Genomic DNA, 86,848 nt, shown 5'->3' on the forward strand with positions numbered 1-86,848 from the left:
GGGACGACTGACCTTGCCGCCCCTGGACGGCGAACAGGTCTATCGTGACGGCGTCGACCTGCTGCTGGGCCGCAACGCCCCTCCGGATGCACGCGCGGCGGCGGCGCAGTTCGCCCTGGCCGCCGAACATCGCCATCCCGACGCGGCCGCCGCGCTCGCGGCCCTGACGGCGGCCTCGATCCTGGAACCGCCGGACTGGGCCCGCGCCCTGGACCTGCTGAGGCAGGCGGCGGACTACGGCTCCGACCGCGCCCAGCGCCAGCTCCGGCTGCTGGCGGGACCGGACGGACGGATCGACCTGTCGTCCTGGTTCACCCCGCCGACGCGCGACATCCTGTACGAGACGCCACGCGTGCGTTTCGCCAAGGATTTCGCCCCGAGCTGGGTCTGCGACTGGCTGATCGAGCACGCCCGCGATCGACTCGCTCCCGGCATGATGTACAGCGGCGCCACCCGCGCGGACGGGGTCGAGGCCACCCGGCGTTGCAGCGACTACCAGTTCGAGATCCTGAACACCGACCTGGTGCTGCTGCTGGTGCGCGAGCGGATTTCCGCCCTGACCCGGCTGCCGGTCGCCGCCATGGAGCCGCCGCGCGTTTTCCACTACGCGCTCGGCGAGGAGATCAAGCCGCACTACGACCGGCTGAACGACGGCCCGGGCCGCTTCGGCGAGTTGAAGTCCTACCAGGGCGACCGCATCGCCACCTTCCTGCTCTACCTGAACGACGATTTCGAGGGCGGGGAGCTGGACTTCCCCAAGGTCGGCTTCCGCCACAAGGGCGCCAAGGGCGATGCGCTGTACTTCACCCACGTGGACGTGGCCGGCAAGCCGGACAAGCTCAGCCTGCACGCCGGCCTGCCGATCACGCGGGGCGAGAAGTGGGTGCTGTCGCAGTGGATCCACGACCGGCCCTTCACCGCCTGAGCCATCGACACCGGCGCGGCCAAGGGCCGCACGACGGAACTCCCCCGCCCGCCCGGCGCGTTGAACGCCGAACGATCGGGAGTTCGGAATCATGATCAAGCGTAAGCTCGGCCGGCAGGGCCTGGAAGTCACCGCCGAGGGCCTCGGCTGCATGGGCATGTCGGAGTTCTACGGCGCCGGGGACGAAGCGGAATCCATCGCCACCATCCACCGCGCGCTCGAGCTCGGGATCGACTTCCTCGACACCGCCGACATGTACGGCGCGGGCGACAACGAGGAACTGCTGGGCAAGGCCATCGCCGGCAAGCGCGACCAGGTCGTCCTGGCCACCAAGTTCGGCAACATGCGCGGCGCCGACCGCAGCTTCAAAGGCGTCAACGGCCGACCCGAATACGTCCACCAGGCCTGCGACGACAGCCTGCGCCGGCTCAAGGTCGATCACATCGACCTGTACTACCAGCATCGGGTCGACCCCAATACGCCGATCGAGGACACCGTGGGGGCCATGTCCGAGCTGGTGATGGCCGGGAAGGTCCGCTTCCTGGGCCTGTCGGAAGCTGCGCCCGCCACCATCCGCAAGGCCCACGCGGTCCATCCGATCAGCGCGCTGCAGACCGAATACTCGCTGTGGAGCCGCGAGCCGGAGGCCGAAATCCTGCCGACCGTGCGTGAACTATGCATCGGTTTCGTGCCCTACAGCCCGCTTGGGCGCGGCTTCCTGACCGGGGTGTACAAGAGCGTCGACGATCTGGCCGCCGACGATTTCCGCCGCAACGCCCCCCGCTTCCAAGGCGACAACTTCCGGAAGAACCTGGAGCTGGTGGACGAGATCAAGACCATCGCCGCCGACAAGGGTTGCACCCCGTCCCAGCTGGCCCTGGCCTGGGTGATGGCCCAGGGCGAGGACATCGTCCCCATCCCCGGCACCAAGCGCCGCAAGTATCTGGAGGAGAACGCCGCCGCCGTGGACGTGAAGCTGACGCCCCAGGACCTGGAGCGGATCGACCGCGTCCTGCCCTCGGGCGCTGCGACCGGCGAACGCTATCCGGCCGCCAGCATGGCGGCGGTGAACAGGTAGCGCCTTCTCCTCCCCTGCGCAGCGGGGGAGGAAAGTGACCTCGTTTTCGGCTGCGGCGCGATCTTCTTCTGTTCTCGTCCGATCGGCAGTAGCGGACCGGCGCTCGCGCACTACATCATGGGATGCGCCGCCGGGTGGCGGGCGCGCATCCCGAGCGAGTCATGGCCGAACCGGACAACGCCTTCATTCGCGTGCGCGGCGCGCGTGAGCACAATCTCAAGGGCGTGGATGTCGACATCCCGCGCGGACAGCTCGTGGTGCTCACGGGGCTGTCTGGGTCCGGCAAGAGCTCGCTCGCTTTCGACACCATCTACGCCGAGGGCCAGCGTCGTTACGTCGAGAGCCTGTCGGCCTACGCCCGCCAGTTCCTAGAGCTGATGGGCAAGCCGGACGTGGACCTGATCGAGGGCCTGTCGCCGGCCATCTCGATCGAGCAGAAGACCACCTCCAAGAACCCCCGCTCCACCGTCGGCACGGTGACGGAGATCCACGACTACATGCGCCTGCTGTGGGCGCGGGTGGGCGTGCCCTATTCGCCCGCCACCGGCCTGCCGATCGAGAGCCAGACCGTCAGCCAGATGGTCGACAAGATCACCGCCCTGCCCGAGGGTACGCGCCTGTACCTGCTGGCCCCCGTCGTGCGTGGCCGCAAGGGCGAGTACAAGAAGGAGATGGCCGACTGGCAGCGCCAGGGCTTCCAGCGAGTGAAGGTCGACGGCGAGTTCTACGCCATCGAGGACGCCCCCACCCTCGACAAGAAGTTCAAGCACGACATCGACGTGGTCGTGGACCGGATCGTCGTCAAGGCGGGCCTGGAGACGCGCCTGTCCGACAGCCTGGAACAGGCCCTGCGCCTGGCCGACGGCATCGCCTTCGCCGAGTGGGCCAATATCGAGGACGGCGAGACCGAGCCTAAGCGGCTGCTGTTCTCGGAACGGTTCGCCTGTCCGGTCTCCGGCTTCACCATCAGCGAGATCGAGCCGCGGCTGTTCTCGTTCAATAACCCCTTCGGCGCCTGCCCGGCCTGCGACGGCCTGGGCTTCAAGCAGGCGTTCGCGGCCGACCTGGTGATCCCCGACCCGGACAAGGCCCTGCACAAGGGCGCCGTAGCGCCTTGGGCGCGCGGCCCCTCGCCGCTCTACACCCAGACCCTACAGGCCCTGTCGCGCCACTTCGGCTTCTCGATGGACAAGGCCTGGAGCGACCTGCCGGACGAGGCCAAAAAGGTGATCCTGTACGGCACCGGCTCGGAGAAGGTGAAGTTCACCTACGACGACCAGGCCCGTAAGTACGAGGTCGTCAAGCCGTTCGAGGGGGTGATCCCCAACCTAGAACGCCGCTGGCGCGAAACCGACAGCGCCTGGGTGCGCGAGGAGCTGGGCCGCTACCAGACCGACACGCCGTGCGAAGTCTGCAAGGGCGCACGCCTGAAGCCCGAGGCCCTGGCGGTGAAGATCGGCGCACAGTCCATCGCCTATGTCTCCGACCTGTCGATCCGCGACGCCCGCGAATGGTTTACCGCCGTCGAACCGCAGCTGACGGCCAAGCAGCTGGAGATCGCGCGGCGCATCCTGAAGGAGATCAACGACCGCCTGCGCTTCCTGGTCGAGGTCGGGCTGGACTATCTGGCCCTGTCGCGCGCCTCGGGCACCCTGTCCGGCGGCGAGAGCCAGCGCATCCGCCTCGCCTCCCAGATCGGCTCGGGCCTGACCGGGGTGCTGTACGTGCTCGACGAGCCGTCCATCGGCCTGCACCAGCGCGACAACACCCGCCTGCTGAAGAGCCTGAAGGGCCTGCGCGACCTCGGCAACTCGGTGCTGGTGGTGGAGCACGACGAGGAGGCCATCCTCAGCGCCGACTACGTCATCGACATGGGTCCGGCGGCCGGCATCCACGGCGGCCACATCATCGCCGAAGGTACGCCGGAGCAGATCAAGGCGTCCGAGGCGAGCATCACCGGCCAGTACCTGACCGGCGCGCGCGAGATCGCCGTACCCGAGCAGCGCCGCAAGCCCGGCAAGAAGACGCTGAAGATCATCGGCGCGCGGGGCAACAACCTGAAATCGGTCACCGGCGCGATCCCGGTGGGGGTGTTCACCTGCATCACCGGAGTGTCGGGGGGCGGCAAGTCCACCTTCACCATCGAGACGCTGTACAAGGCCGCCGCCCGCCGGCTGAACAACGCCTCCGACGCCCCCGCGCCCTACGACAAGATCGAGGGGCTGGAGAACTTCGACAAGGTCATCGACATCGACCAGAGCCCGATCGGGCGCACCCCGCGCTCGAACCCGGCGACCTATACCGGCGCCTTCGGCCCGATCCGCGACTGGTTCGCCGCCCTGCCGGAGTCGAAGATGCGCGGCTACGGGCCGGGACGGTTCTCGTTCAACGTCAAGGGCGGTCGTTGCGAAGCCTGTCAGGGCGACGGGGTGATCAAGATCGAGATGCACTTCCTGCCCGACGTCTACGTCACCTGCGACGTCTGCAAGGGCAAGCGCTACAACCGCGAGACGCTGGAGGTCCTGTATCGCGGCAAGTCGATCTCCGACGTGCTCGACATGACGGTCGAGGAGGCGGCGGACTTCTTCAAGGTGGTCTCCTCGATCCGAGACAAGATGGAGACGCTGAAGCGAGTCGGGCTCGGCTACATCAAGGTCGGCCAGCAGGCGACCACGCTCTCGGGCGGCGAGGCCCAGCGGGTCAAGCTGTCCAAGGAACTCAGCCGCCGCGCCACCGGCCGCACCCTCTACATCCTCGACGAACCCACCACCGGCCTGCACTTCGAAGACACCAAGAAGCTGCTCGAGGTGCTGCACGAGCTGGTCGACCAGGGCAACACCGTGGTGGTGATCGAGCATAACCTCGACGTGGTGAAGACCGCCGACTGGCTGCTCGATTTCGGGCCGGAAGGTGGCGACGGCGGTGGCAGAATCGTGGCGGAAGGCTCTCCGGAGCAGGTCGCCAAGGATAAGGGGAGCTGGACCGGCAAATATCTCGCTGAAGTCCTCGACCGCCATGAGCAGAGGCGGCGCGATCGTGTCCAAGCCTTGGGCAAATCGGTGCGCAAGAAGCAGCGCGCGACGGCGTGAGCCCGCAGCCATCTTGCAACATTAATCGGTTTGAGTGAAAATTACCGCCTATCGGGAGGAGTAATCTAACCTATGTCGGTCATGTTCATCATCGCCGCTGCGGCCGCCGCCGCCACGGCCGCAACGTCTCCGCCGGCCGTTCCCGCCGCTGGCGTGCCCGCCGCGACGGCCAAGACCGTGGCGATCGCCAATCCCGACGAGAAGGTCTGCAAGCGGATCGTCACCACCGGCACGCGCTTCTCCAGCTCCGACTGCCGCACGCGCGCGGAGTGGGCGCAGCTGTCCGCCGACTCGCGTCAGGCCACGACCGATATGACCACGCGGTCGACCGGCTTCAGCGGCAAGTAGTCCGACACCTCCCGGCGGCCCACAGCCGCCGGGGACGCCACACGCCCTACGTCAGCCCGGGTTCAGGGGCGACAGCGGCGTGAAGGGCGAGAACCCGTAGTGCTTCAGCCAGCGCACGTCGCTGGCGAACATGTCCCGCAGGTCCGGGGCGCCGTACTTCAGCATCCCCAGCCGGTCCACGCCGAAGCCGAAGGCGAAGCCCTGCCATTCCTCGGGGTCCAGGCCGCAATTGCGTAGCACGTTGGGGTGGACCATGCCGCAGCCCACCACCTCCAGCCAATCCTCGCCCTGACCGATCTTGATCTCGCCGCCCGAGCGGTCGCAGCGCACGTCCATCTCCGCCGACGGCTCGGTGAACGGGAAGTGGTGGGGCCGGAAGCGGGTAGTCACGCCTTCGGTCTCGAAGAAGCGCGACATGAAGGTGTCCAGCGTCCACTTCAGGTGGCCCATGTTCACCGTCCGGTCGATCACCAGGCCTTCCATCTGGTGGAACATCGGGGTGTGGGTCTGGTCGCTGTCGCAGCGGTAGGTGCGGCCGGGCGCGATGATGCGGATCGGCGGCGCCTGGCTCATCATCGTGCGCACCTGCACCGGCGAGGTGTGGGTCCGCAGCACCTTGCGCTCGCCGTTCTCGTCGGGGGCGAAGAAGAAGGTGTCGTGCATCTCGCGCGCCGGGTGCTTGGGCGGGAAGTTCAGGGCGGTGAAATTGTGGAAGTCGTCCTCGATGTCGGGGCCTTCGGCCACCGCGAAGCCCATCTCGGCGAAGATGGCGATCATCTCGTCCATCACCCGCAGGGTGGGATGCAGGCCGCCGCGCCGACGGGTCGGGGCCGGCAGGCTGAGGTCCAGCCGCTCGTTGGCGAGCTGAGCATCCAGCGCCTCGGCTTCCAGCACCGCGCGGCGTTCGGCGATGGCCGCCTGCACCTGGTCGCGCAGCCCGTTGATCTGCGGCCCGCGTTCGCGTCGTTCGTCCGGGCTCATGGCCCCCAGCGACTTGAGCAGGGCCGAGATCGACCCGGACTTGCCAAGCGCCGCGATCCGGATCGCTTCCAGCGCGTTCAGGTCGGCCGCCGCGGCGACGGCGGCGGAGAGCTCCGCGCCAAGCTGAGGCAGCGCGTTCGGATCGAGATTGTCGGGGCTGACGTCGGACATGGCGTCTTAAAACACGAAAGCCCCCGCCCTCCACAAGGCGGGAAGCACGAATTCCCCTGGATTAGTGCGTCAGCTTGGCCCCGACCAGCATCAGCATGGCCGCCAGGAACGGCCGCAGCATCAGTTCCGGGATGCGCGTGGTGAGATAGCTGCCGACGATGATGCCCGGGATCGACCCCACCAGCAGCTCGCCCAACACCCTCAGGTCCACCGTTCCCAGCCACAGGTGGCCCAGCCCCGCGATCAGGGTCAGCGGCACGGCGTGGGCGATGTCGGAGCCGACGACCTTGGCGATGGGCATGCGCGGATACAGGAACACCAGCACCGTCACCCCGATCGCCCCGGCGCCCACCGAAGACAGGGTGATCAGCACGCCGAGACCCGCGCCCAGCAAGGTGGTCAGCCAGGCGGTCTTGCGCGGGTTCGGCTGGGGCCAGCGGGCCGCGGCGTAGGCCAGCAGCCGGCTGCGGAACAACAGGCAGACCGCCGTCAGGATCAGCGCGAAACCGAGGGTGACGGAGATCAGCTTGGAAGCGCCGTCGCTGTGGACGCCCAGGCCGTAGAGCACGCCCAGCGTCGCCAGGGCGGCCGGGATGCTGCCGAGCGCCAGGCGGCCGGTGATCTTCCAGTCCACCGTCTTGTTCAGGCCGTGGACCGCGGTGCCCACCGTCTTGGTGCCGGAGGCGAACAGCAGGTCGGTGCCGACCGCCGCCCCGGGATGGAAGCCGAACAGCAGCACCAGCATCGGCGTCATCAGCGATCCGCCGGCCACGCCGGTCAGGCCGACCAGGACGCCGACGACGAAACCCGACAGCGAATAGAGCGGGTTGATGTGCAGCGAGGGGGCCAGCATCCACGCGCCGCCCCGATCCAGCGCCGCCACCACCCCGGTCAAGGCCAGGAAGCCGGTGACAGCGAACAGCAGCACCCAGATCCGGGGTTTCAACGACGGGAGGTGAGAGTGCGCAGTGTCGATGGTCATTCGCCGCTCGCCTTCACCTTCCGCAACGCGCGCGGCCGAGGCTGGATCATTCGCCTTCGATCACGTTCCGTCGATCCCAAGTTTCTGTGATCGGCCATTAGAAGCGCTGGGGGCGCTTGTGCGGGAACCCGGCTTCGGGAACAGTGGCTTGAGCCACGCTGGGCCGAGGAAAGCTGGGGCCGCACGTGCGATCCGTGGTCTTTATTGTCGCCGTGGCGCTGGGATTGATCCTGGCCGCCATGGCCATCCGCCCGCCGACGGCGCGCCCGGCCTCCGCGCCGGTGGAGGTCTTCTCCGCCCAGCGCGCCATGACCGACGTGCGTGTCATCGCCCAGCGCGCCCATCCCACCGGCTCAGCCGACCTCGCCCGCGTGCAGGCCCATGTGGCCGATCGTTTCCGGGCCCTGGGCCTGGATGTGTCGATCCATGCCGGCGATGGGGTGGACGACCGGATCAAATGGGCGCCCGACCTGGTCGTCGCCGCGCATGTCCGCAACATCGTCGCCGTCCTGCACGGGCGCTCGCCAACCGCGCCGGCGGTGATGGTCATGTGCCACGCCGACAGCGTCGCCAACTCGCCAGGCGCCGCCGACGACACCGCCTCGGTCGCCGCCGCCCTGGAGATCGCCCGCAGCCTGAAGGCGACCGGGCCCTACGCCCGCGACGTGGTGTTCCTGATCACCGACGGGGAGGAAGCCGGACTGCTGGGCGCGCAGGCCTTCTTTGCAACCGACCCGCTTCGCAGCCACATCGGCGAAGTGCTGAACATGGAGGCGCGTGGCGACGCCGGCCGGGCCGCCATGTTCGAGACCGGACCGGACAACGGCGCCCTGATCGACATCTACCGGCGCACGATCCCCCATCCCGACACCAATTCGCTGGCGACGGCGATCTATCGCCTACTGCCCAACGGCACCGACTTCACCCCCGCCCTGGCGAGCGGCCACACCGGGATGAACTTCGCCTTCATCGGCGACCAGCTCGCCTATCACACGCCCCTGGCCACGCCCGAGCACCTCAGCACCGGCAGCCTTCAGCATATTGGCGAGCAGGTGCTGGCCGCGACGCGCGCCCTGGCCAGCGTCCAGAGACCGCCCCCGCCACGCCCGGACCCGGTGTTCTTCGACCTGATGGGGCGGACGATGGTGGTCTATCCGGTCTGGCTGCAATGGGCGCCGATCGCGCTCGCCGGCGTGCTTATCGCCATGGCCATCCGCCGGGCGCGCAAACGGGGTCGTCCCAGCGGCCCCCTGGCGACCTGGCCCACCATCGCGCGGGGCGCGGCGGGCATGGGCCTGGCGGTGGCGGGCTCCGCGCTGGCGCTGAGGCTGGCGGGACAGGCGTTGGGCGCGGGGAACGCGCGCATCTACGCCCTGGTCGGCCATTACGACCTCCTGCTGACGGGCGCGGCCCTGCTGACATTGGGGGTCTGCCTGAGCGCGATCGGGGCCATGCGCATCGGTCGCCACCGTGTTCCTGTCGCCATCCTTGCGCTGATCGTCGGCGCGGCGTGCAGCCTGTTCGGCGGCTTCGATCCGCTGGGGGCCGGGCTCGGCGTCGCCGCCGCGCTGGCGGCGGTCTTCGCCTTGGACAAGCCCGTCGACGCCTGGAACGGCTGGTTGGGCGCGCTTCTGGCCACGCTGCTCGTCGCCGTCGTCGTCCAGGTTCTGCTGCCGGCGGGCGGCTTCATGCTGGTCTGGCCATTGCTCGTCGCGTCGGCCGCAGCGCTGGTCACGCTGTACAGCGGCGAGATCCGCATCGGGGCCCCGCGCGCGGTATGGATTCCAGGCGTCGCCGCGGTGATCGTCGTCGCCCAGACCGCCGTCTGGAGCGAAGCCTTGTTCACCGCCGTCGGCCCATCCTTCCCGGCGATCCTGGCCGCAGCCGTGCTGATGGTCTTCGCGACCCTGGCCCCGCTAGCCAACGGCGTGGTGTGCACCGAGCCCGGGCGGTTGGTAGGCGTGCTTGTAGCCTCGCTCGGCGCCCTGATGCTCGTCCTGGTCGGCGCGCGAGGCCCCAGCGCCAGCCGCCCAGGGCTGACCCAGGCGATCTATGTGGCCGACCAGACCACGCCCGGCGCATCGCGCGCCTTCCGCATCGACGCGCTGCCCCATCTCGATCCCTGGGCCAGGAGGGTGCTGACGTCCAACGGCGACAAGCCGACGCGAACACGGCTGGACGCCTTCCCTGTCGGTCCCGTCTGGCGCGCGGCCGCGCCTTTGGTCTCCACGCCGCCGCCCAGCGTCTCCATCGACCCCGTCGACGGGGTGGCGATCCTCAAGATCGCGCCGTCCGGCGAAGGGGCGGAAGGCCTGGACATCCTGGTCAAGCCCGACTTCGCCTTCGACGACGCCCGCTTCGACGGCGATCCGGTCCGCTTGAAGGGCCGCCCGGGCCAATGGTCGGAGGTGAGTTTCCAGGCGCCGTCGGCGGACGGGTTCAGCCTGGTCCTGCCGGCGCCGATCCATGGCGCGGTGGATGTGCGGGTGCGCGAAGTGCGCGACGGCTGGCCGGCCGGGCTCGCGCCGCCGCCCAAGCCCCGCAACCGGATGGGCTTTGGCCTCTCCGACAAGACCGAGACCATCGCACGCGCCCAGGCGAAGTGGTGAAGCGGGCAAGGATTGGACTTTGCCTCGCGCCCTGGACTATGCAGCCCGCACCGGCCCCCGCGCCGTTCGGAGTTTGATGGTTTGAGCGCGCTCATCGATGGTGTCGGCTGCTGGGCCTGGACAGGGCCCGTGCGCTTCGACGGCCGCGCCGCCCTGTTCCTCGACCGCGACGGTGTGATCGTCGAGGAGACCGACTATCTCGGCCGGCCGCAGGACGTGGCCCTGATCCCCACCGCCGGCGAGACCATCGCCGCCTTCAATGGAGCCGGCGTGCCGGTGATCGTGGTCACCAACCAATCCGGCGTGGGTCGGGGCTATTTCAGCTGGGACGATTTCGAGGCGGTGCAGGCGGAGATCGCCGCCCGGCTGGCCACCTTTGGCGCGCATGTGGACGCGGTGTTCGCCTGCGCCTTCCACAAGAAGGGGCTAGGCGACATGGCCGTGGCCGACCACCCCTGGCGCAAGCCGGGCGCCGGCATGCTGTACGAGGCCCACGCCCGGCTGGGCGTGGCGCTGGAGCGATCCTTCATCGTCGGGGACAAGGACAGCGATCTGGGGGCCGGACGGGCGGCGGGGCTGATGGGCGGACTGCACGTCTCCACCGGCCATGGCGACGCGACGCACCGCGCCGAGGCCCTGGCGCTGCAAACCTCCGCATTCGAGGTTAGGCTGGGCGACGATATCGGGGCGGCCAAGGTTTTGCTGACCCGGCTCGCGGGAGCTTGAGGCCATGCTGATCGACAAGATCCAGGGCCGGCGGGTGCTGGTGGTCGGCGACGTGATGCTGGACCATTACGTCTCCGGCGTGGTCGAGCGGGTTTCGCCCGAAGCGCCCGCCCTGGTGGTCAACGTCACGGAAGAACGCTCGATGCTGGGCGGGGCGGCCAACGTCGCGGCCAATATCGCGGCGCTCGGCGGCCAAGCGGTCCTGGTCGGCGTGATCGGCCAGGACGCCGGCGGTCTACAGGTCGCCGACCTGATCGCCCGCCAGGGCGGAGCGGTGATCGACGCCATGGTCCGCATCCCCGGCGCACCCACGACCCAGAAGACCCGCTATCTCGGCGGCGACCGCCACCTGCTGCGCGCCGACCGCGAGCGGATCGGGCTGGACGCCGAGGCGAAGGCCCTGGTCAGCGCGGCGGTCCACGCCCATCTGGCCGACTGCGAGGCGGTGGTGATCTCCGACTACGCCAAGGGCGTCGCCTGCCCCGAGGTTGTGCGCACGCTGATCGTGGCGGCGCGCAGGGCCGGCATCCCCATCGTGGTCGACCCCAAGCAGGCCGACCTGTCGATCTTCGAGGGCGCCAGCCTGCTGACCCCCAACCGCAAGGAGATGCGGCTGGCCACCGGCGAGCCCTGCGAGGACGACGCCTCCTGCGACGCGGGCGGTGCGAGGATCGTGGCGCTGACCCATTCCGCGGTGCTGCTGACCCGCTCGGAAAAGGGGATGCGGCTCTATCGCAACGGCCACCCGCCCTGGAACGAGGCGGCGCTGGCCAAGGTGATCCGCGACGTCTCGGGCGCCGGCGACACCGTGATCGCCGCCTGCGCCCTGGCGCTCGCCGCCGGGGCCGGGCTGCCGGACGCCGCCCATCTGGCCAACGCGGCGGCGGCGGTGGCGGTGGGCAAGAGCGGCACCTCCTGCGTCACGCCCCAGGAGCTGAACCATGCCCTGCTGCACGGCCCCGACCACGACCTGGCGGCCGGCAAGCTGGCCCCGCTGGCCACCGCCCAGGATATCGTCGCCCATTGGCGTCACGCGCGCGCGCGCATCGGCTTCACCAACGGCTGCTTCGACCTGCTGCACCCCGGCCACGTCAAGCTGCTGGCCGCCGCGCGCGAGCTGTGCGACCGGCTGGTGGTGGGGCTGAACACCGACGCCTCGGTCAGCCGGCTCAAGGGGCCGGAACGCCCGATCCAGAGCGAACTGGCGCGGGCCGAGGTCATCGGCGCCCTGCGTTCGGTCGACCTGGTGGTGCTGTTCGACGAGGACACGCCGCGGAACCTGATCGCGGCGTTGCGGCCCGAAGTGCTGGTGAAGGGCGCGGACTATACGGTGGAGACGGTGGTGGGATCGGACCTGGTGCTGGGTTGGGGCGGCGAGGTGAAGCTGGTGGAGCTGGCGCCGGACCAGTCCTCGTCGCGCCTGATCGCGCGCTCCCGCCTGACCACGACCAACGGCGGCGCGGCGTGAGCGGCCTGACCCTGGTCACCGGCGCGGCCGGCTTCATCGGCTCCAACATCGCCCGGATGTTGGCGGAAGAAGGCGCGGACGTGGTCGCCTGCGACTGGTTCGGCCAAGGCCCGCAGTGGACCTACCTCGCCGACGTGCGCCTGCACGACATCGTGCGCCCCGAACGCCTGTCCGACTGGCTGGCCGGCGAGGGCCGCGAGGTGGAGACGGTGATCCACATGGGCGCCATCTCGGCCACCACCGAGACCGACGTCGACCGGATCGTCGAGCTGAACGTGCGCGCCACCCTGGACCTGTGGCGGTTCGCGACCGAGCGCGGCGTGACCTTCATCTACGCCTCGTCGGCCGCCACCTATGGCGACGGTTCGGAGGGTTTCAACGACAATGATCACCCCGATCAGCTGGCTAAGCTGCGCCCTCTGAACGCTTACGGCTGGAGCAAGCATCTGGCCGACCGCCGTTTCGTCCACGACGCCGCGAGCGGCCGTCCGACGCCGCCGAAGTGGGCGGGGCTGAAGTTCTTCAACGTCTACGGCCCTAACGAGGCGCACAAGGCCGGCATGCGCTCGGTGGTGCACCAGATCTATCCGCTGGCGGCGCGGGGCGAGGCGGTGAGCCTGTTCCGCTCCGACAACCCGGCCTACGCCGACGGCGGGCAGCTGCGCGACTTCATCTACGTCAAAGATATCTGCGCCATCGTGCGCAACATGCTGGGCGCCGAACAGCTGTCTGGAATCTACAACGCCGGCACGGGCCAGGCCCGCAGCTTCGCCGACCTGGCGCGCGCGGTGTTCTCGGCGCTCGGCCAGCCCGCCTCGATCACCTATCGCGAGATGCCCGAGGCGCTGAAGGGCAAGTATCAGTACTTCACCGAAGCCAACGTCGCCAAACTTCGCTTGCATGGCCTGGCCCCGAACTTCCACGGCCTGGAGGACGGGGTGGCCGACTATGTCCGCCATCTCGCCATGGAGTTCGGCGATTAGGGTTGGAGGCGCTCGCCTCAGGCCGCGATTCCGGCCTAAGACATGATCCACATCCTGGAGCTGCACCAATGGACGAGCTGAAGCCGCTGGCCGCCGACCTCAAGCGTTGGTTGTTCGAGGACGCCCTGCCGCTGTGGGCGAGCACGGGGGTGGATGCAGCCACCGGCGCCTTCCAGGAGCTGATCGACCTGGATGGCCATGTCGTTCCCGCCGTCCGGCGCGCGCGAGTCCAGGCCCGGCAGGTCTACACCTACGCCACCGCCGGGGCGCTGGGCTGGGACGGCCCCTGGCGCGAGACCATGGAGCGGGGACTAGCCTACTTCGTCGCCCACTGGCGTCGGCCCGACGGCCTGTTCCGCACCAAGGTGAACGCCGACGGCACGCCCGCCGACGACACCGCCTGGGTGTACGACCAGGCCTTCGCCCTGTTCGCCTTCGCCGCCGTCGCCAAGGCCGTACCCGAGCGCCGCGACGAGCTGGCCCGCGAGGCGAGCGCCCTGCTCGACGCCATCGAGGCGAACCTGACCCTGCCCATCGGCGGTTTCCGCGAGGCGGACCCGGCGCGGCCCTACCAGTCCAACCCGCACATGCACCTGTTCGAGGCCTCGCTGGCCTGGGAAGCGGTCACGGGGGACGCGCGCTGGAGCCGCATGGCCGACAGCATCGCCGCCCTGTGCCGCAAGCATTTCCTGGATTCGCGCAGCGGCGCGCTACGCGAGTTCTTCGACGCCGAATGGAAGCCGGCGCCGGGCACCGACGGCTGCATCGTCGAGCCGGGCCACCAGCTGGAATGGGCGTGGCTGATGCAGCGCTGGTCTCTGCTGCGCGGCGACGAGGCGGGTAGCGCCGCCGCCGAGCGGCTGTTCGAGATCGGCTCCGTGCAGGGCGTCGACACCGTGCGCAACGTCGCCTTCAACACCCTGGACGACCGGCTTACGCCCCAGGACCTGTCCGCCCGCCTGTGGCCGCAGACCGAGCGGATCAAGGCGGCCATCATCATGGCCCGCACCGGCAGCACCGCCTGGATTCGTTCGCAGGGTCAGGCGCAGGCGGGCGCTGGCATCGCCGGGCTGAAGCAGTACCTGGATGTGAAGACGCCGGGCCTATGGCGCGACAAGCTGCAGACCAACGGCCAGTTCATCGAAGAACCGGCGCCGGCCAGCTCGTTCTACCACATCATCTGCGCCTGCGCGGACGTGATCGCGGCCGCCGCCTAATTCCCCCCACATTGGAGGTGTTTCTCCGCGCCGGCCTCGATTCAGACAAGGCGTGAACTTGACCGACTCCCAGACCCCAGGCCCCGCGCCGAACCCGCTTGCGGCCTCGCTCGTGATCCTGAACCGGGAGACGGTGTGCAAGCACCTCACGATGGAGCGCTGCATCCCCCTGATGCGCCAGGCCGCCATTGACCTGTCGAAGGGGGTGATGCGGTTGCCGCTGCGCTCGGTGGTCCCGCTGGCCGGGGCAGGCAAGTTCGGGATCATGCCCGGCGCCCTGGCCGAGGACGGGCCGTTCGGCGCGAAGCTGGTGGCCGTCTACCCGCAGAACTTCGAGTACGGCCTGCCCTCCCACCAGGGCGTCGTCGCCCTGTTCGACCCCGAAAGCGGCGCGCCGATCTGCATCGCCCATGCCGGCGAGATCACACGCGTGCGCACCGCCGCCGCCAGCGCCGTGGCCACCGACGCCCTGGCCCGCAAGGACGCCACACACCTGGCGCTGCTGGGCTATGGCGAGCAGGCCGCCGCCCACCTGGACGCCGTCGCCTGCGTGCGCAAGCTGGAGGTCGTTACGGTGTGGGGGCGTTCGCCCGAGCGCGCCAAGGCCTTCGCGCAGGACGCCGCCGCGCGGAAGGGCCTGCGCGTCGAGGCCTGTGCGACCGCCGCCGAGGCCGTGGCCGAAGCGGACATCGTCTGCACGGTAACCAACGCCCGCGATCCGATCCTGAAGGCCGCGTGGGCGCCCAGGGGCGTGCATGTGAACGCGGTAGGCGCCAGTACGCCGGACGCGGCCGAAATCGACAATGCGCTGGTCGCCCGCGGTCGCCTGATCGTCGATCACCGCGAATCGGCGCTACGCCAGGGCGGTGAAATCCAACGCGCGATGGCGGCGGGTCTCGTGGACGACGGCTGCGTGGTCGGGGAGCTGGGCGAGGTGCTGTCTGGCGCGATCGTGGGCCGGACGAACCGGGACGAGATCACGGTCTACAAGTCGCTCGGAAACGTCTCGCAGGATCTCACCAGCGTCGCCTGGCTCTACGCGGCCGCCATCGCGCAGGGCTTCGGGAGCCGGGTCGGGTTCTGAAGCCGGCTCTTCGCCGGCCAACGCGTCATACGTTTTAGGCGATCAGCCCCCGCAACGGCCTAGCGTCAGCGCTGCGGGGAAACACCACCGTCTCCAGCGCGCGGCCGTCCACGCCCATGTGCTCGACCAGCACGCCCTTGAACACCTGGCGCACGTCCAGGGTCGGGGCGAGGTCGCGGTTCTCGAACAGCTTGGCCTGATCGAGCGTCGGCCAGTCCCCCACGATCCCGCCCCGCGCCAGCGCGCCGCCAGCCAGGATGACGGTGGAGGCGGTGCCGTGGTCGGTGCCGGCGGTGCCGTTGACCCGGGCGGTGCGGCCGAACTCGGTGGCGACCACCACCACCGTCTTGCTCCATTGATCGCCCATGCCGTCGCGCAGGCCGGTCAGCACCTTGTCGAGCACGCCCAGCCGGTTGGCGAGCTGGCCCTGGGCCGCGCCCTGGTTGGCGTGGGTGTCGAAGCCGTCGAGCGACAGCACCGCGATCGACGGGCCGTCGGGCGCGCGCAGGAATTTGGCGGCGGTGACGGCGAAGGCCTGGACGTCGCCGCCGCCTGGCGCATGGCCGCCGTTCAGCGCGCTGGCCTGTCCCTCGGTCTTCAGCCCGGCCGCGAGCGCCGGTCCCAGCAGAGCGTCGTCCTTGTAGAGGTCGCCCAGGATGCCGGCGATGCGCGCGGTGGGATCGAGCCGGCCGCCCGGCGACCAGCTATCGGCCTGCATGGGGCCGTGCAGGATCAGCGGCTCCTGGGCGCCGATGGACAAGGCGCGGATCGGCCGGCGCGGTTGCACCGCCTGCAGCGTGCGGTTCAGCCAGCCGGTGGCCGCGCCATAGAGCTGGCCGGAGCCGTTCTCCAGCATGTCCTGCGCCTCGAAGTGCGAGCGGATGCGCTGGGGGATGGCCACGGCGGGGGCGATGCGCGCCTGGCCCGACTGGATCATGGCGTAGAGGCCGGCGAGCTTGGGGTGCAGGCCGAAGGTGCCATCCAGCTTCAGCGCCTGGTCGGGCGGGATGGCGATGGCGCCGCGCAGCACCGCATAGTTGGGGTCGCCCACGGGGGGCGAGACCGACAGGCCGTCCATTGCGCCTCGACAGATGATCACCACCAGCTTGCGGTTCTCGAACGTGCCGGCCTGCGCCCCGCCCGCGCCGATGAAGGCGGCGGACAGGCCGGTGGAGGCCGCAAGCGCCAGGGCGGAGCGGCGGGTGAAGTGCTGGGTCATCGGCGTTGGAACTCCGGGGACATGAGCAGGATGGCGAACGCCTCCGGCCGGCTTTCGGCGCGCTGGACGGCAGTGAGGGTGGCGGGGGCCAGCCGCGCGCCGAGGCTCTCCTGGGCGACCTGGGCGGGCGCAGGCCCACCGGCCTTGGGGGCGTGGGCGTTGGCGAAGCCCTGGGCGAAGGTCACCCGCTTGATGATGGCGTCCGGCGCCGCCCAGTCCGCCGCCGCATCCGACCAGCCGTTCGGCTGGGGGGCTGCGAACGGCCGGTGGCCGAAACCGCCCAGCGGGCCCAACACGTCCTTGTGCGCATCGGTCGGCCCGGTCCCCGCCGCGCGGTGGCTGGAGATCAGGAACTCGTAGGGCGTCTTCAGCTTATGGGCCGCCGGCTCCCAGGCCTCGGGCGCGGAGATCAGCGCATTGGCCACCTGGGCCAGGTCGCCGTCGCTCGAGCGATAGGCCGCCTCCAGCCGCGCGATTAGGGCCGGGGGTGGATCGTCGGCGACGAAGTGGACGGCGAGCTTGTGGGCGATGTGACGGGCGGTGTGGGGACTGGCGGCGAAGTCGTCGAGCGCCGCCTGGGCCTGGCGCTCCTGGCCGGACGCATAGACCTTGCCGAACACCCGCCGCTCGCCCGGCTCGTGATAGGGTTGCTGGTAGAGGAACGTGCCCTGCTGCTCCACCGCCGCGCCGGGGCCGCCCATGGACCAGCCGGTCAGGGCGCGGGCGAACTCGGTGACGTCGCCTTGGCTGTAGCCGGCGTCGACGCCCAGGCTGTGCAGCTCCATGATCTCGCGGCCGAGGTTCTCGTTCAGCCCGCTATTCTTGCGCTTCAGTCCAGCCGGGCTGCTCGGCCCGATCGAGTTCTGCTGGTCCAGATACATCAGCATGGCCGGGTGGCGGCTGGACGCGGACAGCAGGTCGGCGAAGCGGCCGAACACGTGGGGCCGGATCGCCTCGCGCTCGAAGGCGGCGGCGGTCGCGCCCACATCCTCGCCCTTCATCAGGCTGACGGTGAAGTGGTTGCCCCAGAACAGCGCCCAGCGCTCGCGGAACGGACTGGGGGTGACGGCGGCGAGCCAGGCGCGGGCCAGCACCTCCTGGGCCAGGGCGTCATCCAGCGGTTGGCGGGCGGCCTTGCGCGCCATCGGGTCCTGCCCCGCCGCATTGATCGCTGCACGATAGGCGAGGAAGGCCTGGTAGCTCTCGGGCGTACCGGCGAGCACGCCGCCGCCGCCGGCCTGGGGCTGATCGGCGCCGTTCGGGCTGATCTGGGCCTGCAACCAGCCGTGAGGATCGTGCCGGGCGAGCGCGATCTCGCCAGGGCGGGCGCCCAGCCCGAAACGGGTCGCGGCGACGGCGGCTTTCAGATCGGCAGTGGAGCTGAACGTCATGCCGGCCTCGCGATTGGGTGCGGACCCCTCTACATGCCACCTACACCCACCAACCTGACTGGAGCATGAATGCCGTCGCCCCGATCCGAGTTCGAACGGCCGCGCCGCTTCTACACCTCGGTCAGCGTGGAGCCGACCGAGGCCGGATACGCCGTGCGGCTGGACGCCCGCACCGCCAAGACCCCCGACGGCGCCCCGCTCGCAACCCCCACCGAGGCCCTCGCACAGCTGATGGCCCAGGAGTGGGAGGCGCAGACCGCCCATATCGAACTGAACGCCATGCCGACTACACGCATGGCCTTCACCGCCATCGACCGCACCCGCGAGGCGCGCCAGGTCGTGGCCGAGGAGGTGGTGCGCTTCGCCGGCTCCGACGTGCTCTGCTACTTCGCCGAAGGGCCCGTCTCGGTGCTGGAGGCGGAGGTGCGCCACTGGGTCCCAGTGCTGGACTGGGCTCACACGGCGCTCGACCTGGAGATGGTGCGGACCAGCGGGATCGTCCATCGGCCGCAAAGCCCTGCGACCCTGGCCCGGGTCGAGACGCTGGCCCTGGAGCTGGAGCCCTTCGCCTTGACCGGCCTGGCCTTCTGCGCCGCCCTGTTCGGCTCGGCGATCCTGGCCTTCGCCGTCCAGCGAGGGGAATTGACCGGGGATACGGCCTACGAGCTGTCGCGCCTGGACGAGGCCTTGCAGATCGAACGCTGGGGCGAGGACGCGGAAGCCGCCGCCCGCATCGCCTACCAGCGCGCCGAAGCCGAGATGGCCGAACGATGGTTCACAGCCCTGCGCACGTAACCCTTGGCGCGGCGGAAGCGGGACGGTTAGAGAATGGTGCGAACAGGTTTCAGCGCGGCGCCCCGATGACAGTCACGCCTTCGTCGAACAAGGGCCGCTGGCGGCTCTGGATCACGCTCAGCGAACTGGTGGGCGTGCTGGCGCTGCTGGTCGCCGGGTTGAGCTTCTGGGACGCCCATCGAGACCGGGTCGGCGCCGAAAAGCGCCAGGCGGCGGCCGAACAGGCGGCGGCGCGGCAAGCGGTGGCGCGCACCAGCTTCGTGCTCACCGCCCATCCCGAAGGCGATGGCGCGCGCCTGGTGTTCCAACCCATGGCCCCCGAACAGGCGATCCAGAGCCAACGCTTCCTGCTGCCCGCCGCCCTGGCGGATCACCCGATCGACTCCGTCCAGCCCCGCATCGAGCGCGACTGGCTGGCGAAGGGACTGAAGCAGGCCGTGGAGGCCTCGCGACGGGCCAAGACTGCGGGTGCGGCCGGCGACGGCGAAACCCCCGTGGGCGTGGTGTCCACCTATATCGAGGACGGCGACGTCAAGACCGACCAATCGATCTATCGCATCAGCTACGCTTGGCGCACGCCGCTGCTGGGCGGGCCACGCTTCACGTTGAACGGGGCGGCGCTGGCGCGCCGCGCAGTGAAGGGCGATGTGCAGCGGATGGTCGACGCGCAGTGGCTTGCCGGCCATCCGGAGACGGAGCGGTAGGGCTAGACCACAGCCTGCAGCAGCTTCGCCTCGCCGCGGTGCAGCGGGTCGGGCAGGTCCTCGTCCTCGGCCACGAATTCCAGCGACACCGAGTTGATGCAGTAGCGCAGGCCCGTGGGCGCCGGCCCGTCGGGGAAGACGTGGCCCTGGTGGGAGTCGCAGCGGGCGCAGCGGGTCTCGGTGCGCATCATGCCGTAGCTGTTGTCCACAATACCCAGGACATGCGCCTCGTCGTAGGGCGTGGTGAAGGACGGCCAGCCAGTGCCGCTCTCGAACTTGGCTTTGGCCCGGAACAGGGGCAGACCACAAAGCCGGCAGCAATAGGCGCCGGCCTTCTTGTTGTTCAGCAGGCCGCCGCAGAACGGCGCCTCGGTGCCGTGATGCAGCAGGACCCGGCGCTCATCCTCGGTCAGGCCGGCTTCCAGGCGCGCACGTTCGTCCGCCGTCGGCGGCGTCAGGTCGAAGCCGGCGGCCGAGCGATGCACGGGCGCGCCCACGGGGGTTGGAGCGTTCATCTGGTTCCTTTCCACGGACGCGCCGGATATGGGGTCGCGCTCGCGGTTACGCACCTGGGCGAGCTTCGAGACGCCCGCTCCAGCCTAGCTCTGCAACGCGGGATATTGGGCGACGAACTGGTCGAGCTTCTTGCCGATCAGCTCACGATCCCAGTCGCGCAACTCGCCATTGTAGCGCGACATGCGGAACTTCAGCTCGCTGCGGATGGCCTTGAGCTGCGACGCCGCGCGACGCGCCTGCCCCGCCGGCAGGGCGGAGATCGCCTGCTGCAGGTGATCGATGCGCGCATTGACGTCGTAGAAGGCGTGCGGGGCCACCCCGGCGTAGGGACCGGGCGCGCCCGGATCGGCGTCGGAGGGTGCGGCGGCCGGAGACATCACCGGCGCCGAAGAAGGTTGGGCGACCGCCGTGTACACGACGCCCGTGAAGGCGAGACCGGCGATGGCGAGGGTTGAAAGCGTGCGCATAGCTTGTGACCCGGTGCGTTCCATGACGTCCTGGAAACGCTGAAGTCAGGGTTCGGATGCACGTAATCCCCCAAGACGTTTGGACATCGTAGGCGAGCTGTTAGGATTGTCGCCTAGGGTCGGGCGTCTGTGAACGGCTCGGCCCGGGTCGAAGAGGATGAGCGCCCCATGCCGATGTCGGTGGACGACCTGGAAGCGAGCCTGAAGAGCGCCTTTCCCGATGCGGACCTGCACATCGAAGACCTCGCGGGTGATGGCGACCACTATCGCGCCCGCATCGTCTCCACCGCGTTCAACGGCCTGACCCGCATCCGCCAGCACCAGCTGGTCTACGCCGCCTTGAAGGGACGCATGGGCGGCGAGCTCCACGCCCTGGCCCTGGAGACGGCGCCGCGAGACGCCTAGGCCGTGCGTTATCGTCCCTTCAACCACTCGGGCTTGTCCACATCCGCGTTGACCCTGGCGATCCCGGCCGGAAGCCTGCGCGAGCGCGAAGCCTTCAAGCTGATCTGCGGCGCGCTCGAACACGGGATCAATAGTTTCGAGGTGGCCGACGGGGACGAAGCCGCCGCCGGCGCCCTGCGCCAAGCCATCGCCTCGGTGGGCCGACGGGTGCTGGTGCTGATGCTGCGGGCCTGCGGGGTCGACGCCGGGAACGATCTCGCCGCCACCGTGCGCGCGGCGCTGCATGCGTCGGACGCCCAGTATTTCGATGTGCTGATGTTGGACGAGGCCTGTGCGTTGGGGCCGGCCCAGCTGGCCCAGGTGGAGGACCTCAAGACCGCCCGCCTGATCCGCATGGCGGGTCTGGCCGGAGACGGCGAGAGCGCGGACAGGGGCGTCGGCCTGGCCCAGCTCGACGTCCTCAGCATTCCCTACAGCTTCCGCTCGGGCTGGCCGGAGCGCAACCGCATCAAGGCCGCCACCACGCGCGGTATGACCATCGTCGGGCGCGATTTCCACGTGGACCTCGTGCGCGCGGCCAGGGGCCAGGGTCCCAGGGGTCTGGGCCGCCTGTTCCACAAGCCGAACGCGCAGGAGCAGCAGGCCTACAGCTTCCTGCAGACCACACGGAACTGGACCGCCGACCAGATCGGCCTGGCCTTCGCCCTCACCGAGCCCGCCCTGGCGACCGTGCAGGTGGAGACGACGTCCGCCGTCCTGGTCGAACAGCTCGCCCAGACCGTGGAGCGCGAGCTGCCCGCAGGCGTTGCAGCGCAGATCGAACTTGCACGCTTCGCCGCCCTCAGTGTCCCAGACGCTTGATCTGGAGCGTCCGCGCGCCTAGGTGCGGGATCACCGTTGTTTCTTCCGAGGTCTCCATGACCGACACCCTCGCCGCCGCCGATCCCGTCCACGCCTTCATCACCAAGACGGTGCAGGAACATCCTATCGTCCTGTTCATGAAGGGCGTGCCGGACCAGCCCAAGTGCGGCTTCTCCTCGCTGGTGGTCCAGGTGCTCGACCACCTCGGCGCCGAGTTCGTGGGCGTGGACGTGCTGCAGGACGAGAGCCTGCGCCAGGGCGTAAAGAGTTACAGCGACTGGCCGACCATCCCGCAGCTCTATGTGAAGGGCGAATTCGTCGGCGGCTCGGACATCGTGCGCGAGATGTTCCAGTCCGGCGAACTGAAGCCCTTGCTGGTGGAAAAGGGCGTTCTCCCCGCCTGAGACTGATCGGGGCGACTTGCTGAAGTCGCCCCGCCCTACACCGCTTTACCTTGCGTCGTGACGCAGGATGAATTCACGCACCCGCGGATAGATTTCGTCGCGGAAGCGGCGGCCGTTGAACACGCCGTAGTGGCCGACGTGCGGCTGGACATACAGCTCCTTGTGCTTGTCCGGCAGGCCCGAGCAGAGACCATGCGCCGCCTGGGTCTGGCCGACGCCCGAGATATCGTCGTTCTCGCCCTCCACCGTCATCAGGCCGATGTCGGTGATGGCGTCCAGCTTCACCTTGCGGCCGTCATGATGGACCAGCTCGCCGCGTGGCAGCAGGTGGCTCTGGAACACCACGTCGATGGTCTGGAGGTAGAACTCCTCCGTCAGATCCATCACCGACAGGTATTCGTCGTAGAATTCCAGGTGCGTGTCGGCCGCGTCGCCGTCGCCGCTGACCAGGTCCTCGAAATACTGCTGGTGCGCCTGCTTGTGGCGCTCGGCGTTCATGCTCATGAAGCCCATCAGCTGGACCATGCCGGGATAGACCCGCCGCATCGCGCCTGGATAGGGCGGCGGCACGGTGTAGATCAGGTTGGACTTGAACCAGGCGAAGGGCCGCTCCTCGGCCAGCTTGGTGGGCACGGTGGGCGCCAGACGCGCATCGATCGGCGAACCCATGAAGGTCATGGAGGCCGGACGTGACTCCTCCTTGTCCTCGGCCATCAGGGCGGCGGCGGCGAGCACGCACGGTCCCGGCTGGCAGACCGCGACCAGATGGGTGCTCGGGCCGAGCGCGCGCACCATCTCGCGGATATGGTCGATATAGTCGTAGAAATCGAAACGGCCTTCCGCGACCGGCACCTCGCGCGCGTTCACCCAGTCGGTGACGTAGACGTCGTGGTCCTGCAGGAAGGTCTCGATCGTACCGCGCAGCAGGGTGGCGTAGTGGCCCGACATCGGGGCCACGATCAGCACCGCCGGCTCCATCGTATGGCGCCCCGCGCGGCGCAGGTCGGTGCGGTAGCGGGCGAAATGCACCAGCTTGCACCAGGGCGAGGACCAGTCCACCGCCTGGCGCACCCGAACGGGCGTGCCGTCGATCTCGACGCTGTCGATGCGCCAGTCCGGCTTGCCGTAGCGCCGGGTCAGGTTGTTGAACAGGTCCGCCGCCGCATAGATGTTGCGCCCGAACGGAGTGTCGGCGGCGGGGTTGAGCGGATTGTGCCAGAAGTCCCGCGTCATCCGCGCGGCCCACCGCGCCGGGGTGACGGCGTTGTAGGCCATTTCGCTCCAAGCATAGAGCATGGGTGATGATCCTCCGGCTGTCTCGGAAGACTAAGCGTCGCCGCTTAAGATTCCGGAACGAAGCTCTTGCGTGGTCTCAAACGCCACTGCTGCAGTGCAGTATCACAACGCCGACGCCCCCGGTTAGGGTTTCAGCGCCCCGTCAGCCGTGCATGGCTGCGGCGATCTGTTGCGTCAGTTGGGTTGGCGGCGCGGCCTCGTCCAGCGGACGCGAGAACCGGCCCTTCGGGTCCATCAGATAGACCCCCGCGCTATGCTGCATCCCATAATCGGCCCCGGTCCCGGCCTTGGCGTAGAAGACGTGGTAGCCGTTGGCGATCGCGGCCACCTGGGCCGGCGAACCGGTCAGGCCGATCAGGCCGCCCGGCGGATAGCCCTGGTTGGCGACGTAGAGCTTCATCTGCGCGGGCGTGTCGCGGGCGGGGTCGATGCTGACGAACACCACCTGGAAGTCCTTGCGCGCCGGGCCCAGCTTGGCGGCCGCGACGTTGAGCGCCAGCAGGGTGGCCGGGCAGGTGTCGGGGCAGTTGGTGTAGCCGAAGAAGACCGCGCTCCACTTGCCGGCCAGCACCCGCTGGTCGACGGCGCGACCGCCCTGGTCGACCAGGGCGAAGGGTCCGCCGATGGACGCGCTCGCATCCCCGGATGGCGCGGCGGAAGAGCCCGGATGGGGCGCGCGCAGCACCGCCACGCCGAGGCCGGCGACGATCACCGCCCCCAAGGCCAACACCGCCAGACGCATCGGGTTGGGCGTTCGGGAACGCCTGGGCGACGAAACGCCTTTCGTTCCCGGCTTGCCTGACGCACCCTGTCCACGGGTGTCACGCCCGGAAGTCTCTTTCAAATCTCGAACCATCGTCCGTGCATGGCCTCATCCCCCCAGACAGCGCCGCCAACTCCCCGGTTCGATAAGCCCCGCACCCGGGGCTGGCAAGCCGGCTGGAACCAGCCCGAGGTCGCCGACGCCGGCGAGGGCCGGCTGTGGGATTGGGCCCAGGCGCGCCGGGGCCTGAGGCTGCGGACCCTGGTGCTGCTGCGCTGGGTGGCCATTTCCGGCCAGACCTGCGCGGTGGTCTGGGTGGTGCTCATGCACCTGACCGCGCCGGTGGGCCTGTGCCTGCTGGTGATCGCGGCGGCGGGGTGGCTGAACCTCTCGGCTACCCTGACCTGGCCCGGCGTGCGGCTGGCCGGGAACCGCGAGGCGGTGCTGCAGCTGGCCTTCGACCTGATCGAGCTGGCCGTCCTGCTTGGACTGACCGGCGGGCTGAAGAACCCCTTCGCTCTGTTGCTGATCGCGCCGGTGACAGTGGGCGCGGCCACCCTGCCAACCCGCCACGCGGCCATGCTGGGCGTCCTGGCCCTGGCCGCCACGGCCGTGCTCGGCTTCTGGTCGGCGCCCCTGCCCTGGCCGTCCGGCATCCCCTTCTCGCCCCCGCCGCTGTACGTGGCCGGCGTGGGGATCGCGCTGGCGGTCGGCATCGTCTTCACCGCGGCCTACGCGTGGCAGGCGTCGGCGGAGGCTTCGCGCATGGAGCTGGCCCTGGCCGCCACCCAGGCGGTGCTGGCGCGCGAGCAGCGGCTGTCGGCGCTGGGCGGCCTGGCGGCGGCGGCGGCCCACGAGCTGGGCACGCCCCTGGCGACCATCCAGGTGGTGACCAAGGAGATGATCCGCAGCCTGGAGCCCGGCCCCCTGTTCGACGACGTCCAACTGCTGATCGAGCAGGCGGAGCGATGCCGCGCCATCCTGCGCAAGCTGTCCCAGGAGCCCGACACCGCCGACGCCCATCACGCCCGCATGAGCCTGTCGCAGCTGCTGGACGAAGTGGCCGACCCGCATCGCGACGGTGTCGTGGTCATCGACTGCGAGGTCTCTTGCGCGCCCGGCGCGGCGATCCTGGAGGTCCAACGCATGCCGGAAGTGCTGCACGGCCTGTCGGCCTTCGTGGAGAACGCGGTGGACTTCGCCGAATCGGCGGTGGACCTCACGGCCTATTACGACGACGCCCAGCTGATCATCGAAGTGCGCGACGACGGTCCCGGCTTCTCGGCCGACGTCATCGGCAAGCTTGGCCAGCCCTACATAACCACCCGCAGCCAGGGGGAGAATTCGCGCTCGTCGCACCTGGGGATGGGTCTCGGTTTCTTCATCGCCAAGACGCTTCTGGAGCGCACCGGCGCCCTGGTCGAGTTCCGCAACGCCAAGCGCGGCGGCGCCTGCATAACGGCCCGTTGGACACGCGAACGCATCGCCGTGCAGGAACCTGTTTAAAACTCTTGTGTTGAGGGCGTCGGGACTGCGACATTATGGCGAGACGCGTGTTACGGCCGCACGCTGAGCTTTGGAGCCCAGAATGACCGACATCTCCGCTGCTATTGCAGCCCTAGCCGAGAAATCGGTTCTGGTGCTGGACGACGACGCGCCGCTGCGTACACGGCTGGGACGCGCCCTGGAACAGCGGGGCTTCGAGGTGGTGCTGGTGGGCAGCGTCGCCGAGGCGGTCCAGGCCGTGAAGGAAAAGCCCCCCGCCTTCGCTGTGCTCGACATGCGGCTGGAGGACGGCAACGGCCTACAGGTGGTCGAGACCATCCAGGCGGTGCGCCCTGACGCGCGAGTGGTCATGCTCACCGGCTACGGCAACATCGCCACCGCGGTCGCCGCGGTTAAGGCGGGGGCGGTCGACTACCTGCCCAAGCCCGCAGACGCCGACGATGTGGCCCGCGCCCTGCTGGCGGCCCGCGAAGGCGGATCGCCCGCCCCGCCCGAGAACCCGATGTCCGCCGACCGGGTGCGCTGGGAGCATATCCAGCGCGTCTACGAGCTGTGCGGCCACAACATCTCCGAGACCGCACGGCGGCTGAACATGCACCGCCGGACCCTGCAACGGATTCTGGCCAAGCGGGCGCCGCGCTAGGAAATTCTTCTCCCCTGCGAAGCGGGGGAGGAGGACTTCAGCCGGTGAATACGCCCAAGGCGGCGGCCTGCGCCGCTTCCCGCGCTTCCACCTCATAGGCCCGAGCTACGCCGACACCCCAGACCGGGCCGGGCCAGGCGACGTCGTCCCGGCGGCGACCCACGATATGGATGTGGAGCTGGGCCGTCACATTGCCCAGCGCCCCGACGTTCAGCTTGTCGATCGGGCGGCCGAGCGCCTCGCCCATCGCCCGCACCGCCGCGCCCGCCAGGACGATCTCGTCCATCAGCAGGCTGCGTTCGTCCCGGCCGAGTTGCTCGATCTCCGTATGACCCGCACGCCGGGGGATCAGCACGATCCACGGCCAGCGCCCGTCGTCCTGCAGCCGCGCGTCGCACAGCCCGAGCGAGGCAAGCGGCCTGGAGCCGGTCAGGAACGCGGGATCGACGGCGAACTCCGCCGCCTCGGCTTCCACCTCAGGCGGCGTTGGAGACGTCATTGGCCGCAGTCTGCAGGTCGAACGCGCGGCCGATCTCTTCCAGCAGGCGGGCGGCGGTGATCGGCTTGCCGACATGGCGGTCGGCCCCGGCGGCGAGCGAAGCGGCCACATGTTCGGCCAGCACGTTGGCGGTGAGCGCGATCATCGGCGTGCGCGGCAGGTGGCTGGCGCTCTCGAACTCGCGGATCGCCCGCATGGCGGTCAGACCGTCCATCACCGGCATCTGCAGGTCCATCAGCACCAGGTCGTAGCGGCCATGCTGGAAGGCCTGCAGCGCCTCGGCCCCGTTCTCCACCGATGTCAGCGCCGATTCCGTGGCGCCGAGGATCAACTCGACCACCTGGCGGTTGGTAGGATGGTCGTCGGCCAGCAAGACCCGCAGCGGATGGTCCGCCTCGTCCGCATCTGCGGTGGCGTAAAGGGGCTCGGCCCACTCGCTCGTTTCGCCGGTGGCGTCGATCCCGTCGGGCGCTTGGGACAGGGTGACGTTGAAGGCGAAGGTCGAGCCTCGGCCCGGATGCGAGCTGGCGGTCAGTTCGCCGCCCAGACGCTCGACGATCCGGCGCGACAGGGCCAGGCCCAGTCCAGCTCCGCCGAACTTGCGGGTCATCGAGCCGTCGGCCTGCTCGAAGCCGTCGAACAGGCGATCCGCCCGCGCCGCGTCGAAGCCCACGCCCGTGTCGACGACCTCGAAGCGCAGGCGGCGGGTCTGATCGGTCTCCTCGGCCTCGAACAGGACCAGCACCCCGCCGGTCTCGGTGAACTTGACCGCGTTGCTGAGCAGGTTGGTCAGCACTTGCCGCATACGCGCGGCGTCGCCCATGGCGCGAAGGTTGGGGCGGCTGCGGATATCGACTTCCAGCGCAATGCCCTTGGCGTGCGCGCCCGGAGTGAACGCCAAGGCCGCCTCGCGCACCACTTTCGCGGGGTCGAACGCCTCGTGGACCAGCGTCACCTCGCCCGACTGCATTTCCGAGAAGTCCAGGATCGAGGAGATCTGTTCGGTCAGGTTCTGGGCGGAGGCGAGCATCGCGTCCACCATCAGGCGCTGCTGGTCGTTCAGCTCGGTGCGGGCCAGCACGTCGCCCAGACCCACGACCCCGTTCAGCGGCGTGCGCAGTTCGTGGCTGAGATTGGACAGGAACTCCGTCTTGACCCGATCCGCTGCTTCGGCGCGGGCGAGAGCCGCCTTCAGATCGGTCACGTCGGTGGCGACCGAGATCAGGCCGCCGTCGACCGTCCGCTTCTCCTGGATTCGTAGCCACTTGCCGGCGCGATTCTGCTCCATCGTCCGGTTCTCGAAGCCGCCGGCGCGTTCGGCCATATGCTCTTCGATCCACTCGGCCTCGCGTCCGAGCGCCTCGGGATAGAGGCCAGCGGCGACGCTCGCCTCGAGCGATGTGCGGTAGGGCAGGCCTTCGGCGAGCTGCACGCCGTTGAGACCGGTTCCCTCTTCGTAGCGCCGGTTCCAGATCACGGCCGCGTCGGCGGCGTCATGATAGGCGAGCGACGCCGGCATGGCCTCGATCAGCTCGCGCAGACGCGACAGTGCGCCGGCGCTGGTGCGGGCGTTGATCATGATCGCCAGTACGGTCATGCTGATCGCCAGCAGCAGAGTCGCCGCCACGCTGATCGCCAAATACAGCGGCGGCATCAGGCCGGCGCCGAGGGTCACACGCGGGTCGGGCGTGATCGTCAGCGCGGTCACGCCGACGAAATGCACCGAACAGATGGACAGGGTGAGGACGCCGCCGCTGAGCATGCGGTCGCCCCAGGTATGCAGCCGCCTTACGAACACCGACCCCAGGCCGGCGATCAGCGAGGCGGCGACGACGGAGGCCGTGACGTAGCCGTAGTCGATGTGGAACACGCCGGTGGTGCGGTACGCCCCCATGGCGACGTAGTGCATCGCCACGCCGGCCAGCCCGAGGCCGCATCCGGTCGCGAACCGGCCCCGCCAGGTCTTGGATCGGCTGAGCATGAAGAAGGCCAGACCGGTGCCGACGACAGCCACGATCCAGCCGGCCAGCACCGTGACCGGGTCATAGGCGGCCGGCATGCCGGGCCTGAAGCTGAGCATGGCGATGAAATGGGTCGCCCAGAACCCCGAGCCCGCAGCGATCGCGGAGGCGCCGAGCCAGAGCAAACCGGCTTCCCGCTCCCCCCGAACCGCCTTGTCCAACAAGCTACAGGCCAGGACGCTGACCCCGAAGCATATCAAGCCCGCGAGCACGACCAGTCGCAGGTCATGTGCGGTCGCAATACAGCCGACCACTTTGAACATCACATGCTCCAACCGCAATGTGGACAACATGAGCCCAAAAAAGATTAACCAACGATGTAATGGCCCTGCCGGAAGCCTCGTTAACCTTTCATTGTCCATGGATGTTCGGCTTCCACGCGATAGGGCCACCCCGAAGTTGACTTTCGAGTCCAGGCGGTCGAAACGTCGCCGCCTTCCGTCCTCGGATTCCATCCGGGGACCTTTCGCTTTTTGGGAGACGCCGAATGGCTTCCCCGTCGCCACACGCCGCAACGGCCACGGTTCCCGCCGACCACCTGATGGGCGTCTACAGCCGCGCCCAGCTGGCGTTCGACCGAGGCGAGGGCGTGCGACTGTATACGGCGCAAGGGGAAGCCTATCTCGACTGCATGGCCGGGATCGCGGTGAACGCACTCGGCCACGCCCACCCCAAGCTGGTCGAGGCGGTGAAATCCCAGGCCGAAAAGCTCTGGCACACCTCCAACATCTTCCGCATCCCGGGCCAGGAGGCCCTGGCCAAGGCGCTGACCGACGTCAGCTTCGCCGACGTGGTGTTCTTTACCAATTCGGGTACCGAAGCGATCGAGTGCGCGCTGAAGACTGCGCGTAAATATCACACCGCCAACGGCCATCCCGAGCGGATCGACATCATCGGCTTCGACGGCTCCTTCCACGGCCGGTCCTATGCGGCGATCAACGCGGCGGGCAATCCGTCCTATGTGGAGGGCTTTGGCCCCACCCTGCCCGGCTACGTCCAGCTCAAGTTCGGCGACCACGACGCCTTGAAGGCCGCCATCGCCAGCCCGACCACGGCGGCGGTGATCATCGAGCCGGTCCAGGGCGAAGGCGGCGCGCGCGCAGTCCCCGACGCCGACCTGCGCGACATGCGGGCCCTGTGCGACGAGCACGGCGTCCTGCTGATCTACGACGAGGTGCAGTGTGGGCTGGGACGCACCGGCAAGCTGTTCGCCTACGAATGGTCGGGGGCCGCCCCCGACATCATGACCCTGGCCAAGGCGCTGGGCGGCGGCTTCCCCGTCGGCGCCTGCCTGGCCACCGCCGAGGCGGCCAAGGGCATGACCGCGGGCGTGCACGGCTCCACCTACGGCGGCAACCCCTTGGCCATGGCGGTGGCGTCCGTGGCCCTGGAGGAACTGAGCAAGCCGGAACTGCTGGAGCACGTGAACGACGTGGCCGGCTATTTCGTCCAGCAGTTGGAGGGGCTGAAATCGCGCTTCCCCGACGTGGTGCTCGACGTGCGCGGACGCGGCCTGCTGATCGGGGTCAAGCTCGCCACCAACAACCGTGCCTTCATGCAGCTCGCCCGCGACCAGAAGCTGCTGGTCGCCGGCGGCGGCGACAACTGCGTGCGCCTGCTGCCACCCCTGGTGATCACCCAGGAGGAGGCGCGCGAGGCGCTCGTGATGTTCGAAGCCGCCTGTGAAGTCGCCCGCGCCTCGATCAAGGCCGAGGACGCGTCCGCCTAAAGGCGGCGCGTCGCCTCGCATGACCGCCAAGTTGCGCCATTTCATCGACCTGTGGCGTCTGGACGCCGCCACCATCCGCGCTCTGCTGGACGAGGCCGCGCGCCGCAAGGCCGCGCGCGCGGGCTGGTCCCAGGGCCGCTCCGATCCGGACGCGCCCGCCGCCGGCCGCACCCTGGCGATGATCTTCGAGAAGAACTCGACCCGCACCCGCTTCTCGTTCGATGCGGCCATGCGCCAGCTCGGCGGCCAGTCCATCATCGCCTCTGCGGGCGACATGCAACTCGGACGCGGCGAGCCCGTGGAGGACACCGCGCGGGTGCTGTCGCGCATGGTCGACGCGGTGATGATCCGCGCCAAGCGCCATGACGACGTAGAGCTGTTCGCCCAGGCGGCCAGCGTGCCGGTGATCAACGGCCTGACCGACCGCAGCCATCCCTGCCAGATCCTGGCCGACATCATGACCATCGAGGCGCATCGCCGTGCGCCCATCGCCGGCGCCACGCTGGCCTGGGTCGGGGATGGCAACAATGTCTGCGCCAGCCTGGTCCATGTGGCGGCCAAGCTCGACTTCACGCTGAAGATCGCCTGCCCGGTCGACTACCACCCGGACCTGATGGACCTGTCGCGGGCCGGCGAAGGCGCGCGAGTGGAGATCACCCACGACGCGCGCGCAGCGGTGGAGGGCGCGGACTGCGTGCTCACCGATACCTGGGTGTCCATGGGCGACGTCGACCACGACGAACGCATCCAGGCCTTCGAACCGTTCCAGGTGAACGAGGCGCTGATGCGGCTGGCTCACCGCGACGCCATCTTCCTGCACTGCCTGCCCGCCCATCGTGGGGAGGAAGTCACCGACGGCGTGCTCGACGGACCGCAGTCGCGTGTGCTGGACGAGGCGGAAAACCGCATCCACGCCCAGAAGGCCGTCCTGGCGTGGTGTTTCGGGGGCGTCATCTAGACGTCGTCTTGGCGTTGCAATGCAAACCACGCCGTCGACCTGGATCGGGGCAGGATTCTCGGCCCGAAACGGGCCAGAATGCCACATCTATTGCGGTTCATCGCCACGTTTACCTATCCATCATCGATATGGAAGAGAGTGTCCGACAGGGTCCGGCACGAGTCGTACATTCAACCCGTCAGGACCAAGCCACTCCAGGGGCGTCACCGATGACCGTCACTCCCGAACAGATCGAAGCCGAACACCACGAAGCCCTGGCCTCGCTGAGCGATAGCCAGCGCCGCGCCATCGTGCGCCTGCAACAGGCCAAGCAGCGCACCGCCTTCAACGGCCGGCTGACCAACGAGAACCTCCAGGTGATCTTCCAGGCCGAGGCCGAGTCGCTGACGCGCCAGCTGGCGGCGTAGGCGACTACCGCCCCCCGATCTCGGCCCCCAGCACCGCCGCCGCCTCGGCGGGGGTGCGCTTGTCCCGGTCGCGGTCCACCGACAGGTTGGCCGCGCGCATCCGATCCACCGGGATGGCGCCGATCAACGGCCTGAGCGCCGCCTTCAGCCTCTCATCCCCTACGCGTCGCGGCGAGATCAGGATCACCGCGTCGTAGGCAGGCGCAGCGCCCTTGGGATCGGTCAGGGTGATCAGGTGGTCGGCGACGATGCGGCCGTCCGACGAGAAGGCCGAGATCACGTCGGCCTCCCCATCCTTCAGCGCGCCGTACATGAAGGTCGGCTGGAACCGGCGCTCGGCCTTGAAGTCCAGGCCATAGGCCCGCTGGATCGCCCGCCATTCCGGCCGCGACAGGAACTCCAGGTCCGACCCCAAGGTGAGCGACCCCGCCCTGCCCGTCAGATCGGCCAGGGTGCGAACACCAAGGCTCGCCGCCCGATCGCGCTGCATCGCCAGGGCGTAGGCGTTCTCGAACCCGAGCGAGCCCAGCACCTCCACCCCGTACCGCGCTTTCAGCTCACGCCCGACCCGGGCCAGCAGTTCGGCGCGCGGCGGCGTGTCGGAATGACCCAGCACGTTGGTCCACAGCGTGCCGGAATAGTCCACGTAGACGTCGAGATCGTTGGCCGCCAGAGCCCGGAACGCGATCGCCGAGCCCAGGTCCGACCGCAGACTGGTCCGCGCCCCCGCATCGTGCAGGCGAGCTTCGATCAGGTCGGCCAGGATGTACTGTTCGGAGAAGTTCTTGGCGCCGATCACATAGGCCGGGCCGCCTACAGCCGGTGCGAAACGCGGGGCCAGCGCCAGGATCGCCCCCGCGACCAGTCCCGCCGCCCCGCCGATCAGCCGCCAGCGCGACCGCCGCGCCAGCCCGGTCTCGATCAGGGCCAACAGCTGGTCCACGATCAGCGCCAGGGCGGCGGAGGCGGCGCACCCAAACAGCACCAACACCCAGTTCTCGGTCTGCAGGCCGGAGAAGATGTAGTCGCCCAGGCTGCTCCATCCGACGGCGGTCGATAGGGTGGCCCCGCCGATCACCCAGACCGCCGCCGTCCGCACCCCGGCCATCATCACCGGCGCGGCCAGCGGAATCTCCACCTGGAACAGGCGTTGGGTGCGCGTCATGCCCACCCCGTCGGCCGCCTCGACCACCGCCGGGTCGAGCCCGGTCAGCCCCGTCACCCCGTTGCGCAGGATCGGCAGCAGGGCGTAGAGCGCCAACGCCAGCAGCGACGGCAGGAACCCCAGGGCGGGAAAGCCATGCCCGGTCAGCTTCAGCGCCAAGGCCGACAACGCCAGCAGCACCGGATAGAACAGAGCCAGCAGGGCCAGGCTGGGGATCGTCTGCACCAGGCTGGCCAAGGCCAGGACCGGCCACCGCACCCGAGGCGATCGCGCCGCCAGCAGGGCCAGTGGCAGGCCCACGGCCAGCCCCAGCACCAGGGCTGAGGCGCTCAGGATCACATGGCCGGCGAGATAGCCCGGCAGCAGCCCCCAGGCCTGGGCGATCTGACCGTTCATACGCCCCGGACCAGGTCGAGGCCGGCCGGATCGCGGGCGCCCGGATCACGAGAGCTCAGGCGTTCGGCCACCCGCTCCGCCAGCCGGCGCGGGGCGTCCATCAGCTCGCGGACGTAGGGATCGACGTCCCCTGCGGCCAACTCGCCCGGCGTTCCGTTCGCCAGCAACCGTCCGTCCTTCATCACCGCGATCCGATCCGCCAGCAGCACCGCCTCGGACACGTCGTGGGTGATCATCACCGTGGTCAGGCCGAGTTGTTCGTGCAGGCGGCGGTAGTCCTGTCCCAGGTCGGCGCGGATGATCGGGTCGAGCGCGCCGAACGCCTCGTCCAGCAGCACGATGGTCGCCTCGGCCGCAAGCGCCCGCGCGATCCCGACCCGCTGGCGCTGCCCTCCGGAGAGCGCGTCCGGTCGACGGCTCGCATAGGCGCGCGGCAGGCGCACCAGGTCCAGCAGTTCGTCCACCCGCCCGGCGATCCGCGCCGGCTCCCAACCCAGCAAGCGCGGGGTGACGCCGATATTCTCCGCCACGCTCAGGTGCGGAAACAGGCCCACCCCCTGGAACACGTAGCCGATACGGCGGCGCAGGATATGGGCCGGATCGGCGTCGGCGGGGCGGCCGTCGATCTGGACCGTCCCCGTATCGGGCTCCACTAGCCGATTGATGGTCTTGACCACCGTGCTCTTGCCCGAGCCGGACTCCCCGACGATAGCGAGGAAACCGCCCCTGGGCACATCCAGGCTGACATCGTCGACCGCCCGCGTGCGCCCGCCGTCGAAGGACTTGCAGACGTTGCGCAGGGCGATCATGGGCGCCTCATATGGCTTGGCCGTAGCCTTTGAACTGGACGAACACCTCGCCCATCTGGTCGGCGTCCAGCAGCTTGGGGCCGCCGATGGCCAGCGTACCCCAATAGACGGCGGCCTGTTCCTCCACCTCCTCGGCGATGACCAGGGCCCGGTCGAGATTTGCGGCGGCGACGATCTGGCCGTGGTTGGCCATCAGGCAGGCGTAGCCGCCCTCGAGCGCCTCGGCCACGTTTCGAGCCAGGGCGTCTGTGCCGAAGGTCGAATAGGGCGCCAGCGGCACGAAGCTCTTGCCCCCCACCGCGACCATGTAGTGCATCGCCGGGATCGGCTTGCCGGCGCAGGCAAGGATGGTGGCGTGGCGGGAATGGCAGTGGACCACCGCGTTCACGTCCGGTCGGCGGGCGTAGAGCCCCATGTGCATGCGCCACTCGCTGGACGGGCGGGACGCGTCGGCGCTGACCGCTCCGTCCATATCCACGAAGACGACGCCGTCCACGGTCAGCTTGTCCGGCGCCACCCCGCTCGGCGTCACCAGCATGCCGGTCGCGAACCGGACGGAGACATTGCCCGACGTCCCCCGATTCAGGCCGCGCTCGGCCATGGCCCGCGTCACCCGCACGATCTCCGCGCGCAGCTCGGCTTCGGTGGGCTCGCTCATGACTCGTAGGCTCCGATCCGACGAAAGGCGGTGGGCGACCCGCCGCCCGCGGCCTCGATCCGCGAGACGGCTTCGGCCAAGGGCTCCACGGCGACCGCCATGTGGTGGGCGTTGGCGTGGATGAGACGCTGCGCGTCGAGCATCATGGCGACGTGGCCGCGCCAGAACACCAGGTCGTTGCGCACCAGATCGCCCTGCCCGGCCGGATGACCCATTGCCGCCTGCATGTCGGTGTCGCGTGGCGCGACACGGCCGCAGGCGTAGAAGGCCTGCTGCACCAGACCCGAACAGTCCAGCCCCAACCCGTCGCGCCCACCCCACAGGTAGGGGACTTCCAGGAAACGCTCGGCGACACCGGCGGGGTCGGCGGCCCAGGTCCCCAGCGGGCTGAGGTGCTCGCGCACGATCCAGCCCGAACCGGCGATGCGCGCGAAACGCCCCTCTTCCGCCTCCACCGCGACCAGGGCGTTGATCGACAGGCGATGGCGCGGCGCGGTCTTGATCGACGGTTCGCTGAAGGCGTGGGCGCCGAGCGCGCAGACCCAGTGGGTCGGCGCGCCGAGGGTCTCACTCAAACCGGACTGCGGCGCCCAGCCGACATAGCCGTCCCGCTGGGCCCGGCCGAAACTCCAGCCGTCGCGGGTCTCCAGCACGTCGAAACGCTCGCCGAACACCAGCTGGTCCATCTGCTCGGCCTCGGGCGACGGCGTGCGGCGCAGGCCCAGCACCGACGCCGCGACCTGCCATTCCCGGGGCGCGACGTAGCGAGGCGCCGCGACGAGGCCCTCCAGGGCGATATCCGCCACGCCGTGGTTGGCCAGGGTCAGGCGGGGGTCGAGGCCGCTCACGCCGCGCCGCCGTAGCGGGTCTGCAGCAGCTGGAACAGGGCGCGGATCGCCTGCGCCTCGCCGCCGACCGCGAAGCCCGGCCGCTTGCGCGGGTTCCAGCCGAAGATGTCCAGGTGCAGCCAGACGCCGGTCGCGGGAGCGAAGCGCTTCAGGAACAGGGCGGCGGTGATCGAGCCCGCCTGGGCCCAGGCGTCGGGATCGTTCTTCAGGTCGGCCACATCGCTGTCCAGCGACGCCTCGTAACCCGCCCACAGCGGCAAGCGCCAGAGCGGGTCGCCGACAGCGCGCGCGGCGTCCGCCAGATCGGCCGCCAGCGCCTCGTCGTCGGTGTAGAAGGGCGGCACGTCGGGCCCGAGCGCGACGCGCGCGGCGCCGGTCAGGGTAGCGAGATCGATGGTCAGCGCGGGCTCCAGCTCGCCGGCGCGGGTCAGGGCGTCGGCCAGGATCAGCCGGCCCTCCGCATCGGTGTTGCCGACCTCCACCGACAGGCCGGCGCGGGTCTCCAGCACGTCGCCCGGCCGCATGGCGTCGCCGGAGATGGCGTTCTCCACCACCGGCAGCAGCACCGTCAGCCGTATCGGCAGGCCGGCGTCCATCACCATGCGGCCCAACGCCAGGGCGTGGGCGGCGCCGCCCATGTCCTTCTTCATCAGCCGCATACCGGAGGAGGGCTTGATGTCCAGGCCGCCGGTGTCGAACACCACGCCCTTGCCGACCAGGGCGATGCGAGGCGCGGTCTCATCCGCCCCAGGTCCGCTCCAGTCCAGCTCGATCAAACGCGGCGCGCGGGCCGCGACCGCCGCACGGCCCACGGCGTGGATCGCCGGATACCCGGCCTCCAGCAAGTCGTCGCCCGTGGTGACGCTGATCCGGGCGCCGTAGGCCTCGGCCACCTCGCGGGCGATGGTCTCGATCTGCAGCGGCCCTAGATCGTTGGCCGGAGTGTTGATCATGTCGCGCGCCAACGCCGTCGAATGGACGATGCGGCGCAAAGTTGGAATATCGGCGGATTGCGAGATCACCAGGCGCGGGCGCGGCTTGCCCCTTGCGGCCTGGTAACGGTCGAAGACATAGCTGCCGAGACCCCAGGCCAGGGCCGCCGCCGACGCCTCCGACGCTCCGGCCCCCTCCAGCACGTAGTCGCCGGCCGGCAGCTTCGCCGGCAAGGCGCGCAGGACGTTCGGCGCGTCGCCCCTGCCGATCCCGGCGAGCACCCGCACCAGTCCGCCCTGGGCGTCGCTCAGCAGCAGGACGGACCCGCCCTCGCCCTTGAAGCCTTCACGCGTCGCCAGGGCCTTGGCGGCCGATCCCGCCGCCCCCAGCGCGACGTCCAGATCAATGGACGCGACCAGCTGGATCGGGATCGGCGCTGTCGCGACTTCGGCGGCGATCAGGACTTCGGATGCATCGTGGGACACGTACGCGGACCTCCCGCCGGCGGTCCGGCGATCATGCTTAACGCTTGGTTGACGCCGACGAGCGAGACTGCGGCTCGTCGGACACCGACCAGGATCACCCAGATGTGTCGCAAGCCTTTGCGAACCGCAACCGCTCTCACCGCCCTGCTGGGCTCGATCGCCCTCGCGGCTCCCGCCTCGGCGTGGCCGTTCGCCGCCAAACCGGCGGCTTCCACGCCCCCCGCCGCCGCGCCCGCGAGCAAGGCGACGACGCCGGCGGACGACGGTCCCAAGAAGGCCTCACCCCAGGAGCGCGCCGCCGCCGAACGGATGGACCCCTTGGCGCGATCGGTGTTCTGGGCCCACGAGGCCAACCAGGACCTCACCGACGCCCAGGCCTGGGTCTCGCTCGCCGCCAGCCTGCGCGCGCTCGGCCGTTATCAGGAGGCGGGGGAGTCGGTCGACAAGGTGTTGGTGCTCTACCCCGCCAACCTCGACGCCCTGCTGGAAAAGGCCCGCGACCATATCGGCGCGGGCAAGGGCTTCTACGCCCTGGACCCGCTGCGCAAGGCCGAGGCCGCCGCGCCCAGGGACTGGCGGGTCTATTCGCTGATGGCGGTCGCGCGCGAGCAGAACCGGCAGCCGGACGAGGCCCACGCCGCCTACGAGCAGGCGTTGGTCCTGTCGCCGGATAATCCTGGGGTGCTTTCGAACCTCGGGCTCTGGTACGCCAGCCACGGTCAGCGCGCCGAGGCGGAGACCTATCTGCGTCGCGCCGCCGCCCAACCCACCGCCACCGCCCAGGAGCGCCAGAACCTGGCGCTGGTGCTGGGCATGGAAGGCCGGCTTGCCGAGGCCGAGCGGCTGATGCGCGAGGACCTGCCCCCCGACGTCGCCGACGCCAACCTGGCCTATCTGCGCGAGGCGTCAAAGACCGGCGGCCATGGCCTGCTCCCGCCGGGTCCGATGGCCCAGGCGCGCTAGGCTACATCACACCCTAGGCGGTCATTTTCCGGGCGTGGCCGAAGCGGCCGCATGGTTGTGTTTCTGGGTGTCCTGCACCTTGATGATCGCCGGCCCCAGGATGACGATGAACAGCACCGGCAGGAAGAACAAGATCATCGGCACGGTCAGCTTGGCCGGCAGCTGCGCCGCCTTCTTCTCCGCCGCCGCAATCCGCATCTCGCGATTCTCCTTGGCCATGACCCGTAACGCGCTGCCGAGCGGCGTGCCGTAGCGTTCGGCCTGGATCATAGCGGTCACCACGGCTTTCACCCCCGGATGGCCGGTGCGTCGGGCGAGCCCTTCGTAGGCCATACGACGCTCGGGCAGGTAGCTGAGTTCGGCGGTGAGCAGGGCCAGTTCTTCCGCCAGTTCGATCGAGCTTGCGCCGATTTCGGCGCCCACCTTCTGGATGGCGGCCTCGATCGACATGCCCGATTCCACGCAGATCAGCAGCAGGTCCAGCGCATCCGGGAACACGGCCATGATCGAGGCCTGCCGCTTGCCGATGCGATTCTGGAGATAGAGGTTGGGCGCGTAGTAGCCGCCCACGAATAGGGCGGCGACGGCGACGAAGCGCACCTGCGTCGTCCAATGGGTGGCGTGCAGCACGAATAGATACAGCGCCGCCAGCACCGCCAGGATGAACGGCATCAACAGGCGGAAGAAGTAGAAGGTGGAGATCGGCCGGGGACCGCGCAGGCCCGCCCGGGCCAGCTTGTCCACGACCTTGGGGTCTTCCAGCAGCTTGTTGAGCTGGAATCGATCCACGACCTTCTTGGCTAGGCTCTCGTCCACATGGCGCAGGCTGCCGTCGCGGATCTGCTGGCGGGAACGCCGGCGAAGCTCCTCGCGCCGGTTGGCGACCGACTTCAACCGGCCTTCCAGCTTGTCGCCGCGGAGCAGGGGCGCAGCCAGGGTGGCGACGGTGCCGAAACAGACCATGGCGGTGGCTGCCGCCATGATGTTGAGCGGGTTGTCCAGAAGGCTGACGGGATCGAACATCTCGCGCCCTCAGAACTTGAAGTTGATCATCTTGCGCATGACGAACACGCCACACGCCATCCAGAACGCACCGATCATCAGCATAATGTGACCGCGAGGGTCCGCGATCATCGGCGCCATGTAGTTCGGCGTCGTCAGCGACACGAGCATCATGATCCCCGGCGGGAGCGAGGCGATGATGGCGGCGGAGGCCACGGCCTCGCCCGACATCGCCTTGATCTTCTCGACCATCAGTTTGCGCGCGCGCAGGACCACCGACAGGTTGCCGAGCGCCTCGGCCAGGTTGCCGCCGGTCTTCTGCTGAATGGACAGGACGATGGAGAAGAAGCGCACTTCCGAGGTCGGCATGCGGCCATGCAGCTTGTCGAGCGCCTCTTCGACCGACTGCCCCATGGACAGGCCTTCCACCAGCTTCTTGAACTCGCCGGCCAGGGGTTCGGGGCTTTCGCGGGCGATCACCTTCAGGCAGTCGTTGACCGGCAGGCCCGACTTGATGCCCCGGACGATGATGTCGGTGGCGTTGGGGAAATCGGCGGTGAATTTCTTCAACCGCCGCTTGCCCAGGAAACCCAGCACCCATCTCGGCAGTCCCAGGCCGCCGGCGAAACCCACGCCAAGCCCGATCAGCGGATTGTGGCTGACCGCGAACGCGCCCAAGCTCAGAATGATCGCCAGGACGCCGCTGATGATCCAGAAGGTGCGGACATTGGGGTTCAGGCCGGCCTGGTTCAGTCGGCCCTCCAGGGTCACCGTCTTCTTGCGCTGCTGCTGTTCGACGGCCTTGAGGTTCTGAAGGATCTGCTTGCGCCGGTTGGCCGCGGCGTCCTGGGGCGTGCGGCTGCGCTCCGACTTGGCGGCCGGACTCGTCGCCGCCTGCATCCGCTTCAGGCCCTTGGTCTGGGAACTCTCGCCGCCGACCAGGGCGTAGCCGGCGCCGCCGATGGCGATGAAGGCGAGAACGCCGACCAGGATCAGCAGCATCATCGGCGCTACTCCGCGTCGTCCAGGGCGTCGGCCAGTTCGCGCTCCAGGCCGTAATAGCGCGCCCGATCCCAGAAGCGCGGGCGGGCGATGCCCGTGGAACGGTGACGCCCGGCGACGCCGCCATTGGCGTCTTCGCCGGTGATCTCGTAGACGAACAGGTCCTGGGTGATGATCACGTCGCCTTCCAGGCCCACCACCTCGGTGATGTGGGTGATTCGGCGCGAGCCGTCGCGCAGGCGCGCGGCCTGGATGATCACGTCGATGGAGCCGACCACCATCTCGCGGATGGTGCGCGACGGCAGGCCGTAGCCGCCCATGGTGATCATCGATTCGATCCGGCTGATCGCCTCGCGCGGGCTATTGGCGTGCAAGGTGCCCATGGAGCCGTCGTGGCCGGTGTTCATGGCCTGCAGCAGGTCGAACGCCTCGGGTCCGCGGACTTCGCCGACGATGATCCGCTCGGGACGCATCCGCAGGCAGTTCTTGACCAGGTCGCGCATGGTGATCTGGCCCTGCCCTTCCAAGTTGGGCGGACGGGTTTCCAGGCGCACCACGTGGGGCTGCTGCAGCTGCAGTTCGGCCGCGTCCTCGCAGGTGATGACTCGCTCGGTCGGGTCGATGAAGGCGGTCATGGTGTTGAGCAGGGTGGTCTTACCCGAACCCGTACCGCCGCTGATCAGCACGTTGCATCGCGAGGCGCCGATCACGCCCAGCACCCGCGCCCCCTCCGGACTGATGGAGCCGAAGCCCACCAGATTGCTCATGGTGAGCTTGTCCTTCTTGAACTTCCGGATGGTCAGGGTGGGACCGTCCAGCGCCAGCGGCGGACCGATGACGTTGACGCGCGAGCCGTCCGGCAGGCGGGCGTCGCAGATCGGGCTGGATTCGTCGACGCGACGGCCGATCTGGCTGACGATCCGCTGGCAGATGTTCATCAGCTGCTGGTTGTCGCGGAAGCGGACATTGGTCAGCTGAACCTTGCCGCCCACTTCGATGAACACCCGGCCGGCGCCGTTGACCATGATGTCGGCGATGTCGTCGCGGGCCAGCAGGGGCTCCAGCGGACCATAGCCCAGCACATCGTTGATGATGTCCTGGACCAGGTGCTCCTGCTCCGCGCCGGACATGGAGACGTTCTTGATCGCCACCAGTTCGGCGACGATGTCGCGGATTTCCTCAGCCGCCGCGCGTACATCGAGCTGGGCCAGCTGGGCCAGGTCGATGGTGTTGAGCAGGGCCGTGTAGATGGTCGTCTTGGTGGCGTGGTAGTAGTCGCTCTGCTCACGGACGATCTCGGTGACCGCCCCGTCCTTGCCGCCACCGCCCTGCGCGGCCTTGAGCTGTTCCAGCGCCGCCGTGGCCCGTGGCCCGCTGGAGGCCGCCGTGGGCTTGGGCGCGGGAACCATGGCCGCCTCGAGCGGGCGGGGCGCTTCCTTGCGTTGGGGACGCGTGGCGATCTCCGCGCCGCCTGGGGGCGGCGGCGGGGGGGCGGCCGACTTGGTCGGACCGTCGAGGCTACGCTTGCCGAACATGAACTGACGCTCCTCAGCCGCGCTTGCGCAGCCGCTCGATGAGCGACTTGGCGGTCTTGGGCGCCGCCGTCGCCGCTTCCCGGCGGGAAAGCTGCTGGGCGAACTGCGCCAACCCCTCGGACACCTTGGACTTGGCGTTGACGTCCTGGATCATCTGACCGTTGTTGGCGGCCTGGCCGAACAGCTTGGCGTCGAAGGGCAGCACCAGCGAGGGCTCCAGGCCGAGCGCCTTGGCGAAGTCCTTCACGGGAATCTCGGGGCGGCCCGGCACCCCGACCTGGTTCAGGATCAGCTGCGGGGGGTGGTCGTTGGGACGTCCCTTGCGCACCAGGTCCAGCAGGTTCTTGGCGTTGCGCAGCGAGGCCAGATCGGGCGAGGCCACCACCACCACGTCGTCGGCCGCCAACAGGGTGCGCCGCATCCAACCCGTCCAGATGTGGGGCAGGTCGAGCACCACATAGGGCGCGGTCGCGCGGATCTTGCCCAGCACCTCTTCGTAGGTGTCGGCGCTGTAGTCGTGATCGTCGTCCAGCGACGCCGGGGCCGCGAACAGGCTCAACCGCTCGCCGCAGCGCGCGGTCATCCGATCGAGCAGCACCGGGTCCAGTCGATCCGGCTTTGACAGGGCGTCGGCGAAACCCTGCAGCGGGTCCTGGTTGAAATCGAGTCCGGCGGTGCCGAACGGCAGGTCGTAGTCCACGATCACGGTCGACGCCTGGGTCTGCTCGGACATGGCGTAGGCGATGTTGTGGGCTAGGGTCGACGAGCCCACCCCCCCCTTGGCGCCCACGAAGGCCAGGGTGCGGCCGATGAAGGGCGTGGCCGGATCGGAATACAGGGTGGTGACGGCGCGGATGAGCTGCAGGGTCTGCATCGGCGGCACGAGGTACTCGCTCACGCCACGCCGCATCAGCTCGCGATAGAGCGGGATGTCGTTGTGGGTCCCGATCACCACCACCTTGGTGCCGGGGTCGCAGACCTCCGCCAGCCGGTCGAGCCCGGCCAGAAGGGACGCCGCGTCGGCGGTGCTTTCGACCAGGATCAACGAAGGCGTGGGCTGGTTCTGGTAGAGGGCCAACGCGTCATCCAGGCTGCCGCCACGGATCACCGTGCTGGCGCGCGCCAGACGGCGGTCGCCCTTCATCTGCTCGGCCAGCGCCTCGGTCTCGCTGCGCTGGAAGAAGACGTGGATACTGATGCGCGGCACCGCCGCCTCGCCCAATGCGGCTTCTCCGCCGATGAGCAGCGCGCCCATGGGGTTGACGGCCATGGTCGAGGTTTCGACGGCCGGAAGCTCCACGTCGGGAGCGGCCAGGGTTAGGTCCGGTTCTTCCCACGCGGAGACGTCGATCGGAGTGTTGGAAGCGGCGGCCGGCATGGCGAAGTCGTCGTCCACGTCGAAGCCCGAGAAGTCCTCGTCGAAACCGATCTGTCCGAAATCGGCCTTGGCGGTGCGCGTCATGAGGCTCTCCCGCTACGCAAGCTCTTAAAATAGATCATTGCGATGTAGCCGCCGAAACCTTGCCGGACGCCTGATCATCGGACGTCGTCGAGGTGACCAGGCCGTTGCGGTATTTTCCCAACACCACGGCGCGCCGGCTGTTATCGGCCGGCGTCACGACCGCAGGTGCGATCAGGTCACGCGGATTGGCGATCTGCGCGCCCATGTTGGCCGTGACAGAACAACCGAAAGCGGCATAGGCTTGGTTGTCGAAGTGGGCCATCAGACTGTCCCAACGGTTCGCGCAGCGCGGGCCGGTCGCCTCGAACCTGTCGTAGCTCACCAGCACCGGGGCCTGGGTCGCATCGGGTCCGGCGACGTAGGCGCTGGCCTGCACGTGGTCGGACGGCACGCCCAAATGCTGCAGATAGGCGGAAATCTGGTCTGCGATCTTCTTCGTCAGCAGGATGGCCGGGGCGTCGCTGGGCGTGCGGACCACGACATCGCCACCGCCATTGTCGCGCCATTCGCTGACGAACTGGGCCAGGGCGGACTGCTGGTTGGGCGAAAGCCCCTCCGCGTGCAGCCCGATGGCGATCTGCTCCGGTGCGGTGGTCACCTTCAGCGCGTATTGTTCGGTCGGGGTGACGGCGGGCGGCTGGTCTGCCAGGATCGCGTCGCGCTTCGTGGCGCAGCCGTCCAGCCCGGCCGCCAAGGTCAGTATGGAAGCCAAGGCGAGCAGGCTGCGGCGCATGGGATCACTGGACGACATAGCCGAAGGGTCCCTTATAGGTTTTGCCGGCGGTGGTCGGGGCGGCGGCGGTCCCCATGGACTTGTTCAGTTGTCCGAGCAGATAGGTCGAAGCGTCGTCGGCGATCACCAGACCGTCGGCTGGTGTCTGGAGCTGGTCGGGCCGGCTGGGCTTGACGAGATAGGGCGTGACGATAACCACCAGTTCGGTCTCGCTCTGCTGGTAGTCGCGCGAGCGGAAGAGCGCCCCCAGGACCGGCAGCTGGCTCAGACCCGGCAAGGCGGCGATATCGCTTCCGGTTATGGATTCGAGCAGGCCCGCGATCATCATGGAACCGCCGGAAGGTAGTTCGACCACCGTCTGCGCCCGGCGGATGCTCAGGCCTGGAATGGTGACGGTGGGCGTCGTGGTGATGGTCGAGCCGCCGCCGCTGGTCGTGCCGCCCGTCGTCGGCGTCGTCGTCGGGGTGCTCGAGCCGACGCTGGTGCTGGACGAACCTTGCTGGGTCAGGGCGCCGACGTTGGTGAGCTGGGAGTATTCCGTCGAAATCTTCAGGGAAATCCGCCCAGCCGACAGGACCACGGGCGTAAAGCCCAGGCCGACGCCGAACTGCTTGAAGGTGACCGTGATACGGCCCGTGCTATCCTCACCGACGGGGACAGGGAACTCGCCCCCGGCCAAAAAGTTCGCGGCCTCGCCGGAGACGGTGGTGAGATCGGGCTCTGCGAGAGTGCGCACCAGTCCGGCCTGCTCGAACGCTTGCAGAGCCGCTTGGCCGGTCGCCGTCTGTGCGCCGTTCGTATAGGTGTAGCTGCCGCTGGTGAGCCCCCCGAGCAAAGAACCGTTGATGCCATAGGTCGCAGCGTCGGCCAGGTCGAAGCGCGAGTTGCCGACGTGGGCCACCAGGGCGTTCAAGTTTACGCCCAGCTGCTTCACGATCTGGCGGTTCACCTCGACGATGCGGACCTTGAGCATCACCTGCTCGGGTCCGGCGACGGCGAGCATGTTCAACACCTTTTCCGGCTTGTCGACGAAGCTGGCGGCGATGCGTACGGCCTTGTCGGCGTCGCTGGCGTTGGGGACCTCGCCGCTGAGGATCAGGGAATCGTTGAGCGCTTCGACATGCACCGAAGAGCCCGGCAGGACGCGGTTCAAGGTCTCGGCGACGGCGGAAACATCCTGGTCCACGCGTATGTTGAGGCGCAGGATCTGATGGCCCATGCCGTCCACGAACACCGCGTCGGTCGAGCCGGACTTCTTGCCGAGCACATAGATGCGGCGAGGGCTGGAGAGCACCACGTCGGCGGTGGCGGGGTCCGAGACCAGGACGTCGCGCGCATCCACCGGCAGTTCGATCACCGCCGACTTGCCGCGCGGCAGGGCGAGGTTGCGCACGCCCGCGCCGTGGAGGTCCAGGGCGACGGTCTGATTGGGGGAAACGGCCGGAGCGCCGGCCAGGGAGGCGTCGGCGGCGGGTGGGGCGGCCATGTCGCGCCAGGGGGCCGGGCTGGCGGCGCGAGCGCCGGCGGCGTGGGCGAGCACGGCGGCGCCGACCGCAGCTAAGGCCGCCAGATGCGCCAGAGCCGTCTTCATCGGCGCGGAGCCCAAAGGCGCGGGACGAAACACCTTGCTCATTGGGTCACCGTGACGGGAGTAGAGGCGGAGGTGCGGAACACGCGCACGACGTTATCGGCCTCGATGCGGTGCGGCTGGACGCCGATCTCGGCTGGGCCGGCGGCGTCCGCATAGGAGCGCAGCATCAGGGTCAGGCTACCCGACGCCTTGGCCACCACCAGGTACTCGGCCTGAGAGGCGGTACATTCTACCGTGGCGGTGGCGCCGATCTCCGCGTTGGTCTTGGGCGCCCCGATGCTCTGGTCGATCGCCAGCACGCGCACATTCTTCATGATCGTGTTGGTGACGTGGGTCTGATTGCCCCCGCCCCCGTTCGGAACGCCGGAGGAGGCGGACGCGCTGGCGTCAAGCGTGCGCGTCAGCAGCACGTCCACATGATCCCCGGGAAGGATGAAGCCGCCCGCAGCACTTTCCGCCGTCAGCGGAAGAGCGACGGCGCGCATGCCGGGATCGAGCGTCACCGCCATCACCCCGCCGGCGCCCGGATGGACCAGCTTGGTCCGAACGATGGGTTCGTTGGCGATGATGCGCTCGCGCACGATGGAGGCGATCAGGCTCGCGCCGGCGCCCTTCGCGGGATCGGACATGGCCGCCTTGACCGCGTCGGCGGCCTGATCGACCTTGCCGGCGAGTTGGCCGGTCGGCGCTGTCCTAGGCGGACCGTCGGTGATGAAGGCGGGATTGAGCGCTTCGGCCGGCCACGTCTGCCAGGACATGTCGTCGGGACCGACCTTGTCGCCGACATTGAGGTCGTGCTTGGCGACCAGCACCCGCACGACGGGATGAGGCTGAACGGGTGCGGCGATCACCACGGGCGCGACACGGCGCGCGGAGGCCATGCCGTGCAGTACGACGCCCACGCAAGCTATGCCCGCAATCAAGGCGACCACCAGGATCGCCATGCGTGTGGTGTTCATGTTCCGATCTTTCCAGGGGCGCACGCCGGAGCGCAGCCTCTTCAGAATCCATTCGCCGCCAGGGGAACATGCGCCCGGCTGGTTAACGCTCGCCTAAGTAAGCGCGTTAAGATCTGTGAAGGTGGCTCAGCAAGGGCGCGCCCGGAAGGGCGATCAGCGCGCCCGCCGCAATGGCGACTCCGTAGGGGACGTCCCCGCCGGGCTTCATCAGCCGCCCGAACCAGGCCGGGCCGAAACTCGAAAGCGGCAGAGGAGATTTGCGCAGGGACATCAGGCCGAGCGCCAGCACCCCTCCAGCGATCGCGGTCCAGAGCAGGAAGGGCGCGACCGCGCTCGATCCGAGCCAAAGCGCGCACGCGGCCAGAAGCTTGGCGTCGCCGCCGCCGATCCAGCGCAAGGCGAACATGGCGATCCCAAGCGCCAGACCGACCACCCCCAACCCGACGGAAACGGCGAACACCTGAGGCGACACGCCCATCGCCAGTGCGGCCGGTATGAAGGCCGCGGCCAGGAAGGCCGAGAGGCGGTTTGGAATGGTGTAGGATGTCGCGTCGGTCATGGCCGCGGCGATGACCCCAGCCGGGAAGACCGAAACAAGTACGATTTGAACGGCCGTCATAGTGGCGGACTCCGGCTGATGTTCGTCTTATGCGCCGTCTGTCTGAAGGAACGGTTGATCGCGTCGCTGCTCAATGCCCAATGAGATTATTTGATACAATGCCAAAAGCCGTCAATAGGCCGGAAGAAATGGCGTTTAAGGCTCCGATTATAGCTACGCATATCAGAGCGACGATCACGCCATATTCGACCAGCGTTGCGCCGGCCTCATCGGCGAAGAAGCTTCGAATATGGCAACACATGACACCCCCAAGTAAAAAGGGCCGCGACGAAATCGCCACGGCCCAAAATCTACTCTCTGCAAAATAGGCGTACTAGCTATTGGCGGTGGAAACGCCGTTGGAGACTTTGTTGAACGTGGCGCCCAGGTTGCTGCCCAGGGTGGTGGCGCCGGCGATGATGACGACGGCGATCAGGGCGGCGATCAGACCATACTCGATGGCGGTCGCACCGGATTCGTCGGTCAGGAAGCGCGTGACAAACTTCGACATTGTATATCTCCTAGTTGCACAAGCGGAAAACGGGTCCCGAGCCGTTCTTGCCCGCTTGACCCTCAACACCAGGCCAACATGCCCGCAGCTCCTTAATGTGGAGTGAAAGCCGCCTGCGACATCTATGATTATTTAGTTTACATCGATTTACTATCTTCATTTACTTCTAAATCACCCTAAGAAAGCACCGCCATTATATACACCAGCCGCCTCCTTATTCGGGAACAGGGAACAGAGGACGAGGCTCTCGCGGAAGCGCACGCGAGAGGGGGATGTCCCCGGGACGTTCCGGCGGCGTGGCCGATGACGCCCGCGACAATGGCTATAGAGGCTGCCTCGGGCCGCCCGTGTGGACGTCCTCCACCGCCCGGCGGGAGCCCCGTCCCGGCGGTCGCCGGAGTCGCACCCTTAATCCAGCGGCGTTTTGAGACTTTGTTGACGCTTGCGGAGCATTTTGTGGCGAAGTTTCCCGCAGGTCCGTCCATGCGCTCCATGATCGTCCCTATCGTTCTGACGTTGACGGCCCTGGCCGGCGGCGCCCATGCCGCAAGCCTGAACGTCACGCTGGATCACTCCACCCGCTTGCCGGTGCAGGGCGCCGCGTCGGTGGTGGTGGGCAATCCCGGCGTGGCGGACGTGACCGTGGTCGGCACGAACGCAGTCTACGTGCTTGGCCGCAGCTTCGGCTCCACCGACATCGTGGTGCTGGACAAGGCGGGCCGGACGGTCTTTTCCGGAGACGTTACGGTGACGCGCTCCAACGCCACCGTGGCCCTTTACCGGGGCGTCGACCGCACCGATTTCACCTGCGCCGCAAGCTGCGCCCAGAACGAACATCCGGGCGGAGGAGCCGCCCCCGCGGCTCCAGCAGCCCATCCCTGACACCTTCCCCTCCCCCATGCCGATAAGCAAAACGCAGACGCGAAAAGCTCTGACAGGATCGCTGGCGAAGGCGTTCCGACGCCTGCGCGCGGATCAGCGCGGCGCCACCGCGGTGGAATTCGCCATCGTCGTGGGCCCGTTCATCTTCATGATCTTCGCGATCCTGGAACTGGCGCTGGTCTTCATGGTCAATGTCAGCCTGGACAACGCCACGGCCATCGAAGGACGCAAGTTCCGCACCGGCCAGGAGTGCATCGACAATTCCAGCGACACCGTCGCCGTCAACAACCTGAAGCAGAATATCTGCAACAACATGTCGTGGCTTCAGGCCCAGTGCATGAGCAATCTTTACGTGGATATCCGCACGTTCAGTTCGTTCACCGGCGCAAGCTCCCCCAGTCCAACGACGGGCGCCTCTTTCGATCCGACCAAACTACAGGACACTTCAGGTGGGGCGCAAACAACCAACGTGATGACCGCCTATTATAAATGGACGCTGCTCACGCCCTTCCTGTACGGCGGCCTGCAAACCTACCCCGGCACCGGCCAGCATCTCCTGGTTTCCACCGAGGTGTTCGACACCGAGCCCTTTGGCACGACCACCGCCAACTGCACCCAGGGATAGTGGCCGTGCCAAAAAATCGAGCCGCCGCGTTCATTCGGCCAATACTCAGGGACGCTCGCGGCGTTTCGGCCATAGAATTCGCCTTGATCGCGCCGGTCCTGATCCTGCTTTACTGTGGGATGGCGGAGCTGTCCTCGGCGCTGATGGCGGCGCGCAAAACCGATCACGCCATCTCCACCGTCGGCGATCTCGTCGCCCAGACCCCGGCCACCCCGGCCCTGCCCACGCCGACGATCAACCCCAGCCTCATGGCCAACAACTTCCAGGCCGCCGTCGACATCATGGCCCCCTACCCCTCAACCTCCGGAAGCAGCTCCACGCCCATCCTTCTGTTAAGAGCCACCAGCCTGGTCATGCAGGCGGACAACAGCATCCAGGCGATCTGGAGCTGCACGCCCTCCGGCCAGAACGGTTTGACGCCCATGGCGAAGAACACCGTGGTGGTGCCCAAGACTGGCGCGACGACCCCTGGCGGCGTCACCATCAGCAGCCTGCTCACCAACCCGGGCGACAGCGTCATCATGTCGGAGGGGCAGTACGCTTTCACATCACCGGTGAGTTACTTTATTCCGAATGCGCTGAACTTCAGCAACACCTTCTATCTCAAGCCTCGCCAAGGCGCCTCGATCGCATATGCGACCACCGGCTCCGGCGCCAGCTGCAACGGCTAGCATCCGACACGGCTATCGGAAGTCAGCCGCCTCAGGGTCCATCGACCTTCAGGCCATCGCGGCGCAACATCGCCGGCACCCCCTCCGACCCGATCAGATGGCCGACCCCCACCACCACGAAGACGTTGCGCCCCTCTTGGGCCAGCTGCGCGATCCGCGCGGCGAAGCGGCGGTTTCGCTCCACGATCAGGCGTTCGTAGAGGGCGTGATCGTCGCGCTTCATCGGGTCGATCGCGTCGCGTTCGACGGCCCGGACGTCCCCCGCCGCCCAGGCCTTGGCCATGCGGTCGAAGATGTCGGGGTCCTTGTCGATCTCGTCCAGGGTCTCGCGCAGGGAAGCGATTTGCTCGGGAACGGGGTCGCTAGAAAACAGGTCGATCTGGCTATCCACCGTCTCGAAGGCCCCCCGCGTCGCGTTTGGCGAGACGCCAGCCGATAGCTGGTCCTCCACCCCGAGGTCCGCCCGCGCGCCCTGCTTCTGGAAGTACATCAGCGACAGGGTCAGTTCGGCCATCCACGGCCGCAGCCGCTGGAGCGAAGCGACCGGCAGGCCTTCGCGTGCAGCCAGGGTGGCGGTGCGGGCGTAGAGCTCGGGCGGCAACAGCTGGTCCAGGGTCTGGCCCGCCGGCAGCAACCCCTTCTGCAGCGCCAGCTTGCCCGCCTCGGCCTGAGAGGCGGCGTCGAAGGGGATTTCGAACCAGATGGCGCTGGAACCCGCCAGATCGGCGTCGAGCGCCGGATTGCGCCAACGGGTGGCGTCCGACAGCAGGTGAACCGATCCGAACAGGGTGATGTGGCCGCCGCCGGCCTCCTGCACGTGCCAGACCGGCGGGTCCGCCAAGGCGGCGCCTGCAAGGGCCAAGCCGCCCACGACGGCGGCCGCAAGGCGTGCGATCGCAGCGAACAGACGAGAGCGGAACCGGGCGATTCGGATCATGGGGCCATCATGCCTTAGCGCTGGCAGGTCGCGCAGAAGAAGGTTGACCGGCCGCTCTGCACCAGCCGCCGCACCACACCCGAACAGCGGGGCTTCAGGCAGGGCTGGTCCTCGCGACCGTAGACACGGAAGGCGTGCTGGAAATAGCCCAGGCCGCCCTCGGCGTTGCGGTAGTCCTGGAGCGTGGAGCCGCCGGCCTCGACCGCCGCCTCCAGCACGGTCGTCACCGCCGTGGCCAGCCGCTTGAGCTCGGCCGCGCGGATGTCCCCCGCCTGTCGTTCCGGGTCGATCCCCGCCCGGTGCAGCGCTTCGCAGACGTAGATGTTGCCGAGCCCCGCCACCACCCGCTGGTCGAGCAGGGTAGCCTTGACACTCTGGCGGCGGCCGGCGAAGCCCTGGGCCAGCACCTGCGGCCCGAACTCCGGCCCCAGCGGCTCGGGTCCAAGCCCGGCGAACCAGGCGTGGCGCTCCAGCTCGACGGTCGGGATCAGGTCCATGTAGCCGAACCGGCGGGCGTCGTTGAACGAGACGGTTGCGCCGCGCTCGGTGTGCAGGACGATATGAGTGTGCTTGGAATCGCCGCCGGCCTCGTGGACGAAACGAGCGGGACTATTGTCCTCGATCAGGAAACGGCCGGTCATGCCGAGGTGGGCGACCAGGGTCTCGCCGGTGTCGAGCGGCGCCAGCAGGTACTTGGCCCGTCGATCCAGCCGCTGGATGGTCGCCCCCGTCAACCGCGCCACGAAGTCGTCCGGCAGCGGAAAGCGCAGGTTCGGCCGCCGCTGCTCCACCCGCACGAGCCGCGCGCCCTCAAGATGGGGCTGCAGTCCACGCCTTACGGTCTCGACCTCGGGAAGCTCGGGCATGGGATGCAGATAGGCGATGGATGCTTCGCCTGTCGATGAAAATGGCTGGGGCCTGACGCACCCGGGCGCCTTGGGCTAAAACACCTATCTCTGAGCGGCTTCGTCCCAGCATGCCGCAGGACGAGGCCGCCGCCGGACACGTCATGACCCAGACCCTGCCCTTCGATTCCCCCTACGCCCACGGCCTGATCCGGCTGGGCGTTTGCGTGCCGCGGCTACGTCCCGCCGATCCGGTGTTCAACACCGATCAGATGCTGGACCTAGTCCGCCGGGGGGACCGGGACCGCGCCGCCCTGCTGCTGTTCCCCGAACTGGGCGTCAGCGCCTACGCCATCGACGACCTGCTCCAGCAGGGCGCCCTTCTGGAAGCCGTGCAGGCCCAGCTCGCGCGTCTGGTGGAGGCCAGCCGCGAGGTGCTGCCCGTGATCGTGGTCGGCGCGCCGCTGCTGCATGGCGGGCGGCTCTACAACACCGCCGTGGCGATCTATCGGGGCAAGGTGCTGGGCGTGGTCCCCAAGCTGTATCTGCCCAACTACCGCGAGTTCTACGAGCGCCGCCACTTTGCCTCGGGCTCCGGGATGTTCGGGGCCGAGATCGACGTGGCGGGAACCCAAGCCCCGTTCGGCCTGGACCTGCTGTTCCGGGCCGAGGGCGCAAGCCCGTTCACCTTCCATATGGAGATCTGCGAGGACGTCTGGACCGCCAATCCGCCCAGCGGCATCGCGGCGGTGGCGGGGGCCGAACTGCTGCTCAACCTGTCGGCCAGCAACATCGTCATCGGCAAGGCGGAGATGCGCAAACTGCTGTGCGCCTCGCAATCGGCCCGCTGCATCGCCGCCTACGCCTATTCGGCGGCGGGACCAGGCGAATCCACCACCGACCTCGCCTGGGACGGCCAGGCGTCGGTGTTCGAGATGGGCGACGACCTGGTGGAGACCGAGCGCTTCGCCCGCGAATCCACCCTGGCCGTGGTCGACGTGGACCTCGGCCGCATCCGCTCGGAACGCATGCGCACCGGCAGTTGGGGCGACAGCGCCGTACAGGCCGGGCTGAAAGCGCCGCCCTGGCGCACCGTCCGCTTCGACTTCGCCCCGCCGACCGAGCCGATGGCGCTCAAGCGCAAACTGGAACGGTTCCCCTATGTCCCGTCGGACCCGGCGCGGCTGGCGGCGGACTGCTACGAGGCCTGGAACATCCAGGTCCAGGGCCTGACCGAGCGCCTGCGCGCAGCCGGCGTGGACAAGCTGGTCATCGGCGTGTCCGGCGGCCTGGACTCCACCGAGGCCCTGGTGGTGGCGGTCAAGTCCATGGACCTGTTGGGCCTGCCTCGCACCAATGTGCTGGCCTACACCCTGCCGGGCTTCGCCACCTCGGACGGCACCAAGTCCAACGCCTGGACCCTGATGAAGGCGCTGGGCGTATCCGCCGCCGAACTGGATATCCGCCCCGCCGCCCGCCAGATGCTGGCCGACCTCGACCATCCCTTCGCGCGCGGGGAGAAGGTCTACGACGTCACCTTCGAGAACGTGCAGGCGGGCCTGCGCACCGACTACCTATTCCGGCTGGCCAATCGTTACGACGGGATCGTGCTGGGCACCGGCGACCTGTCGGAGCTGGGGCTGGGCTGGTGCACCTACGGGGTGGGCGACCAGATGAGCCACTACAACCCCAACGGCTCGGTCTCCAAGACGCTGATCCAACACCTGATCCGCTTCGCCGCCGAGTCCGGCGAGTTCGGGGCGGAGGCCTCGGCGGTGATGCACGCCATCGTCGCCACCGAGATCAGCCCCGAACTGGTCCCCGCCGGGGAGGACGGCAAGGGGCAGTCCACCGAGGCCATGGTCGGGCCCTACCCGCTGCAGGACTTCAACCTGTTCTACTTCACCCGCTACGGCTTCAAGCCGTCCAAGATCGCCTACCTGGCGTGGCAAGCCTGGCGCGATGCGGGCGCGGGCGAGTGGCCGAGGGACATCCCCGCCGATGCCCGGCGCGCCTACGACCTGGCCGAGATCAAGCGCTGGCTGGCCCTGTTCCTCAAGCGGTTCTTCGCCAACCAGTTCAAGCGCTCGGCCATGCCCAACGGCCCGAAGATCACCTCGGGCGGATCGCTTTCGCCGCGCGGCGACTGGCGCATGCCCAGCGACGCCTCGCCGGCGGTGTGGCTAGCGGAGCTTGAGGCGAACGTGCCGGATTGAGGGCGCGCTTTTTCCTTCTCCCCTTGCGGGAGAAGGAAGTGGCCCGCGTGTCGATAGACACGTGGGAAGGTTGAGGGGTCCCGCTGCGGTATCGGACGGTAAACATCCGTCGCCCCCTCACCCTCCCAGCAGAGCTGGGTCCCACCCTCTCCCGCAAGGGGAGAGGGGCCAATCGCCATAACCGACGTGACGCGCCCGCCCCTCCTGCGCTAAGCAGCCTCCATGACCGGAACCCGCGCCACCTTCGGCTTCAAGGATGTCGAGCCCGACGAAAAACCCCGCCTCGTGCGCGGCGTATTCGACCGGGTCGCCTCCCGCTACGACCTGATGAACGACCTGATGAGCGCAGGCGTCCACCGGGTGTGGAAGGACATGACCGCCGCCCGCCTCAACCCCCAGCCCGGCGAGCGCATCGTCGACTGCGCCGGCGGCACGGGCGACATCGCCAGACGCCTCGCCAAGCTCGCCCGCCAGGCCCAGGCCCGGCGCGGCGGCGAGGACGCCGAGATCCTGGTGGTCGACTACAACGCCGAGATGATCGGGGTCGGCCGCGAGCGCGTGACCGAGCCCGAGATCGCCTGGACCGTCGGCGACGCCCAGCGCCTGCCCCTGCCCGACGCCTCGGCCGACGCCTATGTGATCGCCTTCGGCATCCGCAACGTCACCGACATCCCCACCGCGCTGCGCGAAGCCCGACGCGTGCTGAAGCCCGGCGGCCGCTTCCTGTGCCTGGAGTTCTCGCGTCCGCCGGCCAAGGCGCTGCGCAACGCCTACGACGCCTATTCCTTCAGCGTCATCCCGGCCGTGGGCCAGTGGGTGGCCAAGGACCGCGACAGCTACCAGTACCTGGTGGAGAGCATCCGCCGCTTCCCCGACCAGCAGACCTTCGCCGCGATGATGGAGACGGCCGGCTTCTCGCGCGTGACCTTCACCAACTTCACCGGCGGAGTGGCGGCGCTGCACCACGGCTGGGCGATCTAGCAACAGATGCCCTCACGCATCGCCTCCGCCCTGCGCCTGGTGGTCGCCGGCTATGTGCTGGCGCGCCATGATGCGCTCGCCCCGCGCGAGGTGGCGTCCCTGTTGCCGGCGACGGCCCGGTTCGGCGCCGGCGCACTGCGGATGCTCGCGGGCGGAAGCAAGGCGCCAGGACGGCCCGGCGAGCGGCTGGCCCGCGCGTTCGAGCAACTCGGCCCCGCCGCGATCAAGCTCGGCCAGCTGCTGTCGACCCGCGCCGATATCTTCGGCGAGCAATTCGTCGACGACCTGGGCCACCTGAAGGACCGCCTGCCGCCCTTCCCGCTCGCCGTCGCCCGCGCCCAGGTGGAGAGCGAGCTGGGACGGCCGATCGACAGCCTGTTCCTCGACTTCCAGCCGCCCATAGGCGCCGCGTCGCTCGCCCAGGCCCATCCCGCGGTCATGATCGACGGCCGCCGGGTGGCGGTTAAGGTGCTGCGTCCAGGCGTCGAGCGGCGGGTGATGGCCGACATCGGCGCCTTGCACCTGGGCGCGGCCTTGGCCGAATGGCTCGCGCCACCGCTGCGCCGGCTAGAGCCGCGCGCCTTCGCCCTGACCGTCGCCCGCTCGCTGGAGCTGGAGCTGGACCTGCGGCTGGAGGCGGCCGCCTGCAGCGAACTCGGCGAGGTGATGGCCGAGAGCAGCCACATGCGCGCGCCCAAGGTGATCTGGGAAGGCGTGGCCAAACGGGTGCTGACCCTGGAGTGGGTCGACGGCACGCCCCTGTCGCGCCCCGAAGCGCTCGATCTGCCGGGGCTGGACCGGCCGGCGCTGGCCAATCACGTCACCCGCGGTTTCCTGACCCAGGCGCTCGACCACGGCGTCTTCCACGCCGACCTGCACGAGGGCAACCTGTTCGTCAGCGCCCCAGCCATCGTGGAGGCGGTGGACTACGGCATCGTCGGCCGGCTCGACGCCGACGCCCGGCGCTTCCTGGCCGAGATCCTCTGGGGCTTCCTGCGGCGCGACTATCGCCGGGTGGCCGAGGTGCATTTCGAGGCCGGTTATGTGCCCGCCGGCCAGGACGTGGCCCTGTTCGCCCAGGCCTTGCGCGCGGTGGGCGAACCGATATTCGGCCGACCGGTCAAGGACGTCTCGATGGGCCGGCTGCTCGGCCAGCTGTTCGAGATCACCGGACTGTTCGGCATGCACCTGCGCCCCGAACTGGTGCTGCTGCAGAAGACCATGGTGGCGGTGGAGGGCGTGGCGCGCCGCATCGACCCCGAGCACGACATCTGGGCCGCGGCCCGCCCGGTGGTGGAGCGCTGGATGGCGCGCGAACTGTCGCCGGTTCGTCGCGTGCACGACCTGGGCGAGCGTGTGCTGCGGGTCGCCGAAAGCCTCGCGCGCAAGGCCGAGACGTCCCTTCCGGCGACCGTCGTGGTCCAGCGCCGCGCGTCTCGCATCGCCTATGCGGCGCTGGCCCTGGCCATCGCCGCCCTTGCGGCGACGGTAGAGCTGTTGATCCGAGGCTGAAGCCTGGCAAGACGCGGCCGGTGGCGTCAACGCACCGTGGGGACGTCCACCCCGAACGTATCCAGCATGTATTTTCGAAGGCGGTCGAGCACCCGTCCCTTTAGGGGCGAGCCCTCGGGAAAGGCGATATAGTTCCAGACCTGGGAGCGTTCGAAATTCTCGGCGCGCTCCATCTCCACGCCGAAGAAATCATAGACCCGGTAGCCCATCGGTCGCAGGAACTCGAGCAGGTCGGCCGCGTCGTAGTCGAAGGCGCGAGCCGAGATCACGTCGAATTCGAATACGACCACGGGCTTGAACGCATCCAGCAGGCGCACAGCCCCGCGCATCGCAAACAGCTCGGCGCCCTCGATATCCATCTTCACGAAGGAGATCGGTTCGCCGGCGAGCTCAACCACGTCGTCCAGCCGAACGAGTTCGACCGTGCCCTCGACCTTCTCGAAGCCGACATTGGGCCTGTCCTTCAGGCTGTTCAGACCGCCGTGGCCTGGCACCTGGAAGAAGCTCGCCGTGGTCGCCCGGTCATAGGCGCCGGCGGCGATGATGGTGACGATGTTGGCGAAGGCCGGATAATGGGTCGCGAGTTGTCGCCGCAACTTCGCCGCCAAATCCGGCGCCGCCTCGACGGCGATCACCTTTCCCCGCGCACCGACGCAGGGCGCGACCTGGAAGGTATGGTCACCATTGTTGGCGCCCACGTCCAGCACCCGATCGCCGGGCCGCACGACCTCGCAATAAACTTCCCGGACGAGCTGTTCGAAATCGAACCAGACGCCGCCCGCACGTTGCAGCACAGCCCTGTGAAACGCTTCGATACCGCCTTCGAGGGCCTCGACGTCCTGCACCACCGGCGCCACCTCGCAAGCTGGATCATCAAACACGCGGGCGCGCACCTGCCCCGCTTCTGCAAACCTCGCGCATCCGCCACTTCAAGTCGAGACGGGCGGAGCCGGAACCCGGACATGAACGCGGCCGGGGTTTCGACTCCCCCCGATCTCGACACGCAGACGCGATAACCATTATCGCCCGAGCCCCCGCAATCCGGCCTAACGCTCCGGCGGGATGCGGCATATGTACCGCCCCATCCCAGCGGAGAAACCCACCATGGACTACGTCAATCTCGGCGCCACGGGCCTGAAGGTTTCGCGCCTGTGCCTCGGCTGCATGACCTACGGGGCCAAGAGCTGGCGGGACTGGGTGCTGGACGAAGAGGCCAGCCGGCCCTTCTTCAAGCAGGCGCTGGAAGCGGGTTTCAACTTCTTCGACACCGCCGACATGTACTCGGTCGGCGTCAGCGAGGAGGTCACCGGCCGGGCGCTGAAGGACTTCGCCAAGCGCGACGAGGTGGTCATCGCCACCAAGGTGTTCCACCCCATGAGCGAGAAACCCAACGCCGGGGGCTTGTCGCGCAAGCACATCATGTCGGCCATCGACGCCAGCCTGAAGCGGCTGGGGACCGACTACGTCGACCTCTACCAGATCCACCGCTTCGACTACGACACCCCGGTCGAGGAGACCATGGAGGCCCTGCATGACGTGGTGAAGGCCGGCAAGGCCCGCTACATCGGCGCCTCGTCCATGTTCGCCTGGCAGTTCGCACGGATGAACCACGCCGCCGACCTGAACGGCTGGACCCGGTTCGTCTCCATGCAGCCCCAGTACAACCTGGTCTATCGCGAGGAAGAGCGCGAGATGCTGCCGCTGTGCGAGGCGGACGGCATCGGCGTGATCCCCTGGTCGCCGCTGGCGCGTGGCTTCCTGGCCGGCAACCGCAAGCGCGGCGGCGGCGGCGAGACCACCCGCTCGGGCTCGGACCCCTTCGCCGACAAGCTTTACGGCGACGACGACTTCGACGTGGTCGACGCCCTGACCAAGGTGGCCAAGGAGCGTGGCGTGTCCAACATGCAGGTCGCATTGGCCTGGGTGCTGTCCAACCCGACCATCACCGCCCCGATCGTCGGCGTCAGCAAGGCCCACCACCTGCCCGACGCCCTGGCCGCGTTGGAGATCGAACTCAGCGACGCCGAGACGACGGCGCTGGAAGCCCCCTACCGGCCCAAGGACGTCAAGGACCACGACTGAGCCTGATCGAATGAGCAAGCTGGCGCGCCTGCGTCCCGACAACTTCACCCTCGCCCTGCTCTGCACCGTGGCGCTGGCGACGATGCTGCCGTGCCGGGGCTGGGCGCAGCCGGTGTTCGAGACCCTGACCACCTGCGCCATCGCGCTGCTGTTCTTCCTGCACGGGGCCAAGCTGTCGCGCGAGGCGATCGTGCAGGGGATCGGGCACTGGCGGCTGCACCTGGCGGTGCTAGCCTCCACCTTCCTGCTGTTCCCCGCTATGGGGCTGCTGACGCGCCTGGCCCCGCCGGAGGTGGTCAAGCCCGCCATCGGCGCGGGCGTGCTCTATCTGTGCCTGCTGCCGTCCACGGTGCAGTCCTCGATCGCCTTCACCTCGATCGCCGGGGGCAATGTGCCGGCGGCGGTGTGCAGCGCCTCGGCCTCCAACCTGATCGGCATCTTCCTGACCCCGGTGCTGGCGGCCCTGCTGATGGGCGCGCACGGCCGCAGCGGCAACGAGGTCGCGGCGGTCGAAGGCGTGGCGCTGCAGTTGCTGGTCCCCTTCGTCGCCGGCCACCTGTCGCGTCCGTTGATCGGGCGGTGGGTCGACAGGCACAAGGCGATGCTGGGCGTGGTCGATCGCGGCTCGATCCTGATGGTGGTCTACACCGCCTTCAGCGCCGCCGTGGTCCAGGGCCTGTGGCGGCGGCTATCCGGCGAGGACCTGTTGATGGTGCTGCTGCTCGACGGCGTGGTGCTGGGCGCGGCGCTGGCGCTCACCACCTGGGCCGCCCGGCTGCTGGGCTTCAACCGGGCGGACGAGATCACCATCGTCTTCTGCGGCTCCAAGAAGAGCCTGGCATCCGGCGTGCCCATGGCCGGCGTGCTGTTTCCCGCCGCCCAGGTCGGGCTGCTGATCGTACCGCTGATGATCTTCCACCAGATTCAGTTGATGGTCTGCGCGGTGCTGGCCCGCCGCTACGCCGCCCGCGCCGCCGCAGCGCCAATGCCGCAGGTTGCAAAACAGGCGAGCGCCTGATCGGGCGGATCGGGCGCTGGCCCCTCGCCTAGCGGATCGCGAACCAGACAATCACGCCCAGGACCGTGCACAGTCCCATGGCGACCAGCAGCGGCAGGAATAGAATCGGGTCGGTGGCGATGGCGACCAGGACGTCTTTCAGTCCCCAAAATGAACCAGAGGATTTACGCACTGAACTACACCATGACGCGAACTAAGAAAATACAAACCTCAGATTGAGGCTCGTACTTAATTACTGTTATGCAAGTTCAAGACCAACGTATCGTTTTCCCGCCAACAAAATCATCAGGCGCAAAAGCGTGAGCAGGTCGAGGACGATCCTTCACACCAGGAGGGACGTGCGCCGGCCGTTGCGACTATGCCGCTAGGGCTGGGGCTCGGGCTTTGGCGCCGGTTTGGGCGCCGCATAGGTCGCCACCAGCTCGCCCCGCGCGATCACATGACCCTTCATGGCGCCCAGCACCCGGTCGAGATGGGCGCCGGGATGGACGTGCAGGACGCGATCCAGGGCGAACACCTGGAAGTGGTAGTGGTGCGGCCCGTCGCCGGCCGGCGGCCGGGGCCCGGTGTAGCCGACGGTGTCGTGGGAGTTCCAGCCCTGGGCCGCGCCCAGCGGATTGGTGGGTTCGGGCGTGTTGCGCATGCCGCCGGGCAGGCTGAACACCTTGGCGGACATATCGTAGACTACCCAATGGATCACGGCCTCGGCCATGTGCCCGTCGGGGTCCTGTAGGATCAGCACATAGCCCTTGGTCCCCGCGGGGCCTTCGGTCCAGTGCATCGGCGGCGAGACGTTCTTGCCGTCGGCGGTATATTTCGCCGGGATCGGCCCGCCCGCGATGAGGCCCGAAGCCGTCACGCTGATCGTTTCGGGCGCTTGAAGATCGGGGCTGTCGAAGGCGATCGGCAGGGCCGCCACCGGACCCGCCGCGAGCCCCAGAACACCCGCCAGGGCCACCGCCGCCGCGCAACCCAAAAGGCGCGATCCACCCATCGTCACACCCCCATCGCCAGCAGGGCCAGCGAGACCGCGCCCGCCAGCCAGCAATAGATGGCGAAGGGGTCGAAGGCCTTGAACTCGTGCTTCTTGAACCAGCGCATCAGCGCCCACAGGCTGACATAGGCCACCGCCCCCGCGACCACGCCGGCGCCCCAGGCCTGGGTGCTGAAGTGAGCGCCCTCCTTGTGCAGCTTGGGCACTTCCAGCACCGCCGCGCCCAGGATGATCGGGGTGGCGGTCAGGAAGGAGAAACGGGCGGCGTCCTCGTGGTCGAGGCCCGACAGGAAGCCGCCGACCATGGTGGTGCCGGAGCGCGAGATGCCGGGGATCAGCGCCAGGCACTGGCACACCCCGATGAACAGCGCGTGGCCCCAGCTCAGCTCGTCGATCCGCCGCGTCGCCTGGCGCTTCAGCCGCTCGGCCGCGAACAGGATCACCCCGTTCACGATCAGGAAGATCGCCGCGATCATGGCGCTGGCGAAGACGTGGCGGAGCAGCTTCTCGAAGGCGAAGCCCACGACCACCGCTGGGATGGTCGCCACCACCACCCGCCAGAACAACCGGCGGTCCTGCTGGGCGCGGGCGCCGCGGTTCAGCAGCACGGCCATCGCGAAGTCCCACCAGTCCCGCCAAAAATAGACCAGCAGGGCGACCGCGGTGCCCAGGTGCATCACCACCAGGAAGGGCAGGAACCCCGCTCCGTTCTGGTCCACGTTCCAGTGCAGCAGCGACGGCACGATCACCGCATGACCAAGGCTGGAGACGGGGAACAGCTCCGTCACGCCCTGCAGCACCGCCAATAGAATGACCTGGATCGTCGACACCCGCCGCCTCCGCGTTGCAAGCCCTCCTTCTAGAGGGTGATCACGGAAAGTGGAGGCCGGTTTCGGTCGCGGCCGCGCTGTTTCTTCGAGAAACGCGGCGTGTGATCGATCCACGGGACCGAGGACGGGGTTTTGCGCGTAATTTCGCCCAGGTTCCGCATAGATAGGAGACCATGTTCAGACAATCCGCCTTGTCCGTCTCCCTCGTCGCCGCCCTTTCGGGGGTCTGCGGCGCCGCCGGGGCGCACGTCGTGCTGACCGAGCCCATGGCCCACGCCGGCGCCTCTTATGTTGGCCACTTCCGCGTCGGACACGGCTGCGCGGGCGCGGCCACCACCGCCGTCGAGGTCCGCCTGCCTGAAGGCGTGACCGCCGCCAAACCCCAGCCCAAGCCCGGCTGGACGCTTGAGATCAAGCGCGAACCCCTGACCCAGCCCGTGAAGGGCGAAGGCGGCGGCTTGCTGCATGAGCGGGTGGCGGCGGTGATCTGGCGCGGCCGGTTGCCGGACGATGAGTTCGACGAGTTCGCCCTGATGGCGAAGCTGCCCGCAACGCTTGGCCCGCTGTACTTCCCGACCCTGCAGACCTGCGAAAAGGGCGAGGAACGCTGGACCGACATCCCCGCGCCCGGCGCGGCCTGGGGTTCGGTCCCGCATCCGGCGCCCGTCGTGACGCTGGAGGCCGGCGGCGAGGACCCCATGGCCCACATGCATCACTGATCAGGACCCGATAATGCGTCTCTTCCTCGGCGCCGCCCTCGCGCTCCCCGTCGCCTTCGCCAGCCTTGCGTCAGCCAACGCAGCCGCGCCGACGCCAGCCGTTTCCGTCAGCAATGCGTGGAGCCGCCCCGCCCTGCCCGGCATGTCCACCGGCGTGATCTACCTGACCGTGACCAACCACGCCGCCAAACCCATCAGCCTGATGGGCGGCTCGACCCCGGTGGCCGCCACGATGGGCCTGCACCGCTCGGCCATGTCGGGCGGCGTCTCGACCATGGAGATGGTCGATGAAGGGCTGGAGATCCCCGCCGGCGGGACCGTGAAGCTGGAGCCGAACGGCTACCACATGATGCTGATGGGCCTGAAGGGCGGCCTCAAGGCCGGGACCAGCTTCCCCGCCATGCTGGGCTTCGGTCCGGCCGGGTCGACGAAGATCACCGTGCAGGTGCGCGCCACCCCACCGGAGTAAAGAAGGGCTTGGCGTTTAGGCCCGAGGGAGGCGGGAAGCGGAGGCCTTCGAACAATAGTCGCTCACCCGGCGAACCGCTGCATAGGCGATCCCGCCACGTCCAGCGGGATCGCGAACAGGGAACCGTCCAGCGAATCCGGAGCCATGCTCTTCAGCTCCTGGTAGGCGGACGTCACGTAGAGCGTCCGAAGGTCCGGGCCGCCGAAACAACAGCTCGAGGGCTGCCTGACCGGCAGCTCGATCGTCCGGTCGACCCGCCCATCGGGGGTGAAGCGGATCACCTGGCCCGCGCCCCAGCGGGCGTTCCACAGACAGCCCTCCTCGTCCACCGCGGCGCCATCCGGATCGCCGGGAAACGCCTTGTCGAGGAACAGCTTGCGGTTGGTGATCGCCGGGCCGTCGGGATCGTAGTCGAACGACCAGACCAGGCCCTCGCGGGTGTCGGCGGTGTAGAAGCGCGTCCCGTCCGGGCTCCAGCACAGCACGTTGGTGATGCCGACATGGCTCAGCATCTGCTTGGAACGCCCCTGGGCGTCGACGCAGAACAGGCCGCCCGACGAGCGGGTCAGCGGGACGCCCGCGCCGTCAGGTCCCAGATTGTCGGCCATGGTGCCGAACCAGATCCGCCCCTGGGGATCGGTGCCGCATTCGTTGGAGCGGTTGCCGGGGTCGGCGTCTGGCTTGGCGAACACCTTGGTCGCCCCGCTCTCCAGGTCGAGCCGGTACAGGCCGTCGCGCAAGGCCACCATGGCGTCGCCCTTGGTGGTCGGGAACACCGCCGAACAGAACAGCTCGAAGCTCCAGCGGGTGATCGCCCCGCTCGACGGATGCAGCCGCTTGGCCTGCTTGCCGGGAATATCGGCCCAGAACAGGCTCTGGCTCTCGACGTCCCAGAACGGCGCCTCGCCGAGCTGGTCGCGCTCGGGACGTTCGATGATCTCCCACGCTGGCATCGACCTGGATTTCCTCCGTGTTTCGAAGCTCTGGCGTGGGACGGGCCTGCGTGTAAAGGGGTGATGGCATGATCCGCCTGTTCGTTCCAGAACCGCTCGCCGGGGGTGCAGACCTCGCCCTGTCGGTCGAGCAGACCCACTACCTCGTCAACGTCATGCGGCTTCAGCCCGGAGCCGAGCTGCTGGTGTTCAATGGGCGAGATGGGGAGTGGCGCGCCGTCCTGGCGCAGGCCGGCAAGCGCGGCGGGCGGCTGGCGGTCGCGGCGCGGACACGACCTCAACAGCTTCCGCCCGACCTCGACCTGGTCATGGCCCTGGTTAAGCGTGCACGGCTGGAGACCATCGTCGAGAAGGCGGCCGAACTGGGCGTGCGCCGTGTGCGCCTGATCACCACCCGGCGCACCAACGCCGACCACATCAAGGTGGCGCGACTGCAGGCCATCGCCACCGAGGCCGCCGAGCAGACCGGACGACTGGACGTGCCGGAAATCTGCGAGCCCGTGGCGCTCGACCGCCTGCTCGACGGCTGGGACGCCGACCGCGCCCTGATGTTCTGTGACGAGGCAGGCGACGCGCCCGACCAGCCCTGGGGCGGCGACACGGGGCGCGCGCAGCCGGCCCTGGCCGCCCTGGCGGCTCCCCCCGGCGGCCCGTGGGCGGTGCTGATCGGGCCGGAAGGCGGCTTCGCCCCGGAGGAGCGGACGCGGCTGCGCGGCCTGCCCTTCGTCACGCCCACCACGCTTGGACCCCGCATCCTACGCGCCGACACCGCCGCCATCTCCGCCCTGACCTTGTGGCAGGCGGCGCTGGGGGACTGGCGGCCTTAGAACCGTGGGCGTGCTGCGTCCTTCGAGACACCCCTTCGGGGCTCCTCAGCACGACGAGCCTTGGTGTTGCATAAACCTTCGTCATGCTGAGGAGCGGCGATAGCCGCGTCTCGAAGCACGCACTGCGGCTCTTGAGCGCCGTTCTCCGGAAGCCTATGTGGCGCAAGGGCGGCCGGGTCTCGAGACCGGGCCGGCCGTCGTTAGAGGACACCTTATGGGCGACGCCGCTTTGCAAGACACGCCGCTCCAGCTTTCCGACCTCGCCGAATACCTGGCCAGCGGCTGTAAACCGCCGTCGATGTTCCGCGTCGGGGCCGAGCACGAGAAGTTCGGTTTCCGCACCACCACACTCCAACCCATTCCTTACGAGGGCGATGACGGGATCGAGGCCCTGCTCCGGGGTCTGATGCAGTTCGGCTGGACCGGCGTTTACGAGGCGCGCGACGGTGGCGAGACCCTGATCGCACTGACCCGCGACGGCGAGAACGTCAGCCTCGAGCCCGGCGGCCAGTTCGAGCTCTCCGGCGCGCCGCTGGAGACCATGCACGACATCTGCATCGAGACCTCCAAGCACTTGCAGGAGACCAAGATCGTCGCCGACAAGCTGGGCATCTCGTTCCTGGGCCTGGGCTTCTCGCCGATCTGGCGGCGCGACCAGGTGCCGGTCATGCCCAAGGGCCGCTACAAGATCATGCGCGAATACATGCCCAAGGTCGGCTCGCTCGGCCTGGACATGATGTTCCGCACCTGCACCGTCCAGGCCAATCTCGACTTCGCGTCGGAGGCCGACATGGTGAAGAAGTTCCGGGTCAGCCTGGCGCTCCAGCCCGTGGCCACCGCCCTGTTCGCCAACTCACCGTTCACCGAGGGCAAGCCCAACGGTTGGCTGTCGGCGCGCGCGGCGGTGTGGACCGACACCGACGCCGACCGCACCGGCCTGCTCGACTTCGTGTTCAAGGACGGCTTCGGGTTCGAGACCTATGCGAACTACGCCATCGACGTGCCGATGTACTTCGCCATGCGCAAGCACCGTTATCTCGACCTGTCGGGCAAGTCGTTCCGCGCCTTCATGGCCGGCGAGCTGGCCGAGCTGCCGGGCGAGCGGCCGACGCTGAAGGACTGGGGCGACCACCTCACCACCCTGTTCCCCGAGGTGCGGCTGAAGACCTATCTGGAGATGCGCGGCGCGGACTCCGGCCCGCAATCCAGCCTGTGCGCCCTGCCCGCGCTATGGACCGGCATCCTCTACGACGACGCCGCGCTGGAAGCCGCCTGGGATCTCTGCAAGCACTGGACGACCGAACAGCGCACCGCGCTGCGCGTCGACGCTGCTCGCCACGGGCTGAAGGCGGTGATCGACGGCCGCTCGCTGCAGGACGTGGCCAAGGACGTGGTGGCCATCGCCCGCGACGGCCTGAAGACCCGCGCCCGCTTCAACGCCGCCGGCCAGGACGAACGCGCCTTCCTCAACCCCGTCTCTGAAGTCGCGGACAGCGGGATCACCCCCGCCGAACGCCTGCTGGAGCTCTACCACGGCCCCTGGGCGGGCGATGTGAACCGGGTGTTCGAGCTGGCCTACTGAGGGGGCATTCTTCCCGCTCCGCCGGTTGGCGATGGGCGTCGTTACCTGGCGGCAACCATACCTGAAGGCGAAACATTTACTCGGTCGCGGTAAAGTCGAATCGAAGCAGATTAGACCTTATCCCGAGGCGGAAATGGCCACACCTTTCGAAAAGCCGTGGTTCGAGCGCGCCGCAAGCGCCCTGGTCATTGGCGGCACCTGCGTCCTGATGGCCGCGATCACCCTCTTCATGGGCCTGACCAACGGCTAAGCGAGCTGGGCTCGAGCGGCCATACGCCTGTGGCTGCTCTCGACCGTTGCAGCCCGCCCACGCAAATGCGATGCAATCAATCGTTGCGCTTCCGCCCACGTGGGACTTGGGGCGCCACGCTGAGGGGCAAGCGCATGAGAATTGACCGGATCGGCATCGCCCTGTGCAGCCTAGGACTTTCGGCGGTGTATCCGTTGGCCAGCTCAGCACAGACGAGTTCCGAAGCGAATGTGGCGGATACGCCTGCCGCCGCGGGACAAATAATTCACTGGGAAAAAATCCCCAGCAAAGGCGACCTGAGCAACTATGAGCCAGAACGCGCTCAGCGAATGGCTCAGAACGGTGAATCTTCCATGAGGTGCAAACTTCTTGCGGCAGGTACGCTAACCGATTGCGCAATAACTAGTGAAAATCCCCCAGGATTTGCGTTTGGCGTCGCGATGATTAAAATTTCCAAGTTTTTCAAGGCGACACCTACCAGTGAGGACAGGATGGTGTCGATCTTAGTTCATTGGGACTGGCACTATGGAGACACGTCAAGGATAGTAGCGGCCGTCACCGTCAACTGAGTCCCGGTCGTAGAGGTATTGCTTATCGAACTTGAGCGCGGTTCCGGTCCCAATCGAAATTCTGAATCCGCTTCGCCTTATAAGCGCCCCGCAAGAGGTCTGCTATAGCTCCAAGCCGGCAAGAGCAATGTGGTGACTACAATGGCGGCGGCTCAAGCACAGATTCGCGTCGGTATCGGCGGATGGACCTACGAGCCCTGGCGCGGGACCTTCTTCCCCGACAAGCTGCCCCAGACCAAGGAGCTTGAGTACGCATCGCGCCAGCTCACGACCATCGAGGTCAACGGCACCTACTACCGGACCCAGCAGCCCAAGACCTTCGCCAAGTGGGTCGAAGAGACGCCGGACGACTTCGTGTTCGCAATCAAGGCGCTGCGCTTCTGCACCAACCGCAAGGTGCTGGCCGAGGCCGGCGAGTCGGTCGGCAAGTTCATCGACAGCGGCCTGACCGAGCTGGGCGACAAGCTCGGCCCGATCCTGTGGCAGTTCATGCCCACCAAGAAATTCGACGCCGAGGACTTCGGCGCCTTCCTCGACCTGCTGCCCGACGAGAAGGACGGCCACCGCCTGCGCCACGCGCTCGAGGTGCGCCACGACAGCTTCCGCACGCCCGAGTTCGTCGCGCTGGCGAGGAAGCGCGGGGCGGCGATCGTGTTCGCCGATTCCGCCACCTATCCGACGCTGGCCGACATCACCGCCGACTTCGTCTACGCCCGGCTGGAGGACGCCAAGGAAAAGGTCGAGACCGGCTACACCGCGGCCGAACTCAACCGCTGGGCGGAGGTGGCCAGGACCTGGGCCGAGGGTGGCGCGCCGGAGGGGCTGGACTATGTCGATCCCGCCAAGCCGGAAAAGACCCCGCGCGACGCCTTTGTCTACATGATCAACGGGGCCAAGGTGCGCGCACCGGCGGCGGCCAAGGCTTTGCTGGAACGGCTGTAGATGCGGCTGGACCTGCGCAATGTGGGGGTGGCGATCGGCCTGGGGCTGTTCGTCCTGGTCTGCGCCGCCTCGTTCTATTTCCTCGCTCACGACCCGAGCACGCCCGACGTGTTCAGCGGCCACGTCTACCCGCTGATCTCGCGCAACATGCCCACGGTCTATCTGACCGACACCGAGCACGACCTGCTGCGCATCTGCTTCTTCGGCGCCATCGCCTGCATCTTCGTCGGCGTGGCGCTGCGGGGCGTCATTCGCGATGGCCGGCGGCGCTGAGCGTGCAGCCCCCTTCCGACGTGGTCGCAGCGCTGGAGGCCGTTACGGTGGACTATGGCGGCAGGCGTGCGCTCGGCCCGCTGTCGCTGGCGCTGCGGGTGGGCGAGACCGTGGCCCTGGTCGGGCCCTCCGGATGTGGCAAATCCACCGCCCTGCGCCTGCTGGCGGGGCTGGAGACACCGACCTCGGGCGAGGTGCGGCGCACGCCGGGACGCGGCGAGACCTCGGTGGTGTTCCAGGCGCCCACCCTGGCCCCCTGGAGCTCGGCGTTGGCTAATGTCGCCCTGCCGCTCGAACTGGCGGGCGTGGGCAAGGGCGAGGCGCGTGAACGGGCGCTGGCGGCCTTGTCCCAGGTCGGACTCGGCGGATCGGAGCGGTTGAAGCCGGCGCAGCTCTCCGGCGGCATGGCCATGCGGGCGTCGTTGGCCCGCGCCCTGGTCACGCGACCCCGGCTGCTGTTGCTGGACGAACCGTTCGCGGCGCTCGACGAGATCACCCGCCGCCGCCTGGCCGATGACGTGCAGGCCCTGGCGGCGGCGCTCAGGCCCGCCGTGGTGTTTGTCACCCACAGCGTCGAGGAAGCCGTCTATATGGCGTCGCGCGTGGTGGTGATGACCCCGGCGCCGGGGCGGGCGGCCAGCGAGACGGAGGTCGACGCCCCCACGCCTCGGCCGGAGGGTTTCCGAACCACGGCCCTGTTCCGTGGCGCGGTCGAGGCCATCTCCGCCCGGCTCGCCGGGGCGATGCGTTGATAGGTCCGAGGGAATGCGGCAGGAAATGCGCCGCGACATCTTCACCAAACGCCCCAAACGCACTACATAGCCGATTGATTGCTGTGGCCGGACTCGGTTGGGGCGATCGCCCCCCGCCAACGTCATTGAAAGCTATATGAAGCAACCGACCAATCCGGGATTCGCCGACCGTTTGACCGCCCAGGCGGAAGCGAAGAAGGCCATGCTCGCCCGGTTCAAGCCCAAGCCCACCGTCGTCGCCGAAAACCTCGTCGACCGCACCGCCCGCCGGGAACAGGAACTCGAAGCCGTCCGTCGCGCCCGGATCGAGGACCGTGAAAAGGCTCGCGCCGATCGCATCGCCGCCTTGGAAGCGGTCAAGCAGACCGCCGAGGAGGCCGAACTGGCCGCCCTGGAGGCCAAGCGCGCGGAACGTCGCGAGCGCAAGGCCATGATGCGGTCGGACACCCAGTCCCGCCGTTCCGCCCGCCTGGCGATGTACGCCCGGAGCTAGATCGCCCCGGTCGCCGACGGGGGTTCAGCCCTCGACGGATCGTCCCATACGCCTCAGGATCTCCGCCGCCGCCCGATCGGTTTCGCGCAGCGGCGGGTAGGTCCAGTTCGCCAGCTTTCCCGCGAATGGACGCGCCACCCCGAGCCTTGCAAGCTCGGCGTGGAAGCGTCGTTTGCGCGCCTGTGCCCCGTCCATCGCCAGCAGATGAACCGGCCGGCCCGTAGCCGCCGCCTCGGTCGGCATGTTGGCCGAGTCCTCGGTGACGAGGATGTGGTCGGCGGTCGCCAGGAAGGCGAAATAGGGGTTGGCCCCCTCCCCATCCCACAACCAACCCGGCAGCGCCCGGAGACGTTGCGCCAAGATCGCCTTGGCGTCGTCGGGCGTGCGGCGCGAAAAGGTCAGCAGCAGCGAGCCGCCGCTGGCGCCGACCGCCTGGCCGATCTCGTCGGCCAGGACCTGGGCGCGCGCCGGCGAAAGATCGAACGCCCTGGACTTGCCGCCGATCAGCACCGCCACATGCGGCCGCGGCAGGGTGTCTAGCCGCGCTTGGAAGGGCTGCAGTTCACGAGCCAGCCGCTCGGGCGTCACCCGATGCGGCGTACCGGTGATGGGAAACACGTTAGGGCCGTCCAGCCCATCGTGGTGGGGCGGGATCACGACATCGAACCGATGCGAAGAGCGCAGCGGGTCCTGCAGCTGGACCACGAAGCTTCCCCCCGCCGACCATCGTCGCACGCCGATGGACAAGGGGATGGCGGCGCGGCCGTTGGCGACCCACAGGTCCGGCCAGGGAGGGACGATGGGATCGGACCCCTTGGCCAGCAGATGCAGGGGCGCGAGGTTCAAGGCTGACGGCAGCCGCCGCATCCAGCGTGGCCAGCCGATGCGCTTGACGACGATCTCGGCCGGAACCAGGCGCGCCACGGCCTCGGCCAGACCGACGGCCTGCGCCTCGATCCCGGCCCGGCCGTCCGACACCGCCCAGATGCTAAGAGGTCGGGCGCCGAGAGCTCCGGTGTCGAGGGGGCGACTCAAGCGACGCCTCCCTCAGGAGCGCGCGCCTAGACCCACTCGACCTTGAGGATCTCGTAGGACTTCACGCCGCCGGGCGTATAGACCTCGACCACGTCGCCCTTTTCCTTGCCGATAGTGCCCCGCGCCAGCGGCGAGGTCAGCGACAGGCGGCCCTGCTTCACGTCGGCTTCGTGCTCACCGACGATCTGGTAGCAAGACTCCTCCTCGGTGTCCTCATCGACCACAGTGATGGTCGCGCCGAACTTCACCTGCTTGCCGGACAGCTTGGAGACGTCGATCACCTGGGCGCGACTGAGCTTGTCCTCGATCTCGGCGATACGGCCTTCGATCCAGCCCTGTCGGTCCTTGGCGGCGTGATATTCCGCATTCTCCGAAAGGTCGCCATGGGCGCGCGCTTCGGAAATTGAGGCGATCACGCTTGGGCGCTCGACCGTCTTCAAACGCTTCAGCTCTTCGTCGAGGACCCGGTAGCCCTCGCCGGTCATCGGGACTTTATCCATGGGAATTTATTCGGCCTCGCCCAAATCGAAATGGGATTTTCCGGTCGCGGGACGAAACGACCGGCGAAGAAAGGTAAGGTGCGCCCCGGAATTGTTCAAGGTCGCCGACTTGCGACGACCCCACTCTACGCCATTCGGATGAAATCCGGACCGCCCGTCTGCGCCGCACCCGGCGTGGCGGTGAAGGTGAAGCCCACCTGGCGGTTCACGTCGCGGATTTCGCTCAGGCTGTAGACCATGATGTCCAGATCGATCCGCCGATCGCCCGCCTGACCCAGGCCGCCGATCTTCCAGGCCGCGCCCAGCTCGGGAAACTTGCCCTCCAGCTCCACCCGCATCAGCTTCGCGCCGCCAGGCACGAACCGGACCTGCAACGGCGCTCCGGTCGGGATCAGGCGCACCAGGAACACCATGCCGTCCAGATCGAACGACATGTCCTTGTCCTCGGGGCCGAGCACCAGCACGCCGGAGGCGATCACCTCCCGATCGTGCACCCTCGCTCCAAACCGCATAGATCGATATCTCCGGAATCATGCGCTCACCCGGAGCAACGCTCGGGGCGGCACGCTTATGGGTCGTCCGAACGAACCGCGCAATCAAAAGCCGCCGAACCGTTCAGCGCGCCGGATGCGCGGGATGCGGCTTACGCCGCCGAACGGGGCGCTCCGCCGAGATGAGATTGGCCACCATCATCCACCCCGCAAGCGCCAGAACCGCAAGGATGGCCGCGCCGCCCAGGGCCAACCCAGCAGCGACGCCTGCGGCCGAAAGCGCCGCGAGGCCGACCACGGCCGTGCCGGTAAAGAGGATGAACTGCAACGGAGTGAAGTTGCGCATAGGGGCCTAACGGCCCGCGGGCGCATGGGTTCACCGTATTCGATCACACCTCAGGGAGCCAGCCGGTCGGCGATTCCCGCAAATTCGTCTCTCAGCCTTCAGACGTAGCTCTGCAGCGGCCGCACCTCCAGCACGCCCTGGGTCACCGCCGCAATGGCCTGGGCGGCGGCGAGCGCGCCGGCCGTGGTGGTGTAGTAGGGGATCTTCATCATCAGCGCCGTGCGGCGGATCGAGAAGCTGTCCTGCAGCGACTGGGTGCCCTCGGTGGTGTTGAACACCAGTTGCACTTCGCCGTTCTTCATCGAGTCGACGATGTTGGGACGACCCTCCAGCACCTTCTTGATCGTGGTGGCGGGCAGCCCCTGCGCCTCCAGATAGGCGGCGGTGCCGTCGGTGGCGATCACCTGGAAGCCCAGCCCCACCAGCCGGCGCACCGGATCGACGATGAAGGGCTTGTCGGCCTCCTTGACCGAGACGAACACCGCGCCCGAGGTCGGCACCTTGGTGCCGCCGGCGATCTGGCTCTTAGCGAAGGCGCGGGCGAAGGCCGCGTCGGGCCCCTCGCCCTCGCGCCGCCAGTCCAGGCCCATGACCTCGCCGGTGGAGCGCATCTCCGGCCCCAGCACGGTGTCCACACCCGGGAAGCGGGCGAAGGGGAACACCGCCTCCTTCACCGCCACGTGGTCCGCGGAATGGTCCTTGAGATTGAAGCTGGAGAGCTTCTCGCCGGCCATGACCTTGGCGGCGATGGCGGCGACGGGGGCCGCGATAGCCTTGGCCACGAAGGGTACGGTGCGCGAGGCGCGAGGATTGACCTCCAGCACGAAGATGCGGGGCTCGGGCCCGTGCGGCTCCTCGATGGCGAACTGGACGTTCATCAGCCCCTTCACGTTCAGGGCGAAGGCCATCTGCTCGGTCTGGCGCTTCAGCTCGGCGATGGTCTGCGGCGTCAGCGAGAAGGGCGGTAGCGAGCAGGCGCTGTCGCCGGAGTGCACGCCGGCCTCCTCAATGTGCTCCATGATGCCGGCGACGAACACCGTCTCGCCGTCGCAGATGGCGTCCACGTCCACCTCGGTGGCGCGCGAGAGGTACTGATCGATCAGCACCGGGCTGTCGCCGGAGACCTTGACCGCGTCGCGCACGTAGCGAGCCAGTTGCTCGTCGTCGCGCACGATCTCCATGGCCCGGCCGCCGAGCACGTAGGAGGGCCGGATCACCACCGGATAGCCGACCTGGTTGGCGGCGGCCTTGGCCTCTTCCGGCGAGCGGGCGAAGGCGTTGATCGGCTGCTTGAGACCGATCTTCAGCAGCAGTTGCTGGAAGCGCTCGCGGTCCTCGGCCAGGTCGATGGCGTCGGGCGTGGTCCCCAGGATCGGCACCCCGGCGGCCTGGAGGTGCTCCGCCAGCTTCAGCGGCGTCTGGCCGCCAAACTGGACGATGACGCCGAGCAGGGTCCCGTTGGACTGCTCGACATGGATCAGCTCCAGCACGTCCTCGGCCGTCAGGGGCTCGAAATACAGGCGGTCGGAGGTGTCGTAATCGGTGGAGACGGTCTCGGGGTTGCAGTTGACCATGATCGACTCGATGCCGAGGTCGGCCAGCGCGAAGGCGGCGTGGCAGCAGCAGTAGTCGAACTCGATCCCCTGGCCGATCCGGTTCGGACCGCCGCCCAGGATGATGGCCTTGCGCTTGTTGGTCGGCAGGCTCTCGCACTCCGCGACCTGGCCCAGCGCCCCGGTCTCGTAGGTCGAGTACATGTAGGGGGTGCGCGCCTCGAACTCGGCGGCGCAGGTGTCCACCCGCTTGAACACCGGACGCACGCCAAGCGCCTGGCGCGCGAAACGCAGATCGGCTTCCGGCCGCCCGGTCAGCATGGCCAACCGCGCGTCGGAGAAGCCCATGGCCTTCAGCCGACGGAAAGCGGTCGCTTCGGCCGGGACGCCGTCGCGGCGGATCTCGGCCTCGGTGGCGACCAGTTCCTCGATTTGGCGCAGGAACCAGGGCTCATAGGAGCAGGCGGCCTCGATCTCGTCGACCGACAGGCCGTGGCGGAAGGCCTGGGCGATCACCCGGATACGGTCCGGCGTCGGCTGGCCCAGCGCGCGCAGCACGGCGGAGCGCACCTGCGCCTCGTTCTCGGCGTCCGCGCCGGGGATGGCGATCTCGTCGAAGCCGGACAGGCCGGTCTCCAGGCCGCGGAGGGCCTTCTGCATGCTTTCCTTAAAGGTGCGGCCCATGGCCATCACCTCGCCCACCGACTTCATCGAGGTGGTCAGGTAGGGCTCGGCGCCCGGATACTTCTCGAAGGCGAAGCGCGGGATCTTGACCACCACGTAGTCGATGGTCGGCTCGAACGCGGCCGGCGTGGCGCCGGTGATGTCGTTCATCAGCTCGTCCAGCGTGTAGCCGACCGCCAGGCGCGCCGCGACCTTGGCGATGGGGAAGCCGGTGGCCTTGGACGCGAGGGCGGACGAGCGCGACACCCGCGGGTTCATCTCGATCACCACCATGCGCCCGTCCCGCGGGTTGACCGCGAACTGCACGTTGGAGCCGCCGGTCTCCACCCCGATCTCGCGCAGCACCGCGATCGAGGCGGTGCGCATGCGCTGATATTCCTTGTCGGTCAGGGTCAGGGCCGGGGCGACGGTGATGCTGTCGCCGGTGTGCACGCCCATCGGGTCGATGTTCTCGATCGAGCAAATGATGATGCAGTTGTCCGCCCGGTCGCGGACCACCTCCATCTCGTACTCCTTCCAGCCGAGCACGCTCTCCTCGATCAGCACCTCGGTGGTGGGGGATGCGTCCAGGCCGCGTTCGACGATCTCCTTGAACTCTTCCTGGTTGTAGGCGATGCCGCCGCCGGTGCCGGCGAGGGTGAAGCTCGGGCGGATGATCGCGGGCAGGCCGATGGACTCCATCGCCACCTGGGCCTCGGCCAGGGTGTGGGCGACATGGGATTTCGGGCTCTCCAGGCCCAGCTTGTCCATGGCGTCGCGGAATTTCTGGCGGTCCTCGGCCTTGTCGATGACGTCGGCCTTGGCCCCGATCATCTCCACACCGTAGCGCGCCAGGGCGCCCGAACTTTCCAGCGCCAGCGCGGTGTTCAGCGCGGTCTGGCCGCCCATGGTCGGCAGCAGAGCGTCGGGCCGTTCCTTGGCGATGATCTTCTCGACCATCTCGGGCGTGATCGGCTCGATATAGGTGGCGTCGGCGATGTCCGGATCGGTCATGATCGTGGCCGGGTTGGAATTGACGAGCACGATCCGGTAGCCCTCGGCCCTGAGCGCCTTGCAGGCCTGGACCCCTGAATAGTCGAACTCGCAGGCCTGGCCGATGACGATGGGGCCGGCGCCGATGATCAGGATGGACTTGATGTCGGTACGCTTGGGCATCGTTATCTTTCGCGCGCGCGGACCCGGCGCGCAGCGGTCGCGCACGCCGGTCGGTCGAGTTATGGGCTAAGCGGCGGGTTTAGAGACGCGAACGCGGAGGGGCAAGGGTGTGAAGCTGCACCGTCGTCACACGGCGTCGGAGGCTTCCAGCATCTGCGGCCTGCTGACGAAGGAAACCAAGGTGTAGGAAACGATCATCAGCAGGAACCAGGCCTCCAGCTTTTCAATCGGCACCATCGCCCAATGACGCGCCTGGCTTGGATAGCGCCAGACGCTCATCCCCGTGCCGATGTTCTCGGCGAACCAGATGAACAGGGCCACCAGGACGAAGCCCAGCAGCAGGGGCATGCGGCGGTAGCGGCGCCAGACGCGGAAATAGACGGTGGTCCGAGCGAACAGCAGGGCCGTCGCCACGATCAGCCCCAGCCGCAGGTCCGGCAGGTAGTGGTGGCTGAAGAAGTTGACGTAGATCGCCATCGACAGGACCACCATCGTCCACATCGGCGGGTGGCGGGTGAAGCGGAAGTCGAACAGTCGCCAGGCCCGCGCCAGGTAGCTGCCGATGGCGGCGTACATGAAGCCGGTGAACAGGGGCACGCTTCCGATGCGCAGCAGGCTGGGCTCGGGATAGACCCACGAGCCGATCGAGGTCTTGAACAGTTCCATCGCCGTGCCGACGATGTGGAACATCAGGATCGCCAGCGCCTCGTCCCAGGTCTCAAGCCTGGTCGCCAACAGCAGGGCCTGCAAGCTCACCGCCACGATCACCAGCAGGTCGTAGCGGGCCAGCGGAGCGGAATGCGGATACCAGAGCTTGGTGGCGATGATCGCGCCCAGCAGCAGGCCGCCGAACAGACAGGCCCAGCCCTGCTTCACCCCGAAGCGGACGAACTCGTAGGCCGCCAGCGTCAGCCGACCATGCCGCTGCGCCCACGCCGCGAGCCGCGCCTCGTCGCGGATGAAGCGCGCGATGGGCGGCCAGTTCAGCGCCGCGCTTGGCGCAGGTGTCCGTATGGCAGGATGAACGCGGCCGGGCCGAAGCGGCGGCTTAGGGTCTATGCTCAACTCCCGCTCATCCCGGCGAATGCCGGGACCCAGATCCTATGGCGCAGGCTTGGCTAAACGTGGCTGCGACAACCATCAACCCCACAGAGCCTTACGATCTGGGTCCCGGCATTCGCCGGGATGAGCGGGAGGAAAAGTCCTGGAAGCCTATGAATTCACCTGCATCCAATTTGGTCTGGATGCTTAGTGCGCCGCTTCCATCAGCTTGGCGAACCGATCGAACAGATACAGCGAGTCGGTCGGTCCGGGGCTGGCCTCGGGGTGGTGCTGGACACTGAACACCGGGCGGTCCTTCAGGCGGATGCCGGCGTTGCTGCCGTCGAACAGCGAGACGTGGGTCTCCTGCACCGCGTCGGGCAGGCCGTCACGGTCGACGGTGAAGCCGTGGTTCATCGACACGATCTCGACCTTGCCGGTCTCCAGGTCTTTCACCGGGTGGTTCGCGCCGTGGTGGCCCTGGTCCATCTTGATGGTGGTGGCGCCCAGCGCCAGCGACAGCATCTGGTGGCCAAGGCAGATGCCGAACACCGCCTTGCCGCTGTCCACCAGCTTGCGGATCTCGGGCACGGCGTATTCGCCGGTCGCCGCCGGATCGCCGGGGCCGTTGGAGAGCAGCACCCCGTCGAACTTGCGCGACAGCACCTCTTCGGCCGTGGTCGTGGCCGGCAGCACAGTGGCGCGGGCGCCGATCGAGGTCAGGGCGCGCAGGATGTTGCGCTTGATCCCGTAGTCGATCACCGCAACCTCGAACTTGGGCTCGGGCAAGGGCTTGGCGTAGCCTTCGGGCCAACCCCACAAGCCCTCGTCGAAGGTGAAGCTCTGCAGGGTGGTGGCGTCCTTGGCCAGGTCCAGGCCCACCAGGCCCGACCAGGCGCGAGCCTCGGCGACCAGGGCGTCGAGATCGAAGTTCCCGTCCGGGTCGTGGGCGATCACGGCGTGGGGCATGCCCTTCTCGCGGATCAGCTTGGTCAGGGCGCGGGTGTCGATCCCGGCCAGGCCGACCACGCCGCGCGCCTGCATCCAGGCGTCCAGCGCGCCGGAAGCGCCGGCCTCGGCGCGCCAGTTGGCGGGCGGGGTCGGGACGTCGCGGAAGATGGCGCCGCGGGCGGTGGTGCGCGCGCCGCCGAACCCGCCCTCGCGGCCAAACTGCTCCACATCCTCCAGGTTCACCCCGACATTGCCGACGTGGGGGAAGGTGAAGGTGACGATCTGGGCCATGTAGGAGGGATCGGTCAGGATCTCCTGGTAGCCGGTCATGGCGGTGTTGAAGCAGACCTCGCCCACGGCGTGGCCGACGCGGCCAACGCCGATCCCCTGCAGCACGGTCCCGTCGGCGAGCGCCAGGACGCCGGTGGCGCCGGGGATCACGCGGTTGGGGCTGGTCATCGGGGGTCTCCTCGTCTCCGCAAATGGGGCGGCGCGCCCTACATAGGTCAAACGCGGCCTTTGCGGCGCCCCCTAGACGCGGCAGGGCGTCGCGGGCGCGCTTAACGGAGACGGCGCGCTCAGGCGGCCCGGACGGGCGAGCGGCGGCGCAACAAGCCGCTGACGGGCCAGGCCAGGACATCCAGCCAGGTACGCGGAATGCGGCCGGTGTCCAGCCCCGTGACCGGCCGCTCGCCGGGCCGGGCCGGGCGGTAGGTCCCCAGCATCACGTCGAAGATCGGCAGGATGGCGGCGAAGTTCACGTCGAAATGCTCCGCCGAAGCGGAGTGGTGGATGCGGTGATAGGCCGGCGTGTTCAACGCCCAGGACCAGCGCCGCAGGTCCAGCTGTGTGTTGGAGTGGATCACGTAATTGTAAAATCCCACGCCCGCATAGATCAGCGCGATGGTCGGGGAAGCCTTGAACAGCAGCCCCACCGCAAGCCAAACGCTGACGCTCTTCAGGAAGGGATCGAGCCAGAAGTGACGCACCGTGGTGGTGGTGTCGAACGAGGTGTCGCTGTGGTGCAGCGAATGCATGGCCCAGAGCCATGGAAAGGCGTGCTGGGCCCGGTGGAACACATACTCGGCGAAGTCCATGGCCACGAAATAGACGACCGCGCCTAGGGCCAGACCCCAGCCGGTCGACGGCAGCACGATCCATCCGCCGCCAAGGTGGTTGACGACCAGGGTGACAGCCGGTCCCAGGGCCGGCAGCAGCAGGACCTGACCGGCCAGGAAGCTGGCCCAGACCTTGGCGTTGCTGCGGTCGGTGGGTTCGCGGGACGGATGCGCGGGCCAGCGCCGCTCGGCCCAGAGCTGCATGATCGCCATTGCGATCAGACCCGGCGCCATGGCCACAACCAGCAACAGCGAGATGTCCAACAGGTACGCGCCCATCCCCTGGCGCATAGCATCGTCAGCCATACGGACTCGTTAATCCGCGCCGCCAATCGCTACCTCCAGTTAAGATCGATCAACTATCCTGGCGGAAGACAAGGATTGCGCCGCCCTTGACCGAAATCTCCCCTCGCCTGCCGGAAAGCGGCCCCGCACCCGATCGCGCGCCTTCGGGGCGGGCGCGCACGGCGCTGATCAAGCGCCTGGCGGACGTGGTGTGCCTGCCCTCCAGCCGGGTCAACGCCTTCGAGCGGTCGATGACCGCCGACGTGCTGGTGGAGATGCTGCGCGAGGGCACGCCGGCCGAACGCATGCGGGTGGCGCGCCGCCTCGGCATGTTGACCGAAGCCCCCGCCCGCCTGCTGCGCCTGTTGCTGCGCGACGAGATCGAGGTGGCCCGCCCCCTGCTGGAAGAGGACACCCCGCTCAGCGACACCGCCCTGATCGACTGCGCCACCCAGGCGGGACCCGAGCACAGGATGTTGATCGCGCGCCGCCGCCACGTCAGCGAGATGGTGTGCGAGGCCCTGATCTCCGCCAGCGAACCGCAGGTGGTGGACATCCTTCTGGGCAACGAGGGCGCGGACTTCTCCGCCGACGCCCTGGACGCCGTGGTCGCGGCCTCCAAGCAATACGCCCAGTTCATCCCGTCGCTGCTGCGCCGGGCGGAGCTTCGCCCGGCCCACGCCTATGTCTTGTTCTGGTGGTCCGCCCCGGAATCCCGCCGCCAGATCCTGACCCGCTTCGCGGTGTCGCGTGAGGTGCTGCAGGAGGCGGTGAGCGACGTCTTCCCCATGGCGGCGGAAGAGAACTGGCAGGACCCGCTGGTGCGCAAGGCGCTGCAGTTCATCGAACGCCGGCAGCGCAACCGGGCCGCCATCGCCCGCTCGCCCTACGCCAGCCTGGACGAGGCGGTGGCCGACGCCCAGAACGGGCTGAGCCACGAACTGGTACGCGAGCTGTCCTTCCTAGCCGGGATCAAGCCCACCACCGGGGCCAAGATCTTCACCGACCCCTACGGCGAGCCGTTGGCGATCCTGTGCAAGGCCACGGGCTTGCCGAAGAGCGCGGTCGTGGCCCTGTGGCGCGGCCTGCGCCGACCCGAAGCGGATTCATCGGGCGAGATGACCGCGGCCCTGGAACGCACGCTGATCATCTACGACATGATGGCGGTGGACCGGGCGCAGACGGTGCTGCGCTACTGGAACTGGTCGCTGTCCTCGGCCCTGACGCCAGCCCTGGTCCGCGCCATCCGCGAAGGCGACGACAGCGCGCTCGACGAATATTCCCCGCCCCAGCGCGCCGCCATGCTGGCGCTCGCCGGCGACCTCGGCGGCTAAGGCCGTCCGATCTTCCGGGGATAAACCGCACAGAGTCGGATCGACGCATTGGCGGGGAGTCACAGCTTCCGTAGGCTGCGATTCGATATGGCCTCCATCCTGCTCATCGTCACTCTTGTCGCCGCCCTGGCCGCGGTCGGGACGAGCCTGCTCGTCCTGATGCGGATCAACCGGCCGGACGAAGCGCCGCCCGAGCTGACCGCCCGTCTGATGCGGCTGGAACAGGACGTGGCGCGGCTGCCCTCGCTGCTGCGTGACGAGGTGCGCGGCCTGCGCGAAGAGCTGCAGGGCGCGCTGACCCGCCAGACCCAGACCCACGAGACCCGCTTCTCCAGCTTTTCGCGCGAGATGGGCGAGGGCCACACCCGGCTGGGCGAGGTGCTGAAGACCTCCACCGACAGCTTCGGCCTGACCCAGACCACGCGGCTGTCGGAAACCAACCAGCAGATGAAGGACCTGCGCGAGCGGCTGGAAGCCCAGGCCCTGCTCGCCCAGAAGGCCCAGAAGGAGCTGCTGGAAGGCGTCTCCGCCAAGATCGAGGCCCTGACCGTGGCCAACGGCGAGCGCCAGGAGCACCTGCGCAAGACCCTGGCCGAGAGCCTTGAGCTGCTGCGCAAGGAGAACGACGCCAAGCTGGAGCAGATGCGCGCCACCGTCGACGAGAAGCTCCAGGGCACGCTCGACAAGCGCCTGGGCGAAAGCTTCCAGCTGGTCAGCGAGCGGCTGGAGCAGGTGCATAAGGGCCTGGGCGAGATGCAGTCCCTGGCCACCGGCGTCGGCGACCTGAAGCGGGTGCTGACCAACGTCAAGTCGCGCGGCGGCTGGGGTGAGGTCCAGCTCGGCATGCTGCTGGAGGACATGCTCACCCCCGAGCAGTACGCCTCCAACATCGCCGTGCAGCCCGGCGCGTCGGAGCGGGTGGAGTACGCCGTGCGCCTGCCCGGCAAGGCCGAGGATGGCCAGGTCTGGCTGCCCATCGACGCCAAGTTCCCCCACGAGGACTACGATCGCCTGCTGGCCGCCCAGGACGTGGGTCTGGTGGAGGACGTCGAGCGCGCGGCCCAGGCGCTGGAACGTGCGGTCAAGCTGCAGGCCAAGACCATCTGCGCCAAATATGTGCATCCGCCGCACACCACCGACTTCGCCATCATGTACCTGCCGACCGAGGGCCTGTTCGCCGAGGTGATCCGCCGGCCGGGCCTGGTCACCGAGCTGCAGCAACAGCACCGGGTCATGGTCACCGGCCCCACCACCCTGGCGGCGATCCTGAACAGCCTGCAGATGGGCTTCCGCTCGGTGGCGATCGAGAAGCGGTCCAGCGAGGTGTGGAAGGTGCTGGGCGCCGCCAAGGCGGAGTTCAGCAAGTACGGGACCTTCATCGAAAAGGTCTCCAAGCAGCTCGCCACCGCCCAGAACACCCTGGAGGACGCCAGCAAGCGCACCCGCGCGGTGGAGCGCAAACTGCGCGAGGTCGAGACCCTGGATGCGCCGGAGGCGGAAGGTCTGCTGCTCCCGCCGCTCATCGCCGAGGACGATGACGAGGCCGCCTAAACCATCTCGCCGATAAAAGCTGGGGGAAAGAAAGCTGTGGGGAAAAGGCCTCGCCCACACCCCTGACAGGTGAATACGATTCCCTGTTGCATCGAATCAACAGTCAAATTCGTCTGCAAAATGTCCCTTGCCGCACGACGTAGGTTAAGAGATAGTAACCTTACCGATTCAGGGGCTTGGCGGGGAATCTGAAAGTGTTGGCGCATCACAGCGGATCGGGGGCGGCGGTGCGGGCTCACGAAGAGCTGTTCGCCTATTGGGCGTCCAGACGCGAAGGCTCGCGGCTACCGGCCCGGTGCCAGATCGATCCCGGCGACTTCAAGCGCCATCTTCCCACAGTCAGCCTGACCGATGTGCGTCACAGCGAGCGGCGCGACTATCGCCTGCGCCTGGCTGGCACCGGTCTTTACGGCGTCTACGGCCGCGAGATCACCGGCCTGAGCCTTGAGGACGTCTACGATTCCGCCTCGGTGGAATACTGGCGCACCCAGCTCGACGGGGTGGTGGACGGGCGTCGCCCGGCCGTCGGCTTCCACTCGATGTCCTGGCGCGGGGCGTCGCACATGTCGCTGCTGTGGCTGCGCCTGCCGTTGGCCAGCAACGGGCGGGACGTGGACATGATCCTGGGCTACGACGTCCTGGTCGGCGGAGCCGCCGCCGAGGAACGCCCCACCGGCATCCGCGCCGCCTAGGCCGTCGCCGGCGCCGCTGCGTCGCGTCGGATACGCTCCACCATCGAAGCCAGGCCGTTGGAGCGCTGCGCCGACAGCATGCTGTCCAGCCCCAGCCGCTTGAGCGCCGCCTTGACGTCGAAGGCGGAAATCTCCGCCTTGGTGCGTCCGGAATAGAGCCTGAGCAGGATCGCGATCAGGCCCCGCACCATGGGCGCGTCGGAATCGCCCCGGAACACCAGCCGCCCCTCCCCGCCGTCTTCGGTCACTAGCCAGACCTGGCTGGCGCAGCCCCGCACCTTGTTGGCCTCGGAACGCTCCGGGTCGCTGAGGGGCTCTAGGTTGCGGCCGAGATCGATCGCGTAATGGAGCTGGGATTCCCAGTCGCCCAGGACGTCGAATTCCTCCGCAAGTCCGTCAAGTTCAGCGTCGATGGTGGAAGTCATGTTCAGCAGCGTCCTCTGGCGACCACTTAGGGGGCCGGCCGGACGGGCTCAAGCGCTTACGACCTCTCAGGCCCCGCCTCCTGGGGCGCCCCGTCTTCCGATGCGGGCGCCGAGAGCAGGCGGACGCAGGCGGTGAGCCCCTGGCCCGGCGCCGACTTCAGCATCAGCCGCCCGCCCATGTCGCGGCACAGCAGCGTGACGATCGACAGGCCCAGGCCCGCGCCTTCGGATCGGCGCACCAAGGCGTTTTCGCCCTGTTCGAAGGGGCGGACCAGGCGGGCGATATCCTCGGCCGGGACGCCTTCGCCCTGATCCTGGATCTCGAACAGCACCGAGTTGCGACCGCCCCGCACCGTCACACGGATCACGCCCCCGTCGGGCGAAAAGGCCACCGCGTTCTGCAGCAAGTTCTGCAGGATAGTGTGCAGCCCCCGCGCGTCCGCCAGCACCATGGGCGTGTCGGGCGCGATTTGCAGGTCGAAGGTGATCCCGCGCAAATCCGCCTCGTCGGCGAGGATCTGAGTGCTCCGCTTCACCGCAATGGCGGGCGATTCCGGCTCCAGCCTCAGATCGGCGGCGCCGGCGTCCAGGCGCGCGATCTCGAGCACCTGGTTCACCAACTTGAGCAGCTTCTGCCCACTTTCGCGGATGACCTCGGCGTGCGCCTTGTAGCGGGGGTCCCCGATCGGGCCGTGGAGTTCACGACTGATGATCTCCGAAAACCCGATCACCGAGTTCAGCGGCGTGCGCAATTCATGGCTGACCATGCGCAGGAACGAGCGCTTGACGTCGTCCAGATCGGGAGCGTGCACGATGGTGGGCGGCGGGGGCGCCTTCACGGGGGTGGCCTCGACTTCTAACACCGGTGGAGGCATGGCGCGTTTTTCATCACCGGGCCATAGTGATGACGGTGGCTTACCATCAGGTTGCTGTGGACGACCTGGGGATATCGGATCGCCTGCCGATTGTACGGCCTCGCGATGGCCACGCGGGCTCGATAGGATCGTCCCGTCGTCGATACGATGAGATCGGATCCCCCCGCCTCGTGACCGCCACCCCCATCCTCATGCCTGGAAAAGGCGTCGCCCATGAAGGGTCCGTGTTCCAAGCCGCGGTCGGGCCCCGTGCGACAGCCAACTGGCACGCCGTCTGGGCGTTGGCGGTGGCCGTCGGCCTGGCGCTGATCCTAGCGCTGCTGGGTTCGGCGCCCCGGACGGTGGTCATCGCCCTGCTCTGCGGCATCGCCCCCGGCGTGTTCGGCTGGCTCGACCGCTCGCCCTCGGGAGCGATGCGCGTGCTGGTCGCCTGGGCCATGGGGTGCGGGCTGGCCGCCGGCCTCACCGGCGGGATCACCGGACCGCTGATGGCCTGGTGCGCCGGCCCCGTGATCGCCGCCGCCGCTTACGGTGGTCTGTGGCGTCATGGCGCAGCCCTATCGTTCGCCGTCCTGGTGGCGGTGGCGGTGCTACAGGCGGCCGGAGCCACGCCGATCCCCCCGCAGGGCGGCCTGGGCTTTTCATTGGGCCTGATCGGGCTGGTCACTACGCTGGGCGGGGCCGCCGCCGCGGTGATGATGCTGAACACCGGCCGCGTGTCGAGCGAAGCGCCGGTCCGCGCGTCTGCTCCGATCATCGAACCGCCCCTGGACACCCGCCTGGCCGAGGCCGAGGCCGGTCGCGAGCGCGCCGAGGCCGAGGCCCGCGCCAAGGCCCGCTTCCTGGCCAATATGAGCCACGAGCTGCGCACGCCGCTGAACGCCATCATGGGCTTCTCCGACATCATGCGCTCGCGCCTGTTCGGCGACCTGTCGCCCAAGTACGGCGAATACGCCGAGCTGATCCACGAGAGCGGCCAGCACCTGCTGGACCTGATCAACGACGTGCTCGACGTCACCAAGCTGGAGGCTGACAGATACGAACTGTCGGCCGAGACCTTCGACGTGCGCGACGTCGCCAACGCCGCCCTGCGCATCCTGCGCCAGCAGGCCGACGATGCGGGACTGAAGCTGCGCGGCGTGCTGCCGCCCGCCGCCCTGCTGGTGAAGGCCGACCGCCGCGCGATCAAGCAGATCGTGCTCAACCTGGTCGCCAACGCGTTGAAGTTCACGCCCAGCGGCGGCTCGGTGACCGTGACCTTCGCCGAGGTCGCGGGCGAGCTGGACATCGTGGTGGCCGACAGCGGCGTCGGCATCGCCCCGGAGGACCTTGCCCGGCTCGGCCGCCCGTTCGAGCAGGCCGGCGACGCCCAGGACCGGGCGCGCGGCACCGGCCTCGGCCTGTCCCTGGTGCAGGCCTTCGCGCGGCTGCATGGCGGCGAGATGTCGGTGGAAAGCCGTCTGGGCGAAGGCACCGCGGTGACGGTGCGCCTGCCCGTGCTGGTCCCGAAGCCGGAAACGGCCGCCGTCGTTGTGGAACCCCCTAAGCCCTAGGGCCGCGTCGGCATGTCGCCGTCACCGCCTCGCCTTGACGATATGGCCCGAGGCGAGGAAGGCCTCGGCCGCCGCCAGATCGCCGATCTCGATCCAGGCGGTGGCGATCCGGTCGCCCTTCACGCCGGGATAGACCAGCTCCAGGGTGGCGAACTCGCGCGGGTCCAATCGGGCCAGGGCGGACAGGGCCTCGGTGGGGAACTGGTAGGTCGTCCCGCTCGACGCGCCAGCCGGCAGCAGGGATTTCGCGGCCGTGGAACGGCTGCGGGCGATGAACACCTGGGAGACGTCGCGGGGCGGCGCCTGGGCCGCGAGTTCACGCCGGCCGGGATCGAGATAGGGCTGCGCCAGACGGGCGGGATCGCGCATCACCAGCCGGGCGGAGGCGGCGGGAGCCGCGTGCGGACGGGCGTCCAGGACCGTGACCACGCCGCCGGTCGTCCCGAGCAGCACCCATCCGCCCTGCCCCAGCACCGCCTGCAACAGCCCCCATCGCGGACCGCCATGGTAGTCGGGATAGGGTCGCTCCGCCCGCCAGGCCGACTGGGGGCCGGGGAACCGCATCACCTGCAGCTTGGCGTAATCAGCGAAGGCGGTGCGCAGGCGCTCGGCCGCCAGCGCCAGCCCGCGCGACCCGCAATCCACGCCAGAGGCCTTGTCGACAGCGCGCCGCTCGGTCGCCTCCACCGCCGTCGACGAATCGCCCGCGCGCAGCGCCGCGTTGCGCGCCTGGACCCGTGCGGCGGCGAGCGCGTGGCCGACCTCGGGGCTGAACAGGTGGCAGCGCGCGTCGGCCGCATTCATCAGCGCCCGTTCGTACAGGTATTCGGCGGCGGCCGAGGCCGAGGCGGTCGAAGGCGCGGCGAAACCCGCCATGGCCGCCGCCAGGGCCGAAGCGAAGGCGATGCGGCGAGGCGTGCGGGCGAAGAGGCTCAAGGTATGGGTCCGCTCGGGGAAAGCGCCGAGCTTAACCACAACATGTTTCAGCGTGATGAGCGACGCGCGACGGCGCGCCCCCCTTAAGCCTTTTCGCGTGCTCAGTGCGTGGGCGGCTGGGGAAAGGCCAGCACTTCGGAGGTGTAGGTTTCGACCACCTCGCTGAACGGCGTTCCGTCGGGCAGGGTCAGCACCGCACGATGCTGGAGCACGTGGGCCGGGATCGAAAGCGACCCGGAAGCCGTGGAGGACGGGGCGGCGCCCATCTCCCACCCCGTCGGCAACGGCGCCCACAGCAGTTCGGCGGACAGGGTGCGGCGCTGGAAATGCAGCGCCTGCACCGCCCGACCGAAGGCGATATCGGAGCTGTCGAGCGTGCGGTTCATCTCCGGCGTCAGGCGGCTGGGCACATACCAGTTGTCGGCCTCCGACAGCACGTGGCCCCCGCACGACAACCTCACCCGGCGGTAGCGGATCGTCGCGGCGTCATCCACGCCCAGGAGCCGGCGCTGATCCGGCGTGACCGCCTTGTCGACCCCGCGCACCCGCTCGGCGACGATCTTCGCCGGCGAAGCCAGGCGGTGCGCTTCGCACCAGCGATCCAGGGTCAGCGTGGCGCTGTCGTGGCTGAGCAGGTCGGCGTTGAGGGTCTGCAGCAGGGCCAGCGCCTCGAGCCGGCCAACGAACCCGTCCGTCCATGCCGGCGCCTGCGGAACGGGCTGTGCGGTAGCCATAGCGGTGGTGAGCAGCGAAACGCCCAAACCGATCATCGCCGCCTTGGCGTGCAGGTGCATGTACCGATTCCAACATTTCAGGTTCGAGGCCTGTACCCCTTTCGCTGTCATTCCGGAAAGCGCGTCTGTGCTTTCGGGGTGACGGCGGTTGGATGTGGACCGCGATGGACCCGGGCGCCCTGCCCTGCGAAAATGGCGGGGCCATGCTGCTATCCACCGACATCTGGGTCTCCGCCCTGCTCCGCCGCGCCGAGCAGGCGGGCGCCTTCCCC

Annotated in this window: 87 protein-coding genes (1 of these 87 only partly in view); 43 read left to right on the top strand and 44 right to left on the bottom strand. The window is 68.5% G+C overall.

Translation table 11 applies throughout. The features are described 5' to 3' along the window. From dksA to GSQ87_RS01880, 5 genes are all read left to right on the top strand, one after another. Positions 1 to 11, top strand: partial view of an RNA polymerase-binding protein DksA gene (gene dksA / locus GSQ87_RS01860; RefSeq protein ID WP_158912870.1) — the 3' end only. It extends 436 nt beyond the left edge of the window; only the last 11 of its 447 coding nucleotides appear in the window; its start codon lies off the left edge, out of view; it ends in the stop codon at positions 9 to 11. Positions 12 to 13: 2 nt separating this feature from the next. Beyond that, positions 14 to 925 (top strand): 2OG-Fe(II) oxygenase, encoded by a 912-nt coding sequence (locus tag GSQ87_RS01865; protein ID WP_158912871.1) that lies wholly within the window; start codon positions 14 to 16, stop codon positions 923 to 925. 91 nt (positions 926 to 1,016) lie between these two features. Beyond that, positions 1,017 to 2,003, top strand: coding sequence for an aldo/keto reductase (locus GSQ87_RS01870; RefSeq protein WP_158912872.1), 987 nt, complete (start codon positions 1,017 to 1,019; stop codon positions 2,001 to 2,003). A gap of 161 nt (positions 2,004 to 2,164) precedes the next feature. Then, positions 2,165 to 5,092, top strand: a complete 2,928-nt coding sequence (gene uvrA, locus GSQ87_RS01875; RefSeq protein ID WP_158912873.1) for an excinuclease ABC subunit UvrA — start codon at positions 2,165 to 2,167, stop codon at positions 5,090 to 5,092. A gap of 72 nt (positions 5,093 to 5,164) precedes the next feature. Continuing rightward, entirely contained in the window at positions 5,165 to 5,440 is a 276-nt protein-coding gene (locus GSQ87_RS01880; protein ID WP_158912874.1) for a hypothetical protein, read from the top strand. A 51-nt stretch (positions 5,441 to 5,491) separates the two neighbouring features. On the opposite strand, the gene pheS is transcribed toward GSQ87_RS01880, so the two are convergent. Both pheS and GSQ87_RS01890 read right to left on the bottom strand, forming a co-directional pair. Further along, a complete protein-coding gene (gene pheS / locus GSQ87_RS01885; protein ID WP_158912875.1) occupies positions 5,492 to 6,592 on the bottom strand; it encodes a phenylalanine--tRNA ligase subunit alpha in 1,101 nt (366 codons plus the stop codon). A 61-nt stretch (positions 6,593 to 6,653) separates the two neighbouring features. Beyond that, on the bottom strand, positions 6,654 to 7,574 hold the full coding sequence (locus tag GSQ87_RS01890; RefSeq protein ID WP_254062698.1) for a sulfite exporter TauE/SafE family protein: 921 nt from the start codon (positions 7,572 to 7,574) through the stop codon (positions 6,654 to 6,656). 185 nt (positions 7,575 to 7,759) lie between these two features. Between GSQ87_RS01890 and GSQ87_RS01895 the strand changes: the two genes are divergently transcribed. From GSQ87_RS01895 to GSQ87_RS01920, 6 genes are all read left to right on the top strand, one after another. After that, positions 7,760 to 10,183, top strand: a complete 2,424-nt coding sequence (locus tag GSQ87_RS01895) for a M20/M25/M40 family metallo-hydrolase (RefSeq protein ID WP_158912876.1) — start codon at positions 7,760 to 7,762, stop codon at positions 10,181 to 10,183. Positions 10,184 to 10,264: 81 nt separating this feature from the next. Next, complete coding sequence (locus GSQ87_RS01900; protein ID WP_158912877.1) at positions 10,265 to 10,909, top strand: HAD-IIIA family hydrolase; 645 nt, start codon at positions 10,265 to 10,267, stop codon at positions 10,907 to 10,909. Positions 10,910 to 10,913: 4 nt separating this feature from the next. Then, positions 10,914 to 12,377, top strand: a complete 1,464-nt coding sequence (rfaE2, locus tag GSQ87_RS01905; RefSeq protein WP_158912878.1) for a D-glycero-beta-D-manno-heptose 1-phosphate adenylyltransferase — start codon at positions 10,914 to 10,916, stop codon at positions 12,375 to 12,377. Further along, complete coding sequence (gene rfaD, locus GSQ87_RS01910) at positions 12,374 to 13,360, top strand: ADP-glyceromanno-heptose 6-epimerase (protein WP_254062699.1); 987 nt, start codon at positions 12,374 to 12,376, stop codon at positions 13,358 to 13,360. The genes rfaE2 and rfaD overlap by 4 nt, the downstream gene beginning before the upstream one ends. A gap of 68 nt (positions 13,361 to 13,428) precedes the next feature. Continuing rightward, the gene (locus GSQ87_RS01915; protein ID WP_158912879.1) at positions 13,429 to 14,577 is read left to right on the top strand and encodes an AGE family epimerase/isomerase; all 1,149 of its coding nucleotides are present in this window, start codon (positions 13,429 to 13,431) and stop codon (positions 14,575 to 14,577) included. A 58-nt stretch (positions 14,578 to 14,635) separates the two neighbouring features. Further along, positions 14,636 to 15,661 carry an ornithine cyclodeaminase family protein gene (locus GSQ87_RS01920; RefSeq protein WP_216838918.1) on the top strand — a complete coding sequence of 342 codons (1,026 nt, stop codon included), beginning with the start codon at positions 14,636 to 14,638 and terminating at the stop codon, positions 15,659 to 15,661. Between the two features lie 34 nt (positions 15,662 to 15,695). On the opposite strand, the gene GSQ87_RS01925 is transcribed toward GSQ87_RS01920, so the two are convergent. Both GSQ87_RS01925 and GSQ87_RS01930 read right to left on the bottom strand, forming a co-directional pair. Further along, positions 15,696 to 16,880: a DUF1501 domain-containing protein gene (locus GSQ87_RS01925; protein WP_158912880.1), complete on the bottom strand. Its 1,185-nt coding sequence runs from the start codon at positions 16,878 to 16,880 to the stop codon at positions 15,696 to 15,698. Further along, the gene (locus GSQ87_RS01930) at positions 16,877 to 18,271 is read right to left on the bottom strand and encodes a DUF1800 family protein (protein ID WP_158912881.1); all 1,395 of its coding nucleotides are present in this window, start codon (positions 18,269 to 18,271) and stop codon (positions 16,877 to 16,879) included. Before GSQ87_RS01930 ends, GSQ87_RS01925 begins: the two co-directional genes overlap by 4 nt. A 69-nt stretch (positions 18,272 to 18,340) precedes the next feature. On the opposite strand from GSQ87_RS01930, the gene GSQ87_RS01935 reads away from it, so the two are divergent. Further along, entirely contained in the window at positions 18,341 to 19,066 is a 726-nt protein-coding gene (locus GSQ87_RS01935) for an ATP12 family chaperone protein (RefSeq protein ID WP_158912882.1), read from the top strand. Positions 19,067 to 19,131: 65 nt separating this feature from the next. Next, positions 19,132 to 19,770: a hypothetical protein gene (locus tag GSQ87_RS01940; RefSeq protein WP_158912883.1), complete on the top strand. Its 639-nt coding sequence runs from the start codon at positions 19,132 to 19,134 to the stop codon at positions 19,768 to 19,770. A gap of 2 nt (positions 19,771 to 19,772) precedes the next feature. Here GSQ87_RS01940 and msrB read toward each other — a convergent pair whose 3' ends face one another. Next, entirely contained in the window at positions 19,773 to 20,285 is a 513-nt protein-coding gene (msrB, locus tag GSQ87_RS01945; RefSeq protein ID WP_158912884.1) for a peptide-methionine (R)-S-oxide reductase MsrB, read from the bottom strand. A gap of 84 nt (positions 20,286 to 20,369) precedes the next feature. After that, positions 20,370 to 20,753, bottom strand: a complete 384-nt coding sequence (locus GSQ87_RS01950; RefSeq protein ID WP_158912885.1) for a hypothetical protein — start codon at positions 20,751 to 20,753, stop codon at positions 20,370 to 20,372. A 168-nt stretch (positions 20,754 to 20,921) separates the two neighbouring features. Between GSQ87_RS01950 and GSQ87_RS01955 the strand changes: the two genes are divergently transcribed. Genes GSQ87_RS01955 through grxD form a run of 3 tightly spaced genes read left to right on the top strand, consistent with a single transcriptional unit; the run spans position 20,922 to position 22,423 of the window. After that, on the top strand, positions 20,922 to 21,158 hold the full coding sequence (locus GSQ87_RS01955) for a BolA family protein (protein WP_158912886.1): 237 nt from the start codon (positions 20,922 to 20,924) through the stop codon (positions 21,156 to 21,158). Between the two features lie 3 nt (positions 21,159 to 21,161). Beyond that, on the top strand, positions 21,162 to 22,019 hold the full coding sequence (locus GSQ87_RS01960) for a hypothetical protein (RefSeq protein WP_158912887.1): 858 nt from the start codon (positions 21,162 to 21,164) through the stop codon (positions 22,017 to 22,019). A gap of 56 nt (positions 22,020 to 22,075) precedes the next feature. Then, entirely contained in the window at positions 22,076 to 22,423 is a 348-nt protein-coding gene (gene grxD / locus GSQ87_RS01965) for a Grx4 family monothiol glutaredoxin (protein WP_158912888.1), read from the top strand. 45 nt (positions 22,424 to 22,468) lie between these two features. Here grxD and GSQ87_RS01970 read toward each other — a convergent pair whose 3' ends face one another. Continuing rightward, entirely contained in the window at positions 22,469 to 23,719 is a 1,251-nt protein-coding gene (locus GSQ87_RS01970; protein WP_158912889.1) for a polyhydroxyalkanoate depolymerase, read from the bottom strand. Between the two features lie 142 nt (positions 23,720 to 23,861). Continuing rightward, positions 23,862 to 24,461, bottom strand: a complete 600-nt coding sequence (locus GSQ87_RS01975) for an SCO family protein (protein WP_158912890.1) — start codon at positions 24,459 to 24,461, stop codon at positions 23,862 to 23,864. Between the two features lie 123 nt (positions 24,462 to 24,584). Here GSQ87_RS01975 and GSQ87_RS01980 point away from each other — a divergent pair, with 123 nt between their 5' ends. After that, entirely contained in the window at positions 24,585 to 25,988 is a 1,404-nt protein-coding gene (locus GSQ87_RS01980; protein WP_158912891.1) for an ActS/PrrB/RegB family redox-sensitive histidine kinase, read from the top strand. Positions 25,989 to 26,070: 82 nt separating this feature from the next. Further along, positions 26,071 to 26,631: an ActR/PrrA/RegA family redox response regulator transcription factor gene (locus GSQ87_RS01985; RefSeq protein WP_158912892.1), complete on the top strand. Its 561-nt coding sequence runs from the start codon at positions 26,071 to 26,073 to the stop codon at positions 26,629 to 26,631. 37 nt (positions 26,632 to 26,668) lie between these two features. Here GSQ87_RS01985 and GSQ87_RS01990 read toward each other — a convergent pair whose 3' ends face one another. Both GSQ87_RS01990 and GSQ87_RS01995 read right to left on the bottom strand, forming a co-directional pair. Next, a complete protein-coding gene (locus GSQ87_RS01990; RefSeq protein WP_158912893.1) occupies positions 26,669 to 27,130 on the bottom strand; it encodes an HIT domain-containing protein in 462 nt (153 codons plus the stop codon). Further along, positions 27,108 to 29,414 carry an ATP-binding protein gene (locus GSQ87_RS01995; RefSeq protein ID WP_158912894.1) on the bottom strand — a complete coding sequence of 769 codons (2,307 nt, stop codon included), beginning with the start codon at positions 29,412 to 29,414 and terminating at the stop codon, positions 27,108 to 27,110. The genes GSQ87_RS01990 and GSQ87_RS01995 overlap by 23 nt, the downstream gene beginning before the upstream one ends. 224 nt (positions 29,415 to 29,638) lie before the next feature. Here GSQ87_RS01995 and GSQ87_RS02000 point away from each other — a divergent pair, with 224 nt between their 5' ends. The 3 genes from GSQ87_RS02000 (at position 29,639) to GSQ87_RS02010 (ending at position 32,245) form a co-directional block, all read left to right on the top strand. Then, complete coding sequence (locus tag GSQ87_RS02000) at positions 29,639 to 30,880, top strand: aspartate aminotransferase family protein (RefSeq protein WP_254062700.1); 1,242 nt, start codon at positions 29,639 to 29,641, stop codon at positions 30,878 to 30,880. A gap of 19 nt (positions 30,881 to 30,899) precedes the next feature. Next, on the top strand, positions 30,900 to 31,838 hold the full coding sequence (argF, locus tag GSQ87_RS02005) for an ornithine carbamoyltransferase (RefSeq protein WP_158912895.1): 939 nt from the start codon (positions 30,900 to 30,902) through the stop codon (positions 31,836 to 31,838). A 209-nt stretch (positions 31,839 to 32,047) separates the two neighbouring features. Continuing rightward, positions 32,048 to 32,245, top strand: a complete 198-nt coding sequence (locus tag GSQ87_RS02010; RefSeq protein ID WP_158912896.1) for a hypothetical protein — start codon at positions 32,048 to 32,050, stop codon at positions 32,243 to 32,245. A gap of 4 nt (positions 32,246 to 32,249) precedes the next feature. Here GSQ87_RS02010 and GSQ87_RS02015 read toward each other — a convergent pair whose 3' ends face one another. Genes GSQ87_RS02015 through GSQ87_RS02035 form a run of 5 tightly spaced genes read right to left on the bottom strand, consistent with a single transcriptional unit; the run spans position 32,250 to position 37,539 of the window. Next, positions 32,250 to 33,806 (bottom strand): ABC transporter permease/substrate-binding protein, encoded by a 1,557-nt coding sequence (locus GSQ87_RS02015; RefSeq protein ID WP_158912897.1) that lies wholly within the window; start codon positions 33,804 to 33,806, stop codon positions 32,250 to 32,252. After that, positions 33,803 to 34,615, bottom strand: coding sequence for an ABC transporter ATP-binding protein (locus GSQ87_RS02020; RefSeq protein ID WP_158912898.1), 813 nt, complete (start codon positions 34,613 to 34,615; stop codon positions 33,803 to 33,805). The genes GSQ87_RS02015 and GSQ87_RS02020 overlap by 4 nt, the downstream gene beginning before the upstream one ends. A gap of 7 nt (positions 34,616 to 34,622) precedes the next feature. Beyond that, a complete protein-coding gene (locus tag GSQ87_RS02025; protein ID WP_158912899.1) occupies positions 34,623 to 35,273 on the bottom strand; it encodes a class II aldolase/adducin family protein in 651 nt (216 codons plus the stop codon). Next, positions 35,270 to 36,121 carry a C40 family peptidase gene (locus GSQ87_RS02030; protein ID WP_158912900.1) on the bottom strand — a complete coding sequence of 284 codons (852 nt, stop codon included), beginning with the start codon at positions 36,119 to 36,121 and terminating at the stop codon, positions 35,270 to 35,272. Before GSQ87_RS02030 ends, GSQ87_RS02025 begins: the two co-directional genes overlap by 4 nt. Beyond that, positions 36,118 to 37,539 carry a M17 family metallopeptidase gene (locus GSQ87_RS02035; protein ID WP_371416631.1) on the bottom strand — a complete coding sequence of 474 codons (1,422 nt, stop codon included), beginning with the start codon at positions 37,537 to 37,539 and terminating at the stop codon, positions 36,118 to 36,120. The genes GSQ87_RS02030 and GSQ87_RS02035 overlap by 4 nt, the downstream gene beginning before the upstream one ends. 102 nt (positions 37,540 to 37,641) lie before the next feature. Here GSQ87_RS02035 and GSQ87_RS02040 point away from each other — a divergent pair, with 102 nt between their 5' ends. Beyond that, positions 37,642 to 38,502, top strand: a complete 861-nt coding sequence (locus tag GSQ87_RS02040) for a tetratricopeptide repeat protein (protein ID WP_158912901.1) — start codon at positions 37,642 to 37,644, stop codon at positions 38,500 to 38,502. Positions 38,503 to 38,523: 21 nt separating this feature from the next. Here the strand turns inward: GSQ87_RS02040 and GSQ87_RS02045 are convergent, their stop codons facing one another. The 10 genes from GSQ87_RS02045 to GSQ87_RS02090 all read right to left on the bottom strand — a co-directional run bounded on the left by GSQ87_RS02045 (position 38,524) and on the right by GSQ87_RS02090 (position 47,895). Then, complete coding sequence (locus GSQ87_RS02045) at positions 38,524 to 39,525, bottom strand: type II secretion system F family protein (RefSeq protein ID WP_158912902.1); 1,002 nt, start codon at positions 39,523 to 39,525, stop codon at positions 38,524 to 38,526. Positions 39,526 to 39,534: 9 nt separating this feature from the next. Continuing rightward, complete coding sequence (locus GSQ87_RS02050) at positions 39,535 to 40,509, bottom strand: type II secretion system F family protein (RefSeq protein WP_371416632.1); 975 nt, start codon at positions 40,507 to 40,509, stop codon at positions 39,535 to 39,537. Positions 40,510 to 40,514: 5 nt separating this feature from the next. Next, positions 40,515 to 42,041, bottom strand: coding sequence for a CpaF family protein (locus GSQ87_RS02055; protein WP_158912903.1), 1,527 nt, complete (start codon positions 42,039 to 42,041; stop codon positions 40,515 to 40,517). A gap of 13 nt (positions 42,042 to 42,054) precedes the next feature. Further along, complete coding sequence (locus tag GSQ87_RS02060; RefSeq protein WP_158912904.1) at positions 42,055 to 43,503, bottom strand: CpaE family protein; 1,449 nt, start codon at positions 43,501 to 43,503, stop codon at positions 42,055 to 42,057. A 34-nt stretch (positions 43,504 to 43,537) separates the two neighbouring features. Beyond that, a complete protein-coding gene (locus GSQ87_RS02065; RefSeq protein WP_158912905.1) occupies positions 43,538 to 44,254 on the bottom strand; it encodes a CpaD family pilus assembly protein in 717 nt (238 codons plus the stop codon). Beyond that, positions 44,241 to 45,869: a type II and III secretion system protein family protein gene (locus tag GSQ87_RS02070; RefSeq protein WP_305764183.1), complete on the bottom strand. Its 1,629-nt coding sequence runs from the start codon at positions 45,867 to 45,869 to the stop codon at positions 44,241 to 44,243. The genes GSQ87_RS02065 and GSQ87_RS02070 overlap by 14 nt, the downstream gene beginning before the upstream one ends. Further along, positions 45,866 to 46,786, bottom strand: a complete 921-nt coding sequence (gene cpaB / locus GSQ87_RS02075) for a Flp pilus assembly protein CpaB (protein ID WP_158912906.1) — start codon at positions 46,784 to 46,786, stop codon at positions 45,866 to 45,868. The genes GSQ87_RS02070 and cpaB overlap by 4 nt, the downstream gene beginning before the upstream one ends. 106 nt (positions 46,787 to 46,892) lie before the next feature. Further along, a complete protein-coding gene (locus GSQ87_RS02080; RefSeq protein ID WP_158912907.1) occupies positions 46,893 to 47,405 on the bottom strand; it encodes a prepilin peptidase in 513 nt (170 codons plus the stop codon). Between the two features lie 70 nt (positions 47,406 to 47,475). Next, the gene (locus tag GSQ87_RS02085; RefSeq protein WP_158913004.1) at positions 47,476 to 47,646 is read right to left on the bottom strand and encodes a Flp family type IVb pilin; all 171 of its coding nucleotides are present in this window, start codon (positions 47,644 to 47,646) and stop codon (positions 47,476 to 47,478) included. 72 nt (positions 47,647 to 47,718) lie between these two features. Beyond that, on the bottom strand, positions 47,719 to 47,895 hold the full coding sequence (locus tag GSQ87_RS02090) for a Flp family type IVb pilin (RefSeq protein WP_158912908.1): 177 nt from the start codon (positions 47,893 to 47,895) through the stop codon (positions 47,719 to 47,721). Positions 47,896 to 48,351: 456 nt separating this feature from the next. Here GSQ87_RS02090 and GSQ87_RS02095 point away from each other — a divergent pair, with 456 nt between their 5' ends. The 3 genes from GSQ87_RS02095 (at position 48,352) to GSQ87_RS02105 (ending at position 50,073) form a co-directional block, all read left to right on the top strand. Continuing rightward, positions 48,352 to 48,777 (top strand): pilus assembly protein N-terminal domain-containing protein, encoded by a 426-nt coding sequence (locus tag GSQ87_RS02095; RefSeq protein ID WP_158912909.1) that lies wholly within the window; start codon positions 48,352 to 48,354, stop codon positions 48,775 to 48,777. A 112-nt stretch (positions 48,778 to 48,889) separates the two neighbouring features. Beyond that, entirely contained in the window at positions 48,890 to 49,402 is a 513-nt protein-coding gene (locus GSQ87_RS22645; protein WP_158912910.1) for a TadE/TadG family type IV pilus assembly protein, read from the top strand. Between the two features lie 5 nt (positions 49,403 to 49,407). Continuing rightward, the gene (locus tag GSQ87_RS02105; protein ID WP_256375862.1) at positions 49,408 to 50,073 is read left to right on the top strand and encodes a TadE/TadG family type IV pilus assembly protein; all 666 of its coding nucleotides are present in this window, start codon (positions 49,408 to 49,410) and stop codon (positions 50,071 to 50,073) included. A gap of 31 nt (positions 50,074 to 50,104) precedes the next feature. Here the strand turns inward: GSQ87_RS02105 and GSQ87_RS02110 are convergent, their stop codons facing one another. Next, positions 50,105 to 51,010: a TraB/GumN family protein gene (locus GSQ87_RS02110; RefSeq protein ID WP_158912912.1), complete on the bottom strand. Its 906-nt coding sequence runs from the start codon at positions 51,008 to 51,010 to the stop codon at positions 50,105 to 50,107. Between the two features lie 14 nt (positions 51,011 to 51,024). After that, positions 51,025 to 51,876, bottom strand: a complete 852-nt coding sequence (gene mutM / locus GSQ87_RS02115) for a bifunctional DNA-formamidopyrimidine glycosylase/DNA-(apurinic or apyrimidinic site) lyase (RefSeq protein WP_158912913.1) — start codon at positions 51,874 to 51,876, stop codon at positions 51,025 to 51,027. A gap of 110 nt (positions 51,877 to 51,986) precedes the next feature. Between mutM and GSQ87_RS02120 the strand changes: the two genes are divergently transcribed. From GSQ87_RS02120 to ubiB, 3 genes are all read left to right on the top strand, one after another. Next, entirely contained in the window at positions 51,987 to 54,071 is a 2,085-nt protein-coding gene (locus GSQ87_RS02120) for an NAD(+) synthase (protein WP_254062702.1), read from the top strand. A gap of 222 nt (positions 54,072 to 54,293) precedes the next feature. Continuing rightward, entirely contained in the window at positions 54,294 to 55,052 is a 759-nt protein-coding gene (gene ubiE, locus GSQ87_RS02125; protein WP_158912914.1) for a bifunctional demethylmenaquinone methyltransferase/2-methoxy-6-polyprenyl-1,4-benzoquinol methylase UbiE, read from the top strand. A gap of 6 nt (positions 55,053 to 55,058) precedes the next feature. Beyond that, positions 55,059 to 56,564: a 2-polyprenylphenol 6-hydroxylase gene (gene ubiB / locus GSQ87_RS02130; protein ID WP_158912915.1), complete on the top strand. Its 1,506-nt coding sequence runs from the start codon at positions 55,059 to 55,061 to the stop codon at positions 56,562 to 56,564. A gap of 26 nt (positions 56,565 to 56,590) precedes the next feature. On the opposite strand, the gene GSQ87_RS02135 is transcribed toward ubiB, so the two are convergent. Beyond that, complete coding sequence (locus GSQ87_RS02135; RefSeq protein ID WP_158912916.1) at positions 56,591 to 57,457, bottom strand: FkbM family methyltransferase; 867 nt, start codon at positions 57,455 to 57,457, stop codon at positions 56,591 to 56,593. 178 nt (positions 57,458 to 57,635) lie between these two features. On the opposite strand from GSQ87_RS02135, the gene GSQ87_RS02140 reads away from it, so the two are divergent. Further along, entirely contained in the window at positions 57,636 to 58,646 is a 1,011-nt protein-coding gene (locus GSQ87_RS02140; RefSeq protein WP_254062703.1) for an aldo/keto reductase, read from the top strand. Positions 58,647 to 58,656: 10 nt separating this feature from the next. After that, a complete protein-coding gene (locus GSQ87_RS02145) occupies positions 58,657 to 59,664 on the top strand; it encodes a bile acid:sodium symporter family protein (RefSeq protein WP_158912917.1) in 1,008 nt (335 codons plus the stop codon). A gap of 28 nt (positions 59,665 to 59,692) precedes the next feature. Here the strand turns inward: GSQ87_RS02145 and GSQ87_RS02150 are convergent, their stop codons facing one another. The 3 genes from GSQ87_RS02150 to GSQ87_RS02160 form a co-directional block, all read right to left on the bottom strand. Beyond that, entirely contained in the window at positions 59,693 to 59,836 is a 144-nt protein-coding gene (locus GSQ87_RS02150) for a hypothetical protein (protein WP_158912918.1), read from the bottom strand. Positions 59,837 to 60,028: 192 nt separating this feature from the next. Continuing rightward, a complete protein-coding gene (locus GSQ87_RS02155) occupies positions 60,029 to 60,658 on the bottom strand; it encodes a YbhB/YbcL family Raf kinase inhibitor-like protein (protein ID WP_158912919.1) in 630 nt (209 codons plus the stop codon). A 2-nt stretch (positions 60,659 to 60,660) separates the two neighbouring features. Further along, a complete protein-coding gene (locus GSQ87_RS02160; protein ID WP_158912920.1) occupies positions 60,661 to 61,488 on the bottom strand; it encodes an undecaprenyl-diphosphate phosphatase in 828 nt (275 codons plus the stop codon). 173 nt (positions 61,489 to 61,661) lie between these two features. On the opposite strand from GSQ87_RS02160, the gene GSQ87_RS02165 reads away from it, so the two are divergent. Then, positions 61,662 to 62,207, top strand: coding sequence for a YcnI family protein (locus tag GSQ87_RS02165; RefSeq protein WP_158912921.1), 546 nt, complete (start codon positions 61,662 to 61,664; stop codon positions 62,205 to 62,207). A gap of 13 nt (positions 62,208 to 62,220) precedes the next feature. Continuing rightward, positions 62,221 to 62,676, top strand: coding sequence for a copper chaperone PCu(A)C (locus GSQ87_RS02170; RefSeq protein WP_158912922.1), 456 nt, complete (start codon positions 62,221 to 62,223; stop codon positions 62,674 to 62,676). 62 nt (positions 62,677 to 62,738) lie between these two features. Here the strand turns inward: GSQ87_RS02170 and GSQ87_RS02175 are convergent, their stop codons facing one another. Then, positions 62,739 to 63,629, bottom strand: a complete 891-nt coding sequence (locus GSQ87_RS02175) for an SMP-30/gluconolactonase/LRE family protein (RefSeq protein ID WP_158912923.1) — start codon at positions 63,627 to 63,629, stop codon at positions 62,739 to 62,741. 68 nt (positions 63,630 to 63,697) lie between these two features. Here GSQ87_RS02175 and GSQ87_RS02180 point away from each other — a divergent pair, with 68 nt between their 5' ends. From GSQ87_RS02180 to GSQ87_RS02210, 7 genes are all read left to right on the top strand, one after another. Beyond that, positions 63,698 to 64,456 (top strand): 16S rRNA (uracil(1498)-N(3))-methyltransferase, encoded by a 759-nt coding sequence (locus tag GSQ87_RS02180; RefSeq protein WP_158912924.1) that lies wholly within the window; start codon positions 63,698 to 63,700, stop codon positions 64,454 to 64,456. A gap of 214 nt (positions 64,457 to 64,670) precedes the next feature. Further along, entirely contained in the window at positions 64,671 to 66,038 is a 1,368-nt protein-coding gene (locus GSQ87_RS02185; protein WP_158912925.1) for a glutamate--cysteine ligase, read from the top strand. Positions 66,039 to 66,422: 384 nt separating this feature from the next. Then, complete coding sequence (locus GSQ87_RS02190) at positions 66,423 to 66,857, top strand: energy transducer TonB (protein WP_158912926.1); 435 nt, start codon at positions 66,423 to 66,425, stop codon at positions 66,855 to 66,857. 141 nt (positions 66,858 to 66,998) lie between these two features. Continuing rightward, positions 66,999 to 67,799 (top strand): DUF72 domain-containing protein, encoded by an 801-nt coding sequence (locus GSQ87_RS02195; RefSeq protein WP_158912927.1) that lies wholly within the window; start codon positions 66,999 to 67,001, stop codon positions 67,797 to 67,799. Continuing rightward, the gene (locus tag GSQ87_RS02200; RefSeq protein ID WP_158912928.1) at positions 67,800 to 68,072 is read left to right on the top strand and encodes a hypothetical protein; all 273 of its coding nucleotides are present in this window, start codon (positions 67,800 to 67,802) and stop codon (positions 68,070 to 68,072) included. It abuts the gene before it with no gap. Between the two features lie 2 nt (positions 68,073 to 68,074). Beyond that, a complete protein-coding gene (locus GSQ87_RS02205) occupies positions 68,075 to 68,824 on the top strand; it encodes an ABC transporter ATP-binding protein (RefSeq protein WP_254062704.1) in 750 nt (249 codons plus the stop codon). A 136-nt stretch (positions 68,825 to 68,960) separates the two neighbouring features. Further along, entirely contained in the window at positions 68,961 to 69,317 is a 357-nt protein-coding gene (locus tag GSQ87_RS02210; protein WP_158912929.1) for a DUF6481 family protein, read from the top strand. A 24-nt stretch (positions 69,318 to 69,341) separates the two neighbouring features. Here GSQ87_RS02210 and GSQ87_RS02215 read toward each other — a convergent pair whose 3' ends face one another. From GSQ87_RS02215 to GSQ87_RS02250, 8 genes are all read right to left on the bottom strand, one after another. Then, complete coding sequence (locus GSQ87_RS02215; protein ID WP_158912930.1) at positions 69,342 to 70,352, bottom strand: mitochondrial fission ELM1 family protein; 1,011 nt, start codon at positions 70,350 to 70,352, stop codon at positions 69,342 to 69,344. Between the two features lie 26 nt (positions 70,353 to 70,378). Further along, on the bottom strand, positions 70,379 to 70,852 hold the full coding sequence (greA, locus tag GSQ87_RS02220; RefSeq protein ID WP_158912931.1) for a transcription elongation factor GreA: 474 nt from the start codon (positions 70,850 to 70,852) through the stop codon (positions 70,379 to 70,381). Between the two features lie 125 nt (positions 70,853 to 70,977). Beyond that, positions 70,978 to 71,346, bottom strand: coding sequence for a hypothetical protein (locus tag GSQ87_RS02225; RefSeq protein WP_158912932.1), 369 nt, complete (start codon positions 71,344 to 71,346; stop codon positions 70,978 to 70,980). 121 nt (positions 71,347 to 71,467) lie between these two features. Then, a complete protein-coding gene (locus GSQ87_RS02230) occupies positions 71,468 to 71,689 on the bottom strand; it encodes a hypothetical protein (protein ID WP_158912933.1) in 222 nt (73 codons plus the stop codon). Positions 71,690 to 71,787: 98 nt separating this feature from the next. Beyond that, positions 71,788 to 75,081: a carbamoyl-phosphate synthase large subunit gene (gene carB, locus GSQ87_RS02235; protein ID WP_158912934.1), complete on the bottom strand. Its 3,294-nt coding sequence runs from the start codon at positions 75,079 to 75,081 to the stop codon at positions 71,788 to 71,790. Positions 75,082 to 75,207: 126 nt separating this feature from the next. Next, positions 75,208 to 76,146, bottom strand: a complete 939-nt coding sequence (locus tag GSQ87_RS02240; RefSeq protein ID WP_371416633.1) for a DUF817 domain-containing protein — start codon at positions 76,144 to 76,146, stop codon at positions 75,208 to 75,210. 183 nt (positions 76,147 to 76,329) lie between these two features. Then, complete coding sequence (gene carA, locus GSQ87_RS02245; RefSeq protein WP_158912935.1) at positions 76,330 to 77,532, bottom strand: glutamine-hydrolyzing carbamoyl-phosphate synthase small subunit; 1,203 nt, start codon at positions 77,530 to 77,532, stop codon at positions 76,330 to 76,332. A 119-nt stretch (positions 77,533 to 77,651) separates the two neighbouring features. Further along, positions 77,652 to 78,497 (bottom strand): sterol desaturase family protein, encoded by an 846-nt coding sequence (locus GSQ87_RS02250; RefSeq protein ID WP_158912936.1) that lies wholly within the window; start codon positions 78,495 to 78,497, stop codon positions 77,652 to 77,654. Between the two features lie 95 nt (positions 78,498 to 78,592). Between GSQ87_RS02250 and GSQ87_RS02255 the strand changes: the two genes are divergently transcribed. The 3 genes from GSQ87_RS02255 to GSQ87_RS02265 all read left to right on the top strand — a co-directional run bounded on the left by GSQ87_RS02255 (position 78,593) and on the right by GSQ87_RS02265 (position 82,053). Then, positions 78,593 to 79,810: a DUF2336 domain-containing protein gene (locus tag GSQ87_RS02255; protein WP_158913009.1), complete on the top strand. Its 1,218-nt coding sequence runs from the start codon at positions 78,593 to 78,595 to the stop codon at positions 79,808 to 79,810. A gap of 87 nt (positions 79,811 to 79,897) precedes the next feature. Continuing rightward, on the top strand, positions 79,898 to 81,361 hold the full coding sequence (rmuC, locus tag GSQ87_RS02260) for a DNA recombination protein RmuC (RefSeq protein ID WP_174241388.1): 1,464 nt from the start codon (positions 79,898 to 79,900) through the stop codon (positions 81,359 to 81,361). Between the two features lie 194 nt (positions 81,362 to 81,555). Then, positions 81,556 to 82,053, top strand: a complete 498-nt coding sequence (locus GSQ87_RS02265) for a PAS domain-containing protein (RefSeq protein WP_371416635.1) — start codon at positions 81,556 to 81,558, stop codon at positions 82,051 to 82,053. Here GSQ87_RS02265 and GSQ87_RS02270 read toward each other — a convergent pair. After that, positions 82,050 to 82,478: a SufE family protein gene (locus GSQ87_RS02270; RefSeq protein ID WP_158912937.1), complete on the bottom strand. Its 429-nt coding sequence runs from the start codon at positions 82,476 to 82,478 to the stop codon at positions 82,050 to 82,052. The genes GSQ87_RS02265 and GSQ87_RS02270 overlap by 4 nt on opposite strands. Before the next feature lie 56 nt (positions 82,479 to 82,534). Continuing rightward, positions 82,535 to 83,353 carry a sensor histidine kinase KdpD gene (locus GSQ87_RS02275; protein ID WP_158912938.1) on the bottom strand — a complete coding sequence of 273 codons (819 nt, stop codon included), beginning with the start codon at positions 83,351 to 83,353 and terminating at the stop codon, positions 82,535 to 82,537. Positions 83,354 to 83,577: 224 nt separating this feature from the next. On the opposite strand from GSQ87_RS02275, the gene GSQ87_RS02280 reads away from it, so the two are divergent. Then, positions 83,578 to 84,906, top strand: a complete 1,329-nt coding sequence (locus GSQ87_RS02280) for a HAMP domain-containing sensor histidine kinase (protein WP_305764184.1) — start codon at positions 83,578 to 83,580, stop codon at positions 84,904 to 84,906. 21 nt (positions 84,907 to 84,927) lie between these two features. Here the strand turns inward: GSQ87_RS02280 and GSQ87_RS02285 are convergent, their stop codons facing one another. Both GSQ87_RS02285 and GSQ87_RS02290 read right to left on the bottom strand, forming a co-directional pair. Next, positions 84,928 to 85,842, bottom strand: coding sequence for a hypothetical protein (locus GSQ87_RS02285; protein WP_158912939.1), 915 nt, complete (start codon positions 85,840 to 85,842; stop codon positions 84,928 to 84,930). Positions 85,843 to 85,943: 101 nt separating this feature from the next. Continuing rightward, positions 85,944 to 86,636, bottom strand: coding sequence for a hypothetical protein (locus tag GSQ87_RS02290; RefSeq protein WP_216838920.1), 693 nt, complete (start codon positions 86,634 to 86,636; stop codon positions 85,944 to 85,946). Between the last annotated feature and the right edge of the window lie 212 nt (positions 86,637 to 86,848).

The organism is Caulobacter sp. S45 (genome assembly GCF_009765965.1).
In the GTDB taxonomy this organism is placed as follows: domain Bacteria; phylum Pseudomonadota; class Alphaproteobacteria; order Caulobacterales; family Caulobacteraceae; genus CAHJWH01.

Excerpts from the sequence above, each read along its gene's own strand:
- GSQ87_RS01870 (WP_158912872.1), top strand. The coding sequence starts at position 1,017 with ATGATCAAGCGTAAGCTCGGCCGGCAGGGCCTGGAAGTCACCGCCGAG.
- uvrA (WP_158912873.1), top strand. The coding sequence starts at position 2,165 with ATGGCCGAACCGGACAACGCCTTCATTCGCGTGCGCGGCGCGCGTGAG.
- GSQ87_RS01880 (WP_158912874.1), top strand. The coding sequence starts at position 5,165 with ATGTCGGTCATGTTCATCATCGCCGCTGCGGCCGCCGCCGCCACGGCC.
- pheS (WP_158912875.1), bottom strand. The coding sequence starts at position 6,592 with ATGTCCGACGTCAGCCCCGACAATCTCGATCCGAACGCGCTGCCTCAG.
- GSQ87_RS01890 (WP_254062698.1), bottom strand. The coding sequence starts at position 7,574 with ATGACCATCGACACTGCGCACTCTCACCTCCCGTCGTTGAAACCCCGG.
- rfaE2 (WP_158912878.1), top strand. The coding sequence starts at position 10,914 with ATGCTGATCGACAAGATCCAGGGCCGGCGGGTGCTGGTGGTCGGCGAC.
- GSQ87_RS01915 (WP_158912879.1), top strand. The coding sequence starts at position 13,429 with ATGGACGAGCTGAAGCCGCTGGCCGCCGACCTCAAGCGTTGGTTGTTC.
- GSQ87_RS01925 (WP_158912880.1), bottom strand. The coding sequence starts at position 16,880 with ATGACCCAGCACTTCACCCGCCGCTCCGCCCTGGCGCTTGCGGCCTCC.
- GSQ87_RS01930 (WP_158912881.1), bottom strand. The coding sequence starts at position 18,271 with ATGACGTTCAGCTCCACTGCCGATCTGAAAGCCGCCGTCGCCGCGACC.
- GSQ87_RS01935 (WP_158912882.1), top strand. The coding sequence starts at position 18,341 with ATGCCGTCGCCCCGATCCGAGTTCGAACGGCCGCGCCGCTTCTACACC.
- GSQ87_RS01940 (WP_158912883.1), top strand. The coding sequence starts at position 19,132 with ATGACAGTCACGCCTTCGTCGAACAAGGGCCGCTGGCGGCTCTGGATC.
- msrB (WP_158912884.1), bottom strand. The coding sequence starts at position 20,285 with ATGAACGCTCCAACCCCCGTGGGCGCGCCCGTGCATCGCTCGGCCGCC.
- GSQ87_RS01950 (WP_158912885.1), bottom strand. The coding sequence starts at position 20,753 with ATGCGCACGCTTTCAACCCTCGCCATCGCCGGTCTCGCCTTCACGGGC.
- GSQ87_RS01955 (WP_158912886.1), top strand. The coding sequence starts at position 20,922 with ATGCCGATGTCGGTGGACGACCTGGAAGCGAGCCTGAAGAGCGCCTTT.
- grxD (WP_158912888.1), top strand. The coding sequence starts at position 22,076 with ATGACCGACACCCTCGCCGCCGCCGATCCCGTCCACGCCTTCATCACC.
- GSQ87_RS01970 (WP_158912889.1), bottom strand. The coding sequence starts at position 23,719 with ATGCTCTATGCTTGGAGCGAAATGGCCTACAACGCCGTCACCCCGGCG.
- GSQ87_RS01975 (WP_158912890.1), bottom strand. The coding sequence starts at position 24,461 with ATGCGTCTGGCGGTGTTGGCCTTGGGGGCGGTGATCGTCGCCGGCCTC.
- GSQ87_RS01980 (WP_158912891.1), top strand. The coding sequence starts at position 24,585 with ATGGCCTCATCCCCCCAGACAGCGCCGCCAACTCCCCGGTTCGATAAG.
- GSQ87_RS01985 (WP_158912892.1), top strand. The coding sequence starts at position 26,071 with ATGACCGACATCTCCGCTGCTATTGCAGCCCTAGCCGAGAAATCGGTT.
- GSQ87_RS01990 (WP_158912893.1), bottom strand. The coding sequence starts at position 27,130 with ATGACGTCTCCAACGCCGCCTGAGGTGGAAGCCGAGGCGGCGGAGTTC.
- GSQ87_RS01995 (WP_158912894.1), bottom strand. The coding sequence starts at position 29,414 with ATGTTCAAAGTGGTCGGCTGTATTGCGACCGCACATGACCTGCGACTG.
- GSQ87_RS02000 (WP_254062700.1), top strand. The coding sequence starts at position 29,639 with ATGGCTTCCCCGTCGCCACACGCCGCAACGGCCACGGTTCCCGCCGAC.
- argF (WP_158912895.1), top strand. The coding sequence starts at position 30,900 with ATGACCGCCAAGTTGCGCCATTTCATCGACCTGTGGCGTCTGGACGCC.
- GSQ87_RS02010 (WP_158912896.1), top strand. The coding sequence starts at position 32,048 with ATGACCGTCACTCCCGAACAGATCGAAGCCGAACACCACGAAGCCCTG.
- GSQ87_RS02015 (WP_158912897.1), bottom strand. The coding sequence starts at position 33,806 with ATGAACGGTCAGATCGCCCAGGCCTGGGGGCTGCTGCCGGGCTATCTC.
- GSQ87_RS02020 (WP_158912898.1), bottom strand. The coding sequence starts at position 34,615 with ATGATCGCCCTGCGCAACGTCTGCAAGTCCTTCGACGGCGGGCGCACG.
- GSQ87_RS02025 (WP_158912899.1), bottom strand. The coding sequence starts at position 35,273 with ATGAGCGAGCCCACCGAAGCCGAGCTGCGCGCGGAGATCGTGCGGGTG.
- GSQ87_RS02040 (WP_158912901.1), top strand. The coding sequence starts at position 37,642 with ATGTGTCGCAAGCCTTTGCGAACCGCAACCGCTCTCACCGCCCTGCTG.
- GSQ87_RS02045 (WP_158912902.1), bottom strand. The coding sequence starts at position 39,525 with ATGTTCGATCCCGTCAGCCTTCTGGACAACCCGCTCAACATCATGGCG.
- GSQ87_RS02050 (WP_371416632.1), bottom strand. The coding sequence starts at position 40,509 with ATGATGCTGCTGATCCTGGTCGGCGTTCTCGCCTTCATCGCCATCGGC.
- GSQ87_RS02055 (WP_158912903.1), bottom strand. The coding sequence starts at position 42,041 with ATGTTCGGCAAGCGTAGCCTCGACGGTCCGACCAAGTCGGCCGCCCCC.
- GSQ87_RS02060 (WP_158912904.1), bottom strand. The coding sequence starts at position 43,503 with ATGACGCGCACCGCCAAGGCCGATTTCGGACAGATCGGTTTCGACGAG.
- GSQ87_RS02065 (WP_158912905.1), bottom strand. The coding sequence starts at position 44,254 with ATGTCGTCCAGTGATCCCATGCGCCGCAGCCTGCTCGCCTTGGCTTCC.
- GSQ87_RS02070 (WP_305764183.1), bottom strand. The coding sequence starts at position 45,869 with ATGAGCAAGGTGTTTCGTCCCGCGCCTTTGGGCTCCGCGCCGATGAAG.
- cpaB (WP_158912906.1), bottom strand. The coding sequence starts at position 46,786 with ATGAACACCACACGCATGGCGATCCTGGTGGTCGCCTTGATTGCGGGC.
- GSQ87_RS02080 (WP_158912907.1), bottom strand. The coding sequence starts at position 47,405 with ATGACGGCCGTTCAAATCGTACTTGTTTCGGTCTTCCCGGCTGGGGTC.
- GSQ87_RS02085 (WP_158913004.1), bottom strand. The coding sequence starts at position 47,646 with ATGTGTTGCCATATTCGAAGCTTCTTCGCCGATGAGGCCGGCGCAACG.
- GSQ87_RS02090 (WP_158912908.1), bottom strand. The coding sequence starts at position 47,895 with ATGTCGAAGTTTGTCACGCGCTTCCTGACCGACGAATCCGGTGCGACC.
- GSQ87_RS02110 (WP_158912912.1), bottom strand. The coding sequence starts at position 51,010 with ATGATCCGAATCGCCCGGTTCCGCTCTCGTCTGTTCGCTGCGATCGCA.
- mutM (WP_158912913.1), bottom strand. The coding sequence starts at position 51,876 with ATGCCCGAGCTTCCCGAGGTCGAGACCGTAAGGCGTGGACTGCAGCCC.
- GSQ87_RS02120 (WP_254062702.1), top strand. The coding sequence starts at position 51,987 with ATGCCGCAGGACGAGGCCGCCGCCGGACACGTCATGACCCAGACCCTG.
- ubiE (WP_158912914.1), top strand. The coding sequence starts at position 54,294 with ATGACCGGAACCCGCGCCACCTTCGGCTTCAAGGATGTCGAGCCCGAC.
- ubiB (WP_158912915.1), top strand. The coding sequence starts at position 55,059 with ATGCCCTCACGCATCGCCTCCGCCCTGCGCCTGGTGGTCGCCGGCTAT.
- GSQ87_RS02140 (WP_254062703.1), top strand. The coding sequence starts at position 57,636 with ATGTACCGCCCCATCCCAGCGGAGAAACCCACCATGGACTACGTCAAT.
- GSQ87_RS02145 (WP_158912917.1), top strand. The coding sequence starts at position 58,657 with ATGAGCAAGCTGGCGCGCCTGCGTCCCGACAACTTCACCCTCGCCCTG.
- GSQ87_RS02155 (WP_158912919.1), bottom strand. The coding sequence starts at position 60,658 with ATGGGTGGATCGCGCCTTTTGGGTTGCGCGGCGGCGGTGGCCCTGGCG.
- GSQ87_RS02165 (WP_158912921.1), top strand. The coding sequence starts at position 61,662 with ATGTTCAGACAATCCGCCTTGTCCGTCTCCCTCGTCGCCGCCCTTTCG.
- GSQ87_RS02170 (WP_158912922.1), top strand. The coding sequence starts at position 62,221 with ATGCGTCTCTTCCTCGGCGCCGCCCTCGCGCTCCCCGTCGCCTTCGCC.
- GSQ87_RS02175 (WP_158912923.1), bottom strand. The coding sequence starts at position 63,629 with ATGCCAGCGTGGGAGATCATCGAACGTCCCGAGCGCGACCAGCTCGGC.
- GSQ87_RS02180 (WP_158912924.1), top strand. The coding sequence starts at position 63,698 with ATGATCCGCCTGTTCGTTCCAGAACCGCTCGCCGGGGGTGCAGACCTC.
- GSQ87_RS02185 (WP_158912925.1), top strand. The coding sequence starts at position 64,671 with ATGGGCGACGCCGCTTTGCAAGACACGCCGCTCCAGCTTTCCGACCTC.
- GSQ87_RS02190 (WP_158912926.1), top strand. The coding sequence starts at position 66,423 with ATGAGAATTGACCGGATCGGCATCGCCCTGTGCAGCCTAGGACTTTCG.
- GSQ87_RS02195 (WP_158912927.1), top strand. The coding sequence starts at position 66,999 with ATGGCGGCGGCTCAAGCACAGATTCGCGTCGGTATCGGCGGATGGACC.
- GSQ87_RS02200 (WP_158912928.1), top strand. The coding sequence starts at position 67,800 with ATGCGGCTGGACCTGCGCAATGTGGGGGTGGCGATCGGCCTGGGGCTG.
- GSQ87_RS02210 (WP_158912929.1), top strand. The coding sequence starts at position 68,961 with ATGAAGCAACCGACCAATCCGGGATTCGCCGACCGTTTGACCGCCCAG.
- greA (WP_158912931.1), bottom strand. The coding sequence starts at position 70,852 with ATGGATAAAGTCCCGATGACCGGCGAGGGCTACCGGGTCCTCGACGAA.
- GSQ87_RS02230 (WP_158912933.1), bottom strand. The coding sequence starts at position 71,689 with ATGCGCAACTTCACTCCGTTGCAGTTCATCCTCTTTACCGGCACGGCC.
- carB (WP_158912934.1), bottom strand. The coding sequence starts at position 75,081 with ATGCCCAAGCGTACCGACATCAAGTCCATCCTGATCATCGGCGCCGGC.
- carA (WP_158912935.1), bottom strand. The coding sequence starts at position 77,532 with ATGACCAGCCCCAACCGCGTGATCCCCGGCGCCACCGGCGTCCTGGCG.
- GSQ87_RS02250 (WP_158912936.1), bottom strand. The coding sequence starts at position 78,497 with ATGGCTGACGATGCTATGCGCCAGGGGATGGGCGCGTACCTGTTGGAC.
- rmuC (WP_174241388.1), top strand. The coding sequence starts at position 79,898 with ATGGCCTCCATCCTGCTCATCGTCACTCTTGTCGCCGCCCTGGCCGCG.
- GSQ87_RS02270 (WP_158912937.1), bottom strand. The coding sequence starts at position 82,478 with ATGACTTCCACCATCGACGCTGAACTTGACGGACTTGCGGAGGAATTC.
- GSQ87_RS02275 (WP_158912938.1), bottom strand. The coding sequence starts at position 83,353 with ATGCCTCCACCGGTGTTAGAAGTCGAGGCCACCCCCGTGAAGGCGCCC.
- GSQ87_RS02290 (WP_216838920.1), bottom strand. The coding sequence starts at position 86,636 with ATGCACCTGCACGCCAAGGCGGCGATGATCGGTTTGGGCGTTTCGCTG.